The sequence below is a fragment of the uncultured Granulicatella sp. genome (genome assembly GCF_963528195.1).
Taxonomy (GTDB): Bacteria; Bacillota; Bacilli; order Lactobacillales; family Aerococcaceae; genus Granulicatella.
On the sequence record NZ_CAURVN010000001.1, the window covers coordinates 1 to 115,343 of the forward strand.

Below are 115,343 nucleotides of genomic sequence, written 5' to 3' on the forward strand. Positions count from 1 at the left end.
AATCTGGGCTTATAGCCCCGGTTCAAACCACCCGTTAGACGGGTGGTCATGATTTGCTTATTTTTAAAATTTTGAAAAAATCCTAGTAAATTTCATTTTTCCCTTTAAAAAAGGTTTTTTATTTATTTTATAAAAAAATGCAAAAATAGGCGAAATTTTTCAAAATCTTTGAGAATTCTCCCAAAAAAAGGTATAATACATTAGTGTGTGTATACCCAAATTAGAGAAAAGAGGAAAATCATGACAAAGATTGTAACAATTACAGAAGAATTTATTACATTAGGACAATTTTTAAAACATATTGATGTCATTACAACAGGTGGGCAAGCAAAATGGTATTTGCAAGAAACAGTTGTATTTGTCGATGGTGAAATTGAAAATCGTCGTGGTAGAAAACTTTATGATAAAACACGTGTAGAAATTCCTGAAGAAGGCATTTTTGTTGTGAAAAGAGAATCTGAGGAAGTTGTGGATGAGATTAGTTGAATTACAACTGAATCATTTCAGAAATTATGAAGAACTTTTTCTTGAATTTGGGAAAGGAGTTCATATTTTTATTGGTGAAAATGCTCAAGGAAAAACGAATTTAATGGAATCCATCTATACTTTGGCAATGACGAAGAGTCATCGTACCAATCAAGATCGTGAATTGATTATGTGGAATGAAGATACTGCTACCATTAAAGGAAAAGTAGAAAAGAAAATTAGCAATATTCCCTTAGAAATTCGTTTTTCAAATAAAGGAAAAATAGGACGAGTGAATCATTTAGAACAAAAAAAGCTTAGTTCCTATTTAGGACAATTAAATGTCATTTTATTTGCACCTGAAAATTTAGAATTAGTGAAAGGTGCCCCAGCAAATCGCCGAAAATTCATGGATATGGAACTAGGTCAAATGAATCCTATTTATTTACATGAATTAGTAGAATATCAACGCCTTATAAAACAAAGAAATCATTATTTAAAACAATTAGCGATAAAAAAATCATCAGCTGATCTTTATTTAGAAGTTTTAACAGAACAAGTCATTGAAAAGGCAAGTGCAATTTTAAACCATCGTTTAGAATTTATGGAACAATTGGAAGCTTTAGCTAGACCAATTCATGAACAAATTTCATTAGGAAGAGAAGAGTTTTCATTGAAATATCAAACATCCCTTTCGATTGAAAAAGGAATGTCTCAAGATGAAGTAAAAGAATTGTATCAAAAACAATTTGAAGCTGTACAAAAAAGAGAATTAGAACAAGCGAGTACTTTAGTCGGTCCGCATCGAGATGATTTGATTTTTTATTTAAATGATAAACCTGTTCAAAATTTTGGTTCTCAAGGGCAACAACGTTCAACTGTATTAAGTTTAAAATTAGCAGAAATAGAATTAATGAACATCGCTACTGGAGAATATCCAATTTTATTATTAGATGATGTGTTATCTGAATTAGATGATGATCGACAAACACATTTGATTAAAGCAATTGAAAATAAAGTACAAACATTCATAACAACGACTAGTTTAGATGGAATTCGTAAGCAATTTATTAATGAACCAATTGTATATCCGATTCATCAAGGTCAAGTTCAATGAAAAATGGAGTGTGAGAATAGAAAATGACAGAAGAAAATAAAGAAGTTCTTGCTGCACAATATGATGCCAGTCAGATTCAAGTATTAGAAGGATTAGAAGCTGTACGTAAACGTCCAGGGATGTATATTGGTTCTACAAGTAGTGCTGGTTTACACCATTTAGTATGGGAAATTGTTGATAACTCAATCGATGAGGCTTTAGCAGGATTTGCGACTCATATCGAAATTGAGATTACACCTGAAAACCATATCCGTGTTACTGATGATGGACGTGGAATTCCAGTTGATATTCAAGAAAAAACAGGACGTCCTGCCGTAGAAACTGTCTTTACGGTACTACATGCTGGTGGTAAATTCGGCGGCGGAGGTTACAAAGTTTCCGGTGGTCTTCACGGGGTAGGAGCTTCTGTTGTAAATGCACTTTCTACAGAGTTAACTGTCCAAGTTTTTAAAGATGGAAATATTTATGAACAGTCTTATAAACGTGGTGCTGTTTTAGAAGATTTAAAAGTAATTGGAAAAACGGATAAACATGGAACTAGCGTTTATTTTGTTCCAGATCCAGAAATTTTCCAAGAAACAACTGTATATGACTTTGAAAAATTAGCGAATCGTGTTCGAGAATTAGCTTTTTTAAATAAAGGATTAAAACTAACGATTACTGATTTGCGAGTAGAAGAGCCTGTTGTAAAAACATTTTATTATGAAGGCGGAATTAAAAGTTATGTAGAACATTTAAATAAGTCTAAGCAAGTATTATTTGAAGAACCTATTTATGTTGAAGGGGAACAAGATGGTATTCAAGTGGAAGTAGCTATGCAGTATACTTCAGGATACCATACGAATTTATTAAGTTTTACAAATAATATCCATACTTATGAAGGTGGAACACATGAATCTGGAATGAAAACCGCCCTTACTCGTGTTATTAATGATTACGCTCGTCGTCAAAAATTAATGAAAGAGAATGAAGAAAAATTAAGCGGGGAAGATGTACGTGAAGGATTAACGGCAGTTGTATCTATTAAACATCCTGATCCACAATTTGAAGGACAAACAAAAACAAAATTAGGAAATTCTGAAGCAAGAACAATTACAGATCGATTATTTGCGACTCATTTTGATAAATTTTTAATGGAAAATCCACAAGTTGCTCGTAAAATTGTTGAAAAAGGAATTTTAGCTTCTAAAGCACGTTTAGCTGCTAAAAGAGCGCGTGAAGTAACTCGTAAAAAATCTGGTTTAGAAATTTCTAATTTACCAGGGAAATTAGCAGACTGTTCAAGTAATGATCCAAGTGTTTCAGAAATCTTCATTGTCGAAGGAGATTCTGCGGGAGGTTCTGCAAAACAAGGACGTTCTCGTCACTTCCAAGCGATTTTACCAATTCGTGGTAAAATTTTAAACGTTGAAAAAGCAACATTAGATAAAATTTTAGCTAATGATGAAATCCGTTCACTATTTACTGCAATGGGAACTGGATTTGGTGGAGATTTTGATTTATCGAAAGCTCGTTATCATAAATTAGTCATTATGACCGATGCGGATGTCGATGGAGCGCATATTCGAACATTATTAATTACATTATTCTATCGTTATATGCGTCCAGTAGTAGAAGCAGGATATGTTTATATTGCGCAACCACCTCTTTATAAATTAAAACAAGGAAAACAAGAGTTTTATATTCAAAATGATGAGGAATTAGAAGCAAAATTAAAAGAACTTCCTGCTAGTCCAAAACCACAAATTTCTCGATATAAAGGTTTAGGAGAAATGGATGCGGAACAATTATGGGAAACAACAATGAATCCTCAAAATCGTTCGATGTTACAAGTAACGGTTGAAGATGCTGCTGAAGCTGATCAAGTGTTAGATATGTTAATGGGCGATAAAGTAGAACCACGTCGAGAATTTATTGAAGCAAATGCGAAATTTATTGATGTGAATGATTTAGATATTTAATGATTGAAGAAGAGGAGAGACAAAATGTCTGAGGAAAAAGATTTAGAATTTTTCGAAGAAAAATTCGAACCAACGGATTTAGCTAAAACAATGCGTAAATCATTTTTGGAATATTCCATGAGTGTTATTGTATCTCGTGCGCTTCCGGATGTTCGTGATGGGTTAAAACCCGTTCACCGTCGTATTTTATATGGAATGCATGAATTAGGAGTAACGCCAGATAAGCCCCATAAAAAATCTGCTCGTATTGTTGGGGATGTAATGGGTAAATACCATCCACACGGAGACTCTGCTATTTATGATGCAATGGTTCGTATGGCACAAGATTTCTCATATCGTTATCCATTAATTGATGGTCACGGAAACTTTGGTTCTGTCGACGGAGATAGTCCAGCGGCAATGCGTTATACCGAAGCAAGAATGAGTAAAATTGCTTTAGAAATGCTACGAGATATTAATAAAGATACGATTAATTATCGTGATAACTATGATTCAACAGAACGTGAACCAGAAGTTTTACCATCTCGTATTCCAAACCTTTTAGTCAATGGAGCAACAGGGATTGCGGTAGGGATGGCAACGAATATTCCTCCACATCATTTAGGGGAAGTGATTTCTGCATTACATTTGTTGATGAAAAATCCTGATGTCACAACAGCTGAATTGATGGAAGTATTACCAGGACCTGATTTTCCAACAGGTGGAATTGTATTAGGTAAATCTGGAATTCGTCGAGCTTATGAAACAGGTCGTGGATCTATTACGGTTCGTGGACGTGTACAAATCGAAGAATTAAAAAATGGAAAAGAACGTATTATTATTACGGAATTACCATATATGGTCAATAAAGCTCGTTTAGTTGAACGTATTTCGCAATTGCATCATGAAAAGAAAATTGAAGGAATTACGTATTTAAATGATGAATCTGACCGTAAAGGAATGCGTGTTGTTATTGAAGTGAGAAGAGATGTTTCTGCTTCAGTCGTTTTAAATAATTTATATAAATTAACGCCATTACAATCAAACTTTGGATTTAATATGTTAGCAATTGTAGGGCAAGAACCAAAAATTTTAAGCTTAAAAGAAATTTTACGATACTACTTAAATCACCAAGAAGAAGTGATTCGTCGTCGTAGTATTTTTGAAAAGAAAAAAGCAGAAGATCGTGCTCATATTTTAGAAGGATTACAAGTAGCTTTAGATCATATCGATGCCATTGTGGCGATTCTTCGTAGTTCTGCTAGTGGTGATATTGCCAAAGAACGTTTCATGAATGAATATGGATTAAGTGATAAACAAGCTCAAGCTATTTTAGATATGAGAATGGTTCGCTTAACAGGATTAGAACGTGAGAAAATCGATGCAGAATATGCAGATTTACAAGCACTTATCAAAGAATTAAATGAAATCTTAGCAAGCGAAGAAAGACGTTATGAAATTATCGAACAAGAATTATTAGAAATTCAACAAAAATTCGATAATCCTCGTCGTACTGAATTATTAGTAGGAGAAGCTTTAAGTTTAGAAGATGAAGACTTAATCGAACAAGAAGATGTAGTCATTACATTAACGAAAAATGGCTATATTAAACGATTAGCAAATTCTGAATTTAAAACACAACGTCGTGGTGGGCGTGGTGTACAAGGAATGAGCGTCCATGATGATGACTTTGTAGAAAATATGATTTCATGTTCAACTCATGATTCATTATTATTCTTTACGAATACAGGTAAAGTATATCAAGCAAAAGGATATGAAATTCCAGAATACAGTCGTACTGCTAAAGGATTACCAGTTATTAACTTATTGAATATTGACTCAACTGAGAAAATTCAAGCAATTATTAGTGTGCCGGAATCTGATGAAACAGAAAGATTCTTATTCTTTACAACTTTACGTGGAACTGTTAAACGTGTGAAATTATCAGACTTTAAAAATATTCGTACAAATGGATTACGTGCAATTCAATTACGAGAAGATGATCAATTAATTCGTGTAGTAGTAACAAGTGGTCAAGACGGCATCATTCTTGGAACTTACCACGGAAATGCTGTAACATTCCATGAAGAAAAAGTTCGTGCAATGGGTCGTACAGCAGCAGGGGTTCGAGGTGTATCTTTACGTGATGATGACTACGTGATTGGAATGGATATTTTAACACCTGAACGTGAAGTATTAGTCGTTAGTGAAAAAGGATATGGTAAACGTACTGCTGCCAGCGAATATGCCTTAAAAGGTCGTGGCGGTAAAGGAGTTAAAACTCTTCGTATTACTGAGAAAAATGGTCCTCTTGTATGCTTAAGAACCGTAACGGGTGAGGAAGATTTAATGATTATGACGAATAAAGGAGTAATCATTCGATTCCACGCTTCAGATGTTTCTCAAACAGGTCGTGGTGCTCTTGGAGTTCGTATGATGCGTTTAGATCAAGATGCTATTGTAAGTTCATTAGCCATTGTTGATCGTGAAGAGGAAGCAGAAGAAACGGTTACTTCATCTGAAGAAACAGTTGTTTCTGAAAAAGTAACCGAAAACTTACAAAACTTCGCACAAGAATTAGTAGACGAACAAGAATAAAACATTAAAATTAGACTTTTCTAAATTAGCAAAGGTGTTAAACATCTTTTCATGCTATGAAGAAAAGTCTTTTTTCTAATTATGATAAAAATACAAAATATCAAGCAATTCTTTAGAAAAATCAGACTTTAGTCACTAGTAAAGCGCTATTTTTAGGTGTATAATCAGCATAATTACAGGATGGGAGGAAGTTTATCATGATTGAATTTAAACAAGCAACAAAAAAATATGGAGATAAGGTAGCTTTAAACAACTTAAATTTAACAATTGAAAGTGGAGAAATTGTTGGATTAATTGGACATAATGGTGCAGGAAAATCTACGACCATTAAATCATTAGTGAGTATTTTACCACTTACAAGTGGAACGATTGAAGTAGATGGTGTTCCTCTATCACAAGATCCATTAACGATTAAGCGAAAAATTGGATATGTAGCAGATTCTCCAGATTTGTTTTTACGTTTAACGGCTAATGAATTTTGGGAATTAATTGCAGTTTCTTATCAATTAACAATGAACCAAATAGAAGAAAGATTAACGTATTTATTAGAGTTATTTGACTTTACTCCTTATCGTTATGATGTGATTGAATCATTTTCTCATGGGATGAGACAAAAAGTATTCGTCATTGGTGCTTTGTTATCTGATCCAGATATTTGGATTTTAGATGAACCATTAACTGGTTTAGATCCACAAGCTGCTTACGATTTGAAAAAAATGATGCGTGAACATGCTGAAAAAGGAAAAACAGTATTATTTTCTACTCACGTATTAGAAGTAGCAGAACAATTATGTGATCGTATTGCGATTTTGAAAAAAGGCGAATTATTATTTTACGGTACAATAGAAGAGTTAAAAGAACATAATCCTCAAGAGTCTCTTGAAAGTATTTATTTATCTTTAGCCGGACGTAAGGAAGGAGAGACTGTCGATGAATCTGCAAGCTGTTAGAAAATTAGTGAAGTTGAATTTATTATATGCAGTTGCTCCTGCTCAATTAGCTGCTTACCGACAAAAACAAGAAAAAAATCCACTGAAAAAAATCGATATTCCTAAAAAAATCCTTCGTTCTCAGCTTATGATTGGATTAATTTATATCGCTTTTTTTGGGGTGCTTAATTCATTGGTAAACCCTATTGGAAACAATCCTGTCCTATTTGCGAATATGATTAGTATTTTTAGTGCTTTTACATTTTCTCAAAGTTTTATTGCTTTTTATAATGTATTTTACGAAAGTAAAGATTTAACTTCTTATCGACCTTATGCTTTTAGAGAAGTAGAGATTATTCTTGGAAAAGCTATTTCTGTTATGATGGTCGCTTTAATGGGATTAGGGCCTATTATTGCTTATTTTATCGTTTTACCGATTCAATATGGAAAAGATTTTTGGTATACCATTCCTTTAATGATTATCAATTGTTTCATCTTATTAGTCTTTTTAGGAGTATTTATTTTTACACTCGTACATTATTTGACAAGTTTGTCAGTTTTTAAGAAGTATAAAAATATTATTTCGAATATTTTATTAGGGTTTGTTTCTATTTTTTCAGGTTTACTTTATATTTTAATTTCTAATCATAATATGGTTTCAATATTAACGAAACAAGAGAGAGCTTTTATTCCTCCTTTTGAAGCATTTTATGCGATGATTCTTCATCCATTATCGCTTGACGGAATGATTGGCTATATTGGTTGGATTGGAATTACAGTTCTCTTATTAGTGAATATTTACTATAAAGTATTGCCAACCTTTTATGAAAAAGCGATGGAAGTTAGTTCAATTCAACAATATTCTAAAAGGGTTCGTAGCTTTACATTGGATAATTTTTCAAAATTAGTGAGAAAATACCATATCCAATTAATAAAAGAAGGATCCATTATTGTTCAAGGAATCATTGCACCAAGTATTTTACCGTATTTGATGTTATTACCAATGATTTTTGGAATAATGAGAGAAGGAATTCCTGTTAGAGAATTTTTTACCTTCCGATTTTTACTTTCTTATTTATTATTTGCATTACTGTTTGCAGTAACGAATTCAATTGGAAATAGCTTAACAAGTATTGGTTTTTCTTTAGAAAGAGATAATTTTGAATATTTAAAAGTATTACCAATTGATATGAAAAAATATGCTCGTGAAAAATTTAAAGTCTTATTTTTAACGCAATCTTCTGTGCCAATTCTATCATTAAGTATTGTATTATTAGTACTACGCATGCCAGTTTTATTAGTATTAACAATAATATTTACTTGGTTTTCGATTAGTTTTGGCTTATCAGCTTGGGGATTTGAAAGAGACTATCGACTACGTGTTACAAATTGGAGTAATATTGTCGAATTACAAAGTAGAGGAAATAAATTTTTATTAGGATTTTTAATGTTTATTTTATTTATGCTTTTAATTCTTTGTATAGCAGTCTCTTTCCCAATTATTCACTTCCTTCCAGAAACAATTGGATATCTCATAGGCGCTGCAGCTTTTATTATTCTGAATGGGCTAGGGCTATTTTTCGGTGAATTTTATTTAAGAAAATTGAAAAAAGCTTTATAATAATAGAAGAGAGGGGAGTATGTAGAAATGACTGAAAAAGAAGTATTATCTATAAGTACAGATTTCCCTGAAATTTCTAATGAGATGATTAATGAAAATGGTGAAGTAGTTGTAGATGAGTTTTATCAAAATATGATTTATCAAATTGATCCTAATGATAAAGGAGAAAAATATTCTAAAGAAGAATTATTAAAAGAATTAGGGATTGTTTAATTACTTTACTAAAAAAATATTTATATGATTTAAGACCATGGTGATATTGATATATAGGACTCCATAGTGAAAACTATGGAGTTTTTGTAGTTTATATTATAGTTTAAAACTATAATATAAGATAATAATTAGATAATTGACTAGAACAGTTTCTCCTGTTATTCTAAGTTCAGTTAAAGAAACGCACTGTGAAAAGGTGAGTAGAGAAGGAAACTTGTTTAGAGAGTCTCGGTAGGTGAAAAGAGATCAAGATTGAATTTTTGAAGATGGCCTTGGAGTGTTAGATATTGAATGATTAAATATCTACGGGTAGCCCGATATAGCAAGAGTATAAAGATACTCAAAGAGGGAATTATTGCGAAATAATTCTAAACCAAGGTGGTAACGCGAATTTTCGTCCTTGCAGTGAAAACTGTAAGGATTTTTTATTTTAGGAGGAATATATTATGACAAAACAACAAGCACCATTTAGAGTAGACCACGTAGGAAGTTTCTTACGTCCAAAAGAATTAGTAGAAGCAAGAGAAAAATTTGCGAACGGTGAAATTACACGAGAAGAATTAACAGCAGTGGAAGATAAAACGATTCAAGAAATTGTAAAAAAACAAATTGCTGCTGGTTTACAAGGAGTAACAGATGGAGAATTCCGTCGTGCTTACTGGCATTTAGACTTCTTTTGGGGTTTTAACGGAGTAGAACATGTAGTGGGTGAACGTGGCTATTTATTTCATGGAATTGAAACAAAAGCTGATACTGCAGTACTTAAAGCACCGATTAATGGGAAAAATCACCCATTTGTTAAACATTTTGAGTTTTTAAGAGATTTAGTTAAAGAAGAAGATGTGATTGTTAAATTTACTATTCCTTCTCCTTCACAATTTTATTTTGAATTAATTCGTACACCAGAGCATGTTGCTGCTTGGGAAGCTGTTTATTCAACAACAGATGAATTATTCGAGGCTATTATTAAAGCTTATTCTGAAGTGATTCAAGATTTATATGATGCAGGACTTAGAACATTACAATTAGACGACTGTACATGGGGAGCATTAGTAGACGATGGATTTACAAAACGTTTCCGTGAAGAGCGTCCATTAGAAGAAGTAAGAAGAGAGTTTGCTGCTCGTGCGTTACGTTTAAACAATGGTGTTATTGCAAATGCACCTAAAGATTTATTGATTAACACTCACGTTTGTCGTGGTAATTTCCATTCTACTTGGATTTCTCAAGGGGGATACAATAAAGTAGAAGATGAGTTATTAGGTGGAGAAAATGTAAATGCATATTATTTAGAATTTGATACAGACCGTGCAGGGGACTTTAAACCATTAGCAAAAGTTGGAACAGAGAAAAAAGTAGTTCTTGGACTATTAACTTCAAAATTTGCTGATTTAGAAAATAAAGATGAAATTATTGCTCGTATTAAAGAAGCTAGTCAGTATGTACCATTAGAAAATCTATATTTAAGCACACAATGTGGATTTGCTTCAACAGAAGAAGGAAATGTAATTAAAGAAGAAGACCAATGGAAGAAAATTGCATTAATTAGCGAAATTGCACAAGAAGTTTGGGGAAAATAAACCTAGTATTATAAAGCAAATAAAGGGCTATGGGGAGATTCATGTTAATCCATAGCCTTACATTTTTTTAGAAATGAAGTGTCATAATGACAGCATTTCAACAAACACCAGGATCACCTGTGCGTGCAATTGCTTATTTACCAGAAGCTGAATAATAGAAAAGAGGAATAAATATGTCAAATCATGAAAATTGTAATTGTTGTCAAAAAGCGCCTTTCCGTTTAGATCACGTAGGAAGTTTTTTACGTCCAGAGCGTTTAAAAGAAGCTCGTGCAAAATTTAATGCTGGAGAAATTACTGCTGAAGAATTAGAACGTGTAGAAAACGAAGAAATCATTGCCTTAGTTAAAAAAGAGAAAGAACTTGGACTTCAATCTATTACAGATGGAGAATTTCGTCGTGCTTTCTGGCACTTAGACTTTTTAGAAAACTTAGATGGAGTGGAACTAGTAGAAGTAGAACATTTCTCTGTTCAATTTAAAGATAAAGATGTAAAACCAAAAACTTTACGCATTGTTGGCAAAATTGATTTTTCTGAAAACCATCCATTCGTAAAACATTTCAAATTCTTAAAAGAACATGCAGGTGATACACCAGTTAAATTAACAATTCCTTCACCAAGTATGTTACATTTAATTACACAAGTACGTGAGAAAAATTATGTCCCAATTGATCGTTACAAAGATAATGAAGCATTATTTTATGATGATGTTGTGACAGCCTATCGTAAAGCTCTACAATGCTTCTATGACTTAGGATGCCGTAATATTCAATTAGATGATACAAGTTGGGGAGAATTTTGTGCTTTAGATAAGCGTGAAGCCTATGAAGCACGTGGATTTGATTTGGAACAAATTGCTCGTGATTATGTAGACGTTTTAAACCGTGTAATTGAATGGAAAACAGAAGATTTAGTAGTAAACATGCATATTTGCCGTGGAAACTTCCGTTCAACATGGTTCTCTAGTGGTGGTTATGAACCAGTTGCTAAGACTTTATTCGGTCATTGCCGTGTAGATGGATTCTTCTTAGAATATGATAGTGACCGTGCTGGAGACTTTACTCCATTACGCTATATTAAAGACCAAAAAGTGGTACTTGGATTAATTACTTCTAAATCTGGTGACTTAGAAGATAAAGATGAAGTGATTTCTCGTATTAAAGAAGCAAGCCAATATGTTCCTCTTGAACAATTATGTTTAAGTCCTCAATGTGGATTCTCTTCAACAGAAGAAGGAAATATTTTAACGATTGAAGCGCAATGGGATAAATTAAAACTAATTGACGAAATTGTTCGTGAAGTTTGGAAATAAATATTGAACAGTATGTGGATTTTCTGCATACTGTTTTTTATATAAAAATTAATGCAAAATCGTTGTCAGAATGCAAATTCTCTGCTATAATAATGGAACGTGAGTATTAGTATTAATACTCTCCTTGCTTATTCAAAAGAATAAGCCAAAAGACCATAAGGAGGTGACAGTCAATGAGTCAAACATCAAAATACGAGATTTTATACATCATCCGTCCAAACATCGATGAAGCTGCTAAAGCTGAATTGGTTGCAAGATTTGATGCTGTATTAACAGACAATGGCGCTGTTGTTGTTGAATCTAAAGACTGGGCGAAACGTCGTTTTGCATACGAAATTAAAGATTTCCACGAAGGTATCTATCATTTAGTGAATATCACTGCTGAAGATGCAAAAGCAATTGACGAATTCGACCGTTTAGCTAAAATCAGCAATGACATCTTACGTCATATGATTGTTAAAGTAGAAGCATTTGCTTAATATTAAGTAAAACAAATCTTGAAAGGAGCAGATACTATGATCAATAATGTTGTGTTAGTAGGTCGTTTAACTCGACCAGTAGACTTAAAATATACTCCAAATGGAGTAGCAGTTGGAACTTTTTCAATTGCATGTGACCGCCGTTATACAAATCAACAAGGAACTCGAGAAACAGACTTTATTAACTGTAGAGTTTGGAGAAAATCAGCAGAAAATTTAGCGAAGTTTACTCGTAAAGGTTCATTAATTGGAGTTGAAGGTCATATTGAAACTAGAAGTTATGAAAATCAACAAGGACAAAAAGTTTATGTGACTGAAGTTATTGTTGATAACTTTTCATTCTTAGAGTCAAAAAATGTTACTGAACAACGTCCAGGAAATGATGCATATAATGGTTATTCACAACAAAATCAGTATCAATCACAAGGTGGTTTTAACTCACCAAGTGCTCCTACATCATCATTTGGAAATGTTCCAGCAGATCCATTCTTAGCTAATGGTGAAGCAATTAATATTTCTGACGATGATTTACCATTCTAATCAAAAGGAGGATACCGTAATGGCTCAACAACGTAGAGGTGGCGGCGTTCGTCGTCGTAAAAAAGTTTGCTACTTTACTGCAAACCACATTAAATATATCGATTACAAAGATGTAGAATTATTAAAACGCTACATTTCTGAAAAAGGTAAAATTTTACCACGTCGTGTAACAGGTACTTGTGCTAAATATCAACGTCTTTTAACTGTTGCAATCAAACGTGCTCGTATTATGGGATTATTACCATTTACAACTGTAGACTAATAAAAACAAAGGACTGGTTTTCCAGTCCTTTTTTCTATCAAAATGTTTCACGTGAAACATTAGAAGTTCCTCTCTGATGTTGGAGTAAATGTTTCACGTGAAACATTTTGAAAAAGCATGAAGGGTATTCCTTAGCTTTAAAATATGTTAAAATAGTTATAGAAAGATGGTGATAAACATATGTTGAATCATTTTAAAGAATGGTATGAAAAGCTTCCATCTTATCTAAAAATTCCTTCTGTAAAATATTATGGAGGATCCTTTATAATCCTTTTAACTGTTCTTTGTATTATGAGTTTTGTGACTCATATATGGCTAGGATTCATTTTACTACTTTGGTTATGTTTATTTGCCATATTAGTATATTTTTCAGTTCAGCATATTAGTAAACAAATAAATGAATATGCAATTGATTTAGCTTACAAGATTCGCAAAGGTGAGCAAGATGCATATTTAAAAATGCCAATTGGTATGATTTTATATGATATGAATGAAAATATTACATGGATTAATCCTTATCTTCAGAAAAAACTCCAAAGACAGGATGTTATTGGGATTCCACTAAAGGATTTAAATGAACGATTATATTATCAAGTGAAAAGACAAATTCAAAATCAAAAAGAAAATGATATTTTTACTCACGAAGATAAAAAATATCAAGTAATCGTACATCCAGATATTCGAATGATATATTTAACGGATATTACAGAATATGCAAGTATTGAGGAAAAATATCATGAAGAACAAATAGTATTTGGACAAATATTTTTAGATAATTTCTCTGAAGTTTCCCAGTCATTAAATGATAGAAGAAAATCAAATTTAAATAATTTCATAACGAATCAATTGTCTAGTTGGGCAATCCATCATAATATCTTTATGAAAAGAGTGGATGATGATCGTTTTATTGCATTTTTAAATCGTAAATCATTAGAAACTTTGGAAAAAGAAAAGTTTGATATTATGGATAAGATTCGTGAAACTACAGCAAAACAAAACTTTCCATTAACGGTAAGTATGGGGTTCTCCTATTCAGATAAGAAGACTAGTGATGTGAAATATCCAGAAATTGCTTCATATGCTCAAGCAAACTTAGACTTAGCTTTAGGACGTGGTGGAGATCAAGTAGTTGTTCGTTCCCAAAATGAAGATGCACGTTTCTATGGTGGGAAATCTAACCCTATGGAAAAACGTACGAGAGTTAGAGCTAGAATGGTTTCTCAAGCATTAAAAGATTTAATGGAAGAAGCATCTGAAATCATTGTAATGGGACATCAGTTTCCAGATATGGACGCTATTGGAGCATGTTTAGGAATTCGACGTATTGCAAACATGAATCAGAAAAAAGCTTGGATTGTGACAAATAAAAATCAATATTCACATGATATTCATAAACTAATGGATGTTATTCGAGAACAAAAAGCACTACGAGAAGATATTATTACTCCTGAAGAAGCGTTGGAAAAACTAACACCAAGCACATTAGTTATATTAGTAGATGTTAGTCGCCCAGTAATTGCTGCTGCTCCTGAGGTATTAGAGCAAGCAAATAAAATTGTTGTCATTGATCACCATAGAAGGAGCCAAGATTTTCCTAAAAATCCAGTATTAGTTTATATTGAACCATATGCTTCTTCAACTGGTGAATTGATTACAGAATTATTTGAATATCAAAATGATAATGTAGAAAGTATTCAACCAATTGAAGCAACTGCCATGTTAGGTGGAATTATTGTAGATACAAGGAACTTTACTTTAAGAACAGGATCTAGAACCTTTGATGCAGCAAGTTATTTAAAATCAGTTGGGGCCGATACAATATTAATTCAAAGATTATTGAAAGAAAATGTTGAAACTTATTTATTAAGAAGTCATTTATTAAATTCATTAATTTTATTAGAAAATAATATTGGTATTGTACAAGGAGAAGAAGATACTCCTTATCCAACAGTGGTGGCTGCACAAACAGCAGATATGATGCTTTCAATGGAAAATATTGATGCTTCATTTGTTGTTACAAAACGTGAGGATGGACGTATTGGTATTAGTGGTCGAAGTTTAGGAAATAAAAATGTACAACGTGTAATGGAAAAAATGGGTGGTGGTGGACACCTCTCAAATGCAGCTACTCAATTAAGTGATACTACAATTGCAGAGGCTATTATTCAATTAAAAGAAGTGATTTCTGAATTAGGAAATGATATAGATTTATAGGAGGTAAGAAAAATGAAAGTAATTTTTCTACAAGATGTTAAAGGTAAAGGTAAAAAAGGAGACGTTAAAAACGTAGCAGATGGCTATGCACAAAATTTCCTTATTAAAAATGGTTTAGCTAAAGAAGCTACAACTGCGAGCTTATCAACTTTAGCAGGTCAAAAGAAAGCTGAAGAAAAACATAATGCTGAATTATTAGCTAAAGCAAAAGAATTAAAAGAATTCTTAGAAAAAGAAGAAACAGTTGTAACGATTAAAGCAAAAGCTGGTGAAGATGGTCGTTTATTTGGAGCTATTCCAGCAAAACAAATTGCAGAAGAATTCAATAAAACATTTAATGTATCATTAGATCGTCGTAAATTTGAATTAGCTGCACCAATTCGTGCACTAGGATTTGCAAGAGTACCAGTAAAATTACATCATGATGTAGAAGCAACATTAACTGTGAATATTGTTGCTCAATAAATTTTTGAATGACTAAAGGGCTGTGGATAAGTTTTCCACAGCTTTTTATATTGTTTAATTGTTAAAATAATCACAAAGTTTAATAAATAAAAACCACCGATTTTCATCGGTGGAAAAAAGGATTAGAAATATTTATTTTGGGAGGATAAATATTCTTATTTGGGAATGACTAAAGTATAGAGGAAGATTATGAAGAAATTATGAAATAAATTTATAGATTTTATTATGTTTTATAAAAATCATTTATGATAGGCATGTCCCGCTGTAATTCGGAAAGAACGATAAATTTGTTCTACTAAAACTAGTCTCATTAATTGATGAGGAAGAGTAATTCTACCAAACGAAATTTTAGCATTCGCACGTTTTTTAACCGTATCACTTAAACCTAATGAACCACCAATAATGAAAACAATGGAACTTTTTCCATTTATTCCATAATTTTCAATCTTTTCAGCTAATTGTTCTGAACTTATTAAATCCCCTTCAATTGCCATAGCAATAACGGTATCAGAATCCTTTATTTTTGAAAGAATCTTTTCTCCTTCTTTATCTTTGACCTGTTCCATTTCTTTTTCACTTAGATTTTCTGGGGCTTTTTCATCTGGGACTTCAATTAGTTGTAGTTTACAATAACTCCCTAATCGTTTGGCATATTCATCTATTCCTTGTTTCAGATATTTTTCTTTTAATTTCCCAACACTAATAATGGTAATATTCATATAAGTCTCCTTTAAAAAGTTTACGTTAGTATTATACTAAATATTTGGATAAGATTTCATTTATTTTATCGATTTTTTTTTTGAAAAGCATTATAATTTTCAAGAATAGATTTTTATCATTAATGGAGGAATTAAATGATTCGTTTTTTATTTCAACAATCCATTCCTAAAAGAATAGCAGCTAGTTTTGCTATCGTCATTTTAGTGGGTTCTTTATTATTAAACTTACCTATCTCACAATTAGAGACTTCACAGGCAACATATTTTGATCATTTGTTTACGACAGTTTCTATGGTTTGTGTAACTGGATTATTTACTCAACCAGTCGCTGCTACTTATAATACATTTGGGCAAATAATTTGTATGTTCTTAATGCAAATTGGTGGGCTTGGGTTAATGAGTATGATTGCCTTTTTCTTCTTTGATTCAGGAAAGAAACTATCTTTAACAGATCGTTTAGCACTACAAGATAGTTTGAACAGAGATGATACAAAGAATTTTAAAGATTACTTACGTACGATTTTTAAATATAGTTTTATCATTGAAGGAATAGCAGCTATATTATTTATGATACGTTTTATTCCAATGTTAGGGGTTGGAAAAGGGATATTTACTTCCATATTTTTTGCGATTTCTGCTTTTTGTAATGCTGGATTTGATAATTTAGGTGACAATAGTTTAATCAATTATGCAACAGATCCACTTTTAATGTTTGGTATTTCAGCATTAATTATATTAGGTGGTATTGGTTTTGCAGTTTGGTTTGATGTGAAAAATTCTATCTTATTACATCAGTTTTCAAATTCGAAGAAAAAAAGAAAAACATTCTATCAACGATTACAATATCATACAAAAGTGGTATTATTATTAACAGTGATTTTATTAGTGGGTGGAACGTTATTAACCTTAATGACAGAATGGAATAATCCAAATACAATTGGACAATTGCCTATTTTTGAAAAAGTTCTAGTGAGTTTTTTTCAAACTGTAACGATGAGAACAGCAGGATTTGCAAGTATTGATTATACAAAAGCTAATCCCTCTACTTTATTACTTTATTGTATTCAAATGTTTATTGGAGGTTCTCCAGGAGGAACTGCAGGTGGGGTTAAAACAACAACTGTATTAGTCGTTTTATTATTTATTCGCTCAGAAATTTATGAGAAAAAGTCCATTAATTTTAGACATCATACGATTTCTTATGAAATGGCAAGAAAATCATTAATGATTTTTATTATCTTTACAGTATTAATATTAAGTAGTTTATTCTTATTAAGTATTACAGATCCACAAGCTCCTTTATTATATACATTATTTGAAACGATTTCTGCCATTTGTACAGTAGGAGTAACGGCTAATTTAACACCAACTTTATCAATATTTGGGAAAATCATTATTATGATATTAATGTTTATTGGAAGAATTGGACCTTTAACGGTATTATTAAGTTTCTCAAATCGTAAGAAACAAGATTCACTTATAAAATATGCGAAAGCACCATTATTAATTGGATAGAAAGTAGGATTAAGTATGACAAAAACAGTTGGAATTTTAGGTTTAGGAGTATTTGGTACAACGATTGCCAAACAACTAAGTCAATATGACTGTGATATTATAGCAGTTGATAGTCAAGAAGAAAATGTAAATAGATTGGAAGCTTGTGTTACAAAAGGGGTCATTGCGGATATTACTGATATTCATGTGTTAGAAGAAATTGGTATTAGTGATTGTGATGTTGTTGTAATTGCTACAGGAAATAATTTAGAAGCAAGTATTTTAGCAGTGATGCATTGCCATAAATTAGGAGTTCCAAAAATTGTAGCAAAAGCTAAAAGTAAAACTTCAACAGAAATTCTAATGAAAATGGGTGCAACTAAAATTATTAATCCTGAAAAAGAAACAGGAATTCGAGTTGCGAAAAATATCTTACATCATAAATTAGCTGATGTGATTTCATTAGATGAAAATATTTCCTTAGTAGAATTTTATCCACCATTATCATGGGTTGGAAAATCCTTAAAAGATTTACATTTACGTCAACAATATGATTTAAACTTGATTGGATATCGTCAAGAAGAAAATGCACCGTTAAAAACTCAGTTGAGTGCGGATTTTGAAATTCAAGACAATGTTATATTAGTGGCGATTATGGATAGTAAACGATTAGAAAATGCCGATTTTTTGAATGAAGATTAAAAAAAGAAAGCTCTTTTTTAGAGAGCTTTCTTTTTTGTTTGCATTAACGAATAACCATTTCAGTTTCTGCATCGAAGAAGTGTGATTTATTTAAGTCAAATGCTAAATCAACTAATTCTCCTGGGTTGTGGAAGTCACGAGCATCTACTTTAGATACGAATTCAGTGTCATCTACTTTAGTATATAACATAGTTTCAGCACCTAATAATTCTGATACAACAACTTCAGCTTTTACAGAAGATGAAGGGTATGTTTCAAGAACGATTTGTGAACCTTTGATATCTTCTGGACGGATACCGAAGATTAATTCTTTACCATTGTATCCTTTATCTTCTAATAATTTTTGTTTAGCTAATGGTAATTGTAAAGCTAAACCTTTACCGTTTGAAATAACGCCATCTTGTAATGTTACTTTGAAGAAGTTCATTGCTGGTGATCCGATGAATCCAGCTACGAATACATTGTTTGGAGTATTGTAAACTTCTTGAGGAGAACCGATTTGTTGAACGATTCCGTCTTTCATAATAACGATACGGTCAGCCATTGTCATCGCTTCAGTTTGGTCGTGTGTTACATAAATAGTAGTTGTTTCTAAACGACGGTGTAATTTAGCGATTTCTGCACGCATGGCAACACGTAATTTAGCATCTAAGTTTGATAGAGGTTCGTCCATTAAGAATACTTTTGCATCACGAACGATTGCACGACCTAAAGCCACACGTTGACGTTGTCCACCTGATAAAGCTGCAGGTTTACGTTCTAAGTATTGAGCTAATCCTAAGATTTCAGCTGCATTTTTAACACGTTTGTCAATTTCAGCTTTGTCATATTTACGTAATTTTAATCCGAATGCCATGTTATCATAAACACTCATATGTGGATATAATGCATAGTTTTGGAATACCATTGCGATGTCACGATCTTTAGGAGCAACATCGTTCATTACAGTATCCCCAATTTTTAATTCTCCTTCAGAGATATCTTCTAAACCAGCAATCATACGTAAAGTTGTAGATTTACCACATCCAGAAGGTCCTACGAATACGATGAACTCACGATCTTTGATATGTAAGTTAAAGTCTGTTACTGAATAGAAATCAGCATTGTCATATTTTTTGTGAATATGATTTAATTCAATTTGTACCATTTTATAATCCCCTTTTGTTATATTATTGGATGAGTTCATTATACTTGAAAAAGCTTTCAAAACCTACAGTCCCCTTGCCTAAAAATTAACCTTGCTTTTTGTGCAACTTGCTGAGTGACTCTTTATTATTTTTAGGGTATATAAGGTTTTGTAAAATTTGAAGGGTCTTCTAGTGTAATTTTACGCTTTCAATGTTATGATAGAAGAGAATAGAATGATTAGAAAAGGTGATGAAATGGAAAGAAAACGTGGATTCGAAATTATTACAAGTTATCAAGATAAAGGGATTAATATCCCAAAACGTTCTACAAAACATTCAGCAGGATATGATTTTGAAGCAGCAGAAACAATTGTGTTACCAAGTATTTGGAAAATGATTTTTAAATATTGTGCTGTTCAATTAAAACAATGGGTGTACCGTAGTGATAAAGAAGTAGTGGAAGCTGAATTAGAAAAAGAACAAAAAGTATTAAAACCGATTTTAGTCCCTACAGGAATTAAAGCGTATATGCAAGAAGATGAATACTTACAATTAGCAAATCGCTCTAGTAATCCATTAAAACACTTCTTAGTATTACCAAATGGGGTAGGAGTTGTGGATAGTGATTATTATAATAATGAAGGGAATGAAGGTCATATTTATTTCCAATTATTGAATTTCGGATTATTTGATAAGGAAATTCAAAAAGGTGATCGTATTGGCCAAGGGATTTTCCATTCATTTTTGAAAGCAGATGAAGATGATGTAGAAGAAGCGAATGAAAGAACGGGTGGATTTGGTTCATCAGGTGTTCGCTAGAAAGGAGTTTTTATGGCAAAAGCAAGTGTTAGCTATCTGTGTTCAGAATGTGGATATGTTTCTCCTAGATATTTAGGAAAATGTCCGAATTGTGGGCAATGGAGTACGATGGAAGAGTATAAGGAAGTTGCTACGAGTAGTACTAAAAAACTATCATTAGTGAGTCATTCTGAAGAAGAAAATCGTGCAAAACCACTTCGTATTGACCAAGTTGCCTACGAACGTGTGAAACGTGTAGAAACTTCGATGCAAGAATTAGATCGTGTATTAGGTGGTGGAGTAGTTCCTGGTTCGCTTGTATTAATTGGTGGAGATCCTGGAATTGGAAAATCTACTTTATTATTACAAGTATCGAGTCAGTTACAAAAAGCAGGAGGCAGTGTTTTATACGTTTCAGGTGAGGAAAGTGCTGCGCAAGTAAAAATGCGTGCAGAACGTTTAGGGATGCAAGCAGATGGATTTTATATTTATCCAGAAACAGATTTACAAGCTGTGGTGACACAAGTTGAACAACTCAAACCAGACTATGTGATTATCGATTCAATTCAGACAATGGCACATCCACAAGCGACAGGAATTGCAGGAAGTGTTTCTCAAGTAAGAGAATCAACAGCAACATTGATGAGATTAGCGAAGTTAAATCAAATTGCGATTTTTATTGTAGGGCATGTGACAAAAGAAGGCGCGTTGGCAGGTCCTAGAATGTTGGAGCATATGGTGGATACTGTATTATATTTTGAGGGAGAAAAACATCATAGTTTTAGAATTTTACGTTCGGTGAAAAACCGTTTTGGCTCAACGAATGAAATTGGTGTGTTCGAGATGATGCAAGATGGATTAAAAGAAGTAATCAATCCGTCAGAAGTTTTCTTAGAGGAACGATTAAAAGGAGCGACTGGTTCAGCAATTGTTGTGTCGCTCGAAGGGACTCGTCCAATATTAGCAGAAGTGCAATGTTTATTATCTCCAGCAATTTTCGGAAATGCTCGAAGAACAACGAGTGGATTGGATTATAATCGAGTAGCGCTATTAATGGCAGTCTTGGAAAAGAGAGCAGGACTATTGCTACAAAATCAAGATGCTTATTTTAAATCTACGGGTGGTTTGAAATTAAATGAACCAGCAATTGATTTAGCCATTGCCATGAGTATTGTTTCGAGTTATAAAGAACAGGGGACAGCAGTAGACGATTGTTTCGTAGGAGAGATTGGATTAACGGGAGAAATTCGTCGTGTAAATCGTATTAGTGACCGTGTGAAAGAAGCACAAAAATTAGGGTTTAAACGGATTTTTATTCCAAAAAATAATATTGATGGATGGGAATTTCCAAAGGGAATTGAAGTTGTGGGAGTTTCTTCTGTGAAAGAAGCCATTCAAAAAGCATTTTAAGAAATCCATTAGATAAGGAAGGTGAGTAAAATGGATTTATCAGTAAAAGGTCAACTTTTTGCTAAACGAATGATGACCCTTATATTTGTCATTCTAGGAGGTAGTTTAGGAGTGACCTATTTGCCATCGTTTTGGGAATTAATTGGAATTTCCAATGAGTGGCTAAATTCTGCAGTGTGTAGTGCGGTGATTGGAGCAATTATTTTCTTTTTTATTTCATTAGTATTAACCAAACCTATTATGGCAGGATTTAAAAAATTAGAAAAATTAGTGAATCAATTATCTGTTACGTATTTAGTATTCGGATTGTTAGGTACATTACTTGGGTTAGTAGTCGCTTCATTTATTAGTTTACCACTAACGAATTTACAAATTCCGGCTATTACACAAGTAGCACCTGTAGTATTGAGTATCATTTTTGGATATTTAGGATTTTATATTGGAACAAGTCGAAGAGGAGATTTTCATAAATTATTAAGTTTAAAGAAAAAAACAGAAGAACCTCAAGTACTTGAGAGAAAAGTGGATGATGCTTTTCATAAATATAAAATTTTGGACACTAGCGTGATTATCGATGGACGAATTTATGATATTGCACAAACAGGATTTTTAGAAGGAGTATTAGTGATTCCAGTATTTGTACTGAATGAATTGCAATATATTGCGGATAGCTCCGATAGTGTGAAACGAGTTCGTGGACGTAGAGGATTAGATATTCTGAATGCTTTACAAAAAGAATCGAAAGTTCCTGTTGAAACATATGATGGAGACTATGATGATATTACAGAAGTGGATCGTAAGTTAATTCGATTAGCTAAATCGATTGATGGAGTCATTATTACGAATGACTATAATTTGAATAAAGTCAGTGAGTTTCAAAATGTTCCTGTCTTCAATATTAATGCATTAGCAAATGCGATTAAACCTGTTGTGATTCCTGGAGAAATGATGAAAATTCAAGTCATCAAAGCAGGAACTGAAAGGCAACAAGGGGTTGCTTATATGGATGACGGTACAATGATTGTAGTTGAAGATGGTCAGTATTATATGAATCAAGAAATTGACGTCATTGTAACGAGTGCGTTACAAACAGCAGCAGGAAGAATGATTTTTGCAAAACCTGCTCATTCGCAAAAGAAAATGAATCGACCAGAAGACTAAAGTTTAGGAAATACTTTTTCGATTAACGGTGTAGATAGTACTAGAGTATCATTTTGAAAATTTTACTTCCTATTTATATAGAAGAAAAGTGTAAAAGTGAGAAGAAACAAAAATGTTTTTTCTCACTTTTTTGTATCGAAAAAAATGACTAAAGTCATTCTAGTTGGTGACGAAAGTCAGTAGGCGAGTGTAGGAATAATTTGTATAATAAGGATACAGTAAAGCGAAGGGAAGAGAGCGTATGATGACCTATCAAAAAGGAAAAGAAAAAATTGTAATCGTCATATTAGGAATACTCTTAGCTTTTGTCTTTTATAAATTTTTCTTACATTAATAGTAACTTTAAAAAGGAGAACAAATATGGCATACGTTGAAATTCAATCTATTACAAAATCATTCGATGAGAAAAAAGTATTAAATCAAGTATCTTTTGAAATTATGAAAGGAGAATGCTTTGGATTATTAGGTCCTAACGGTGCTGGTAAATCAACACTGATTGATATTATTACAGGATTAAAGAAAACAGATCAAGGAGATGTCTTGATTGATGGGCGTTCGATTAAAGAAGATGCCTTGACGATTCGACAAAAATTAGGAGTTGTTCCACAAGAATTAGCGATTATTGAAGAATTAAATGCAGTCGATAATTTAACGTATTTTGGTGGATTATATGGCTTATATGGTCATACGTTAAAAGAGAGAATTACAGAAATTCTAGCAGTAACTGGGTTAGAAGAAAAGAAAAAAGAAAAGGTAAAAACTTTTTCAGGTGGGATGAAGAGACGATTGAATATTGGGATTGCACTCTTACATCAACCAGAATTTTTAATTTTAGATGAACCAACGGTTGGTGTTGACCCACAATCGAGACAGCATATTTTTGACTTTTTAGAAACTTTAAATCAACAAGGTACAACTATTTTATACACTTCACATTATATGGAAGAAGTGGAAGCATTATGTGACCGTGTGTTTATTATGGATCTTGGAGAAGAAGTAGCATATGGAACAAAAGAATATGTGAAGGAATTAGTAGGATTAACGTATTCTATTGAAGTAGTACTGGATCGTATTCCGCAAGGATTCGAGCAAGTCGTCTTAGAAAGTGAGAATGGTATTCAAGAAGTAACGGTTGAAAATCGTCAAATGAATTTAGTTGTGGATCGTTCGATTTACTCGATGATGAAATTTATTTCTTTAGTCGAAGAAAATCACTTAGTCATTAAAAAAGTTTCAGTCAATGAAACAACATTAGAAGAAGCCTTCTTGAAATTAACAGGGAAAGCATTACGAGATTAAAGGAGAGTAATATGAAATTTTGGTATTTTTTAAAAGCAAATCTTCAGATGATGTTCAAACAGTTTCATATGCTGTTTTTTATGATTGTATTAGCGCCTTTAGTAATAGGACTGTTTATTAATATGTCAGGGAAAAGTGTGGTTGAACGTAAACCGAATAAAGTAGATACTATATTATATGTGGAAAATCAAGATCAAGAAGTGTTAGGAAATATTGTCCAAAAAGCGCTTGAACAATTACATGAACGGGAAATCATCGCCCTTACAACTGATAAAGAAAAGGCAGAATTGATTGCTATTATTCCAACAGATTTTTCCAAAACTGTATCGGAAGGACAGCAAACAAATCCAATTCAAGTACAAAAGAAATCAAAAGTTTCAACGAGTGATCAATTGACGTATGAAGTTATCTTGAAAAATATTACAGGTCAATTATTCGAGCAAGTGGAATTGAAGGAATTGGTGAAGGATAAAAAACAAGTCGATGATGCAACGGCAGCTGTATTGTCTACTCAAATTCTTCAACGAACAAATGAGGTTCTTACTAAAGAACTCTATCAACGAAATGATTATCAAACAAGTCGAATGCTGACAAGTGAGCAATATTTTTCTACTGCGCAATTAACGATGATTTGGTCCATGGTTTTATCCATAGTGGTGGGAAGTGCTGTGAAGCCTGAATTAAGTGGATTAAATAAACGAATGAAATTATTACCACTGAGTGTTCGTCAAAGAGAAACCTATGGATTAATCTCGAATTTTATACAATTTTATATTTTTACCTTATTATATGTAGGAATTTGGAAGGTGATTCATTCATCAACCTTTAATGGCAATCTATTTGGGATTGCAGGAATTTTAGCCATTCAACTATTTGCGATGCTTTCGATAGCAGGATTTGTAAGTATTTTTATTACGGAGAAAACATTAGGATTATTTTCTTCTATTATCTCAATGGGATTTGTTCTTTTTTCAGGAGCTCTTCCACTTGATAAAATGAGTCCAATGTTCCATTGGTTTGGAGATAATCCATTTAGAAGAGTATTGATTGAACCAATCATTCGTATGATGCAACAAGAATCGGTAGGAGATTTTATCATCATCTATGCTGTAATCGTCATTGTGGCAATAATAATTGCTGAATTACAAATTCGTTGTTTACAAAGAAGGGAGGAATACTGATGGATTTATTAAGAGGAATAGGCTTTCATATTAAAAGAATCGTAAAAAGTCCAGCATTAATAGGTCAAATGGTAATTCTTCCAACAATAGTGACACTTTTTATGGTATTCATTCAATTATCGAGTACAAATAAAAACAACACAACGACTTCATCATCAACTCCTTCACTAGCAATTGTGTTAGAAGAAGGAAATGAAGAGTTTCAAAAAGAATTAGAAAGTTTATATTCTGAAAATGTGTTTTATACAGATAAAGAAAAAGCTTTAAACGATTTAGAAAAAGGATATATTCGAAGTGTATATGTAGTTCCTAAAAATTTTGTTCAATCTTTAGGAAATGGACAAAAAAAACAGATGGAAGTGTATAGTCGTCAAAAACAAAAAGAAGTTTTATTAGAACAAGATATGCAAGGAATCTTGCAAAAACAATTAGTTGATACAGCTCTTCAAAAAGAAGGAATCTTAGAAAAGGGAGAATTCTTCAAGCAAAGTGAAAATCAACTCGTTCATTTTGAAGAAGAAAATGCAACAACTGTAAGCTATGTCTTACTGCTAATGTTAGTGCTGTTTTATATTTTGTTTAATGCCGCTTCTATTTCGTTTGACTTAATTACTTTTAAGAAAAATTTTGTATTGAAACGTTCATTATTAGCGCCACGTTCGAATGCGTGGATTACAAAGAGCTTTTTGGGGGCTTATTTTATAGTGATGTTTGTTGCGAATCTATTTATTATTTTCTTTATGGATAGAGTGATGAATGTAGGCATTCCAAATTGGTTTAATGTTTGTTTATTAGTTGCAAGTGGGATTATTTATAGTTTGAGTCTAGGATTATTTTTATTTAGAATTTTTAAAAATCCAATGATGGCACAACAAGTAGGAGTTTTCGGAACCCTTTTACTTGCGGGACTAGGAATGGCACCAAAACTATTTCAGTCTGAGATTATTGATATTGTAGCGCATTTTAGTCCAGTTTATTGGTTTGTTCAAATCCTTGATCGACAAGAATTACTTCCAGGTATTCCAATGGTGTTAGTGATGGCATTAGTATTCTTTACAGCAGGGAATTATCGTTTAGAAACTTATGTTGATTAAGAAGTATTGCATCCATTTTTGAATAATGGTAGGATGAATAGAAAAATTATCAAGCTGAGGAGATTATATGCCAGTAGGAATTATTATCAATTCATTTGCCATTTTATTAGGAGGAATCGTTGGAGGTTTTGCAGGACATAAAATTCCATCAGAAATCAAAATTCAATTAAATTTAATTTTTGGATTGTCTGCTATGATGCTAGGAATTACTTCTATAGGATTAGTAAAAAATATTTCGGCAGTCATTCTATCTATGATTATAGGAACAATTGTAGGAATCTCTTGTAAAGTAGGAGTAAGAATCAATCAATTGGGGCAATTATTGGAACGTCCAGTAGCTAGATTTAGCAGTGGAGGTCATAGTGGATTAAGTCAGGAAGAATTTTTGACGCAATTAGTAACAGTAATCGTATTATTTTGTTTTAGTGGAACAGGGATTTATGGTTCGCTTGATTCTGGAATGACAGGAGATCATAGTATCTTAATTGCGAAGTCTATTTTAGATTTTTTCACAGCTGCTATTTTTGCTTGTAATGTTGGATATGTTGTTTCATTAGTGGCAGTACCACAATTTATAACCTTCTTTTCGTTATATTTATTTGGGACACAAATTTTACCTTTGACAAATCCAGCAATGTTGGCGGATTTTAGAGCTTGTGGTGGCATGATTATGTTAGCAACAGGATTTCGAATCATTAAAGTTAAAATGTTTCCAGTAGCCGATATGATTCCTGCAATGCTCATTGTTATGCCGATAAGTTGGGGATGGATTAATTGGATTCTCCCATTGATTACGGGATAAACTGGGTGTATAATGAAGTTGATAAAAAAATCACAAAGGAGTGGTTAGGATGATTATTACAACAACACCAACAATTGAAGGACATCATATTGTTGAATATAAGGGAATTGCTTTTGGAGAAGTCATTTCAGGGGTAAATGTGTTAAAAGACCTTGGAGCAAGTTTTCGTGATTTCTTCGGTGGTCGTTCTCAAGGGTATGAAGAAGAATTGTTAAAAGCTCGTGAAGATGCTCTTCGTGAATTAGAAAAACGTGCAGCTAATTTGGGAGCGAATGCAGTTGTCGGAGTGAAAATCGATGCTGAGACAGTAGGAACAGGTGGTATGTTAATGGTAATGGCATCTGGTACTGCGGTTGTTATTGACTAAGCTTCTTATTAAAAGTTAGAAATTATTGATAGGGTTGATGGATTTTCCATCAACCTTATTTTGTATACAAAGAAGTTTTATTTCTTATATTAGAGGAGAAGAAGCTAATATTACGATGTTAAAATAAAAAGTTGCCCTAACAATTCAAGAAAAACTGAGTGAGTTAAAAGAAAAAAGAGGGAAGTACACTAAAAAGCGCAAAAAATTTATGATGATATCTCTAAATATTTAAACAAAAAAGAATCATTATACAAAATAAAAAATTTTCTGTTGATCATATGTAATACAACAGTTAACAATTTACATGGGATTTTTAAAAAATCAAGAGTAATAAAAGTATTACAGGAAATTATAAAAGGGAATTTAAAAGGTAAAAAATGCAAGCGGATACAGTAAAATCAAGAGTTTTAGATACAGGATTTTATTCATAACGTAAACAATCCCTTGACAAATAAAATAATTTTATCAAATCTATATAACACAACACTGTATTAATACAGATACTTAAATGTGTTTTATTTTTAAAATCCAATGTATTTTTAAGAATAAAAGCTTAAAGAATAGCTTTTTCAATAGTTTTTCTTTATATTTTTTTAACAAAGTACTTGTAATAAATATCACTTAAATAAAAAAATAGTACAGATTTATATCATTATTCCATTGATTATTCTTGAGAAAAGATGTATAATGACCTTGTTAAAAGAAAAACAAAAATAAAACCCAAAAGAAAAGAGGAAAATAAATGGTTAATAAAGCAGTTGTTGAATCCCAAGAACTTTTTGAAAAAGCTTGGGAAGGCTTCAAAGGTGTAGATTGGAAAGAGAAAGCAAGTGTATCTCGTTTCGTTCAAGCTAACTACACACCTTATGATGGAGATGAAAGCTTCCTTGCTGGGCCAACAGAACGTTCACTACACATTAAAAAAGTAGTAGAAGAAACTAAAGCTCACTATGAAGCAACTCGTTTCCCAATGGACACTCGTCCAACTTCTATTGCTGATATTCCTGCAGGATATATCGACAAAGAAAACGAAGTAATTTACGGTATCCAAAATGATGAATTGTTCAAATTGAACTTCATGCCAAAAGGTGGTATCCGTATGGCGGAAACTACTTTGAAAGAAAATGGATATGAACCAGATCCAGCTGTTCACGAAATCTTTACAAAATATGTAACAACAGTTAACGATGGTATTTTCCGTGCTTATACTTCAAACATCCGTCGTGCTCGTCACGCACACACTGTAACTGGTCTTCCAGATGCATACTCACGCGGACGTATCATCGGTGTTTACGCACGTCTTGCTCTTTACGGTGCAGACTACTTGATGCAAGAAAAAGTAAACGACTGGAATGCAATCGAAGAAATCGATGAAGAAACAATCCGTCTTCGTGAAGAAATCAATCTTCAATACCAAGCATTGCAACAAGTTGTTCGCTTGGGTGACCTTTACGGAGTTGACGTTCGCAAACCAGCGATGAACGTTAAAGAAGCGATCCAATGGGTTAACATCGCCTTTATGTCTGTCTGCCGTGTTATCAACGGTGCTGCTACATCTCTAGGACGTGTGCCAATCGTATTGGACATCTTTGCAGAACGTGACCTTGCTCGTGGTACATTTACTGAATCAGAAATCCAAGAATTCGTTGATGATTTCGTTATGAAACTTCGTACAGTTAAATTTGCTCGTACAAAAGCTTACGACCAATTGTACTCAGGTGACCCAACATTCATCACAACTTCTATGGCTGGTATGGGTAACGACGGTCGTCACCGTGTTACTAAAATGGACTACCGTTTCTTGAACACTCTTGACAACATCGGTAACTCTCCAGAACCAAACTTGACAGTTCTTTGGACTGACAAATTGCCATACAACTTCCGTCGCTACTGTATGCACATGAGCCACAAACACTCTTCTATCCAATACGAAGGTGTAACAACAATGGCTAAAGATGGATATGGTGAAATGAGCTGTATCTCATGCTGTGTATCACCACTTGACCCAGAAAACGAAGAACAACGTCACAACATCCAATACTTTGGAGCTCGTGTAAACGTATTGAAAGCTCTTCTAACTGGTTTAAACGGTGGTTACGACGATGTTCACAAAGACTACAAAGTATTTGACATCGACCCAATCCGTGACGAAGTTCTTGAATTCGAATCAGTTAAAGCTAACTTCGAAAAATCTCTTGACTGGTTAACAGACACTTATGTAGATGCATTAAATATCATCCACTACATGACAGATAAATATAACTATGAAGCTGTTCAAATGGCATTCTTACCAACTAAACAACGTGCAAACATGGGATTCGGTATCTGTGGATTCGCAAATACTGTAGATACATTAGCAGCGATTAAATATGCTACTGTTAAACCAATTCGTGATGAAGATGGATACATCTACGACTACGAAACAATTGGTGAATACCCACGTTGGGGTGAAGATGACCCTCGTTCAAACGAATTAGCAGAATGGTTAATCGAAGCTTATACAACTCGTCTACGTAGCCACAAACTATATAAAGACGCTGAAGCTACAGTTTCATTATTAACAATTACTTCTAACGTTGCTTACTCTAAACAAACTGGTAACTCTCCAGTTCATAAAGGGGTATTCTTAAACGAAGACGGTACTGTAAACTTATCTAAACTTGAATTCTTCTCACCAGGTGCTAACCCATCTAACAAAGCTAAAGGTGGTTGGTTAGATAACTTGAAATCATTATCAAGCTTAGACTTCAGTTATGCAGCTGACGGTATCTCATTAACAACTCAAGTTTCACCTCGTGCTTTAGGTAAAACTCGTGATGAACAAGTAGATAACTTAGTAACAATCTTAGATGGATACTTCGAAAGCGGCGGTCAACACGTTAACTTAAACGTAATGGACTTAAACGACGTTAAAGATAAAATCTTATCTGGTGAAGACGTAATCGTACGTATCTCTGGATACTGTGTAAACACTAAATACTTAACTCCAGAACAAAAAGCTGAGTTAACTCAACGTGTATTCCACGAAATCTTATCTATGGACGATGCTTTAGCATAAAAATAGAACTTACACCACCTAGCCACAGCTAGGTGGTTTTTTGTTATCCTATTGACAAGACTATACGAATTGGTTAGAATACAACAAATAGCAAAAGTAGGTGAATGGAATGAGAGAGTGGTATAGAGAACTACGTGAAGATTATAATGTTAGCCGTTCATACCATGAAGGATTTTGTGAATGGTATATAAAAAGAAAAGCGCCAGATAGTGTTAGACAAATCCTAGCTTATTCCATCTTTTTCTTTGGAGTATATTTATGGACTAACATACAATTAAGTATATTATTAATTGAATTAGGTTCAGTAGGATATATTTTAATTGTATTGTATGAGTGGATACAAAAGCTGAGAATGAAAAAATAGAAAATCAACAAAAAAAGGCTGGAGAATAACTCCAACCTTTTTTTGTATTTATGAATTTATTTTACTTCTACACGATCTAACCATGAAGTAGCTGTTGCATCTAAAACAACATTTAAGTCTTCAATATTTTGACGACCAGTTGATGCTAACCATTCACGACCTTTTTCGTCGCCTTCAGTTGCGTAAACTGCTACTGAATCTTTCCAAGTAGCACGTCCACATAATACTCCATTGAATTTAGAACCTGCTTCTTGAGCAAAGCGTAAAGTTTCTTGGAATAATGATGCAGATACACCCGCACTTAAGAAGATAAATGGTAAGTGTGTGATTTCTGATTGTTCTTTGAAGTATGCTAAAGCTTCTTGACGAGTATAAACTGGTTCAACACCTTCTGCTGTAAAGCCTTCTACGAAGTTCATATTTACAGGAACTTCAACTTTTAATACATCTACTTGATAACGAGGGTCAGAGAATACTTTCATCGCATCATTTACTTTATGAGGTTTTAAGCTTGCGTAGTGAGCAGATTTTACATCTTCATCACTTGCATCATAAGAAACGATTTCTAAGAAGAAAGGAATATCTTCAGCAGTACATTCACTACCAACACGTTCTACCCATGCATGTTTGATATCGTTAATTGCTGGATCTTCATCAATATCATAGTAAAGTAATACTTTTACAGCATCTGCTCCGATTTCTTTAATACGTTTAGCTGACCAAATTGGTAATAAGTCAGGTAAGCGTCCAATTTCAGTAGCATCATATCCTGTTTTTTCATATGAAATTAATAATCCGCAATCTGCATTTCTTTTTTCTGCAGCAGGTAATCCATATTCAGGGTCTAATAAAATTGAGCTAGAATATTTTGTTAATTCTTCAGAAATTAACTCTTTAAAATGGATAATTCCTTCATCACCTGTTTGGTCTGGATTTCCAGCAGCAATCATTTTTTTAAGAGAACCACGTTGGTCGATGGCTAAAGCACCGATAACATGATTTTTGTTTGATAAACGACATAGATGTTCATATTTTCCTTTTGTAACTGTTAGTTTTGACATATTTAACACTCCTAATAATATTATTCTAAGGTTTTCTCACGCCTCATTTTCTCTGTCTAACCTTTTTTATTTTTCAAAGTAAGCTTTACCGTCTAAATAAGTGGCTTGTAATTGTAAGTCATCATCTAGCACGATAAAATCAGCTGCATATCCTGGTTCTAGATGCCCGCAAACATCGTCAATTCCTACAGATTTTGCAGGAACTAGACTTGCCATTAATAAAGCTTCATGAGGAGTTGCAATTCCCCATTTGACAACATTTTGAACTCCTTGGATAAGTTCTAAAATACTACCAGCAAGGCTGCCATTATGTTTCAATCGAGCTGTACCATCTTTAACAATAACGTCAAATTCTCCTAATGTAGATTCACATTCTCCTAATCCACCAGCACGCATACAGTCTGTAATTAAAGCTGTACGATGACGGCCGCAACAATTCATCACAATGTTAGCTGCTACAGGATGAACATGGTGACCATCACAAATTAATTCATCGAATACGTCAAATTCATTTGGAAGAGTGAGTGCTGCACCAACAACACCAGGTTCACGATGATGAAGTCCACGCATACCGTTATAAGTATGAACGAAGATATTTGCTCCAGCTTCTACTGCATTTTTACAGTCTTCATATGTCGCATCTGTATGAGCTAAAGCAACATAGATATCTTCTTTTACGGCATGTTTGATAAAGTCAACGGCTCCATCACGTTCCGGAGCAATCGCAATTTTTTTCACCCAACCATTTGCTTTTTGTTGCCATTCATCCAAAATTTCAGTTTTTGGATCTCCCATGTATTTAGGATTTTGAGCTCCTTTATGAACTTCGCTGAAGAAAGGACCTTCTAAGAAAATCCCTCTAATTTTAGCTCCTGAAATAGACGTTGCATTATCTCCGATAGTTTGGCAAACATCATTTAATAATTCTCTAGACGCTGTTAAAGTAGTTGGTAAGTAGGAAGTAACCCCACAACTAGGCAAACCAGCAGAAATAGTTTTTAAGCCTTCTACATCATTGTCCATTACATCTGCGCCTTTATATCCATGAATATGTGTATCGACAAGTCCTGGAGCAATGCTATAGGCAGAGTAGTCTATAATAGAACCATCAGTTGGTTTTTCTTCTTGAAACTCTCCGAATACTCCAGAGTCTAAAATTGGTAAATATCCAGGGCCTTTCACAACATGTTCAAAATAAAATTGTTTTGCATAAATATACGTAGTCATAATATCCCTCCTTTTAATCTTTTTTACAATATATTTATTCACTTATTGAATCGTTAATGGATGAATCGTTACCCCTTTTACAACACGGTTTACGGTTCCACTTGGAGAAGGTGTATCAGGTTTATTACCTACTTTAACAGAAGATAGTAATCCAATAGTTTGTCCAAAAATAGCATATGGAAGTGCTAAGTAAGCATCTGGAACTGATGAAAATGCTTCTGCAAAATCAAAGCTAGTTCCTTCATATTGACCTTCTACAGATACACCCACTGCACATACTAGAGGTGCAATGCTATCTCCATACATTTCTTCTAAAATATCTAAGTCGTATTGACGTGTATAAGCATCATTTGAAACAAATACAAATGCTAATGAACGAGAGTCAACGAATGATTTAGGACCATGACGGAATCCCATAGATGAATCGTAAATCGTTGCAATTTTACCAGCTGTTAATTCTAAGATTTTTAATTGTACTTCACGAGCTAAACCTGCTAATGGACCAGAACCAAGATAAATGACACGATTATAATCTAAATCCACAAATTGTTGTAATACATGTTCACGTTCTAAAACACTTTCTCCCATTTGACGAATAGCTGTTACAAATGCAGCTTTTTCTTCAATAGAATGTCCTTCATCAAAAATTAATAAAGCTGTTAAAGTCATACAAGTAAAGCTACCAGTCATTGCAAAACCAGCATCATTTGAACGAGCAGGCATCATTAATAATAAATTACGGTCATCACCAGGTACTGCTAGAGCTAATTTTCCTTCAGGAGCACAAGTAATGGTAATTTGATAGAAGTCTTTGACAATTTGTTGTCCTAATTGAACGCTGGCTAAACTTTCTGGAGAATTACCGCTACGTGCAAAAGATACTAAAATTGTAGGAATGTCTGCTTTGAAATAATCTAATGGATTACTCACTAAATTAGTTGTTCCTACTGATTGGAATTCAAAACGATCTTCACGACCATGACGTTTTAAATAAGGTAAAATTGTATCTCCTACATATTGAGATGTACCTGCACCGGTGAAAATGACACGATAACGTTCATGTGGTAATGATCCTAAGAATGACTGAATACGATCTAAGTTTTCTGAGTAATAATCAAATGCTTCCTGCCATAATTCTGGTTGTTGGCGAATTTCACGAGTTGTGATTTCCGCTGTTAGTGCTTCTAGTTGTTCTTTTGAAAATTGAAACATTTTAAAACCTCCCATTTCTGATTTATTTATGTGTATTTCTATGATAACGAACTTTATAAAAGAATTGATCACTTCTAGCGACACTTAATGTAAATTCGATAATATGATTTTCACTGTTGACACTAGTTCTCTTTAAGCGCAAACAAGCAGCATGCATGGGTGTTTCCAAGATTGGAGATTCATCTTTAGTTAGAATACTCGCTGAAAATTCTTCATCTGCATAAATGATTTTTTGTTGAAAATCATTTAAAAAAACTTCATATAAGGAACGATTTTGTAATTGTTCCTGCGTAAGATTAGGAAATAATCTAGCAGGTAAGAATGTTGTTTCTTTCATCATTGGAATACCATCTGCAAATCGAATCCGTTTGAGTCGATAAATATATTCCCCCGTTTCAATGCCTAATTGCTGAGCAATATAACTATCAGCTTTATAGTAATGAAATGCTGTAATGATGGTAGAAGGTGTTCTCCCTAATTCTTTCATTTGTTCTGTAAAACTGTATCCTTCTAGTAAATTTTGACGTTCTTTCCATTGACTAGAAATAAAAGTGCCTTTTCCATGGCGTTTGTAAATATAACCTAATGTTTCTAATTCTTTTAATGCTGTACGGACAGTTGTTCTGCTGACTCCATACTCTTTACAGATTTCTCTTTCCGACAACATTTTCTGGTGAACCTGCCCATGTGTCGTAATGTATTCAATGAGATCAAAGCTAAGTTTGGAATAAAGAGGCACTTGTTCAGTTTCTACCATTTGATTTCCTCCTTTCTAGAATTTGTAACGTCTACTGGTCATTACCAGTTACTCTCATTTTAATTTTAAAAATGTCATAAGTCAAGATTTCTCTCAAAAATAATGGGGGTATGATTTAATAGAAATGAACAATATAAGATAAAGAACGTTTTAATGAAATGGTTTCTAGAAAAAGTAGTTATAGAAAAAAACGATTAGTTGTTCGTATTATTTTGAATATACTAAGGTGTTGAGAAACTTGACGAGCTTCCTAGAAAAAAAGTACAATAAAGGGTACGAAAAGAGAGGGGAATTACTGTGGATAAAGTGTTCAATTATAAAAGTTGTTTCGATATTATCGGTCCTATTATGATTGGACCTTCGAGTTCTCATACTGCTGGTGCCATTTCTATTGGAAGATGTGCAAGACAACTATTTGGAGGAACTCCGACAAGTGTTCAATGTATTTATTATGAATCGTTTGCTCAGACTCATAAAGGGCATGGAACAGACTTTGCGATTATTAGTGGAGTTCTGGGATTTGAAACGGATGATGAGCGTGTGCCACAAGCGGTTGAGATTGCTACTAAAGAAGGTATTTCAATTGAATTTATTGAAAGAGATGAGCCGAGTCCAGTCGCTCATGCGAATACAGCTGATTTAACACTGATGTCTGCGACAAGACGAGTTCGTTTAATTGGTACTTCAATTGGTGGGGGAACTGTAGAAGTGAAATATGTGGAAGTGGATGGATTTATTTCAAACCTTTCGGGACCATTACCAATTATTTTAGAAATTCTTCCAAAAGAGGAACTTTCAACAGTGAGCACTTTATTAGAGGAATATAATGTTCCAATTCGTAAAAGAAAAGAACTAAAGGATGGCTCATCTCGCTTTATTAGTTATGAATTGAGCGGATTATTATCACCAACTCTACAAGAAAAATTACAATCGATTCAACAGGAAAAAACAATCTATGTCTTTACATAAAATTAAGAAAGGAATTTCGTGATGTTTGTTAGCATACAGGAATTAGTCACTTTAGCGTCTAATCAAAATAAATCTATTTCTGAAGTAATGATTGAACAAGAAATGGAAATGACCCAACAAAGTCGAGAATTTATTTGGGCGAAGATGGAAAAAAATCTTCAAACAATGAAGCAAGCAGTAGAAAGAAGTGTACAGGGTCAAGGTGTATTCTCTCCAACAGGATTAACGGGTGGGGATGCTGTAAAAATGAAAAAATATCGCGAAAAAGGAAAAACTTTATCAGGAGATAAAATTTTAGCGGGAGTGCAATATGCACTAGGTACAAATGAAGTGAATGCAGCAATGGGACTTGTGTGTGCAACACCAACTGCAGGAGCCAGTGGCACATTACCCGGAGTTGTATTTTCCATTGCAGATAGTATGAATTTAACTCATGAACAACAAGTAAGATTTTTATTTACAGCATCAGCATTTGGAATGGTAGTGGCAAATAATGCAATGATTTCAGGTGCTATGGGTGGTTGCCAGGCAGAAGTTGGTAGTGCTAGTGCAATGTCTGCAGCTGCGGCAGTTGAAGCTGCTGGAGGAACGCCACAAGAATGTTCTGAAGCTTTTTCCATTGCATTAGGCAATTTGTTAGGATTAGTGTGTGATCCTGTTGCAGGCTTAGTAGAAATTCCATGTGTGAAGAGAAATGCGATTGGAGCAGGAAATGCTCTTATTGCTGCAGATATGGCTTTAGCAGGAATTACGAATGTTATTCCAGCAGATGAAACGATTGAAGCTATGCGCTCAATTGGCAGAAGAATGCCAAGTGAATTAAGAGAAACAGGGCTAGGTGGAACTGCCGGTACTCGAACAGGATTAGCGATTAAAATGAGAATTTTTGGACAAGATGTTTCGTTAGAAAAAGAGGAGGAATAAAGATGGCAAAAGAAGTCGCAACATTTGCAGGAGGATGCTTCTGGTGTATGATTAAACCATTTGATACACAACCTGGAATTGAATCTGTTATTGCAGGTTATACAGGGGGACATAAGGAAAATCCTACTTATAAAGAAGTTTGTTCAGGAACAACAGGACATACGGAAGCTGTGCAAATTACTTTTGATCCAGAAATCTTCTCATATGAACAATTAGTGGAAGTTTATTGGCAACAAACAGACCCAACCGATGCGATGGGACAATTTGTAGATAGAGGCGATTCTTATCGACCAGTGATTTTCTATCACTCTCCAGAACAAAAAGCAATTGCAGAAGCTTCGAAAAAAGCTTTACAAGATAGTGGACGCTTTAAAAAAGATATTGTTACAAAAATTGAACCAGCGAGTACATTTTATCCAGCTGAAGAATATCACCAAGATTTTTATAAGAAAAATCCAGATCATTACTACCGTTACCGTGGTATGTCTGGACGTGATACGTTTATTGAAAAAAGTTGGAAATAGGATTTCAGTTGAAGTTATTTAAAAAATTGAATAATAAGAAATGTGGACAACCCGTTTTACTTTTTACGAAGTAGGCGGGTTGTTTTTTGTGTCAGTGTGGAAATAATCTTTATATATATTGAAAAAAATCGAATTTTATAGGGAAAAATATTATTGACAAGTAGAGTCAAGGGGGTAAAAATAGAAACACTTCCACATTAATATGGAAGTACATTGACTAAAAAATGGTGATTACTTACTTTATACTAATAGTAAGTTAAACGGTACCATTAAAATCAATGAAACCTTGAGTTAGGGGTGAAGGGATGAATAAAAGACAAGTATTATTATTAGAGTACCTAATGAAAAATATAGAGTATTTATCTGCTAATCAATTGGCTGATAGATATAAGGTTTCGACTAAAACCGTTTATCAAGATATTGATATGATTAATGATTTTTTGAAGGACAATTTAATAGAAACAGAAGTAATAAAAACTCCAAGAAAAGGAATTAAATTATTATCAAAATTGGAAAACAAAAAGATTCATACAAAAATAATAAAATTGAATGGAGAAATGAAAGAATCATTTTCTCCTGAATATCGTGAAAAAGAGTTAGTAAGAAAAATATTTGTTACTCATGAAAAAGTAGACCTATATGAATTTTCAGAGGAAATGTTTGTTACGGATTCTACGATTCATAGACTAATTGATAAATTAAATAGTATATTTGTTTCCTTTGATGTGAAGTTAAAAATAAAAAGAGATGAAATAATTCTAAAAGGAAATGAAAGAAATATCCGTAAGGCTCTTGAAATATTTATTATGAAATTTATACCAAATGATAGGGAGCGTCTAAAAAATTTGGAATTATTTTTTTCAAAAGAAGATATAAATAATTGTCAAAAATCTATTGTTAAACTATCGGAAAAGTATCAATTTCAATTTACAGATGAATACTTATATTCATTATTACTAGATTGTTTAATTTTTAAAAAGCGAAATGAGGCTAATGAAAATTTAACTAATAGATTAAGTAATTTAGTTAATGATGTAAACCATTTAGAAGTATATTTCTTTGCTGGGGAATTGCTAGAGACTATTCTAAATTTCCCTCTTGAAAAGATTTCTCCTTATGAAATTGAAGCAATGGCATATAATTTACTAGCTTTTGGTTTCAATATTCAGTCTGTTGATTATATGAAAAGTGTTAACGAACAAGTAAAAGGACTGATACAAAAGGTTTCTAATTTATTAAGTTTAAATCTTACAACAGACGAGCATTTACAGATGATGCTTAGTACTCATATTTCAAAGATGATTATCAGATTACGCAATCAAAATTATATTTCTAACCCTGCATTGGAAGAAATAAAAAAACAATATTCTAGTCTATTTAATGTCATTTGGTTGTCTATAAGAACGTTATCTCAGTATTACGAACTAAGTATACCGAATGAAGAGTTAGCTTTTATTGTTATTCATTTTCAGGTTGCTATTGAAAAAATAATAAAACCATTGAATATTGTCGTGGTTTGCCAAAATGGAATTGCAACTTCTGAATTAATCATGAATAAGTTACGTAGAATTTTTTCTAGTGAGGAAAAACTAACAACTATTAGTTTAAGAGAGCTAGATTTCTATGATTTAAAAAATATTGATTTAGTAATTTCTACTATTGGACTGCCAGAACTAAATATACCTGTTATAGAAGTTAGTCCTATTATTACAAAAGAAGAGTTAAGAATGATTCAACAGTTTTATTCTGAACAAAGTACAGATAATTATAGGATGATGAAAACATCTTTAAATGGAAGAGAATTTAATGTAGCGTCTTTGAATACTTTATTAAAAGAACCAAATTTAATTAAGGTAAATGTAAAAAATAAACAGGAATGTATAGAGAGACTAATACTCGAATGCAATGTTGGAAATCAAACTAAAGAATTTAGAGAATCTATCATTCAAAGAGAGTTGTTAGGAAGTACAAGTGTTTATACAGGGATAGCTTTACCACACTGTGATCCTAAAGTTGTTAAGCAATCTGAACTGATTTTAATGAGTTTAGATAAACCTATTGAATGGGGAAAAAATTTAGTCAGTTTAGTGTTATTAATAGCAATTGCAGAACAGGATATTTCAGTGTTTAAAGATAGTCTAATAGCCTTATATTCTGTAATAGAGAATCAAAACTTGATGTCGGAATTAATGTTGATGTCAGATGGAGAAAAAATTAAAAGTAAAATACTTGAGGAGGTGAGTCAAAATGCTAGATAAAGAAATTTTTGAAATTAATGTTAAAAACATTAGTTCTAAAGAAGAAGCATTGACTTATTTGTCAGATAAACTGATTGAAAAAGGGATTGTAAAAGAATCGTATAAGGAAGCTATTTTAAATAGAGAAAAAGTATTTCCAACAGGACTACAGTTTGAAAAATATGGAATTGCTATTCCACATACAGATGTAGAACATGTTAATAAGGAACAAATAGCAGTAATGACGTTAGAAAATCCAGTTTCATTTTATCAAATGGGGACAAATGATGTGGAAGTTTCTGTAAAGGTAATTTTTATGCTTGCTTTGAAAGAGGCTCATAGTCAATTATCGATTTTACAACAATTAATAGAAATTCTTCAGGATAAAGAAATTATGGAGAGATTAATGAATATGGATGAACATACAACATCCAAAGAAGTAAAAGATTTGTTAGCAGTCAAAAATATAAAATAATAAAGGAATAAGTTTAGTAAAAAAGAAAGGAGGAAAATTTACTAAACAAACAGAATCAGACTGTTTAATCTGAATATTTTAATTATTAGGAGGAAAAGATTATGTTGGCATTATTTCAAAAATTTATCGATTTAGGCGCAATAGTAGTATTACCAATTTTAATATTTATTTTTGGTATGATTTTAGGAACTAAACCTAAAAAAGCATTTGTATCAGGTGTAATTGTTGGGGTTGGTTTTGTTGGATTGAATATGGTAGTTGATTTATTAGGAGGTAGCTTAGGACCTGCAGCTCAAGCAATGGTTGAAAGATTTGGATTACATTTAACAACAATTGACGTTGGTTGGCCTGCAGCAGCAGCAATTTCTTATGGAACATTATTAGGAAGTTTAGCTATTCCAATTGGTATCGGAATTAATGTTTTATTACTATTCTTAGGATTAACAAAAACATTAATGGTAGATATGTGGAATTTCTGGCATGCAGCTTTTGTAGCATCTTTAGTATATGCACTTACTCAAGATTTTACATTAGGATTATATGCAACAATTGTATATTTAGTAATGATTTATTTATTAGCAGATATTATTGCTCCAGCTATTAAAAAATTCTATGGATTCCCTAATATTACATTCCCACATGGAACATCAGCACCTGGATTTTTAGTAGCTATTCCACTAAATTGGGTGTTTGATAGAATTCCTGGATTTAATAAAATTGAAGCAAATCCAGAAAGTATTCAAAAGAAATTTGGTATTTTTGGTGAAAGTACAGTATTAGGTCTTGTAATTGGTATTGTCATGGGATTATTAGCAGGTTATGATCCAAAAGGAGTTTTACAATTAGGTGTTAAGATGTCAGCTGTTATGGTAATTATGCCTCGTATGGTATCACTTTTAATGGAAGGTCTTACTCCAATTTCTGAGGCTGCAAACGAATTTGTTCAAAAACGATTCCCTGGTCGTGAAGTAAATATTGGTATGGACTCTGCTTTATCAGTTGGACATCCAGCAGTATTATCAAGTTCATTAATTTTAGTTCCAATTACAATCTTATTAGCAGTAATTTTACCAGGAAACCAAACATTACCATTTGGTGATTTAGCTACAATTCCATTTGTAGTATGTTTAATGGCAGCTGTATTTAGAGGAAATATTGTTCGTACAGTTGTTGGTGGAACAATTTATATTGCAAGTATTTTCTACATTACTTCATGGGTAGCTCCATTAGTTACAAAAGCAGCACAAGCAGCAAACTTTGATTTAGGTGGAAATACAAGTATTACCGCTTTAGCAGAAGGTGGATTATGGCCAACATGGTTGTTTGTGTTTGCAGGAAAAACTGCACCTTGGGTAATTCTGTCAGTAGTTCTAGTAGCTTCATTAGCAGGATTATATTATGTAAATAAAGTTCGTGCAGAGAAATAGGAGAATAAGATTATGAAAAAATTATTAATTATGTGTGGTTCTGGAATTGCAACATCAACAGTTGTTGCTGGAAAAGTAAAACAATGGTTATCTGATAATAATTATTCAGATAAAGTTCAAGTTTTTCAATCCAAAGTTTCAGAAGAAGTTAATCGTATTGATGAATATGATATTGTAATTTCTACAACAGTTGTACCTGATTCAATTAAAGATAAAGTGATTATGGGATTACCTTTATTGACAGGTATGGGAATTGATGCTTTATGGACTGAATTGAAAGCAGCGTTGGAGGCTTAGTAAATGAAAGCATATATGAGAGATGTATTAGGGAAAGCAAAACAAGGTAATTTTGCAATTCCAGCAACAAACTTTATTGATTGGAATTCTGCCAAAGCGTATGTAGAAATGAGCGAAGAATTGAATCTTCCACTAATTTTAGCTTTTGCACAAGTACATTCTCCTTATTTAAGTTTAGAAGAGGCTGCTAGTATTGGAAAATATTTTCAGGAAAAAGCAAAAACTCCAGTTGTGTTACATCTAGATCATGGACAAGATTTAGTATTTATAAAAAAAGCAATTCAATTAGGATTTAATTCCGTAATGATTGATGCATCTTTAGATTCTTTTGAAGAAAATGTTAGAAAAACAAAAGAGGTTGTTGAAGTTGCCCATGAATTTGGAGTTGATGTTGAAGCAGAAATTGGTTTTGTTGGAGCAAATGGAGATGTATCGAAAGACGAAATAAAGTCTATTTATACAAATGTAGAAGATGCTGAAAAATTTGTTCAAGAAACTAATGTTGATTCTTTAGCAGTTTCAATAGGGACTTCTCATGGCTTGTATAAAGGTATTCCAAAAATTAATTTCCAACGATTATCTGAGTTACACAATATATTAAATATTCCATTAGTTTTACATGGCGGATCAGGTTCAGGAGATGATAATTTGAACCGTTGTGCACGAGAAGGAATTTCAAAAATTAATATTTATAGTGATTTTATGGATGCTGGTGCAAAATCGGTTTCTGAAAAGTCATTTACAAACTATATTGATGTATTAAAAGTTTCAAGAGAAGGTATGAAAGCTACTTTAAAACATTATTATCATGTGTTTGAGACTAGATAGAAGGAGAAAATAAATGGGAACTATTAAAGATAAATTTTTCATTTTTAATCCGAAATCATATTTATTTGGAGATGAATTATTAGAATTAGCCAAAGAAGCTGATCAATTAGCTGAACAGTATCCAGAAATTAGTATTTTTGTAACGTGTCCATATGCAGACATTCCAAAAGTATCCAGTGAAACAAAACATATTATTGTGACAGCTCAACACTTAGATGGGATTGATTGTGGTAGAGGAATGGGAGCAGTTTTGCCAGCTTCGCTTTATAATGCTGGAGCAAGAGCTACTTTTTTAAATCATGCTGAACATCCATTAACAACATCTCAAGTAGTCGCTTCTATCAATCAAGCTGAAAAAATGGAACTTATAACGATTTTGTGTGCAGATTCTATTAAAGAAGCACGAATGTTGGCAATGTTAAATCCAACAATCATGTTATGTGAACCTACAGAGTTGATTGGAACAGGACAAACAAGTGACGATTCATATATTTTAGAAACTAATCATCAAGTGAAATCTGTTAATTCAGATATTTTAATGATGCAAGGTGCTGGAATTATGAATGAGAATGATGTCTATCGTACAATTAAGCTTGGTGCAGATGGTACAGGCTGCACAAGTGGAATTGTTAAAGCAAAAGATCCGAAACTAATGTTAAAATTAATGATTGAAGCTGTTGACAAAGCAATGAATGAGGAGAAAAAATGACTGTATTTCAAAAAGAATTTAAAGTAGATACAAAAGAAGGTCAAGTATCATATATTGATATTACAAATTCTATACATCAAACTATTACTGAAAGTGGTATTCAATCAGGAATATGTACAGTTATCACAGCACATACAACATGTTCTATTTTCTTTGAAGAGGATACACATGATAAAGATGAAAATGGTGTAGATTATTTACAATTAGATTTAAATACTATTTTAGAAAAGATTATTCCACCCCATTTAAGTGCGGATAGTTATCATTATCCTGGTGAAAAACATTATCAAGAAGTTGAATCTTGGCCTAATCCTGAAGAATGGTTACCAAATGGAGATAGAAGTGCATTATGGAATGGAGATGCTCATCTAAAAGCCACAATCTTGGGTTCTAGTGAAACCTTAGCTGTTGTAGATGGTAAATTGGCAATAGGAAAAACAGGTTATGTTTATTTTGCAGACTTTGATAAAACTCGAGAAAGAACAAGAAAGTATCGAGTTGTGATTATTGGAGAATAATTAATAGATATACAACAAACCCCGAGGGATTTCGAAAAATAAAATCCCTCGGGGTTTTTCTATTCAATCTTTTTAAACTCTCTTATGACCCATTCCAGTGAATTTACTAATGACTGTAAAGACTACTGATCCGATAATAGCGGGTACTAACCATTCGAATCCGAATTGGTTTAATGGTAAGGTGTTTGTCCAAGCTGCTAATTCAGAGAGGAAGTTACCACCTTGCATTTGAGAGAATAAATGAATAGCTTGAATTCCTCCAATGAAGAATGCTCCAACAACTGCGCCTGTATAAGTCCAATTATAAACAATATAGCGATCAAAAATCGATAAGAAGATTAATGCGATTACCATTGGATAAATAGCACTTAGGACGGGAACAGCTAATTGTAATAACGCATCCACCCCTAAAAGTGATAGAAGGAATGAAATAACGACTGACACTACAACAATTTTTTTATATTCTAATTTTCCATTTGTTAAGGTTGAAAAATAATGACCACAAGTTGTAATTAATCCAACAGATGTTGTTAAGCAAGCAAATGATACGGCAATCCCCATAGCGACTTTACCAAATGAGCCTAATAATTGTTCAATTAATCCGATTAGTAATGCAGGGCGTTGAATCGTTGAATCGTAAACCGTACTGACAGTTGCTCCTGCATAAGTTAAACTGCTGTATACTAATGCTAGTAAAATAAAAGATACAATTCCAACTCCAAACATCATTTGATGTTGTTCTTTTTTCTCTGTATAACCTCGTCTAGTTAAGTCTGAAATAACAACTCCTGCCATTAAGGCTGCTCCAAGTGCATCCATTGTTTGGTAGCCTTCTTTGAAGCTTTGAGAAAATAATCCTGCAGAAGTTGTTGTTTGGAAGCTTGCATTTGGCTGAACTACAGCAGCAATAAATACAAGTAATAAAATGAATAATAAAATCGGAGTTAAATATTTTCCAATTGCATCAATAACGGTGTGCGAATGAATTGCAATATATAATGTTAATCCGAAAAAGATAAGAGAAGTAATCCATTGTGGAGCACTTGGTACAAATGATTGTACAAAAATTTCATGAGTAGTAGCTCCGGTTCTTGGAACGGCAAATAATGGCCCAATTAAGATAATGGAAATTGCTCCAATAATAATAGAAAAATGTTTACTCACTCTTTTTCCTAAATCTGTTGCTTGTCCTCCTAATAGGGCTGTAACAATAACCCCGAGAATCGGTAATAGTGGATCTGATAATAAAAAGGCAATATTTGCAATTCCCCAGTTATTTCCAGAAATAACACCTAAGTAAGGGGGGAAGATTAAATTTCCAGCGCCAAAGAAGATGGCAAACAATGCAAATCCACAAATAATAATGTCAATAATTTTCTTTCGAGACATAAATTTCCTCCTATATATTCTTAAAAAAAGATTAAAAAATAATTATAAATAGTGTACCATTTCTTTTTGTTGAAAGCTAGACATATTTGATTAAAATTTCACGAGTAGATTTTGTGAGCTTTATTGATTACAATGTTATTAGGGAAATAATTTGTTAGGAGGTTGTCCTTTTGCGTAAAGTATATTTAAACCATGATGGTGGAGTAGATGATTTAGTCTCATTATATTTATTATTAAAAATGGAAGATGTTGAACTAGTTGGTGTAGGTGTTATTGAAGCAGATTGTTATTTAGAACCTGCAGTTGAAGCAAGTAAGAAAATTATTCAAAAATTTGGTTCTACAAAAGATCAAAGAATTCGTGTGGCTTCTTCAAATTCACGTCCAGTTCATCCATTTCCAAAAGAGTGGAGAATGCATGCATTTACAGTAGATGCGTTACCAATTTTAAACGAATATAAACCGATTTTAGTACAAGATTCCCCTTATAAAGCACATGAGGATTTAGTGCATGTTTTAAAGGAATCAACGGATAAAGTGGACTTGTTATTTGTAGGGCCATTAACGGATTTAGCTCGAGCATTAGATTTGGATGCCAGTATTGAAGAAAAAATTGGAAAATTATACTGGATGGGTGGAACATTTTTAGAACAAGGAAATATTGAAGAACCGGAACATGATGGAACAGCTGAATGGAATGTTTATTGGGACCCATTTGCTGCGAAACGTGTTTGGGAATCATCGATTCCTATTGAATTAGTCGCCTTAGAAAGTACTCGTATGGTTCCATTAACGTTAGATGTACGTGATCGTTGGGCGAGAGAACGTAAAGTAGAAGGAATTGATTTCTTAGGACAATGTTATGCCATTGTTCCTCCATTGACGCATTATGTTACGAATTCAACCTATTTCCTATGGGATGTATTAACGACAGCTTCTTTTGGAAAAGAAGATTTAGTGAAACGAGAAGTTGTTCCTTCAGATGTAATTACAAGTGGTGCAAGTTCTGGTAGAACGATTCGCGTAGAAAACGGGCGTCCAGTTGACCTTGTTTATCATGTAGACCGTGATGCATTTTTTGATTATATTACAGGCTTAGCAAGAAAAGATTAAAAAAGTTAGATTGACTACAAAATGGAGAGATTCTTTTTGTAGTTTTTCTTTTTTATTATTGAAATAAACCATGATAATACACGAATGATAGCTATCTATGGTACAATAGCTAAGCAGAATGATTGAAAGTGAGGAAATGAAATGAGTTTTAAGATTGGCAATATTCAAATTGACAATCCAGTAGTCGTTGCACCGATGGCAGGGATTAGTAATTCAGCTTTTCGTGTAACGGTAAAAGAATTTGGAGCAGGCTTAGTTGTTTGCGAAATGATTAGTGATAAAGGGATTCAATTTAGAAATGAAAAAACATTAAGCATGTTGCATATTGAACCAAATGAATATCCATTGAGCGTCCAAATTATGGGCGGAAATAAAGATACATTAGTAGAAGCTGCCAAATATGTAGCTGAAAATACAGAGGCTGCAATTATTGATATTAATATGGGCTGTCCTGTTAATAAGGTGATTAAAGCTGAAGCTGGTGCAAAATGGTTATTAGACCCAAATAAAGTTTATGAAATGGTTGCTGCAGTAGTCGATGCAGTGGATAAACCTGTAACAGTTAAAATGCGTACCGGTTGGGATGATGAACATTTATATGCCGTTGAAAATGCTCTTGCAGCAGAACGAGCAGGTGCAAGTGCTGTTGCGATGCATGGTAGAACTCGTGTACAAATGTATGATGGAAAAGCTAACTGGGAAATTCTTGGTGAAGTGAAGAAAAACTTAACACGTATTCCATTAATTGGAAATGGAGATGTGCGTTCTCCTCAAGATGCTAAGAAAATGATTGAAATAGCGGGTGTTGATGGAGTCATGATTGGTCGAGCTGCTCTAGCGAATCCATGGATGATTAAACAAACCGTTCATTATTTAGAAACGGGAGAATTATTACCGGAAAATACAGTTCCGGAAAAAATTGAAATTGCTAAAACACATTTAGATCGTTTAGCTAACTTAAAAGGTGAGTCAGTAGCGACAAAAGAATTCCGTAAATTAGCTGCTTATTACTTAAAAGGAATTCCTCGTGCAACGAAAACAAAAGTTGCGATTAATGAGTCTACAACAGTATCTCAAGTGAAACAAATTTTAGATCAATTTGTGCAAGAACATTTAGAACGTGTTGAAAGACAATTAGAACGTGGAAAAGAAGTAGAGTAAGACTTTATCGAATTTACTATTACCACAAAAAATAGAGGCTGTTCTGATTAAGAATAGCTTCTTATATTTTTCTAGTATTGGGGATGAGATATTTTGAAGGGAAAAACAAAGACAAGTGCGATTATATTAGCGTTGTTAGCAGCTGCATTTTATGCCATTAATACACCGTTTTCAAAAGTTCTATTGGAAAATGTTCCACCAACTTTTTTAGCAGCTTTTCTGTATCTTGGAGCGGGTGTTGGAGTTGGAATAATGTATTTATTTCACATTGAAAAAGAAGATAAATCAGAGAGACTTACAAAACAGGATTTACCTTATACGGTTGGAATGATTCTATTAGATATAGTTGCACCTATATTTTTAATGATAGGAATAAAAATGGGGACAGCATCTAATGCCTCACTCCTCGGTAATTTTGAAATTGTAGTGACTACATTAATAGCGTTACTTATTTTTAAGGAAAAAGTATCAGGAAAACTGTGGATTGCAATAGGGTTTATTACATTATCAAGTATTGTTTTGTCATTTGAGGGAATCGGTAGTTTTCAGTTTTCTATAGGCTCTCTTTTCGTTATATTAGCAACTTGTTGCTGGGGGCTTGAAAACAACTGTACAAGAAAGATATCAGAGAAAAGTACATATCAGATTGTTTTGTTAAAAGGAATTTTTTCCGGAGGAGGTGCATTTGTTATTGCTGTTTTACTTGGCGAAAAGATTCCAGAAATGAAATATATTGGCATGATTATGTTGCTTGGCTATGTTTCATATGGATTAAGTATTTTTGTTTATATACGAGCACAAAGAATTTTAGGAGCAGCTAAGACGAGTGCCTATTATGCAGTGGCACCTTTTGTAGGATCGTTTTTATCGTTTGTAGTAAATGGAGAAAAACTAGCTGTAGAATATTTTGTGGGACTAGCTTTGATGTTCATTGGAACGGTGTTTGTCGTTTATGATACTATGATAAAAAATCATCTTCATGGGCATATGCATACGATTGTTCATACACATAATGGAGTTACACATACTCATGTGATTATGCATACTCATGAGCATTATCATTTTGGAAATGAAGAGTTCCATCATCATAAACATGAAGATTATATGAATAGTTATGAACATAAATTGGCTCATGAGAATGGAGTATAGAATTCAGTTTATCACGTGAAATAGAAATGCAAGAGGCGATAGAAAGGAAAAATCTATCGTCTTTTTTATATGTAAATTTAAAAATTATTAACACCAATAAAAGAAAAAGAGAAGGAAGTCAGGAGGGCTTAATAAAGAAAAATAAACATAAACATAAACGCTTTATTTATCTGTTAATAATTGGTACAATAGATTAGAAATACAGTGGCAATGGTCACAAAAAAGGAGGAAATACAGTGTCTAACGAAGTAGAAGTACAAGAAACACTGAATGATCAATTACAAGTTCGCCGTGAAAAAATGCATCAATTACGTGAAAAAGGTGTAGAACCTTTTTCTACAGGATTCAAACAAAAACAATCCACTGAAGAAATTCATCAACAATTTGAAGGTGCGACAAAAGAAAGCTTAGCCGAGCAAGAAGAAGTGACTGTTCAAATCGCAGGTCGTATTATGACAAAACGTGGAAAAGGAAAAGCAGGTTTTGCTCATATTCAAGATGGTAAAGGTCAAATTCAAATTTATGTTCGTAAAGATGTTGTTGGAGACGAAGCTTATGAATTATTTGATAAAGCTGACTTAGGAGATATCGTTGGTGTTGTAGGAACAATTATGGTGACAAACACTGGTGAATTATCTGTTAAAGCTACTCAATTTGTTCATTTAACAAAAGCTTTACGTCCATTACCGGATAAATATCATGGATTAACAAATGTAGAACAACAATATCGTCAACGTTACTTAGACTTAATTAGTAACCGTGATAGTATGGATCGTTTCGTAACACGTAGTAAAATTATCCGTGAAATTCGTCATTACTTAGATTCTCGTGATTATTTAGAAGTGGAAACACCAGTATTACACACATTAGCTGGTGGAGCGAATGCTCGTCCATTTATTACTCACCATAATGCTTTAGATATGGAATTATACATGCGTATTGCTCCAGAATTACACTTAAAACGTTTAGTAGTAGGTGGAATGGAACGTGTTTATGAAATCGGTCGTGTATTCCGTAATGAAGGAATCGATACAACTCATAACCCTGAGTTCACATCTATCGAAATCTATACTGCTTATACTGACTATCAAGATGTTATGGACTTAACAGAAGGAATCGTATCAAGCGTTGCCCAAGAAGTATTAGGTAAAACAAAAGTTCCTTATGGAGAATATGAAGTGGAATTAAAAGCTCCTTGGAAGAGAGTTCATATGGTAGATGCCATTAAAGAAGTAACAGGAGTAGACTTCTGGGTAGAAATGACAGATGAAGAAGCTCGTGCAATTGCTAAAGAAAAAGGTGTGAAAGTTGAAGATTCAATGACTTATGGTCATGTAGTGAATGAATTCTTTGAAACATTTGTAGAAGAAACATTAATTCAACCAACATTCATCTATGGACATCCAGTAGCAGTGTCTCCACTTGCTCGTAAAAATGATGAAGATCCACGCTTCACAGATCGTTTCGAATGCTTCATTTGTACAAAAGAATATGCAAATGGATTTACAGAGTTAACAGATCCAATCGATCAACGTGAACGTTTCATGAAACAAGTAGAAGAAAAAGAAACTGGTAACGATGAAGCTCATCCATTAGATGAAGATTTCGTACAAGCATTAGAATATGGATTATCTCCAACTGGTGGGGTAGGTATCGGTATTGACCGTTTAGTTATGTTACTAACAAATAGCCAATCAATCCGTAATGTATTACTATTCCCAACAATGAAACATCAAGATTAATCATTAGAAAAAAACACTTTTTAGAAAATCCAAGACGGAGAAACCGTCTTGGATTTTTTCTATTCTTTGAAAGGTTCTGTCTGTTTCTTTTGTAGATTTTATGGTAAAATGACAGCGTATGTATGGAATGAAAGAAGGTGTCAATGGACAAGTGGATGAACAATTTGAAGGAAGAATTCCACCACAAAATTTAGATGCAGAACAATCTGTTTTAGGAGCAATTTTATTAGATCCAGATTCAATTGTGCCTGTGATGGAATTTTTAGTGCCAGAAGATTTTTATCGAGTAAACCACCAAGTGATTTTTAAAGCGATGGTGGAATTAAATAATGATTCTTCGCCCATTGATATTGTTTCAGTTGCAGAACGTTTAAATCAAAATAAACAATTAGAAAATGCAGGGGGACAATTTTATTTACTAGAATTAGCTGAAAAAGTTCCAACTGCTTCTAATGTAGAATATTATTCTAAAATCGTTAGTGAAAAATCAACTTTACGAAAATTAATTCGAACTTCTACGGATATTGCAACAGATGCATATGGTGAAATAGATGAAGTAGCAGTCGTGTTGGATAGAGCTGAGCGAAGTATTTTAGAAGTTTCTGAAAAGAGAAATCGAGCAGGATTTGTAGATATTACAAAAGTCTTGAATGAAGCGTATTTATCTCTTGAAGAGCGTATGAAAAATACAGGAGAAGTTACAGGAATTCCAACCGGATATATTGATTTAGATCGAATGACTTCAGGACTCCATTCAGATGAATTGATTATTTTAGCAGCACGTCCATCTGTTGGTAAAACAGCGTTTGTATTAAATATTGCGAAAAATGTTGCGACAAAAACAAATGAAACGGTAGCCATTTTCAGTTTAGAAATGAGTGCCGAGTCTCTTGTAAACCGTATGTTATGTTCAGAAGGCAGTATTGATGCAAGTAATATGAGAAATGGTCGTTTAACGGAAGAAGAACTCCGTAGTTATTTTGTAGCATCGGGTACTTTATCGAATGCGCCCATTTATATTGATGATACTCCAGGGATTCGTGTATCAGAAATTCGTGCTAAATGTAGACGATTAAAACAAGAACGCAATAATTTAGGATTAATTGTTATTGATTATTTACAATTAATTGAAGGAAATGGACGAGAAAGTCGTCAACAAGAAGTTTCAGAAATTTCAAGAAATTTAAAGAAACTTGCTAAAGAACTAAGTGTTCCAGTTATTGCTTTATCTCAATTATCACGTGGAGTAGAACAAAGACAAGATAAGCGTCCGGTAATGTCGGATATTCGTGAATCTGGTTCGATTGAACAAGATGCGGATATTGTAGCATTCTTATATCGAGATGATTATTATCGACAAGAACCAGATGAAGATGGAAATGTTCCAAAACAAGAGTCGAATAATATTATTGAAGTCATTATTGAAAAGAACCGTAGCGGTCCACGAGGAACCGTAGAATTAATGTTTATTAAAGAATATAATAAATTTACATCGATAGCGTCGAAGAGCTTAGAAGCTTCAATGCCACCAATGTAAAAAAATAAATTAAAGAGGTGCGGATATGTCGTCAGTAGTAGTAGTAGGTACACAATGGGGAGATGAAGGAAAAGGTAAAATTACTGATTTCCTAAGTGAAAAAGCAGAGTATGTGGCTCGTTATCAAGGGGGCGATAACGCAGGTCATACGATTCAGTTTGGTGGAGAAACGTATAAATTACATTTAATTCCATCAGGAATTTTTTCTCCTGAAAAACTTTGTATTATTGGAAATGGAGTTGTGGTCAATCCAAAATCTTTAGTAACGGAATTAGCCTATTTACATGAACGAAATATTACGACTGATAATTTAAGAATTTCAGATCGTGCGCACGTGATTTTGCCATATCATATTGAATTGGATCGTTTACAAGAAGAAGCTAAAGGGGACAAGAAAATCGGTACAACGATTAAAGGTATTGGACCTGCATATATGGATAAAGCAGCTCGTGTAGGGATTCGTATTGCGGATTTATTAGATCGAGAAGTTTTTGAAGAACGTTTACGTATCAATTTAGAGGATAAAAATCGTCAATTTACTAAATTATATGAAGCAAATCCAATGAATTTCGAAGACATTTTTGAAGAATATTATGAATATGGTCAACAAATTAAACAATATGTTTGCGATACTTCTGTATTATTAAATGATGCTTTAGATAATGGAAAACGAGTATTATTTGAAGGAGCACAAGGTGTGATGTTAGATATTGACCAAGGAACATATCCATTTGTAACTTCTTCTAACCCATTAGCAGGAGGAGTCACAATTGGTAGTGGCGTAGGCCCTTCAAAAGTAACAAAAGTAGTCGGTGTTTGTAAAGCATATACTTCTCGTGTAGGAGATGGCCCATTCCCTACAGAATTATTTGATGAAATTGGAAGTCGTATTCGTGAAGTTGGTCGTGAATATGGAACAACAACAGGACGTCCACGTCGTGTAGGATGGTTTGACAGTGTTGTGATGAGACATTCAAAACGTGTATCAGGGATTACAAATCTATGCTTAAATAGTATCGATGTATTAACTGGATTAGAAACAGTAAAAATTTGTGTTGCTTATCGTAAGTCAAATGGAGAAGAAATTAGTCATTATCCAGCAAGTTTAGTAGAATTAGGACAATGTGAACCAGTTTATGAAGAACTTCCAGGTTGGACGGAAGATATTACGGGATGCCGTAAGTTGGAAGAATTACCAATTGAAGCGCAAAACTATGTGCGTAGAGTTTCAGAATTAGTGGGAGTAAAAATTTCAACATTCTCAGTAGGTCCTGATAGAAACCAAACCAACATTTTAGAAGATGTTTGGGAGAGTAAATAGAATTCCCAAACGCTCAATCGCAAGAGAGGAGCTAGTTATGAAAAAGATTTTAGTAGTAGACGACGAGAAACCAATCTCAGATATTGTCAAATTTAGTTTATCAAAAGAAGGGTTTGAAGTTGTTACCGCCTTTGACGGTGAAGAAGGATTAGCAGTTTTTGCTGCAGAAAATCCTGATTTAGTGATTTTAGATTTAATGTTACCAAAAATTGAAGGATTAGAAGTTTGCCGAGAAATTCGTAAAACAAGTAATGTTCCGATTATTATGGTAACTGCGAAAGATGCAGAAATTGATAAAGTTTTAGGGCTAGAATTGGGAGCAGACGATTATGTGACTAAACCATTCTCAAATCGAGAATTAATTGCTCGAGTAAAAGCAAATTTACGTCGTCAACATGTAGCACCTAGTGAACCGGAAGAAGAAAAAACAGCTAATGAAATTGTATTAGGAAGCTTAATCATTCATGAAGATGCATATGTTGTTTCTAAACGAGGAGAAGAAATCGAATTAACGCATCGAGAATTTGAATTACTTCACTATTTAGCAAAACATATCGGACAAGTCATTACAAGAGAACATTTATTACAAACTGTTTGGGGTTATGATTATTTCGGAGATGTTCGAACAGTAGACGTAACAGTGAGACGTTTACGTGAAAAAATTGAAGATACACCGAGTCATCCTACATGGATTATGACAAGACGTGGAGTAGGCTATTATATTAAAACTCCAGAACAAGAAAAAGAAGCTTAGAATGATGCGCTTTTCTTTACCATGAACTATTCTGGGAAGAAAAGCGCATTTATTATCTACAAAGGAGAAAAACAATGCAAAAAGTGAAACGATTCTTTCGTTCCATTCAATTTAAAATTCCTGTATTATTTATTTTCATGTTGATGATTTCATTGCAACTAATTGTTGCAAACTTCCTTCGTCAATTAGAAACACAGATGATTTCAAATTTCCAGGAACAAATCCAATTACAAGTAGGATTTTTGAAAAATAGTGTCCAACCAATTTTAGAACGAGATGATAAGGATGAAGTTAAAATAACAGAAATTTCTAAAATACTGCAAGATTACCCAACAGGAAGTAGTATTGTAGAAGCTCGTGTGTTAGATACACAAGGATATATTTTAGGAACGACGAATCAATCTCAACAATCCGTTATTGGGACAAGGACAACAGAGGCAGATGCGCAACAAGTGTTATTAACGAATGTAGTGTACACCTACAATTATACAGAGCATGATACAAGATATTGGAAGATTGTTTCCCCTATTTCTTCATCGAGTGGGAATTCAGGAAACCCGTTAGGGATTATTTCTGTGACAACGAATATCGAATCTAGGTATACCCAAGTAAAAGATATTGGAGTCATTTTTGTTAGTTCATCTTTAATTGCTATTGTATTAGTGATTATTATTACTTTCTTAATCTCGCAAGGAATTACAAAACCGATTGCTGAGATGAAAAAGCAAACGGAAAAAATTGCTGAAGGAAATTATACAGGTGAAGTAAAAATTTATAGTGATGATGAATTAGGTCAATTAGGTCAAGCTATTAATGATTTATCTTTTAAAATTAAAGAAGCTCAGGAAAATAGTGAATCAGAACGTCAACGTCTAGATAGTGTCTTACGTCATATGAGTGATGGAGTAATTGCGACAGATAGACGTGGTCGTATTGTCATTATGAATACTGCGGCATTGGATATTTTAAATTTAAAATCTGAAAAAGTGATTGGAATTCCTTTATTATCTATTTTACCTTTAGAAGAAAAAGTAACTTTTAGAGAGTTATTAGAAACCCAACATGAGAGATTAATTCATTTAGAAGAAGATGGAGAAGATTCAATTGTTCAATGTGAATTTTCTGTTATTCAACGTGAATCAGGATTTATTAGTGGATTAGTTTGCGTCTTAACAGATGTTACCGAGCAACAAAAAATTGATAGAGAGCGTAGAAATTTTGTGTCGAATGTATCTCATGAATTACGTACGCCATTAACAAGTATTAAGAGTTATACGGAAGCATTAGTAGATGGAGCTTGGGAAAACAAAGAAATTGCTCCAGGATTTTTAAAAGTGATTGAAACTGAAACGGATCGTATGATGCGAATGATTACGGACTTATTAAACTTATCTCGAATGGATCAAAATCGTTTAGCACTTGAGAAAGAGTTTATTAATATGAATGAATTAGTCGTACATATTGTCAATCGTTTTGAAATGGTTTTACAATCTGAACCATATAGAGATAAAAATTATCGTATTTTAACAGATATTACTCAACGAGATTTATGGGTGGAATTAGACCAAGATAAAATTACTCAAGTATTGGATAATATTATTAATAATGCGATTAAATATTCTCCAGATGGAGGAAGAATTATTGTTCGTTTAATGGAAACTCATACAGATATTATTGTTAGTGTGAGTGATGAAGGATTAGGAATTTCTAGAAAAGATATTCCTCATTTGTTTGATCGTTTCTATCGTGTAGATAAAGCTCGTTCTCGTGCAATGGGTGGTAGTGGACTTGGATTAGCTATTGCTCAGGAAGTTATACAATTACATGGTGGAAAAATCTGGGTAAACAGTATTGAAAATAAAGGGTCTACCTTCTTTGTTTCATTACCTTATATTCCATTTGAAGAGGATGGTGAATGGGAATGAGAATACGGTTAAGATATTTAGTTGTTTTACTAGTGATATTAAGTATATTGAGTTTAGGGTTAACATTTGTAGTTGTTTTTCGACCGGTAGAAATTTTTTCACCGAATGGTTTTACAAGAAATGTAACTTCTACGAATCAAGATGCGAGTACACAAACTAGAGTGACTTATGCTTTAGAAGATGTTTTCCGACCAACTCGTTTTATTATTTCGAATGAAAATAAAGTCAAAATGACAAGTGAAGCATCTATTGTTGAATCTGTGAATAGTTCATTAGTAAGTAAGTTTAAAGATTTATCGAAAAAAGAAGTGCTGAGTCAAGAAGGATATGAACAATTAGTATTAAGAGATTCATTTGCACAGTTATTATTCGATACACCGGTGACTTTTGGAGTAATGTCTCGTTATTTTTCTGATGTATCCGAAGAATTACGACAAGAAACATTTAGTAGGATTATTTACAGATATGATGATGCAAAAAGTGTTTATTTTATAAATGATTATACAAAACAAATGTATCAAGCAAAAATAGATGCAGAGACTCAAACTGAATTAGCAAGATATTATGATGAAGATAAGTTTTATACGGTAGAATCGTATATTTTGAAAAATCGACAAGTTTTTATTGAAGTAAATACAATTGCGATGGAAAAGCAAACTTATTTGATGGAACAAATCCCAATGAGTTTTTATATTACTCAGCTATTTGCAAATCCTTCAGAATTAAGAAATAGAAGTGATGGTCAGTCGATTATTTATAATGATAATTTATCCCAATTAAAAATGGATCGTTCTACAAATGTTATTTCATACTATCAAAATAGAGTAGAGGATGAAGCTTTAACAATGACGGTTCATTTACAACAATCTTTCGCTCAAATGAAGAAATTAGGTGGATGGAAGTTAGGGATGAGTTTTTCTGATTTCGATACTGAACGAAAAATTGTAGAATATATGAGGTATGTAGGTTCATATCCGATTCTTTCGAATGCAAAAGAAGGATTATCTCAGTTTATTATTACAGCAACAGGAATTGAAAAAATGAGAGTATCCTCTTTAATAGCTGAAACTCCAATTCCTTCTAAAAATCAATCGATTTCCTTAATGAGCGGGAAGGAATTAATGGATCAAATATTAGGAAAGGGTATTTCATTAGATTTAATAGAAGATATTCGATTAGGATATGCTTGGCAATTAAGTCGAGAAAGTAATCAAATAGTAGAGTTTGTTCCTAATTGGTATATAAAAGTTGATAAGAAGTGGAAAACTTTAGAAGAAGCTTTTTTACCAGCACTCGAACAAGGAGGAGATAACGATGGATTTTAGACGATCAACTTTAGTGTTAATTATCAGTTTCCTCTTTTTAGATATATTTTTATTAGGAATTTTTTGGCAAATGAAGAATGAAGTAAAAACTCCACTGAATACGAGTATTAATGTAATGGAGCAAATGAGAACAGATGGGATAACCGTAACGGGAGTAAATACAACAGTAGAATCACTTCCCATCATCCAAATTACGCCTACTAGTATAGAATCTCAAGTGAATACACTACCTAGTCAGGTGGCTACGTATGATAAAGGAGTTATTTCTTCTCAATTATTAGCGCCTATTCAATTAACATTAGATGCGAATGCTAATGCCACAATTGAAAATTTTGCAGAATTGACGACTTATGTAGAGAGTGGGTCTATTATTCATGGAAATCAGTATACATGGTTTAATTATAATCCTACTACCCGAAAAGTAATTTATGCGCAACGTGCCAATCAAATTCCAGTAATGGATGGTAGCAGTCAAATTATATTTACTTTAAATGCAAATAATCAGGTTATTAGTTATGAACAGACTTTTGCAGGGAATGCAGAAGTACTGGGTACTAATCGTGCCTTAATTACCTCTCAAAAGGCAATGGAAGTATTGTATTTAGCAGGAAGAATTCCAACTCGTTCAACGGTTTCAGTTGTTCGATTATCCTATTATAAATCTTTATCTTTAAAAGATTTATCGATTTACTCTCCAGCTTGGTATGTAGAATTTAAACAAGCAGATGGACAAACATTGGTTCGACGGGTTGATGCCATTAGAGGAACGGTATTAACGAATGAGGCAACTGAAACGGTAAATACAACAACTCCGTAGTAGAATATGCTCTATAATAGAAAGGAAGAAAACATGAGTGAATCAAGTTTTTTAGTGAGTTTACTAACGAGTGGAAGCTCGGGTAATGCAACGTATATTGAAACGCCACAAAGAAAAATTTTAGTTGATTGTGGGTTAACTGGGAAAGCTATTGCGGCACAAATGGAAAAAATTGGACGATCAGTGGCGGATATTGATACGATTTTAGTCACACATGAACATGTAGATCATATCAAAGGTATCGGAGTATTAGCGAGAAAATTCGGTATGGATATTTATGCAAATGAGAAAACTTGGAAGGCCATGGAAAGTAAAAATATCGGTGTGATTAAGCAAGAACAAAAACATTTATTTGAACCAGGAGTGACAAAGACTTTTGGAGATATTGATGTGATGAGTTTTGCTGTTTCTCATGATGCAGCTTCGCCTCAATTTTATTCATTTCAAAAAGATCAAAAACAATTTGTGATGTTAACCGATACAGGTTATGTTAGTGAGAAATTAAGAAAATTGCTATATAATGCAGATGCTTATTTAATGGAAAGTAATCATGATGTAGATATGCTTCGTATGGGGAATTATGCATGGCATTTAAAGCAGAGAATTCTTAGCGATAAAGGGCATTTATCCAATGAAGATGGCGCATTAGCGATGTGTGAAATGCTAGGAGATAAGACAAAGCGAATTTATTTAGGACATTTAAGTCAAGATAATAATTTGAAAGAATTAGCATATCAAACAGCTGAGTCGATTTTATTACAACATGATTGTGGAATTCATGAAACTTTTGAAGTGTATCATACAGATCCATATGAACCGACTGAATTGTTTAGAGTTTAATAGAATTTTCAAAAAATAATGGGATTTTTAACAACTTTATAACGATTTAATTACATTATCTTCAAACTTTTTTCAAAAAGCTAGATTAGTATAAGAGTATCAAAAGAAAGCAATGAAGGAATTGCTAAAGTGAAAAAGGAGGGGATATTCATGACAAATGAATTCCATGAAGAAGTAGAAAACACACAAGAAAATACCGTATTAAATAAAGAAAATACACAGGAGACTACTCCAAGTGCAGTCAGAAATACAAAGAAGAAAAAAGCGTTTCGTTCAGGTTTTGTTGGAGGAGTCACAGGTGGATTATTAGCCGTTATAATTGGATTTGGTGCGATGAGTGCAACAGGAACTTTAAACCAATTAACTGGAGCAAAATCTACGGCAACAAGTACGACAACTGTAAAAACAAGTCCAACAGCATTATCGAATAAGGATGCTGGAGATGTTTCAGAGGTTGTTGCGAATGTAAAAAATGCAGTTGTATCTGTTATTAATAAGCAAAGTTTAAATCAAAATAATTTATTTGGTAATTATGGACAAAGTCGTCGACAAAATCAAAAAACAGAAGATAGTGATTTAACAACTGCTTCTGAAGGTAGTGGAGTAATCTATAAAGTTGAAAACGGATATGCTTATATCGTAACAAATAATCATGTCATTTCTGGTTCTCAAGAATTAGAAGTATTAATGGCAGACGGTACTCGTGAAAAAGCAGAATTAATTGGTGCAGATAAGTGGACTGACTTAGCTGTATTAAAAATTAAAGCAGATAAAGTAACTACAGTAGCTGAATTTGCAAATTCTGATGAAGTGAAAGCTGGTCAAACAGCCATTGCGATTGGTTCTCCTTTAGGAACTGAGTTCGCTACAAGTGTAACTCAAGGAATTGTATCTGCAAAAGATCGTTCTGTTCCAACGGATGTAGATGGAGATGGTAAACAAGACTGGGTTGTCAATGCTATTCAAACAGATGCAGCCATTAATCCAGGAAATTCAGGTGGTGCATTAGTGAATGCAGCAGGACAAGTCATTGGAATCAATTCAATGAAAATTAGTAAATCTAGTGTAGAAGGAATTGGATTTGCGATTCCAAGTAATGAAGTCGTTTCGATTATTAACCAATTAGAAAAATCTGGTAAAGTGATTCGTCCAGTCTTAGGTATTTCAATGGTAGATTTAACCTCTGTTTCTTCTCAAGGACGTCAGCAATTAGATTTATCAAACGATGTTAAAGAAGGTGTCGTTGTAGCGGATGTTCAAGATAATAGTAGTGCAAGTAAAGGTGGATTAAAACAATATGATGTCATTACAGAAATTGATGGCAAACCAGTTACAGGCGTACAAACATTAAGAAAAGCATTATATAGTAAAACAGTTGGCTCTAGTATAGAAGTCACTTACTATAGAAACGGACAAAAACAAACAACAACGATTCAATTAACAAGTTCAGATAGTCCAAGCTTATAAAAAATAGAATAAGATGATGCTATCCACATAGTTATCCACAGAAATGTTGATAACTATGTGGATATTTATTTTATATTTTTGAAAAATAAAAAAATATTTTTAGAAAAAACATTGATATAATAAGCTTTTTATGAAGATGAGTTATCCACAGAACAATGAACAATTGTGAATAACTCCAGTATAGATTTCGCAAAAAAGCTTTTATATCAACGTTTCTATATGTTTTAAGTCTCTTTGGATAATAGAATAAAATTGTGGATAAAGTAATCGAACAAGATATGACAGAAAAATTACAAAAAAAGGGTATTGACCAATATATAGGGGATAGAGGGGAAATGATAAACAAAATTTAGTAGCGAACATGTGTACATGTGGATAACTCTGTGGATAAGTTGTGAGTTTCTTATAAATTTTGGAAAAAATCTTGAGGAGTTGGGGAAAAGGGAATATACTATTGTTAGTAATGGAGAAGTACCCAAGAGGCTGAAGGGGTCGCACTCGAAATGCGATAGGTCGTGAAAGCGACGCGGGAGTTCAAATCTCCTCTTCTCCTTTTAATTTGTTGTTATCTCAACATTTTCAATGGTTTTGTTCCGTGAACAAAGCCTTATTTTTATAGAGTTTTCAAACTAACATTGGTATAATAAAACTATTATATGTAGAAAATTTGATGAAATAAAAAATACAAGGAGTGAGAATATGCCGAGATTTCTTGTTGGAGCAACTGAAGACACTTGGGATTTTGATGCAGCTTATGAAGCAGCTGAGGATGGAGATATTATTGAATTTACTCCTCATTTGACAATGAATTTTACACAAGAACCTTTTACTGAAATTACAAAAAATATTACAATTGTTGGTCATGTAGAAGGGAATAGGTTTTTAAATACGATTACGGGAAAAATTAAAATTTCTAATAAGGCAAAAGTGATTTTTCAAAACTTGTGGATGTCAATATTAAAAAATACCAATATGGTTCACATTACGGGAGAATCGGAAGTTACTTTTAAAAACTGTGTATTGCAAAGCGACTATCCAGAAAATGATCATTTCTTAGTATTTTCAGAAGAAAAAAGTAAAGTCAATTTTAAGAAGTTTACGACAAAATTACCAGACAAACACGAATTAGGGATGAAATTTATTCATTCAGCCGTTTCTATTCAAAATTCTACGATTCAAAATCGATTATGGATTCGTGAAAATTCTGAATTAGAATTTGTACATTCAAAAATGGAGTGTAGCCGACCTACTTCTTTATGGATTGATGATTCAAAACTATCAATTCTTTCAAGTCAAGTTTCTGGAACGTTTGAGGGTGGAAGTCAAGCTGTTTTAAACGCAAGCAAAAGTGAACTAGTGATTGAAGATAGTCTAATACATGGTGTTGGAAAGGATTATTATACGATTTACTTACAAAAATCTTGTACAGGAGTTTTCAAAAACTTAAATGTAGACTTTATGAAGTTAAAAAATAGCCATATTCGTATGGTGAATGGGGCTATAAATCATAATCTTACGATTGATGGAGACTCCACTTTATATTCACGAGGTAGATTACGATTTTTAAATAAAGAAAGTCAACATATTCCCATTAGTTTAACTACAAATGCTTTATTTGTTGGAGACAGTGTTGAAGTAGAAAAAGAAATCTCTTCCATTATTCGTGTGAAAGAGGGTTCGAGCTTTATTGCCAATGACTTTATTCATTTAAATGGAGATGCTACAAAACTGAATTATGAAACAGATGAAACGAGTCAATGCAGCATTGCTCAGAAACATAAAGTAGCTCCAGAAAGAAGTGAAAAAGGGGAGATTATTCGAACAGCGAATGAACAAAAAGCTCATCATACGAATACTGATTACTATGCTCAACTACAAGGGTTAATTGGTCTTAAAACCGTCAAAGAAAAAGTAGATAAATTAATCCAACAAGCAAGATATAATCAATTACAAATCGAACAAGGATTACCCCCTGAAAAAATGACGATGCACGCAGCTTTCTTAGGAAATCCAGGAACGGGTAAGACAACCGTAGCACGTTTAATGGGACAAATCTTATTCCAATACGGAGCCTTAAAAGGCGAAGAATTTAAATTTGTAGAAGTATCAGCGGCTGATTTATTATCCGGATATGTGAATCAAACTGCAGAACAAACTCGTAAGAAATTAGAAGAAGCTAAAGGCGGCGTGTTATTTATTGATGAAGCGTATGCTTTGAATAAAAAAGGTTCGAATAGCACAGGGGAAGAAGCGATTAATGAACTATTGACGTATATGGAAAATCATCGTGATGATATTATGGTGATTTTTGCAGGATATACAAAAGAAATGGAACAATTTTTTGATGTGAATCCAGGCTTTAACTCTCGTGTACCTCATCAGTTAGTGTTTGAAGATTATTCACCAGATGAAATTGTTCAAATGGGACTTAAAATTTTTGAAGGAAAAGCTCGAAAAGTTGAAGATCCAGAATTTTATGCTCGTAACATTAAAAAAGCGTATAAACGTTCCTTAGATAAGAGTAATGCTCGATGGATTCGTAATCAAAATGAGCAAATTATGCAAGAATTTATTTTCCGTGTGATGTCACAAGATGGCGAAGATATGACTTTAATTAAAAACCAAGATATTGAAAAAGCATTGTCACAAGGAAGTTATGAAGAATCCGAACATAAAGCTGATGCATGGGAGCAATTAAATCAATTAATCGGTTTAGAAAAAGTAAAAGAACAAGTCAGCGCCTTTATTCATCAAGTAGAATTATCGAAGGTGAGACAAGAACAAGGAATTGAAACAAAAAATATTACCTTACATTCGTTATTCTTAGGAAATCCAGGGACGGGTAAAACAACGGTTGCTAGAATTATTGGTGAATTATTGTATCAAAAAGGCATGATTGCAACGAATAAAATGGTTGAAGTTTCTCGTGGGGACTTAATTGGAGGCTATCAAGGGCAAACAGCCATTAAAACAAGAGAACAGTTACAGGCTGCATTAGGTGGTGTACTCTTTATTGATGAAGCCTATTCTTTAAAACATGGGGCTAATGATAATTTTGGTCAAGAGGCTATTGATGAAATTTTGAAATTTATGGAAGATCATCGACATGATATGGTTGTCATTTTTGCAGGATATCATAAAGAAATGAGTACCTTCTTAGAAACAAATTCAGGATTAGCGAGTCGTGTTCCAAATACATTTGATTTTGAAGATTATACATCTGAAGAAATTGCTCAAATTGGATTGTATGAATTAGGTAGTGATTCTTTAACAGTAGATGAAGAAGCGTATCGCCAAGCGGTTGCGACAGCTTATGCTCGCACGAATGACCGTAGTAATGGTCGTTGGATTCGTAACTTCAATGAGAAATTAAGATTACGTCTAGCTACTCGATTTGGTAATAATCCATCAATTGATCCAAATCAAATTATTCAACAAGATTTAGATGATGTGTTGGCGATGTCAAAATAAGAGCAAATAAAAAAAGCTGCGTTAGCAGCTTTTTTGTTTTACATGAAATATCCTAAGTAATAACGAACAAATAATGCAGCAGCTACAGCACCAATAAATGGAGCAGTACCTGGAACTAATAATCCATATTGCCAGTCATTATTTACTTTATTTTTGATTGGTAATACTTGGTAAGCTAAACGAGGACCTAAGTCACGAGCTTGGTTCATCGCGAATCCTGTAGTACCTCCTAGACCCATACCAACAGCCCAAACGATTAAACCAACAACGATTTGGAGTTGATCTTTATTCACTTGTTCAGTAGCTAAGATAGCTGTTAAGAAAATAAATGTTGCAAATGCTTCGACAAAGTAGTTACGAGGTAAGTTACGACAGTTAGGGTTTGTAGAGAAGATGTTACGAATCGCAATTCCATCTACTTGACCTTCAGAAGCTGTAAAGTGGTCTGCATACATGAACCATACGATAACAGCACCAGCAAATGCACCTAAAAATTCAGCAATTGATACGAATAACCATTGTTCAGCAGGTAATAAGCCTAAAACAACTTTTGCTAAAGCCATAGCAGGGTTTAAGCTAACTCCACCAAAGATGAATAATGTAACAGTAATACCGAATGCCCATGTTGTGATAGCAAATAAGTGACCTGTTCCAGCATATTTTGTTTTCTTTAAGACGTCATCACAGTGTACGCCAACCCCAAAGATAATCATAAGGGCAGTTCCCATAAATTCTGATGATAATAAGTGAATAAATTCTTGTGTAAACATATAAACTATAAGACTCCTTTTTATTTTTAATTTTTAAATTATAATAATACTTCTTTTTCTAATAGTTGATAAACTTTTCCAATTGGTAATTGATGCTGTTTGGCTAGTCTGGCACAATCCTCGTACTCGAGAGTTGTTTTAGAGATGTTTTGGTAGGTATTTTGTTTTAGTCGAATCATCCCTAAACTAGTTTCGACTTCTTGGAAAGTTCGTTGCATGACTTTTCTTGAAATTTTTTGATAACGAAAACCAATGGTGCTTGTTTGTTCAAATAGAATGTTAGTAAATTCCTCTAATTGTGTAAGAGAAATTAGAAGAGTTACATGAATTGCGGGGCGATTTTTTTTCGCTAAAACACTGAAATAAGTAACGTCTAGTGCTCCTTTGTCATATAGGAAATCCATTAAATACCCCATTTGTTCAGGTGTTTGATCATCAATTGTAGTGTCGATTTGATAAATATCATCGTCTAATTGATGTACTTCTTTGAACGAGTGAGTTGTTGGCTGACATAGACTTCCACGTAGAGCATTGAATTTACCAGTATCTCTTTTTCCAAATCCATATCCTACAGAAGTAATTTCCAAGCTTTCTGGAATGGTAAAGTCTGGATGAATTGCCTTTAGTAAGGCAATACCTGTTGGTGTAATGAGTTCAGTTTTAATATCAAAATCTTGATGAATTAAGATAGAAGTACCTTTTCTTAATTGCATGACTGCAGGAACAGGCACCGGCATTACGCCATGAGCGACTTTGATAGTACCACTACCTTCGACTAAAGGTGCGCTATATACTTTAGTGATTCCTAAGTTTTCAAATAAAATGAAGAAACTAGCGATATCCACAATTGAATCAATTGCGCCTACTTCGTGGAAATGAATTTCTTCAATTGGAACTTGATGAACGGCAGATTCTGCACGAGCAATATCTTGGAACACTTCAATACTTTTTTCTTTTACAAAGTCAGATACGGTACTATTTTCAAAAATTTTAATAATGTCTTGTAATCCACGAACGTCACCATGATGATGTCCATGTTCATGATGGTGATCGTGTTCATGGTGGTGATCGTGTTCATGATGGTGATCATGTTCATGATGATGATCGTGTTCATGATGGTGATCGTGTTCATGGTGGTGATCGTGTTCATGATGGTGATCGTGTTCATGATGGTGATCGTGTTCATGATGGTGATCGTGTTCGTGATGATGATCGTGATGATGATCGTGTTCATGATGATGCTCATGTTCATGAGTGAAATCTCCATGGACTCCATGGTCTTTTTCTCCATGTTCTAAATGAACATCGAAATCAATTCCATAAATACTACTTTTAGCAATTTTATGAATATGTAGATGATAGCCATCTACAGCTAATTTTTTAAGTTCTTGTTGTAAATAGTCTGAACTAGCTCCTAAATCAATAAGAAGACCGTTCAACATATCTCCACTAATGCCAGATAAAGGTTCTAAATATAAATGTGTCATGATGAAACACCTCGAATCTGATTAATCATACTAGCAGAATAAGCAGCACCAAATCCATTATCAATATTGACAACTGTCACACCAGAAGCACAAGAAGTTAACATACTCATCAGAGTTGTTAGACCTTGTAAGTTACTTCCATATCCTACACTTGTAGGCACTGCAATGACAGGGACATCTACTAATCCTGCGACTACACTCACAAGAGCACCTTCCATTCCAGCAATGACAATAATGACACTAGCACCACGAATATCATCCAAACGATTGAATAGTCGATGGATACCAGCAACTCCAACATCATAAATTCGTTTCACAGGATTTCCAAATGTTTCAGCAGTAATAGCAGCTTCTTCTGCTACAGGCATATCACTTGTTCCTGCCGTTACTACAGCAATGTAATGTTCAGTATGAATTGGAGTGGGATTAACGACAAAAGCTCTAGCAGTTTCGTAATAAAATCCGTGAGGAATTTTTTCTAATAAGTATTGTCCTTTTTCGCTATCGACTCTAGTTGCTAGTACAGGAAGATGTTCTTTTTCTAATGATTCAATAATTTTTTCGATTTGCTCTTTTGTTTTTCCTTCTCCATAAATAATTTCCGGGAATCCATTTCTTTTATTACGAGAAAGATCTAAAGAAGCAAAACCAATATCGTCGATGCCTTCTAATAGAGAGGCAGCTTCCTCTAGTGAAAGCTGACCCTCTTGAAAGCGAATAAGAATATCTTTTTTATTCATAATAATATCCTAGTCTTCAACGATAACAGATAAACCATCACGAATAACGGTAACTTTAGCATCTTGTCCTTCAATTTCAAAGGCACGAGCTAATGCTTCGTCAAATGTTTTCGCAATTTCCATATGCATATCTGTAATTAATGTAGGATCTACTAAATCAGAAACAAAAATGACACGGTGATGTACTAAAATACGTGCTAAAATTTGAGCAGTCCATTGGTCTGGAATTGTTTCTAAACGTGGAGTGTTAATTGCTTTTTCTAAAAAGTCTTTTGGTTCTTTATAATCAGCTAAATTGTGATAGAATCCTGAACCACCATGTCCGTCACGGCATCCTGCAACCATGATAATAACGCCGCCTTCTTTATTAGTAGCTTCAGCAGCAGTCATTCCTTTTACCGCTTGATAAATATTTTGGTCTAGTGGGAATCCACCATTTGTTGAAACAGCGATATCGCAAGGGATTTTTTTAACATGAGCTAATTTACGTACAAATTCACATCCAACATGGTGAGCTTCTTCCATATCACCAGCGAATGAACCGATAATACGTTTTTCTCCATCTAATACTACGTTAACGATAAAAGCTAAGTTTGCAGTACGAGCTGCATAAACCATATCTTCATGGATTAAGTTGTGTTTTAAGTTCCCTGTTCTTGATTTATCAGAGTCGATAAATTCACCAGAGTGGTTTGCCATAATGGTTTTATAAGAAGCTACTCCAGGTAATACAGATTTACGTCCGCCTGAGAATCCCGCAAAGAAATGAGATTCAATGAATCCTTCAGCGATTAATAAGTCTGCTTCTGCAGCAATACGGTTAATAATGCAGTCACCACCTGAAGGTAATTGACCGATTTTTACCATATCGTCATCATTTGTAGAAATATGCATTACGATTTCTTCGTTGTCTACAATTTCTTGACCGTACTTATTAATTAACTCTTCACGAGTTGAAGGACGGTGGAACCCTGTTGCTACTAAAATACGAATACGAGCATCCGGAGCGACACTACGAATACGACGTAAAATAATTGGAGTAATAATATGAGAAGGAACTGGACGAGTGTGGTCTGAACTAATTAAAACAATGTCTTTTTTTCCTTTTGCCAACTCTTCTAATGATTTACTACCAATAGGATTATCCATTGATTTTTCAACAGTTTTTTGTTCAGAAAGAGGATTTGAAAAATTCTCTGCTTCTGATTCTAACAATCCTGCAAAATTTTTATCGGGAATGCTAGCAGTTATTATTTGTTTGTCATAAGGTAATTTAATGTCTACCATTTTTAACATCTCCTTTGTTAATAGCTAACACAATATAGTATATATTTTTTTCTTTTGAATGTGAATACAAATGGTGTTAACATATGTTAACAAAAATATTTTTATCAAGAGGATAATAATGTTTAAGAAATGCAAGTGAGTTTTTTTGAAAAAGGAGTATAAAAATGGAAGAAAATTATCTTGTAAACTTTCTTGAGGCGCATAATGCACCTGTGATTAAAAAGAAAAAGCACATGTATTTAGCGTATCACGGATTAGAGGAATCTTATACATATGTATTAAAAGAAGGGGTTGTTAAAACAAGTATCATCTTAAAAGATGGTCGGGAATTTAATTTAGCGTATATTACCCCTATCGATATTATTTCATTATTAAGAGACGAAGTATCAAATTATACTTCAGCACCCTTTAATGTACGAGTAGAATCAGATGAAGCAAGTTTTTATCGAATTCAGCGTATTAAGTTTTGGGAATATGTTAAAGAAGATCGAAAATTGCAAGACTATATTCGAGAATATTATCGTCAAAAATTATCTGAAAATATTGAATCATTACAATATATGACGATGAATGGAAAAAAAGGTGCGGTATGTGCGTTTATTTTTAAATTAGTAAAGCAGTTTGGGGTACAAACAGAGGATGGAATACTGATTGATTTTGCAGTTACAAACGAAGATATTGCAGGATTTTGTGGTATTTCTACACGGAATAGTGTGAATCGCATTATTCATGATTTAAAAGAGGAAGGCGTTGTAGAAATCAAAAATCAGAAAATTATTGTAAAAGATATTAGTTACTTAGCTGATTTTACTGGAAGAGAAGGCTAATAAGAGCCTGAATGAAGGAGAACCGTTATGGATGAAAAAGAACTAAAACTAAAAGAATTATTAAAGGAAATCGGAAAAATTGTCATTACGTATTCAGGGGGAATTGATAGTAGTTACCTATTAAAAGTAGCACTAGATACCCTTGGAAGTGAGAATGTTTTAGCGGCTGTGGTGAATTCTGAATTGTTCCCAGATTATGAATTTGATATGGCCATTGATTTGGCTAATGAAATGGGAGCTCGTGTGATAGGATTAGAAATGGAAGAATTATCAGATCCACGAATTGCAGCAAATACTCCAAAAATTTGGTATTACAGTAAGAAATTATTGTATCAAACAATTAAACAACATGTAGAACAAGAAGGTTTTACCGTTTTATCAGATGGTACGATTATGGATGATGTGGATGATTTTCGTCCAGGAGTAAAAGCTCGCAATGAAGAAGGCGTTCGCAGTTTATTACAAGAAGCAGGATTATATAAAAATGAAATTCGTCAGTTAGCGAAAAGACTTGGTGTAGAAAATTGGAATAAAGTACCTTCTTGCAGTATGGCATCTCGTTTCCCATATGGTACAAAAATTACAGCTGAAAAGGTTCGTTGGGTTCAAGAAGCAGAAGCGTATTTAATTCAATTAGGATTTGAACAAGTACGTGTACGTGTTCACCAAGATTTAGCAAGAATTGAAGTATCTCAGGATTTAATTCCAACATTACTAGACCATCGTCAAGAAATAGAAAGTACATTACGTTTGATTGGATTTAGCTATGTGGCATTAGACTTAGCAGGATATCAATATGGGCGAATGAATCAAGTATTAACGGATAAAGAAAAAGCAAAAATTGGATAAGAGATAAGGAAGAACTTTGTAAAAGGAGTTCTTCTTTCTTTGCATAGAAAAGAGGAGAGTATGGAAGCTCAAGAAGTATTACAATTTTGGTTTAAGGAATTAGAACCAAAAGACTGGTTTATTAAATCTGACGCATTAGATGAAGAAATCAATCTACGTTTTTCTAAGATTCATCAAGCAGCCATTGCGGGTGAATTAAGTCATTGGAGAAATACGATCCAAGGAAGATTAGCAGAAATTATTGTGTTGGATCAATTTTCTAGAAATTTATATCGTAATGATGCGAGAGCATTTTTATATGATGGCATGGCGCTTGTATTAGCGCAAGAAGCTTTACCTTATTCAGAAGAATTAACGGTCATTGAACGAAGCTTTTTATATATGCCATTTATGCATTCAGAGTCATTAACGATTCACCAAGCAGCGGAAAAATTATTTTTTGAACCTGGAATGGAAAAACGTGCGAAATATGAAAAAATGCATCGAGAAATAATCGAACAGTTTGGACGTTATCCGCATCGTAATGAAATTTTAGGCAGAAAATCCACTGAAAAAGAGTTGGAATTTCTTCGAAATCATTCAGGATTTTAATCAGAGCGATTATGTAAAACGGATTAAAAAAAGTAATAAAACCTTAATATAAATAGAGTTGTTTTTTAAGTGAAAATTCGATACGATGGATAGGCAAAAAGAGAGAATTATGGAGATAAACTTATGAAAAAAATCAAATGGATGAAAGCCGTTATAACAACTTTAATCGCTTGTTGTTTAGCAAGTCCGATGCAAGTAATGGTTCACGCTGAAGAAGCTGAAAAGCCTAAGACTGCAGAAGAAATTGCAGCTTTAGAAGATGTTGCATCTTATATTGCTATCGAACAAACAAGTGGAAAAATTTTGATGGAAAAAAATCAAGATGATGTTCGAGGCATTGCTTCGATGAGTAAAATGGTTAGTCAGTATTTAATATTAGAAGCGATTAAAAATTCAGAAATTACATGGGAAACAAAAATCCCTATTAGCGAACGAGCAAGTAAATTAAGTGCAAATTATTCTTTATCAAATGTGCCATTATGGCCGAATGAGAAATATAGTATTCAAGAGTTATTTGAAGCAAGTTCGATTTATTCTGCAAATGCCGCAACCATTGCGATGGCAGAACATTTAGCTGGAAGTGAAGCGAAATGGGTCGAACGAATGAAAGAGAAGTTGGAATCTTGGGGAATTCATGATGCCTCAATTGTAAATGCCACAGGATTACCGAATAAATATGGAACAACAGAAAAAAATCCAGATTTTGGAGATGATGCAGAAAATAGTATGTCTGCTCGTTCGGTTGCGATTGTAGCAAGAAGATTAGTATTAGATTTTCCAGAAATTTTAAAAATTTCTTCTGTTGCGACAAAGGAGTTTCGACCAGGAACTGCTGGTGTCACTAAGATGGATAATTTTAACTATTTAATTCCAGGATTATTATTTGGTTATGATGGAGTAAATGGCTTAAAAACAGGAACTTCTGAAACAAGTGGAGCCTCAATTACAACAACAGCAACACGTAATAATTTCTCAGTTATTGTTGTTACGATGGGGTCTAAACAACCATTGAATCGTTTTAAAGTAACTACGAAAATGTTAGATGAATTATTTAAGAAATACGAAGGTTTAGTTGTCGGAATTCCAGGTAAATCTGTTCAAAATATTCAACCTTATCCAGTAAATGGTGGGGCTGATGAAAAGATTAGTGTGGATTATGGAGATAATTTTGTAGCAGCTGTTCCAAAAGGAACTGCTATGAGTCAAGTGAAAGTACGTTTTGAACCATTTAAGGAATTATTAGATGAAAATAATGCTTTGCAAGCTCCTATCACTGCAGGAAAAACAATTGGAAATTTATACTTCCAAATGCCAGGAGAAGATTTAGGATATGTAGATGGTCAAACTGAAGGACATGTTCCAGCATTTGCAGGATATGAAATTGATCCATCGAATATTGTGACAGATAGCTATCGACAAGCGAGAGGATTCGTGGAAAAAATTATTCATGGAATCCAAGAGTTTTTTGGAAATATCTTCCAAAAAGTGAAAGGTTTCTTACATGCTCAAGAAGCGTAAATAGTTCAATTTGCTGATTACCTGTTGCACAACTTTAGAGAATATTGTAAAATACAGACATATAAAACTGTATGAATAGTAACTTGAAGTCTTTTGTAGAGAGCTAGCGTTTGGTGAAAGCTAGTAAAGTATGACAAGCGAATCCACATACTATGATGCATGGCGAAAGCATTGATTAAGCCATCCGGAGCAAACCGTTATCGCAAATGAGTGCAATGGAAACATTGAATACGGGTGGTACCGCGAAGATAAAAGTGAAACACACAACTTCGTCCCAGTGACAATTTGTCGGGGATGAGTTGTGTGTATTTTTTTACAATGGTTTAAACAAATTTTCAACAAGCAAAACAAAAGAAAATGGAGGAATCAATATGTTAGATATGAAACGAGTGAGAGATCACTTTGAAGAAGTTGTGGTTGGTTTACAAAACCGCGGAGTAGAACGTCAAGTAGTAGAAGAATTGCGTGATTTAGACGAAAAACGTCGTGAATTAATTTTAAAAACGGAGCAATTAAAACAATATCGTAATACGGTAACGGAAGAAATTTCTCAATTAAAACGTAATAAAGAAGATGCAAGTGCGAAAATCGCAGAAATGAAACAAGTTGGGGAAGATGTAAAAGCAACAGATGCTTTATTAGCAGAAGTAGAAGAAAAATTAGAATACATCGCTTCACGCTTACCAAACATTGCTGCAGCAGATGTTCCTGTAGGCGAAGATGAAAACGAAAACGTAGAAATTCGTCGTGAAGGAACTCCCCGTGTGTTTGATTTTGAACCAAAACCACACTGGGAAGTAGCAGAAGCATTAGATATTTTAGACTTTGAAAGAGGAGCAAAAGTATCAGGAAGCCGTTTCCTATACTATAAAGGTTTAGGAGCTCGTTTAGAACGTGCTATTTATAATTACATGATTGATTTACATGTGGAAAAACATGGCTACACAGAAATGATTACACCATATTTAGTAAACGAACAATCAATGTATGGTACAGGGCAATTCCCTAAATTTAAAGAAGATGTATTCCAAATTAATGATGAACGTAATTTAACATTAATTCCAACAGCAGAAGTTCCATTAACAAACTATTATGCAAATGAAATTTTAGAAGAAGCACAATTACCAATTTATTTCACAGCATTAAGCCCTTCATTCCGTTCAGAAGCAGGTAGTGCCGGCAGAGATACTCGTGGATTAATCCGTCTACACCAATTCAATAAAGTGGAAATGGTGAAATTCGCAACTCCTGAAACATCATTTGATGAATTAGAAAAAATGACAGATAATGCGGAAGATGTATTACGTGGTTTAGGTTTACCATTCCGTACAATTGTATTATGTACAGGAGATATGGGATTCTCAGCTTCTAAAACATATGACGTTGAAGTATGGATTCCAGCACAAGATACTTACCGTGAAATTAGTTCATGCTCAAACTGTGTAGACTTCCAAGCTCGTCGTGCGAAAATTCGTTACCGTCAAGCTGAAACTGGAAAAATTGAATTATTACACACATTAAATGGATCTGGTTTAGCAGTTGGTCGTACAGTAGCAGCTATCTTAGAAAACTACCAAGAAGCAGATGGAAGTGTAACAATTCCTGAAGCATTAGTTCCATATATGGGTGGAGTTACAAAAATTACTAAATAATTTTGAATAAAAGAATGAAGTGACCCCAAAAAGTTAGACTTTTTGGGGTCACTTCGTATGTATGGTGTTTTTTTATTTGGATATTTATCAGAAGAAAAACAAATTTTAGATTTTATGAAAAAAGAAGTTTCTAAAGATGAAAATTGGCGAGTTCAAGAAGTGTTAGCGAAGGCTTTTGATGAATATTGTAGGAAAATAGGCTATGAACAGGCACTACCGGTCATTGATGAATGGTTGGAGGATATTCATCCGAATACAAGAAGAGCTGTGACAGAGGGATTGAGAATCTGGACGAGCAGACCTTATTTTAAAGAACATCCTGAAGAAGCGATTAAGCGAATTGCGGCATTAAAAGAAGATAGTAGTGAATATGTGAGAAAATCAGTTGGAAATGCATTACGGGATATTAGTAAGAAATACCCTGAACTTATTAAGGCAGAATTAGATACTTGGAATATCGAGAAAAAATCTGTGAAGCAAGTATACCAATTAGCAAGTCGATTTATTGAGAAGTGATAAATAAAAAAGGAATGAACGAACCTTATGGCACGTTCATTCCTTTTTCTTATTTTTTCACACTAACATTAATAGCATCTAGCACACGCTCAACAGGTGTGCTTTCTTCGAGTAAGTGTTTTTGTTCTTCTTTCGCGATATCAGGATGGTCAGTAATGATACCTGAAACGGAACTATGAAGATATTTATTAATTTCATCTGGTTCATTAATTGTCCAAACATAAACTTCATGACCTTGTTGCTGAGCAGCAATGGCTGTTAAGTCATGGTAAGAGAAATCTTCCACCACATAAAAGTCTACTGCAGGATTTCCAAATCCACCAAATTGAAGAGGAATGACATATCCGGTATCCATTTCAGGAGCTTTTCGTTCAATTTCTTCAATAACGTCTAAGTTGATAGACATGACTTTGTAAGTTTTTTCAACACCTAATTCTCTCATTTTTGCAATAAAGAGGTCGGTGTAGTCTGCCCCTTCAAAACCATGAGGTTTTAATTCAACGAGTAATTTAACATTGAGTTCCTTTGCTTTTGCAACAAATTCTTCAAAAGAAGGAATGTGACTTTCATAATTATTTTGGTAAATTGGAAGACCAACAATTTCATCATACGTCATATCTTTAACTTTTTTATTGAGACGGGCTAATCGCTTCAAATTATAATCATGCATGACGATAAATTGATTATCTTTTGTGAGTAAAATATCCATTTCCACATAATCGGCGCCTTCTTTTGCAGCAGCTTCTAGAGCTTCAAGAGAATTTTCCACACCATATTCGGTAAATCCTCGATGAGCGACGATAGCAGCTGAGGTAGAGTTTTCCCAATGATATTTTGTAATAGCTTCGCTAGAATAGTAAATCGTTAAACCGATAAAAGCAGCCACTGTAACAAGTGTACTTTTAAAGGGGATTTCAGGAATATGATGTTTGATTGTTACATCTACGGCATCTTGATCATCGGCTAGTTTTACTAAAATAATAATTAGAGAAATTTTCGTATAAATGGTTATAAAGAAAATGACTAGTTTTGATAAGACAAACAGGCTCGTTACGATAAAGACATTATCCATTATAGAAGATAAGTATCCTAAAGTAATCGTGAGAATAAACGTCACTAAAAAACCGATAAGGGATAGGACGACTTCAACTAGTAAAAAGATTCCAATATGTCTCCATAATTTCTTTTTTGTGAGCGCCCAACTCGTTTTTAGATTTTCTAAAAAACAATGGTTCGTCAAAATTTGTAACGGAATGGTATATATAAATCTTAGATGTAAATAAGCCAGTATGCCACATAATAGACCATAAGTAATTGCTCCGGCAGTTGTTTTTTGAATTTCTCCTGTAATAAAAGATGGAATATATAACTGTTCGGTTAAAAATGAGGTCATTCCAAAATTCCCTAATGGTAATAGGGTCAATAAATACAATAAGAAATATATAAATTGTGGGCTGAAAAATTCCCTCACTTCACCAAAAGCATTTCTCAAGCTTGTTCGCCATGAGAAATGTGTATTAGAAATTGTTCCATAAACCATAAAGGTAAGAAGTGAAAATTCAATAAAAACAAATAAAATAACGGCGAATAAATACACAATAAACGCTAAAATAATAATGGGGGAAGAGAAAAATAATTTCATATTGCTAAAATTAAAATTACTTTGTCCTGATAAAATAATAATGCCTTTAAATAAAGTTGATAAAATTCGAAAGCCAACAAATGATACAAAAAATTGTAAGAAGGCGGCATTTCGTACATACGTAATTTTGTTGGAAAATAAATTGTTTAATACAAATCGAACGGTTTTCCAAATTGGTAAAGTTTGATTTTCCATAAAGCCTCCTTATAGAAAGATTGAGAATATTGTAGCACAGATTATAAGAAAATTCTTGTAGAATTTGCAAAAGAAATCTTTAAGAAAGATGCAAGCTTTCTTCATTGTAACAATAGGAAGATTGCCGTATACTTAAAGCGTAATCATGATTTTATAGGAGGGGTTTTATGTTTTTATCAGAGGAATTACTAGCACAAATTCATCAAAGAGCGGCGCAATATGACTTGGAAAATGCGTGGCCGAAGGAAGATTATGAGGCATTAAAAGAAGCAGGGTATTATAAAGCTTTTGTGCCAAAAGAATATGGGGGATATGGCTTATCTCTTCAAGAAATTGCCCAAGAACAAACAAGATTAGCAATGGCAGCTCCTGGAACAGCTCTTGGTATTAATATGCACCAAATTATTGTTGGATTAGCAAAGCATATGGTTCGATTTGGTAATAAGAAGGGTGAACAAATTTTACGAGATGCGGCTGATGGGAAGTTGCTAGCATTTGGTATTTCTGAACCAAGTAATGACCGAGTTTTATTTGGATCAATTTCAAAAGCAGAGCCACAAGAAGATGGCGGCTATCGTTTTTATGGGAAGAAAGTTTTTCTATCGATGGGAAAATATTGCGATAAATTAGTTTCATTTGGTTCAGATACTTCTGGAGAATCTCCATTATCTGTCTTTGCTTATTTAACTCCTGATGCAGAAACATTCGAAGTAAAAGATGATTGGAATACATTAGGAATGAAAGCAACTCAATCAAACACGGTTGAATTAAAAGGTATTTATGCTGCAGAAGAGCAAATTTTAACAAAAGTAGCTCCTGGTCCAAGTTTTGATCCAGTTGTATTTGGTATTTTTGCTTATTTTGAAATTTTATTAGCCGCTACTTATCATGGAATTGGAAAACGTGCGTTAGAAATCGGAATTGAAACGGTGAAAACTCGTCATTCTGTTTCAAATGATGCGCCGTATTCTCAAGATAAAAATATTCGTTGGAGAATTGCCGAAGCAGCTATTATTTTAGATGGCATTCAACCACAAATTAATGAATTAAGTCAAACATTGGAATCAAGCGAAGAATATAGCTTTATTTGGTTACCACGTTTATCTTCTATTAAAAATCGTTCGGTTGAAGTATCGAAAAAAGCAGTGGAAGAAATTGTACGTGCTAGTGGAGGAAGTTCTTATTATAATACGACAGAACTTTCACGCTTGTATCGTGATGTATTAGCTGGTTTATTCCAACCGTCTGATCAAGAATCTCTTCATGATGCATGGGCAAATATTTTATTAGGACCTATTGCGTAGTTAGTTGGTAGAAGCATGAGTTTTGTTTGAATTTCTTCTCTTTCAAGGGTTCACTTAGGATAATCCTAGTATTTTTAAGTGGTTTATAGTATAATCTTTCGTGGCGTTTTGAACGCTCGAGGTTCGAAACCATCCCTCGATTCAAAAAACTAGGAGGAAAAGAAATGAAGCAAAACAATGTAAAAGTGTTGATTATCAATGCGATTGTAGCAGCATTATATGTGGTGATTACAACAGTATTTGCCTTTATGTCCTTTGGAAATATCCAATTCCGTATTTCAGAAATGTTAAATCATTTATTTGTCTTTGATAAAAAGTATGGGTACGGGATTATTGCGGGTGTTATTTTAGCCAATACGATTTTTATGTCTAGCTCTGGTTTAGGAGTGTATGATTTAGTATTTGGTTTAGGACATTCTATTTTATCTTTAGTGATTGGTTCATTCGTGTTCCGATTTGCCAAAGATTTAAAAGGCAAAATGTTATTGTTATCCATCGTATTTAGTGTGATGATTTTCTTAGTAGCTATTGAGTTAAAACTTGTATTAGAATTACCATTTTGGTTAAGCTATTTTGAAACTTTTGTTGGTGAAATTGTCGTCATGTTAGTGGGAATCCCAGTCATGTTAGCAGCCGACAAAGCAATTGATTTTACAAAACAAATGAATGCATAATTTATGTTTTAAAAGGTATATTCGAGAAATCGGGTATGCCTTTTATTGTTAGTGGAAAATGTTGCTAGTTTGTTTATTAAAAAAGGCATTTCGTAACCTCATGACTTGTAAAAAAGCATAAAAGCATCTAAACTATAGTAGACTATGAATCAGAAAAGAGGAATTTCAATGGAATTATTAAGTTTAACAGTAGGACGCCTACAAGAGAACGTGTATTTTTTAATTGATGAAAATAAAGAAACATTAATTTTTGACCCAGGTGCACAAGCAGAGGATATTAAAGAATTAATTGAAGAAGAAGGATTGAAGCCAATTGCGATTGTGTTAACACATGCGCATGGAGACCACATTGGAGCAGTAGACGAATTAAGAAAAGCGTACAACATTCCAATGTATATGAATGAAATTGAAAAAGAATTTTTAACGAATACAGATTTCAATCGTTCATTATATTCAAACGAAAATATTACGGTAGAACCTGCTGACGGATACTATCCAGCAGAATTAGGAAAATGGAAAATTGGAAGTTTTGAACCTGAATTAGCGTTAATTCCGGGACATTCTCCAGGTAGTACAGTGTTTATCTTCAAAGATAATGGATTTGTTATCGGAGGAGATGTTTTATTTAAAGGTAGCGTAGGACGTAGCGACTTCTCATATGGTAGTCATATGACATTAATGGCAGGAATTGAACAATATTTATTACCGTTACCAGGAAATACGGTTGTTTTCCCCGGACATGGAGAACCAACAACATTACAAGATGAAATTGCAAGTAACCCGTTTTTAAATGGAGCAACTAGATAGAACTCAGTAGGAGAATTCAAAATGATTTTTGATACACATACACATTTAAATGTAGAGCAATTCGAAGGAGAAGAAGCAGACGTTATTAAGCGTGCAAAGGAATTAGCCGTTACACGTTTTGCGGTTGTCGGATTTGATACACCAACGATTGAAAAAGCTCTCCAATTAAGTGAAACATTTGAAGAAGTAGTGGCGATTGTAGGATGGCATCCGGTTGAAGCACATGCCTATACACCAGAAATTGAGAAAAAATTAATCACACAATTAACCCATCCAAAAGTAGTGGCAATGGGGGAAATGGGATTAGACTATTACTGGGATGACTCTACACCTGAAGATCAAGAACGAGTATTCCGTCGCCAAATTGCCATTGCTAAAGAAATGAAATTACCGATTGTCATTCATAACCGTGATGCGACAGAAGATTGTTATCGTATTTTAAAAGAAGAAGATATTCGAGATATCGGTGGAATTATGCATAGTTATAATGGCGATGTGGAATATATGAAACGTTTCTTAGATTTAGGAATGCATATTTCTTTTAGTGGAGTAGTGACGTTTAAAAATGCTCCACAAGTTCGTGAGTGTGCGAAAATTGTTCCACTAGATCGTTTTTTAGTTGAAACAGATGCCCCTTATTTGGCCCCTGTTCCGTATCGTGGAAAGAGAAACGAAACAGGATATACTCGCTATGTTGTTGAAACAATTGCTAAGGAAAGAGAAATGGCTTGGGAAGAAATTGCTAAAGCTTCGACAGCAAATGCAATGAAGCTATTTCGATTTGAAGAAAGAGGATTGAAATGAATCCAATTATAGTAGTAGAAGGGCGAGATGACACTCGTCGATTAAAGGAAGTTTTTCCAGAAATTGAAACGATTGAAACGAATGGTTCAGCTATTGATGATGAAACACTCGCATTAATTAAAAAGGCAAGTGAAATGCGAGAAGTCATCGTGTTTACAGATCCAGATTATCCAGGACAAAGAATTCGTTCGATTATTCAAGAAGCGATTCCGACGGTAAGTCATGCTTTTATTGAAAGAGAAGAAGCCGTTCGAAAAACGAATCATAAAAGTCTTGGAGTAGAACATGCTAGCGATGAAAGTATTCAAAAAGCATTGGAGCATGTGTATAAACCAGTAGCAGACCTTCAAGAAGAGATTGCTCAATCGGTGATTTTAGAACTAGGACTGATTGGCTATCCTCACTCGTCTTATTTAAGAAAAGAAGTGTCTAAAGAATTACGAATTGGACATACAAATGGAAAACAATTAACGAAACGATTGAAATTATTTGGCATTTCAGAGCAACAATTACGAAATGCGGTACAAATTGTACAGGAAAGGAGTTAAAAAGATGTTTGAAAAAGATATTGCCACACCGACTCGAACACGTGAAATTATGGAACGCCATGGCATTAAGGTGAAGAAGAGTTTAGGACAAAACTTTTTGATTGAACCGAATATTTTAACAAAAATGTTAGATGTGGCAGATGTTAACAAAGAAACAAATGTCATTGAAATTGGACCAGGTATTGGTGCATTAACGCAACGTTTAGCAAGAGCTGCTAAAAAAGTCTTAGCCTTTGAAATTGATGGGCGTTTAATTCCAGTTTTAGAAGATACTTTATCCGATCATGATAATGTCACTGTGATTCATGAAGATATTTTAAAAGTTGATTTAGAAACAGTGATTCAAGAACACTTCAATGTGGAGGAGAGATTACTAGTCGTTGCAAACTTGCCGTATTATATTACGACACCGATTATTATGAATCTCTTAGAATCTGGTTTACCAATTGATGGATTTGCGATGATGATGCAAAAAGAAGTGGCCGAAAGAATGACGGCTCAACCAAATTCAAAAGCTTATGGCTCATTAACGGTGGCGATTCAATATTGGTGTCATGCCAAAATCGGATTTATTGTTCCTAAAACAGTTTTTAATCCAGCACCAAATGTAGATTCAGCTATTTTAGTATTGGAACGTAGAGAAGAACCTCTAGTAACAGTGAAAGATGAAGTGTTCTTCTTTGATTTAGTAAAAAATAGTTTTGCCCAACGTAGAAAAACATTATGGAATAATTTGGTCAAAGCTTATGTGCCAGGAAAACTAACAAAAGAACAAATTCAAGAAGCATTGGACTCTGTTTCGATTGAACCAAATCGTCGAGCAGAAACACTAACCATTGAAGAATTTGCAGCCTTATCAAATCAATTACAACAATTTGTAGGAGAGTAACAATTGTTCACTTCTTATCAAATGGAACGTGATACATTTGTGTGTAATTGTTTTTGAAAGGATGGAGAAATATGGAACAATGGGTTCAACGAAGTAAAGGAATTTTATTAACCTTTGGATTAGCAGTATTAGCTGTTATTTTAGGGGATATGATGCCGATTATTGGAAGTGCGGTATTTGCGATTATTTTTGGGATGTTAGTGAGTAATTTCTATACATTACCAAGTGATTTTAAACCAGGAATTAATTATTCCGCTAAAAATTTATTACATTATTCGATTATTGCATTAGGGTTTACAATGTCATTTGCTCAAGTGCAACAAACAGGATTAGAGTCTTTACAAGTAACGCTTGTTACGATTTTAGCAGCTTTCTTAACAGCAGCTCTTGTAGGGAAATGGTTAGGCTTATCAGATCATTTACGAACATTAGTAGGATTTGGGACAGCCATTTGTGGAGGTTCTGCAATTGCAGCAGCTTCTCCGATTATTAAAGCAGATGATGAGGAAATTGCCTTGTCGATTTCAACCATTTTCTTATTTAATATTATTGCGGTTTTCTTATTCCCGTTTTTAGGACATGTTTTACAAATGACAGATGCACAATTTGGATTATTTGCAGGGACAGCAATTAATGATACTTCAAGTGTAGTCGCTGCTGGTTATAGTTATAGTAGTGGAGCAGGAGATATTGCTACAATTGTAAAATTAACCCGTGCGTTGATGATTTTACCAGCTTGTTTAGTCTTGTCACTTGTTGAAGCGAGACGTCAAAAGAAATCAGGAGAACCTGTGAATTGGAAAAAGATTTTCCCAATGTTTATTTTATGGTTCTTAATTGCAACGATTGTGACAAGTGTTGGAATTTTCCCTAAAGAATTTATCCCATATGCAAAATTAGCTTCTAAATGGTTAATGGCAATGGCGTTAGCAGGAATTGGTTGCCAAGTATCATTTAAGAGTTTCCGTGAAGCGGGAGCTAAACCGATTGCTACGGGGTTGGCAACTTGGTTTGTAGTAGGAGCGACTAGTTTATTTATTCAATATTTTGTAATGAAGTAATCCCTGAATAAAGGAGAGTTTATGAAGCGCCTATTAAGTTTAGGATTTTGGATAGGTTTGATTTATATTTTGATTTTTTCGAAGGTAAATGCGGTTCAGTCGTTTGTAAATACTTCGATGGTTGGAGTTTATTTGCATGTGGTGATGATTTGCTTGTTGATAATCGGATTTTTCGCCTATCTATTAAGAATCATTCATTTCTTATTTGTGTCGTAGAATAGAAAAACAAAAGATTTGTTTTGAATGGCAACGGATGCCAGCAGCTTCGCAAAAGCGAATCTCATGGCTAAAATTTGAGCCTAGGGTCTCAAATTTTCCGGCAACTAAAACCGCACTGCGGTTTTGGTTGCTTCTGCTATTAAAACAAATCTTTTGTTTTTCTATTTATTTTTGAAAGATGGAAGCTTCGCAAAAGCGAATCTAAGGCTATTAAGAAAAGTTCTTTGTCCCTTGTTTATTTCTTTCTACTTCTATTTGCGAAGGTTGTCCAGTCTATGTGGCGGGCGTTGCACCAGTGAGCGATGGTGTTTGAGAGAATGATGTCTGTTTGGCGTAATGCTTCTGTGTTTGAAACGCCTAATAAGGTGTAAATATTTCTTAATTGATTCTTCCACTCGTTTACTGTTTGAATGGCTGTTGGTAGGGAATCTTGTGGGCGAATTAAGTGTAAAAATTCTCCAGACATTCCTACAGCGCTTGCTCCTAGAGCGAGACATTTTACGATATCTAATGGTGAATGAATGCCTCCGGAAGCAATGAGTTCACAAGATAAATCATATCCCTCTACTAAGGACTGAACTGTTGTTTGTCCCCAGTCTTCTAATTCATCATATAAATGATCTTCTCTTCGAGCGTTTTCAATGGCTGCAAAATTTGTGCCTCCACGTCCACTAATATCAATCGTTTGAACTCCGATATTGATTAGTTCTTGCATGGCTTCTCTACTAAATCCAAATCCGACTTCTTTAACAATAACAGGAACGTCTACATTAGTTACGATTTCCTCAATATTTTTTAACCAATGATGGAAAGAGCGATCGCCTTCTGGCATCACTAATTCTTGTAATGTGTTCACATGGATTTGAATCCCATTTGCTTCAATAAGGTCAATTGCTTTTTTAGCAGATTCAACGGTATAATGCGCTCCTAAATTCGCCAATACAATTCCATTAGGATTCTCTTTTCGAATAATGGTGAAGCTTTCTGCAGTAGAAGGGTCTTTCATGGCAATACTCATCGATCCAGTTGCCATCGCAATTCCTGTTTCATGCGCCAATTGTGCTAGGCGTTGATTAATGAGAGTTGTTCGAGGACTTCCCCCAGTAATTGCATTAATGAAAAATGGAGTTTCTAAAGTGAATCCTGCCATTTTTGTTTGAAGAGAAACTTCATCTACAGCCATTTCAGATAGAGGATGATGGACAAAACGAGTTTGTCGTAATTCTAAATTCGACTGTGATTGATATTGTTGAGTTGCATGGCCCACATGTTCATCTTTTCTTTTCATTTGTTGTGTATAGGCTTGTGTCATGAGAGCTCCTTTCTAATAGCGCTTTTTGAAGGGGCTATTTCTAAGTTTAGTGGAAGAATACCAGCTTTTTCCCATTGGATTGTAATGGTTTCTTCTTGTTGAGGCTTTGTAATAAAGCAAATCCCACAATCGCCTCCGCCAGCTCCAGAAGTTTTGGCACTTGCATTTTCTTGAAGCGCAATTTGGCAAAGTTTTGTTAAGGATGGAGTTTCGAGTACAATATTCATCTCTTTAGCAAAGTCTAATAAGAGAGCTCGATTATCCGTAATTCCTTGTAGAAATGCTTCTGTATCTTCTTCTGTTAAAGCAGTCGTTATTTGGTTTAAAATCGCTGTGTTTTGTTTTAAAAATTGTTGGTAATACGCATTCTTTTCTGCTTGCGTTCTTGTATGAGTGACAGATGATACGAACGAAGAAGTATCGGCTTTTTCCTTTGTCCATCCAACAAGAATTTTTAGCGCTGTTGGTAAAGATAATGGTTGAATAACTAAGCCGATCCATTCTTTGTTGACAACTTCTGAAATGGAACGCTGTTTTAATTGTTCTTGAATCCATGTTGCATCGATTCGTTGGTATAAAATGATACCTCCAAAGGCACTAGAAGCAATATCTCCTAAGGAACCATTACTACCAAGTAGAGTATTGGTAATGGCTGCTAATTTGTAAACGAGTAGAGGTTCAACAGGAATATGATGCCATTGTAAAATAGCGTCAATGGTTGCAACAACGATAGCTCCACTAGAGCCAAGACCGAATTTGATATTTGAGTGAATATCGTCTAATTGGCTTGTCACTTTCAAATGATAGAGCTCTTCATTCCAATAGTTTCGTTGTTTCGCGTAAGTTTCGGCAACTTCAATTGCAGTAGTTATTAATGTAAATGGCTGATTTTCTTCGATTATTTGTAAAAGTCCTTGTTCTCTTTTCCAATGAAGCGTCAAATCCAGTTGTTGAGTGGAATAAATTGTTCCAACTTCTTCAAGGGAAGGAGTTAAGTCAACAGTTAAGTATCGATTGACCGCTGCAATGAGTGCCGGTTGTCCTGGAGTAACGACTGCATATTCACCAGCGATAAATAATTTTCCAGGAGCTGTAGCTTGTATATTCATAGTTAAATTCCTTTTTGATTGAAATATTGAATGCTTTCTTGCCATTCTTCTTCTGTTAAAGTTCTCATTGCTTCTCCTGGAAGAGAGGAAATAAGTTTTTCAGAAGCAAAATATTGTTTGAAATGGTCACGGACTTTGTCTAAATCACTTGCTTTACAAAGCACTTTTACATTCGGACCAGCATCCATTGTGTAATAAGCAGGAATTCCTAATACTTCACGTAAGTAAACGACTTGTTGCTGAGCAATCAGACTATCTGGTTCAAAATAACAAAACGGAGGTTGACTTGCAAGCATTGTCGCATGCATTTTCATTCCATTAAATTCGGCAATTTCTCCCATTCGAGTAAAGTTTTTCTCTTGTATAGCTGTTTTAATCTCTTCTAAATCAGTTTTTGCACTTTCTACCCATGCAGGATAGAAAGGAGAAGTGGCAACTGTTTGTTCCATTCCAATACGGCTGGAGATTTTTTTAGCAGCTCCATTAACAACGACGATGAGCATTCCAATATCCCAAGAAGCATCGTCAATAGGAATCGCCATACTATCTTTTGAATTCGTTCCTTGATTCCATTCAACGAAGCCACCAAATAAACTTCTCGTAGAACTTCCACTTCCACGACGAGCATATGTGGATAATTCACTTCTTGATAAATCCCATCCCATTGCTTGATGCATCGCTCCTGCTAAAGCTGCAAAAGCTGAAGCAGAACTTGCTAAACCAGCTGCAGTAGGAACAAAGTTATAACTCTCAATACGTGCAAATCGTGTTTCCTTTGTAGGAATACGGAATAAATCTAAAAATTTTGAAATTTTTTGTGTTTCAGCTTCTTGTTGCAAAACATTATTTAAATAAAATTCATCTTTTTCTAAAGTTTCATCTAAAGTAATTTTTGTATCAGTATAAAAAGCCTCTAATGTGAGGGATAAGCTACTATTCATTGGAAGAAATAATGCTTTATCTTTTTTCCCCCAATATTTAATAAGTGCAATATTTGTATGCGCACGTGCAATTCCTGTTGTTTTCATATAAGCTCCTTTTTATTCATTGGAAAATGAATGTGTCCATGTTTGTACAGCTCCTGCTTCTTGTAAAGCTTCAGCAATTTTTTCAGCTTCTTCAAGATTTGCTGCAAGAGCAATCATACAGCCACCTAGTCCGCCACCTGTCATTTTGGCACCAATCGCTCCATTTTCAAGAGCCGTTTGAACAAGATGGTCTAACGTTTTATTTGATACTTCTAATTGTTGAAGAAGTGCATGGTTTTGAGTCAGAAGACTTCCTAATGTATGAATATCTCCTTTTGCTAGACAAGTTTTAGCAGTGTGTACTAGTTCTCCAATTTCTTCAATGATTTTTTGAGTAGAAATGGGTTCTTTTTGTAACTTTTCTTGTACAGCTTGAACGGCTTTTAGTGTTTGCCCTGTAATGCCTGTATCTGCCACAATTAAAGTTCCTTTTAGTTGAATAGAAAGAGGTTGTAAATCTTCTCCTTTTATAAAAAATACAGCTTCTTTTCCACTAGTCGTTGCTGTATCAATACCGCTTGGATTTCCATGAGCGATTTTTTCAGAAGCTTGTACAATTTCGAATAATAATGGTTCGCTTAAAGGAATATTGTAATAATCAAACAATCCTCTCACTACCGCTACTGAAACAGCTGCGCTTGATCCCATACCACGTTCTGCAGGAATCGAAGAAGTAATCGTAATCTCAATAGAAGGTGCTTGTACGAAGGATGCCTCGCCTTTTTCTACTTTTCCATTATTCCAATACGAACGAGTAGTGGGCGTAATTCCTAATTCAGGACGAAGTTGTTCAATTTGATTCAATGCTTCATGGATCGTAAATTTTAAACTTTTCAATACTTCCGGCATTTCATAAGCTAATCCACTATAAAAGTCGCAATGAATACTTAGTGGATGGGAGCTTGGTTGAATATCTGCTTGAACCGACACACCGGAAAAAGGAATGGCAATCGCAGGTTGATGATGGACGACTGCATGTTCCCCCATTAAAATGACTTTTCCAGTAGACTGTCCCATACCGGAAGCTGTTGTATATTCCATGATAAAACTCCTTCATAATTTCTCTTATTTATCATACTAAAAACCACTAAAGGTGTAAACGAACAAGCGAGGATTTAAAGGAAATTTAAAGACCCAATTGTTAGTCATCCTAAAAAAACTATGGTAAAATACGCAAGAAAAGCAATTCAATAAAAGGAGAGAATCGTTGTGACAGACACATCGACGTATTATCATATTAGCCGAGATGAATGGAAACAATATCAAAACGCTCATCACTTGGCATTAACATTACACGAATTAGAACATTTAACATCATTGAATGATAGAATTTCATTAATTGACGTACAAGAAGTATATGCACCCTTATTAGATTACTTTGATATCTATTATCAAAAACATGGGCAAATTCATGAACAAGAACAATATTTCTTAAAACAACCGAAGAAGAAAGTTCCATTTATTATTGGAGTTTCAGGAAGTGTGGCAGTTGGGAAAAGTACAACGGCTCGTTTAATGCAAACAATGCTCCAACAAAAATATCCAGAATTAACAATTGAGTTGATGACAACAGATGGATTTTTATGGCCAACAAAGGATTTGGTGGAAAAAGGGATTTTACACCGAAAAGGATTCCCAGAAAGTTATGATATGGAATCATTAGTGAATTTCTTACTGGATATTAAAACCGGAGAAGAAGCTGTTGAAGCACCTGTTTATTCTCATGAAATTTACGATATTATTCCAAATGAAAAACAAGTCATTTATCCACCTGATATTTTAATTGTGGAAGGAATTAATGTATTACAATTACCACCAAATCGAGAAATTTACGTCAGTGATTTCTTTGACTGGTCGATTTATGTAGATGCGGAAGAAAATCTGATTGAAAAATGGTACTTAGAACGTTTTGAATTATTAATGGAACGAGCAAAAACTCAACCTGATAATTTTTATTACCAATTTGCGATTGGAGACCGAGAAGAAGCGATTGCTATGGCAAAAGATGTATGGAAAAAAACGAATTTGAAAAATCTAAAGGAATACATCTTACCAACAAAAGGACGTGCAGACTTTATTTTGCATAAAACATACGGACATCATATTGACTATGTTCAAGTGAAGAAATACTAAAAAATGGAAAAAGAACTCGCAGGATAGACGTTTTTGCGAGTTCTTTTTTGGAATAGAAGGATAATACATGAAAAATGAGAAAATTTAATAAAAATCCGAACGAATTTTATAAATATTTAAGGTAATTTTCGTGATTTTCTGCTACAATATAGACAATAAGACTAAGGAGGCTTTTTATGTCAACAAGAACCACTTCGTTAGAAAAAATTATTGTATTAGATTTTGGAAGTCAGTATAACCAACTGATTACACGCCGTATTCGTGAGTTTGGAGTATTCAGTGAGTTACTTCATAATGATATTACAGCGGAAGAAATCAAAAAGCATGGAAATGTAAAAGGGATTATTTTCTCTGGTGGACCTCATAGTGTTTACGAATCGGGTGCTTTTACAGTAGATCCTGAAATTTTTGAATTAGGAATTCCAGTATTAGGAATCTGTTATGGAATGCAGTTGACAACTCATTTATTTGGAGGAACTGTTGAATCTTCACCGACAAGAGAATATGGTCCTGCGAAAGTAGAAGTATTTAATACAGATTCAGGAATTTTCCAAGGATTATCTACTTCAGAAGAAGTCTTAATGAGCCATGGTGACAGAATTACAGCTATCCCTGAAGGTTTCACTGTAACAGCTTCGAATGACCACACACCATTTGCAGCATTTGAAAACCCAGAACGAAATATTTATGGAGTACAATTCCATCCAGAAGTACGTCACAGTATTCATGGAAATGATATGTTGAAAAACTTCGTGTTCAATATTTGTGGCGCAACAGGTGATTGGACGATGGCAAACTTCATCGAGATGGAAATTGAAAAAATCCGCGAAAAAGTTGGCAATAAAAAAGTATTATTAGGTTTATCAGGCGGAGTTGACTCAAGCGTTGTAGGTGTCCTATTACAAAAAGCGATCGGCGACCAATTAACATGTATTTTTGTAGACCACGGTTTACTTAGAAAAGATGAAGGCGACCAAGTAATGGAAAGCCTCTCTGGAAAATTTGGATTAAATATTATCCGAGTGAATGCTCAAGAACGTTTCTTATCCAAACTAAAAGGCGTTAGTGATCCAGAACAAAAACGTAAAATTATTGGAAATGAATTTGTTTATGTATTCGATGATGAAGCCGCAAAATTAACAGATGTGGATTTCTTAGCACAAGGAACTTTATATACAGATATTATCGAATCCGGAACAAAAACAGCTCAAACCATTAAGTCTCACCACAATGTAGGAGGACTACCAGAGGATATGCAATTTGAATTAATTGAACCTCTAAATACATTATTCAAAGACGAAGTTCGTGCCTTAGGAACAGCATTAGGTATGCCAGATTCAATCGTATGGCGCCAACCATTCCCAGGCCCAGGACTAGGTATTCGAGTACTAGGAGAAGTAACCGAAGAAAAACTAGAGATTGTACGAGAAAGTGATGCCATCTTAAGAGAAGAAATTGCTAAAAACGGACTTGAAAGAGACGTATGGCAATACTTCACAGTCTTACCAGGAATCCGCAGTGTCGGAGTAATGGGAGATGGAAGAACCTATGATTACACAATCGGCATTCGTGCAGTAACAAGTATCGATGGTATGACAAGTGACTTCGCTAGAATCCCATGGGAAGTCTTACAAACGATCAGTGCAAGAATTGTGAATGAAGTAGGGCATGTGAACCGAGTGGTGTATGACATTACAAGTAAACCACCTGCTACGATTGAGTGGGAGTAGGGGATAATACTTCTATATAACTATGGAGAAATAAAGTATGATTAGAAAAATAAAAATAGAAGATGCAGAAGCCGTACAAAGACTATGTAATATTTCTTTAGGGTATTCAGTATCTATCGAGACAGTCATGAAACAAATACAAAAACTATCTAAGGATGTAAATCATCATTATATTTATGTATATGAAGAGTTACAGACCGTAGTGGATTTTGTTCATGCTGAAGTTTATGAAAGTTTTTATTCCTATGCTGGGCTAAATATTTTGGGATTAGCTGTTTTACCAGAGTTCCAAGGCAAAGGATTTGGCAAAGAATTGATGCATTATTTAGAAGTAAATGCTAAAAATGATTCTATTGCGTTCATTAGACTAAATTCAGCAGATTATCGTGTAGAAGCACATAATTTTTATGAAAATATTGGATATGTCTGCGATAAACTCAAAAGAGGTTTATTAAGAGGTTGGGTAATTTGTAAGAATTGTTTGTTCTATAAATCCTGATGGTGAATCTAATTTCTCCCCTTCAGGATTTTTTGTATGTTTCATTCGTAAAACTTGAACACTTAATTCAGAAGTGCTATACATTCGCTATTGCTGAGGAAAAAGTAAACTCTTGGATACAAAATAAAAAATTTCAAAATTCTCCTTTTGTAAAATGATAATGAAAATGTTATCATGTATAAAATAACTTCATAAACTTGTAATTAAGAGGTGAATATATGAAAGCTAGTTATAATGGGTTGTGGAAAATTTTAATAGATAAAGGTATGAACAAGAAAGATTTGGCGAATGCTTGCGAATTATCTCCGGCAACTATATCTAAAATGGGTAGAGGAGAGTTTGTCAGCATGGAAGTTTTGCATCGTATTGGAACGAAGCTAGATGTTGATTTTGGTGATATGATTTCGATTATAAAGAATGAATAAGGTGGAGTTGATGGGTAACAGATTGTTATTGGTTTAGAGATAAGGTGGTGGTACTTATGACAGAAGATAAAAATCTTGTCATTATTGATAATAAAGAAATACAAAATCTGATTTATACATTTAGAGGTAAGCAGGTAATGATAGATAGCGACCTCGCGGAACTATATAAAGTTACTACCGGTAATTTAAATAAAGCGATGAAAAGGAATTTATCAAGATTTCCGGAACATTTTTGTTTTCAATTAACTGAATCTGAATACGAAAACTTGAGATTCCAAAATGGAACCTCAAGTTCCAATAATAATTATGGTGGCAGAAGATATATGCCATATGTATTTACAGAACAAGGTATCGCCATGCTTTCTGCTGTGCTTAAAAGTGATGTGGCAGTGGAAGTCAGTATTAAAATCATGAATAGTTTTGTGGAGATGAGAAATTTTTTGCTTTCTAACAGAGAGATGTTCGCTCGTCTTGACAGAGTGGAGTTAAAACAATTGGAAACAGATAAGAAGCTGGAAGAAGTATTTAATTATATTACGACTAATACTGAGGTTAAGCAAAATATATTTTTCGATGGGCAAATATATGATGCATTTAGCTTTATTGTGGGACTTGTTAAAAAGGCTAAGAAAGAAATCGTCTTGATTGATAATTATGTAGATGTCAACACCTTAAATATTCTTTGCAAGAAGAATAAGAGTGTGGATGTTGTAATTATAACAGCAGGAAAAGGAAATTTATCAACAAAAGATATAACGAAATTTAATGCTCAATATCCAAAACTATCGATTAAAACTACAACAGATTTTCACGATAGATTTTTAATCATAGATAAAACAGAAGTTTATCATATTGGAGCTTCTATAAAGGATGCTGGTAAAAAGAGTTTTGGAATTACGAAGATAGAAGATAAGGACTTAGTTAAGAGTCTTGTAAATAAAGTGAGGTAGAGTATGGCGAATTTATCTAAAATCAAGCGAGAAAAAATGCTTGAATATCTTGAAAAATTGAAAGTACAAAATAATGATGATGAAAACATTCGTGCAATAACAGAGATTGAAATGATGAGTTGTATCTCAATAATATGGAGTATGTGGATGATATGAATGATGATAGATGGGTGTTGCTTGAGGAAGTGTTTTAGTATGGAAGGTGGTGAAATTTGATTTGAATACAACAATTGATAGACAACAACTATTAGCTAAGCTATCTCAGGCTTTAAATGGTGGTGAATTGTCAGCATTTGTAGGAGCAGGTATATCCAAAGGAGCTGGATATTTTGACTGGAAAGAGCTTTTAAAGGAAGAAGCAAAAGATATCAAATTAGATATTGATAAAGAAAGAGACTTGACTGAAGTTGCTCAGTATATATGTAATGTAAAAAACAGAGGAACCATTGATAATTTGATAAACGAGGCTTTTCCTTCAAATCTCAGACCAAACGGTAATCATGATCTTTTGGCGAAGCTTCCAATCGATACATTTTGGACAACAAATTATGATAAGCTTATTGAAAAAGCATTAGATTTGAACGGGAAAACAGTAGCAGTTAAATCAGAAGATCAGCATTTACAGCTATCTAGAAAAAATCATGATGTGGTAATTTATAAAATGCATGGAGATATTGAACATCCGGACAGAGCAGTAATTACTAGGGATGATTATGAGCAGTATGGATTTAAGGATAGAGTGTTATTTAGAGATGTTCTTGAAGGACATTTACTAACTAAAACTTTTCTGTTCATCGGGTTTAGCTTTACAGATCCGAATTTTTTAGCTTTATTAAGTAAAATGAGGATTCTTTTAGATGGGAGGAATAGACATCATTATTGTATACTCAAAGAGATTAGTAAGGAAGACTACCTGGAAGAGTCTGAATATGTATATGAAAGAGCACGACAAGAATTAGTCATTGAAGATTTAAAACGTTATGGAATTTTTGTTCATTTAATAGAATCTTATTCGGAGATTACAGATATATTGGATACTTTATATAAAATATATAGAAGAAAAACCATTTTTATATCTGGAAGTGCTGCGGAGTATTCACCACTTCCCAAAGAAATAGCGATAGATTTTATTCAGGAACTTTCTTATCAATTGGTATGTAATGGATACACAATTATAAATGGATATGGGAAAGGTATTGGTACGCATATTATTAATGGAGTTACACGTTACTGCTACACAAATAGAAAGGTTAAATTGGAAAACTGCTTATCACTAATACCATTTCCTTTGAATGCGGGGAAAGATCAAAATTTGAAGGATGTATGGACACAATATCGTACGGAAATGATTGAAAAATGTGGTGTTGCAATATTTATTTTTGGAAATAAATTAATTGATGAAAAAATAGTAGAAGCTAATGGTATGGGAGAAGAGTTTAATATTGCAAAGAACAATGAACTTGTGTTGTTGCCAATAGGATTTACAGGAAGCATGGCTTCAAAATTAGCAAAAGAAATAGATTGTAGTAAGATAAATGAGAATTTTATAGATGTGAGCAAATCAGTAGAACAAATAATAAAAGTTATTAACGAGATAAGTGGGAAGGAATAATAAAATGGCAAGAAATGTTTTTATTTCATTTAGATTTAGTGATGGAGCCGATTATAAAGAAGAGTTGAGTAATTGTTTTGATAAAAACAAAGATATAATTAATTATTCAGAAGATGAAGATCGATCAAATATGTATGAAGAGACAATTAAAAATTATCTATATAAAAAACTAAAAGAAACCAGTGTTACAATCATTATCTTAACACCAGAAGCTGTAAACTATAAAAAAGATGTTTGGGGGAAATATGATGATTGGTTGTATGATGAACTAAGATACTCTCTAGAAGATAGGGAAGATAACAGAACGAATGCAGTTGTTGCTGTTTATACTAAAGATGCAGCTGAGCATTTATACACGGAAACGACACATAAATGCCCAGTGTGCAATAAGGATTCTAAAGTAAAAAGTATGAAAGAATTTGATAATCTAGTAAGAAAGAATATGATGAATATAAAAACCTCTAAAAAGAAAAATCAGTGCGGTGGCATATACGACTCTCTGGAAGATTCATATTGCTCTTTAATAGAGTTTGATGAATTTAAAAATAATATTGATACATATATTGATAATGCAATTGATAAACGTAATCGTAAAGAAGATTTTGATATTGTAAAGAGAATGTAGAAGTTATTGTAACCAGAATGTGGAATGGCAAATAAATATAAAAACGAGATTAAGTTAAACGAATTTTTGTAGCATATAATAAACGAAAAGCCAATATTTAGAATGGTTTGCATATAGGCTAATAAAAAAGATTGTATTTATATTAAGGAGAAAAAATGGCGACTATTAATGATTTTAAATTAGTAAATTTATATTCGACTGAACTATTGAAAAGAATTTATAGTATTAGTCAATTAAACAAATTGAGTGAATCTAATCAAAAAAGATTTGGCTTTTATTATCTGATTCTTCAATTAACCACAGGAAATACAGCTACCGATGAATTGGAAAGAATGATAATTGATACAGATTATTGTAAAAGCATTCTTGGAGTGGATAATAATGATTTTGGAATTGATGCAGTATATATTGATGAAGATGATAAGCGTATTGTTTTATACAACTTTAAATTTAGAGAGAGTTTTAGCTCAAAAAAAGGCGGAAAACAAGGTCCGGTCCTTGATTCAACAAAATTTTTAAGTATGTCTTTAAATGGTAGCTTTAAAGATGTAGATGATAGCTCTTCAATTTCTAAAGAAAAAATGGAAGCTATTTATGAAAAAATCATTTCAGATGAAATATGGAACATTGAATTGATAGTTGTATCTAATGAAAATCAAAGTGTAGATATCAATCAACCAGAAATAAATTCTTTGAAAAGGGATTATGATGTTGATATAAGACCTATAGTTCTTGATGACATAATAGGTTTTTTGCACAATAGAAATAATGAGTTTTCAGCAAAATTTATTGTTGATAAGGAATCATTTTTAGTTTATGAAGAAGACTCCTTATCATCAGCTAAATCTTATCTAGTCAAAATAAGTGTAGCTGACTTAATTAGAATGACATGTTCAGATAAAGAACAAAGAGATAATTATAATTATGATACTCTAGAAATGATAAAAGATCTTAAGCTTGAAATAGGGATACTCTATGAAAACGTAAGAGGTTATTTAAGTAACTCTAAATATAACAAGAACATAATAAAAACATTAAGTGAATGCCCAAATAAATTCTTTGTTTATAATAATGGCATAACTATAACGGCAAAGAATGTAAAGGCAGAGCCTAAAAATGCAAATAAGAAATATTTATTTACATTAGATAACATGCAAATTGTTAACGGTGGTCAAACATTAAGAAGTATTTATAAGTTTAAAGAAAAAGAATTTGATGAAGAAAAATTAGAAAATTCTTCAGTATTAGTCAGAATTTTTAAGACGGAAGACAATGATGAATTAATTAACGAAATAGCGGAATATACGAATAGTCAAAATTCAATTTCTGATGCCGATCTGAAATCTATAAATAAGATACAAATCAAGATAGAAAAGTTTTTATTTACACAAGGAATAGATTACATACGCAAATCGGGAGACATAGGAATTAATAATAAGCTTAAATCTCAAATAGGCAAGGAAACATTAGCCCAAATCTTATACTCATATAAAGGATATCCTGATCGAGCTACTAATCAGAAGAAGAAACTTTTTGGTATTTATTACGATGAAATTTTTGGTGAAGATGTTATAGAGTTTGATAAGCTATTAGAGCTGATAAAACTATATGATAAAATAGAAACAAAATACAAAGAGTTATATGGGGCGAATGAAGTATATACACAGAAAGTTTTGTATATTATATATCTTCAAAGCATAAGAGATGATATTGAAACTAATATACATCTATTGGAAAGAACATTGGACACATATAGAAAAGATGACGATATATCTAAAGCGAGAAAATTAATACAAAAAGGATTTAAAGAATTTTTAGATACATCATTAAAAACTGGAACTGGGACTGGAACGGGTAAAAAAATCTAAAAACAAGCTTAAATCAAACAAATTTCCCAGCACTCGATAAACGAAAAGCCTCTATTTTGAATAGTTTTGGACGTAGTTAACAACAGAAAAAGAAGAGTGGGAGTAGGATGGGGAAATACTAATATATGTTTGAGGAAAACTATTGAGGAAGACAATATGATTAGAAAAATAAAAATAGAAGATTCTGAGGCAATACAAAGAATATGTGAAGTTTCTTTAGGGTATTCAGTATCTATTGAGACAGTTATGAGACAAATTCAAAAACTATCAGAGAATGTAAATCATCATTATATTTATGTATATGAAGACGAAGAGTTACAGAACGTAGTTGGTTTTGTTCATGCTGAAGTTTATGAAAGTCTTTATTCTTACGCTGGGTTGAACATTTTGGGATTAGCTGTTTTACCAGAGTTTCAAGGTAAAGGAATTGGTAAAGAATTGATGCATCATTTAGAACTAAATGCTAAAAATAATTCTATTGAGTTCATTAGACTAAATTCAGCAGATTATCGTGTAGAAGCACATAAATTTTATGAAATTATTGGATATATCTGCGATAAAACACAGAAGAGGTTTATTAAGAGCTTGTAATAATTTACTGAATAATTTTTTTATCATAGTTAAACAGAACGGAAGAAAATAATTATCAAAAACTCCTGCTGAAAATTTAGTCAGTAGGAGTTTTCAATCTTCACTCTCTCAACCACTTCACAAATCCTATCAAAGCAATAATCTCTAATAATGAGATTCCCTTTGGCGGTTTTCAAAGGTGGAAGGGAGTGATTCTTTCTAATAACTCTATCACAAGCAGCAATTGCTTGATCTTTTAACGTCAATAGTTCGTCTTTACTAAATGCTCCTGACACTTCTGCCAACCAAAAGTATAATTCGCCACATTTGACAGAATAAGGAAATGGTTTGTGAGGATCTGATTGGGCGCAATAACATTTAATTAAATGCCACCACTGAGTAGGTTTTGCTTCAAGATAATTTACTTCAATACTATGCTCTTTTGCATAAGCAATATATCCCTCACGTTCTTGTTGATAGCCTAACTTGATTAAAGATTCTGTTATCGGACATGGAGTATCCTTTTTATCATAGTAAAAATTTTGTACTTGTTGATTGTTCATGATGTTTCTCCCTTAAAACTTTTATTGACTAATTATCCAATACTCACATTACGTTCATAGCTAATATTGTGTTCCTTACAAAACGCTTCGAATTTTCTAGAGTCAAAATGCTGCCCAAATTCATTTTTCAATAGTTTTTTAGTGTCTCGATTCAATGGAATATTAAGATGATGCAAGAGATTAGTGAAATTTTCCGCATCTAATAAGTAAGTGACTTCATAATCGTCCCCATCAAAAATATCGACATCATAATCTTCATATCCAATGATTGCTGAACCATCTGGATTAAGCGTGAATAAAAATGCGCTGTCTGTCATAAAAGAAATCCCTCCTGATAAGTTAATTATATCAATACTAAAAGACACTTACCAATCAATTTTCTACGTTAAAAAAGGAATAAACCAGACTTTTCCAAATAGTGGGATACGAGACCCAAAAGGGTGCTGCTATCGTCCCTTGCCACAATTCGAAAGAAAAGTCTGCTTTATTACGAAGTTTAAGGATGCCTATTTCTGATTTAATTAACCTATGCTATAATCAAGCAAAAAGTATTGGAATAAATTAGGAGACAGAATGTTGAAATTATTAAAAATTGATCGATTACTATTGGAAACGACAAAACTTCCCATGGTAAAAATTGACAGAGAATTATTTTTAAGAAAAGAATTAAGAGATCGATATCGTCCAGAAGTGATTGAATTGGCGATTCAATATAATCCGGCATATGCAGGAATTTCAGTAGAAGATATTAATCAAATTGCAAAAAGTTGTATTAAAGGAGAGGCTACTCAAGTAAGTACGATTTCTGCAGCAGCAGGACTTCCAGGAGGTTTTGCGATTCTTGGCTCACTTCCAGCAGATTTAGCGCAATATTTTGCCCATATTTTACGAGTGTTGCAAAAGTTAATTTATTTATATGGTTGGAGTGAACTGAATTTTGATACCAAAGAAATGAATGACGAAACGAAAAATTTACTTATTTTATTCATCGGAATCATGTTTGGTGTTAATAGTGCAGTAAATACGGTTCATGCTTTATCCGCGCAAATTGCGAAACAAGTTGCAAAAAAATTACCTCAACATACATTTACAAAAGGATTCGTTTATCCAATCGTTAAAAAAATTGCATCCATTCTTGGAGTTCAAATGTCTAAAAAAATGTTTGCCAATGGTGTGTCCAAAGTTGTTCCACTTGTTGGCGCAGTAACTTCTGGTGCATTGACGTATATTACTTTTAATGCCATGGCAGAAAAATTAAGAAAACACTTAGCAAAAGATGATTTAGCAAATGTTGAAATTTATAAAGAAAAATCAGACCCTTTAGTAATCGATGCTGAATTTATAGAAGAATAATTGAAAATTTTATCCCTCTATCGAATGGTGGAGGGATTTTTTATTGTGCAAACGCCAATTTTCCATTCTAAAGTGCAGTTTATAATTCTTGCAATGGTAGCGTTTAAATGATATGATGGAATACCTGTTGTTAATGGGATTAGAACGTTTTTTTAGTTTGAAAATTTTCAAGAAAATAGTTCATATAAAATACTATCTAACACCCTAGCAAAGGTCTTTAAAAATTGTATCATTCCACTAAAGAAATTTGTAGCCAAACAGTCAAATAAAAGTGGTTATGAACGTTTTCAAAATTCAAAATGATAACTGTTCTTTCGGAATAAATCCTAAAATATTTAGAAAATAGTATGGAATAATGATTAATTTTTCAAATTTTCTTGACAAGAAAAAAAAGATATGTTAAATACTTGACGGTTATTTTTTGAAGGATTTTTGAAACGCCATTTTTCAAATTTTCTTTGGAAGAGAAAACTAGAAGGGAAGAATTATAAATGACACAATTTGATACACCAGAATACTTAGCAAAAGTGGATGCGTGGTGGCGCGCAGCTAACTATATTTCAGTAGCACAAATGTACTTGAAAGATAATCCACTATTACGTCGTCCTGTACAAAAAGAAGACGTTAAATTACATCCAATCGGACACTGGGGAACAATCGCAGGACAAAACTTTATTTACGCACACTTAAACCGTGCGATTAACAAATATGACTTAGATATGTTCTACATTGAAGGTCCTGGACATGGTGGACAAGTAATGGTATCTAACTCTTACTTAGACGGTTCTTATACTGAATTATATCCAAATATTACGCAAGATGAAGCTGGCTTCAAACAATTGTGTAAAATTTTCTCATTCCCAGGAGGAATTGCATCACATGCTGCTCCTGAAACTCCTGGTTCTATTCACGAAGGTGGAGAATTAGGTTACTCATTATCTCACGCAACAGGTGCTATCTTAGATAACCCTAACGTAATTGCTGCTGCAGTTATCGGAGATGGAGAAGCAGAAACAGGCCCATTAGCAGCTGGTTGGTTCTCAAACACATTCATCAACCCTGTAAATGATGGTGCTGTACTTCCAATTCTTTACTTAAACGGTGGTAAAATCCACAACCCAACAATTTTAGCTCGTCGTACTGATGAAGAATTAACTCAATTCTTTAACGGTTTAGGATGGGATCCAATTTTCGTTGAAGGAACTGATCCTAAAAAAGTTCACCCATTAATGGCTGAAAAATTAGACGAAGCAATTGAAAAAATTCAAGCAATCCAAAAAGAAGCTCGTGCTAAAAAAGCTGAAGAAGCAACAATGCCTCATTGGCCAGTATTAGTAGTACGTACACCAAAAGGATGGACTGGTCCAAAAGAATGGAACAGCGAACCAATCGAAGGTGGATTCCGTGCTCACCAAGTTCCAATTCCAGTATCAGGTGAATCAATGGAACATATCGATGCATTATTAGACTGGTTGAAATCATACCGTCCAGAAGAATTATTCGATGAAAACGGAAAATTAGTAGAAGAAATTGCTGCTATTTCACCAAAAGGTGACCGTCGTATGAGCATGAACCCAATCACTAATGCAGGGGTTGTAAAACCAATGGAAATTACTGATTGGACGAAACATGCAGTTGATACTGCAACTCCAGGTGCTATCCAAAAACAAGATATGATTGAATTTGGTAAATTTGCAGCTGACTTAGTAAAAGCTAACCCTGAAAACTTCCGTATTTTCGGACCAGATGAAACTAAATCTAACCGTCTAAACGAAGTGTTCAAAGCAACGAACCGTCAATGGGTTGGTCGTCGTGATGAAAGTTATGATGAATGGATTTCACCAGTTGGTCGTGTTATCGATTCACAATTATCAGAACACCAAGCAGAAGGATTCTTAGAAGGATATGTATTAACAGGTCGTCACGGATTCTTCGCTTCATACGAATCATTCTTACGTGTAGTAGACTCAATGATTACTCAACACTTCAAATGGTTACGTAAATCTAAAACTCATGCTCCATGGCGTAAAAACTATCCATCATTAAACTTGATTGCAACATCAACAGTGTTCCAACAAGACCACAATGGATATACTCACCAAGATCCAGGTTTATTAACTCACTTAGCTGAGAAAAAACCAGAATTCGTACGTGAATATTTACCAGCAGATACAAACAGCTTGATGGCAGTTATGGCTGAAGCTTTAAGTTCAGAAGATAAAATTAACTTAATCGTTTCATCTAAACACCCACGTCCTCAATTCTACTCAGTAGAAGAAGCTAAAGAATTAGTAAGCGAAGGATACAAAGTAATTAACTGGGCTTCAACTGTTAAAGATGGCGAAGAGCCAGATGTAGTGATTGCTGCTGCAGGTACTGAACCAAACTTAGAAGCATTAGCAGGTATTTCAATCTTGCATAAACAATTCCCAGAATTGAAAATCCGCTTCATCAACGTTGTAGATATCTTAAAATTACGTTCTCCAAAAGTTGACCCTCGTGGTTTATCTGATGAAGAATTCGATAAATTATTTACAGCTGACAAACCAGTAGTATTCTGCTTCCACGGATATGAAGGTATGATTCGTGATTTATTCTTCGATCGTAACAACCATAATGTTCATATCCACGGTTACCGTGAGAACGGAGATATTACAACTCCATTCGATATGCGTGTTCTTTCTGAAATGGACCGCTTCCACGTTGCAAAAGATGCTGCAGTTGCTGTATATGGTGACAAAGCTAGCGAATTTGCTGCGAAAATGGATGAAACAGTGGAATTCCACCACAGTTATATCCGTGAACACGGTGAAGATATTCCAGAAGTAGTAAGCTGGAAATGGGAAAACGTTAATAAATAATAACGATTTTGATTAAATAGGGCAGTCGTCTGACGATAGATTTCTATCTGAGGGCGAGCCCTATTTTTGTATAAAGATGAAATGAACTTAGAAACATAACGATTCGCTATTTTAAAATGGAAAATATACTTCTTTATTATATGTCCATCGGATATAGACAAATAAAAGCTGAGTTTGCTATAATATTCACACAAGTAAAGGGGAGTGAAAATGATGAGTAAAATGAAGTTTTTATTAGGTGCGATGGCGTTATCAACTTTTGTAGCAACAAACAATGTTCAAGCTGCTGAAAATGAAGGGATAATTCCAAAATGTGTAGTTCAAGAGAAAGCTCTTGTTAAAGGGGATGCACAAGTACCTGTATCGAAGTGTGGACAACCATTTAGATATAGTACGCCTGAATGGAAAGTTGAAAAAGACGGCAGCAAAGTATTGTATCGTGATGGAAAACGTGCGTTAAAATGGCAAGCAGTCGATAATACTTGGGTATTTATTGGGGATGACTTCAAACCATTAAAAGGTTGGCAAGTATTACCAGTTGTTCAACAAGGTTTGATTAATGTTGTTGAAGGTGATGATATTCATACATCTGTACCAGATTTAGGATATTTCTATTTTAATGAACAAGGATATTTACAAGAAAAATGGGTATTTGATGATGGTAAATGGATGTATATTCCTGAGAGAGGGAAATATGCTGTAGATTGGTTACAAATTAAAGATAAGTGGTATTATTTTAATCAATCTGGAAAAATGCAAACAGGTTGGAAAATGCTGAATGGAGTTTGGTATTACTTAAATGAATCTGGTGCAATGGAAACTGGCTGGGTTCAAGTAGATGGAAAATGGTATTACTTCAACACTTCAGGTAGCATGCAAACAGGTTGGGTGCAATGGAATGATGCTTGGTATTATTTTGCACCATCAGGCGAAATGAAGACAGGCTGGGTTGAGTCATCTGGTAAATGGTATTTCTTAAAAGACAGTGGTCAAATGGCTATTTCTGAAAAAACATCAGATGGCTATCAAGTAGATGCAACTGGAGCTTGGATTCGCTAGGAAAAGCAGTTGACAGTTTCAAAGATTGTCAGTATACTGATAACAATTAAATCGAGAGCAATGATCAAGCGCAGTAGAGACTAGCATCGGAGCAAAAAGAGAATTGTCGGTAGGTGCAAGACAATCCAACCTAGAATCGAAGTACACTTGAGAGCAAACTGTGGCAAACAGCGTCTATCCGCGATAAGGATTTGAGAGGTAGTTTTTTAACTACAAGATGGGTGGTAACACGGCAAAGTCGTCCCTAATAGCTTTTGGGCTATTAGGGACTTTTTTATTTGCTAGAAAACTGTGTAAGAAAATTGCAAAAATATAAGGAGGATTTGTATGAATATTATTGATGATTTAATGTGGCGTGGTGCCATTAATCAAATGACAGACGAAGAAGGTTTGCGTCAATTAACGCAAGAAAAAGCAGTCTCACTATACTGTGGTGTGGACCCAACAGGAGATAGTATGCATATTGGACATTTAATTCCATTTATGATTTTACATCGTTTCCAATTAGCAGGGCACCGTCCAGTCATTGTTATTGGAGGAGCAACAGGTTCCATTGGAGATCCAAGTGGTCGTACAAGTGAACGTGTTTTACAAACAAAAGAACAAGTACAACATAATGTAGAAAAATTAACTGCACAAATGAAACGTTTATTCTTAACAAGTCAAGAAGACCAAGAAGCAGTTCGTTTAGTGAATAACTATGATTGGACAAAAGATTTATCATTATTAGACTTCTTACGTGACTATGGGAAACATTTTAACTTAAATACAATGTTAGCAAAAGATGTTGTCGCAAGTCGTTTAGAAGTAGGGATTTCATTTACAGAGTTTTCTTACCAAATTTTACAATCAATCGATTTCTTACAATTATTCCGTAAAGAAGATGTTCAAGTACAAATTGGTGGAGCTGACCAATGGGGAAATATTACAGCCGGTTTAGAATTAATTCGTAAAGTGGAAGGAGCAGAAGCTCGTGCTTATGGATTAACAATTCCATTGATGCTGAAATCTGACGGAACTAAATTCGGGAAATCAGCTGGTGGTGCAGTATGGTTAGATCCAGAAAAAACGACTCCATACGAATTCTACCAATTCTGGTTAAATCAAGATGACCGTGATGTGATTAAATATATTAAATACTTTACATTCTTAGAAAAAGAAGAAATTGAAGCATTAGAAGTTTCTGTACAAGAAGAACCACATAAACGTCAAGCACAAAAACGCTTAGCAGAAGAAGTAACACGTTTTGTACACGGTGAAGCAGCATTACAAGATGCGTTGAAAATTACAAATGCTTTATTCACGGGAGATGTTCAACAATTAAATGCAGATGAAATTGAACAAGGGTTCAAAAATATGCCAACATTTGAAAGTGAAAAAGTAGAACAAAACTTAGCAACTTGGTTAGTAGATTTAGGAATTGAACCAAGCCGTCGTCAATCTCGTGAGGATATTCAAAATGGTGCAATTTCAATTAATGGAGAAAAAATTACAGATTTAGAACATGTTTGGACTCCAGAACAATCCTTTGAAGGACGTTTTGTACTAGTTCGTCGTGGAAAGAAAAAATATTTCTTAGTAAAATTAAAATAATGATGTAGAAAAGGTTAGAGAAATCTAGCCTTTTTCTTATGAAATTGTCATGAAAAATATGACAAATTAAGAGTTTAAAAAAGCGATTATATCAGCTATAAAACGAAATGTTACAGTTTTGTTACAATGAAGATACAATTCTGCGAAATTTAACATAAGACTTTAGTCGTATGGTATGATGGTACCAGTCAGGATTATAAGCACTTTCATATGGTGCCATGTAGATAAATCGAAAACCGTTTGGAGGGAATCATTTGAATAAGAGGTTATTAACTTTCGTAGTAACAGGAACAGCGTTAGCACTAGGTACATTAGCACCTTCAGTAAACGCTCAAGATATTGATTCGCAAATTAACTCAGCAAATTCTCAAATTCAAAATTTAAACAATCAAAAACAAGCAGTAGCAAGTCAAGTTGACCAATTATCTCAAGATTTAACAAATGTACAATCAAGAATTAATTCAGTTCAAGCAGAACAAGAAACTGCTAAAGCAAACTTAGAAGTACTTAAAGCAGAAATTTCAAAACTTGAAACATTAATTGCAGAACGTAATGAACGATTAAAAGATCAAGCTCGTGCAGTTCAAGTAAATGGTGCGCGTTCATATGTTGACTTCTTACTAAATGCAGATTCTATTACAGATGTAGTAAATCGTATTGGAGTAATTGTTGACTTAGTAGGTGCAAATCGTCAATTAATGCAAGAACAAGCTCGTGATAAAGAGCAAGTTCAAACAAAAGAACAAGCTCAAAAAGATAACTTAGCAAAACAAGAAGCAAATGAAGCACAATTACAAAACTTACAATCTGAGTTAAGTGCAACATTTACAAAACATAAAGCAACTTTAGCAAACCTTTCAAATGAAGAACTAGAAGCAATTGCAGCACGTGATGGCTTAGTTCAAGAAAAAGAAAGATTAGCAGCTGAAAAAGCTCGTGCAGATGCTGAAAAAGCAGCAGCACAAAAAGCAGCAGAAGAAGCTAAAGAAGCAATGTTGAAAGCAACAGAAGAAGCAGTTGCAAAAGCAGCAGCGACTCCTGCGGCAGCTACAGCATCAACTCCAGCTACAATTGCAGCGAAGAGTGAATCAGCATCAACTCCAGCTAAAGCAGCAAATATCGTGGTAGGTGGCTCATTTGCAGCTCCAAACCCATCATTTGTAGCAGCTTTAAATGGTGGATACTTCGGACAATGTACTTACTATATGTATAACCGTTTCGCTCAATTAGGAGCACCAATTAGAACTACAGCATTAGGAAACGCAGCTGAATGGCCAGCAAACGCTGCAGCAGCAGGTTACGGAGTTTCTTCAACTCCTCGTGCAGGTACAGCAATTGTATTCCAACGTGGTGTAGGTGGAGCAGACCCTGTATATGGTCACGTTGGATTTGTTGAACGTGTAAATGCAGATGGATCATTATTCATCTCAGAAATGAACGTACAAGGTGTAAACGTTATTTCAACTCGTACAATTCCATCAAGCGTTGCAGCTCAAGCAACATATATCAACTTCGGATTATAATATGAATGAAAGGATGGATTCGGTTAAGGAATTCATCCTTTTTGTTTTATGGTGGAGTATTTGCGTGCTTTTGAAGTCTTTGTTAGAGAGGGTTAAATAGAGAGGAATTGTGAAAAATCGTAAAAGATTTTTTATAAAAAATGTTGATTTTTTTATAAAAAAAAGTTAAGATAAGTTCATCGCTTTATTTAGTAAGTATTTGCTAAATAATCGACTCTCTAGACTAACGTTAACTTTCGCCGTGATTGACACCGAAGGCTAGCGTTTTTTTTTATCGTTTTTTTGCTAGAAATGAGTTACAATAAGAAAAGCAATCAATGAAAGTGAAAGGAAGTGAATCGATGGATACAGCTCTTTTAAAAGAAAAAATTCAAAAGAAAAGTAAGGAACTTGGTATCGATAAAATCGGATTTGCTTCTGCAGCACCATTTGATCATTTAGCCCAAGGAATGCAAGAATCTAAAGAGTTAGGACATACAACAGGATTTGAACATCCGATTTTAGAAGAGAGAATTTACCCAGAGAAGATTTTTGATTCTCCTAAGACGATTATTTCAATTGCCCTTGCATATCCTACTTTACCAAGTCAGAAACCTGAACGTGTAAAAGGGGAGCGACGTGGAGCTTTTGCGAGAGCTTCGTGGGGAGAAGATTACCATTTTATTTTATCTAGAAGAATGGAAGCTTTAATTGAATATATTAAAAGTGAAGTGAATCAAGAAGATGTTGCGTTTAAACCAATGGTGGATACAGGAGAACTAATCGATGTTCGTGTTGCTGAACGTGCGGGGATAGGTTTTGTAGGAAAAAATGGTTTATTAGTGACAAAGGAATTTGGTTCCTATGTTTATTTGGGCGAATTAATTACGAATATTGAATTTCCAGTCGATGCACCCGTTGATTATGGCTGTGGAGATTGTACTCGTTGTGTCGATTTTTGCCCGACCAATGCCTTATTAGGAAATGGTAAAATGAATGCTCAACGTTGTTTATCGTATCAAACACAAACGAAAGGCTTTATGCCGAAGGAATATCGTAAAAAAATGGGGCATGTTATTTATGGTTGCGATATTTGCCAACAAGTTTGTCCGTATAATAAAGGAAAAGATTTTCATTTACATCCTGAAATGGAACCGTCTGTGGAAGAAACACATCCATTGTTAAAACCATTAGTGACGATTTCGAATAAGGAGTTCAAAGAACGGTTTGGAAAGATGGCTGGTTCATGGCGTGGGAAGAAGCCGCTACAGAGAAATGCCATTATTGCGCTAGCGAATTACCGTGATAAAACAGCTGTTCCTCTATTATTGAAAGTAATGAAGGAAGATATGCGACCTGTTATCAAAGGAACGGCGGCTTGGGCTGTGAGTGAGATTATTTCAGAATCGAGTGAAGAACTGATTCATTATTTTACAGAAATGTTAGAAAAAGCTCAAAAAATTGAAGCAACAACGAAAGAAGAGGCAGACTTAGTTGTTGAATTAGAAGAAGCGATTCAAACATTGCACGAAAAATTACCAAAAAATCCTGAGGAGGGATCTTATGACGATTAATCATATTGTATTATTTGAACCACAAATTCCAGCGAATACGGGAAATATTGCGCGTACTTGTGCTGCAACGAATTCACCACTACATTTAGTGGGGCAATTAGGATTTTCAACAGATGATAAGCATTTAAAACGTGCAGGTCTAGATTATTGGAATGATGTGGATATTACGTATCATGATTCGCTAGAAGCATTTATGGAGTATTTAGGCAATCGTCCTATTTATTTAATTACAAAATTTGCTAATCATACTTATGATGAAGTCGATTTGGCAAAGGATGAAGAGCAATTTTTCATTTTTGGGAAAGAAACAACAGGATTACCAGAAGAATTTATGCGTGAACATGAAGAAAGTTGTTTAAGATTACCGATGAATGATACTCATGTTCGTTCCTTAAACTTATCGAATACAGCAGCAATTGTTGTTTATGAAGCGTTAAGACAGCAGCAGTTTAAAGGCTTAGAATTAGTTCATACTTATGAACATGATAAATTGAAATAAGGAGACAGGCAGATGAAGAACATTCCTTTGTATTTATGGAATACGATTATTTATGCATTATGTACTCTTTCGTTTGCATTACTAGCAGTGATAGATAATAAATGGTATGCATTAGTCGCTGCTTTATTTGGAATTTCTAGTGCTTTTAATGCGTATCGATATGTTAAAAATCAACAGAAAAAAGAAGATGAATGAGAGAGATTTTAGGATGAAGAATTTAACATATGCAATTATAACGGGAGTTATTGCAGTTTTACTGATTGTTTTAACAATTCTATATAGGAAGTTGCTTGTTGTTTTAGGGATTGTTTTTCTAGGACGTAGTGTAGACTATGCTTATAAATATTATCAGTATCGAAAAACCAATAATGGATTAACTAGTAGTGATTAAGCGGTGGTGGATAATAAATGGTATGCATTAGTTGCTGCTTTGTTTGGAATTTCTAGTGCTTTTAATGCGTATCGATATGTTAAAGATAAACAGAAAAAAGAAGAGAAGTAATGGAGGTGTGAGGATGAAAGATTTAGTTTATGCATTAATCATGTTTATAATAGCATGTGCCTTTGTTATATTAACGGTTGTACATAATAAATTATTTGCTATTTTAGTTATTTTCTATTTATATCGTACTGGCGTTTATGCTTATAGATATTATCAATATCGTAAATATAGCAAGCGTTTATAAGACAGCAATTATTTTTAAAGAGATAGACGGGACAATCGTTTGTCTCTTTTTTTGTTGCTTGACAGTATGAGGGAATTGTATCAGAATAAAGTCATTAACGATTGTGAAGGAGGCTACCAATGATGGAAAAAGATTGGTGGAAAGGCAAAGTAGCTTATCAAATTTATCCAAAAAGTTTTAATGATAGTAATGGAGATGGAATTGGAGATTTAAAAGGAATTACCGAAAAGCTCGATTACTTACAAAGTTTGGAAATTGATATTTTATGGTTGTCTCCTGTATATAAGAGTCCGTTTGTTGACCAAGGATATGATATTGCAGATTATTATGCAATTGATCCACAGTTTGGAACAATGGAAGATATGGAAGAACTAATTGCTGAAGCAAAGAAACGTGGCATTTCAATTATAATGGATTTAGTAGTCAACCACTGTTCTGATCAACATGAATGGTTTCAAAAAGCATTAGCAGATCCAGATGGCCCTTATGCAGACTATTTCTACTTTATTGAAAGTGAAAAAGAACCAAATAACTGGGAAACTTATTTTGGAGGTAGTGTGTGGGATAAAGTTCCTGGAACAAATAAATATTATTTACACTCATTCCATAAAGGGCAACCCGATTTAAATTGGCAAAATCCTGTCGTACGTGAAGAAATTTATACAATGATTAATTGGTGGTTAGAAAAAGGAATCGGAGGATTCCGTATTGATGCCATTATTAATATTAAAAAGGATTTAGAATGGCGTTCATTACCATCTGAACAAGAAAATGGACTTGTTCCTGTTCGTTATTCATTAGCGAATGCGCAACCAATTGAACCGTTTTTACAAGAAATGAAGGAAAAAACATTTGCGCGCTATAATGCTTTTACAGTAGGAGAAGTATTTAATGAAACGGATGAAGAATTACATTTCTTTATTGGTGAAGAGGGAGTATTCTCGTCTATTTTTGATTTCAAACAAACGATTTTAGGACAAAAAGGAAATGGCTGGTATAGCCATGATTTACCTACTGCAGAAGAATTAAAAGATAGTATTTTCAAAGCGCATCGTCGTGCGGATTCCATTGGTGTATTATCAACGATTATTGAAAACCATGATGAGCCACGTGGAGTTTCTCATTATATTCCTGAAGGCGAAGTGACAGAAATTAGTAAAAAAGCTCTTGCTACAGTGCAAATGCTTCGTAAAGGAATTCCATTTATTTATCAAGGACAAGAGATTGGGATGGAAAATCAAATTTTCGAGTCGATTGATGAATTTGATGATATTAATACATTAAATGAATATCATGTTGCTAAAGAGGCGGGGCTAACGGATGAAGAAGCGTTGAAGGCTATTTCAAAATATAGTCGTGATAATGCTCGTACGCCAATGCAATGGAATGGTGAAGAGAAGTTAGGATTTACAACTGGAGAAGCTTGGCTTGTTTCAAAACAGCCGCAAAGAGAGATTAATGTAGAGGAACAGGAAGAGAATCCACAATCTATCTTGAACTATTATAGAGCGCTAACTGCTTTGTATCGTGATGAAGTTTATGGATCAACCATTCGTGAAGGGGAATTTGTTCCTGTTTTAGAAGAAGTGAAAAACATGATTGCTTATGAGCGACGTGGGGAAAAACGTGTGCTTGTATTAGTCAATTATCAAGCAGAACCTCAAACAGTAACTTTGCCAACGCCTGTAAGAAAAGTATTGTTAGCCAATATTCCAGCACAAATGAATGGCCAAGGAGATCAACTCTCTCTTGCTGGCTATCAAGCGCTTGTCTGTGAATTAGAAGATTAAATAGAGTGAAGAAAACGTTCTTTTTGAAAGGACGTTTTTTTATTGTAAATAATTTATTCTTAAGAATGATTAAATAAGAAATATTCCTATATGAAAACGGAAACAACCGGTGTATAATGAGCGTAATAAAAAAATAAAGAAACTTATTGACAAAAAAGATTGCTAGGTATATAGTTAGCTAAAAGAGTAACTAACCTATTCTTTTTTAAAAAAGTTTTGAGGAGGAATGTATCATGGATACACAAAAAGTTGAACAATATGCAGGAGTTGTAAGAAAAGTTTCTAAGGGGTTAAAAATTTGGAATATTATTGGAATTGTTGGAAATGTTTTGGGTCTTTTAGGAATGGCAATATTATTAATACCACAAGTTCAAGAACAATTAGCAACCGTAAAAAATCCATATCTCACAAAAGAAAACATTGGATTTGGAATAGCAGTTCTTGTAGTATTTTTATTAATATGTATTTTTTCAACAATTTTATACCATAAAATTGGAGAAAGTGCTAAAGCTCAAGTATTACCTGATAAAAATTTATTACATTATGCGATTGGGGTTTTTGCGTTTTCAATTGTGATGCAAGTTGTGAATCAATTGATGAGTGGATTAGGATTTGATATTACTGCATATATTTTCCCTGCGATTGTTGCTGGATTACTAGCATGGGTATATGTGACTTATCAAAAATGGGAGCAAGAAGTAGCGAAACAATAAAAATAATCGCCAGGAGGAATGAAACATGGATACACAAAAAGTTGAAAAATATGCAGGTGTAGTTAGTAAAATTGCTACCGGCTTAAAAGTTTGGAATATTATTGGGATTTTTGCGAACCTCTTTGTATTAATTGGAGTAGCGTCTACTTTTGTTCCAAGTGTGCAAGAAGAACTAGCAAAACAGGGTGTAGAACATAATTTTGAAACAGCGGGAGTTGGAGTAGCAGTTTTCTTATTATTTTTCCTACTATGTATTTTTGCAACAATTTTATATCACAAAATTGGAAAGAGCGCTAAAGCTCAAGTATTACCAGATAAGAATTTATTCTTTTATGTAATCGGAATTCATGTCTTTTCAATTTTAATGCAAATTGCTAATGATATTTTCAATCATCAAAAATTCAGTGTAGCTACTTATGTTATCCCAGCGATTATTGCCGGATTACTAGCCTGGTTTTATGTAACATACCAAAAATGGGAACAAGAAGTAGCGAAATATTAAGGAGAGTTATGAATGAGTAAAACGTTAAAATGGAGCATGATTAGCGTAATGGCATTAGGAGCTGTTATCGTAATCGTATTAGGATTTTTAAAATTACGCTCTCCTGAAAAGAAAGAAGAACACCATTATACAATTATGGAGTTAACAGAACAGGAGCCTTTAGTATTAGATGGAAATATTGAAACGGCTAAAGAGCAAAGCTATCATGTCGACCCTCAAAAAGGGCAAGTCACTCAAGTAAAAGTAACAGATGGTCAAGAAGTAGAAGCAGGCGATGTGTTATTTGAATATGATAATGAAACAATTAGTGACGAAGTTGCCGATTTAAATCGTCAAGTAAGTCGTCTAGTAGCTGAACGTGATCATTTATATCAAGAATTAGAAACACAAAAGAATCGTAAATCTCAAGCAAAACAAGAGTTAGAAAAAGAAGTCCCTGCTCAAAACCAACAAGGTGCTACGAATCAAACAGCTCATGTAGGAGCTATGGATACAACTGCCTTTGACCAAGCAATTGAGGGAACTCAAAAAGCAATTCGTGATATGAATAATAATATTGAAGATGTAAACACAAAAATCGAACGTCTTTCTAAAAAAACAAGTTCAAGTGTAACAGCAGATATTGCAGGAACCATTAGCATTAATCCAGAAGGAAAAACAAATGTACAATTAGCCTTTATTAAAATTACAAGTAAAGATAGCGAAGCGAAAACAACTGTTTCTGAATATGATTATGAATCAGTTGAAAAGGGAGCTTCTGTAACAATCTATGTGAAAGCTCAAGATAGAGAGATTAAAGGAACGATTTCATTTGTTTCTACTGATCCGTCAGGAAGTGGTGCTAATCCAGTACCATCTTTGCCAACTTCTCCAAGTGCAGCTTCTAGTGGTGGAGGTCATAGTGTGGCTCGTTATGATGTAATTGTAAAACCAGAAATTTCTCTTCCAAATGGATTTACTGTTCAAGTGAAAATCCCTCAAAAAGGATTAGTATTAACAGAACAAGCGATTCAAAAAGATGGAGAACAAGAATATGTTTATTTATATGATAATGGGGTAGCTAAACGCAAAAATATTAAACGTGTGAAAAAAGGATTCCAATGGATTGTTCAAGAAGGATTAAGTATTGGAGATAAAGTGATTGCAAATCCAGATTCAGACATTACAGATGGAGCAGCGGTGTCTTCTACACAATTGGAAGAGTCGGTGAAGTCCCATGATTAAACTAGAACATGTTCATAAATATTATAAAGTTGGAGATGAGCAGTTACATGTATTAAATGATGTGACTGTCCGTATTACTCAAGGAGAATTTGTTGGAATAATGGGACCTTCTGGTTCTGGGAAATCTACCCTCATTAATATATTAGGATTCCTAGATTCTAAATATGAAGGAAAATATTCTTTTAATGATGAGTCTGTTTCCAATTTGAGTGATAATCAAATTTCCAAAGTACGTAATTCTACCGTTGGATTTGTTTTTCAAGATTTTAACTTAATTGAACAAGCAACAGTCGAAGAAAATGTTCGTCTACCTTTATTATATCGTGGATTAACGCCTCGACAAACTCATTCAAAAGTAAAACAAGCGCTTGAAAAAGTAGGTCTAGGAGATAAGTTAGAAAAATATCCTCGCCATCTTTCAGGTGGTCAAAAACAAAGAGTGGCAATTGCTCGGGCATTAGTGAATAGTCCAAAATTCATTATTGCTGATGAACCAACAGGAGCATTAGATAGTAAAACTTCTGCCAGTATTATGGATATTTTATATCGTTTAAATCGTGAAGATGGTGTAACGATTGTAATGGTGACGCATGATCCCACTTTGACGAAGTATTGTTCTCGTGTTATCCATGTAATTGATGGTGTGATTCATGAACAAAAGGAGGGGATTCCATATGAAATTTAGTGTATTATTAGGATCCGCTCTGCATTCTTTAAAAGGAAATGCTCGTCGTACAATTTTAACGATGTTAGGAATTATTATCGGAATTGCAGCTGTTATTACGATTATGAGTCTTGGGAAAGGATTCCAAAAAATGGCTGTTTCAGGATTAGCTGGAGAAGATAATGGGAAAGTAACTGTACAATTTTTCTATCAACCTGATAATCCACAATCTGTTCGAAAAGTAGAAAAAGCTTTTTCAAAACAAGACCGTATTGGTGTAGAAAGTATTGAAGGAGTTTCGGGAACAGAAATTCCTGAAACAAAGGAACAAAATTATATTTTCGGTGTTTCGATTCCAACAAAGAAATCAACAGAACATGTTGTACTTGGATTAGAAAAATCTGCAACAAAAGAGTCTTTGACGGTTGGAGAAAATATTTCCCAAGTAGATATTGATGCGAATAAAAAAGTAGCAATTATCGATGAAGAGTTAGCAAAATTGTTATTTTCTAGTCCGAAACAAGCACTAGGACATGGTGTAACGATTGATGGAGAAGTGTATTATATTAAAGGTGTGAAGCCAACTAGTAAAGTTGATGCGCTGCAAGCCATTTTTACTGGTGCAGATCCTTATAAAGCAGTACATATTCCTTCTACAACTCATCAACATTATCATAAAAAAGAAGAAAATGTGAATGGACTAAAAGTATTTATTAAACCAGGCTATGTAGCTAAAGATGTAGCTAAAAAGGTAGAAACTCATTTGAATGAAGTGGGTTCAAAACATACTTCTGGAAAATATACTTTTATCGATGTAGCGGCTCAAATGGATATTATTGGGAAAGTGTTAGATGGCTTAACTTATTTTGTTTCAGCAGTAGCCGGAATTTCTTTATTTATCGCAGGTGTTGGGGTAATGAATATGATGTATATTTCAGTATCTGAACGAACAAAAGAAATTGGGATTCGTCGTGCAATGGGAGCTACTAAAGGTTCGATTCAATTACAATTTTTATTAGAAGGAATTATGATTACTTCTATTGGAGGAATTATCGGATATGTAACCGGAGTATTACTAGCAATGCTGATTTCGAATTTTCTACCATTTAAAATTTATACCGACTGGACAGCAGTAGCTTTAACAGTTGGAGTATCTGTCTTTATTGGAATTGTATTTAGCGTATTTCCTGCTAAATCTGCTGCAAATAAAGATGTCATTGAAATATTACGTTAAAAGGTTGGAGAAACTCCAGCCTTTTTTCTTTGAAATGATTGAAAGTAGAAAGAGAAACTTGTACTATAGATATGGCAATAAAACGAAGAAAGAGGTGAGCGCATGAAGATTTCAGAAGGGAATTTTATATTTGAATTAAAATTTTTAGATATCCATCCTCAAACTCACAATATTCAAACAGATATTTTTTTACAAATTTCTCATCAAGAACAAGCTTATCAAGAAATAATCGACTTATTAACTGTAGCACAATTGGAAGAATGTCTGGAGGCGATGAAGAACTTATTGGAAAAAGGAGAAGAGTATTCTTCAGAATTTGAACAATCTAGATTAGCTGTGTTATTAGAAAAATTAGAAGATGAGTATGTTATGACATGGGTCATTGCTCCAGAAAATATTTTAACAACGGCTTCTCAAGTTATTGGAATTGACTTGGCTCAATTGGATGAAGAAGAAGTCTTTCTTTATCAAGAAGAAGAGGAGAAGGCACAAACAAAAACGGTTGAAGTGGAATTGAGTTTATCTGCTGAAGAAATGCGACAAATCTATGAACAATTACAAGAAGATTTGAAACGAGTAAAAGAATTTATGTTATAATAAGGATAGTTGAATCATATTGGAGGGTATGCGTGTGAACATGAAAGAGATGGTCGGCAAACAGGCCGCAACTTATATTGAATCAGGTATGACAGTAGGTCTAGGGACAGGTTCTACAGCTTATTATTTTGTAGAAGAAATTGGCAGACGTGTAAAAGAAGAAGGTTTAGACATTATTGGTGTAACAACTTCAAAACGTAC

The 115,343-nt window shown here is 33.7% G+C and carries 107 protein-coding genes, 1 tRNA gene, 1 pseudogene, 1 riboswitch and 3 other annotated features (1 of these 113 running past the window's edge); of the genes and pseudogenes, 91 read left to right on the forward strand and 18 right to left on the reverse strand.

All coding sequences use genetic code 11. From position 1 onward, the window contains the following. Window positions 1–240: 240 nt before the first annotated feature. From yaaA to rplI, 14 genes are all read left to right on the forward strand, one after another. Window positions 241–486 (forward strand): S4 domain-containing protein YaaA, encoded by a 246-nt coding sequence (yaaA, locus tag RWR88_RS00005; RefSeq protein WP_314077739.1) that lies wholly within the window; start codon window positions 241–243, stop codon window positions 484–486. Beyond that, the gene (gene recF / locus RWR88_RS00010; protein ID WP_314449889.1) at window positions 473–1,582 is read left to right on the forward strand and encodes a DNA replication/repair protein RecF; all 1,110 of its coding nucleotides are present in this window, start codon (window positions 473–475) and stop codon (window positions 1,580–1,582) included. Before yaaA ends, recF begins: the two co-directional genes overlap by 14 nt. A 23-nt stretch (window positions 1,583–1,605) precedes the next feature. Then, window positions 1,606–3,543, forward strand: coding sequence for a DNA topoisomerase (ATP-hydrolyzing) subunit B (gene gyrB / locus RWR88_RS00015; RefSeq protein WP_314349222.1), 1,938 nt, complete (start codon window positions 1,606–1,608; stop codon window positions 3,541–3,543). Between the two features lie 24 nt (window positions 3,544–3,567). Beyond that, entirely contained in the window at window positions 3,568–6,120 is a 2,553-nt protein-coding gene (gene gyrA / locus RWR88_RS00020) for a DNA gyrase subunit A (protein ID WP_314449891.1), read from the forward strand. A gap of 197 nt (window positions 6,121–6,317) precedes the next feature. Beyond that, entirely contained in the window at window positions 6,318–7,070 is a 753-nt protein-coding gene (locus tag RWR88_RS00025; protein WP_314112700.1) for an ABC transporter ATP-binding protein, read from the forward strand. Then, the gene (locus RWR88_RS00030) at window positions 7,051–8,670 is read left to right on the forward strand and encodes a hypothetical protein (protein ID WP_314449893.1); all 1,620 of its coding nucleotides are present in this window, start codon (window positions 7,051–7,053) and stop codon (window positions 8,668–8,670) included. Before RWR88_RS00025 ends, RWR88_RS00030 begins: the two co-directional genes overlap by 20 nt. Window positions 8,671–8,697: 27 nt before the next feature. Further along, the gene (locus RWR88_RS00035) at window positions 8,698–8,883 is read left to right on the forward strand and encodes a hypothetical protein (protein ID WP_314449895.1); all 186 of its coding nucleotides are present in this window, start codon (window positions 8,698–8,700) and stop codon (window positions 8,881–8,883) included. Window positions 8,884–9,062: 179 nt separating this feature from the next. After that, window positions 9,063–9,288: a binding site (T-box leader), on the forward strand. Between the two features lie 41 nt (window positions 9,289–9,329). Beyond that, complete coding sequence (locus RWR88_RS00040) at window positions 9,330–10,463, forward strand: 5-methyltetrahydropteroyltriglutamate--homocysteine S-methyltransferase (RefSeq protein ID WP_314449897.1); 1,134 nt, start codon at window positions 9,330–9,332, stop codon at window positions 10,461–10,463. A 173-nt stretch (window positions 10,464–10,636) separates the two neighbouring features. Further along, window positions 10,637–11,776, forward strand: a complete 1,140-nt coding sequence (locus RWR88_RS00045; protein WP_314449899.1) for a 5-methyltetrahydropteroyltriglutamate--homocysteine S-methyltransferase — start codon at window positions 10,637–10,639, stop codon at window positions 11,774–11,776. Between the two features lie 173 nt (window positions 11,777–11,949). Then, window positions 11,950–12,255 carry a 30S ribosomal protein S6 gene (gene rpsF / locus RWR88_RS00050; RefSeq protein ID WP_314112710.1) on the forward strand — a complete coding sequence of 102 codons (306 nt, stop codon included), beginning with the start codon at window positions 11,950–11,952 and terminating at the stop codon, window positions 12,253–12,255. Window positions 12,256–12,291: 36 nt separating this feature from the next. Then, window positions 12,292–12,795 carry a single-stranded DNA-binding protein gene (gene ssb, locus RWR88_RS00055; RefSeq protein ID WP_314449900.1) on the forward strand — a complete coding sequence of 168 codons (504 nt, stop codon included), beginning with the start codon at window positions 12,292–12,294 and terminating at the stop codon, window positions 12,793–12,795. Between the two features lie 19 nt (window positions 12,796–12,814). Next, window positions 12,815–13,057: a 30S ribosomal protein S18 gene (rpsR, locus tag RWR88_RS00060; RefSeq protein ID WP_314349230.1), complete on the forward strand. Its 243-nt coding sequence runs from the start codon at window positions 12,815–12,817 to the stop codon at window positions 13,055–13,057. Between the two features lie 180 nt (window positions 13,058–13,237). Beyond that, window positions 13,238–15,271, forward strand: coding sequence for a DHH family phosphoesterase (locus tag RWR88_RS00065; RefSeq protein ID WP_314449904.1), 2,034 nt, complete (start codon window positions 13,238–13,240; stop codon window positions 15,269–15,271). Window positions 15,272–15,283: 12 nt separating this feature from the next. Next, on the forward strand, window positions 15,284–15,736 hold the full coding sequence (gene rplI, locus RWR88_RS00070) for a 50S ribosomal protein L9 (protein WP_006703121.1): 453 nt from the start codon (window positions 15,284–15,286) through the stop codon (window positions 15,734–15,736). A gap of 239 nt (window positions 15,737–15,975) precedes the next feature. Here rplI and rlmH read toward each other — a convergent pair whose 3' ends face one another. Beyond that, the gene (gene rlmH / locus RWR88_RS00075; RefSeq protein WP_314349232.1) at window positions 15,976–16,455 is read right to left on the reverse strand and encodes a 23S rRNA (pseudouridine(1915)-N(3))-methyltransferase RlmH; all 480 of its coding nucleotides are present in this window, start codon (window positions 16,453–16,455) and stop codon (window positions 15,976–15,978) included. A 135-nt stretch (window positions 16,456–16,590) separates the two neighbouring features. Here rlmH and RWR88_RS00080 point away from each other — a divergent pair, with 135 nt between their 5' ends. Then, window positions 16,591–17,970, forward strand: coding sequence for a potassium transporter TrkG (locus tag RWR88_RS00080; protein ID WP_314449907.1), 1,380 nt, complete (start codon window positions 16,591–16,593; stop codon window positions 17,968–17,970). A 15-nt stretch (window positions 17,971–17,985) separates the two neighbouring features. After that, window positions 17,986–18,651, forward strand: coding sequence for a TrkA family potassium uptake protein (locus RWR88_RS00085; RefSeq protein ID WP_314449909.1), 666 nt, complete (start codon window positions 17,986–17,988; stop codon window positions 18,649–18,651). 43 nt (window positions 18,652–18,694) lie between these two features. Here RWR88_RS00085 and RWR88_RS00090 read toward each other — a convergent pair whose 3' ends face one another. Then, complete coding sequence (locus tag RWR88_RS00090; RefSeq protein ID WP_314349235.1) at window positions 18,695–19,798, reverse strand: sn-glycerol-3-phosphate ABC transporter ATP-binding protein UgpC; 1,104 nt, start codon at window positions 19,796–19,798, stop codon at window positions 18,695–18,697. Window positions 19,799–20,033: 235 nt separating this feature from the next. On the opposite strand from RWR88_RS00090, the gene RWR88_RS00095 reads away from it, so the two are divergent. The 10 genes from RWR88_RS00095 (at window position 20,034) to RWR88_RS00140 (ending at window position 31,312) form a co-directional block, all read left to right on the forward strand. Continuing rightward, window positions 20,034–20,597, forward strand: a complete 564-nt coding sequence (locus tag RWR88_RS00095) for a dUTP diphosphatase (protein WP_314349245.1) — start codon at window positions 20,034–20,036, stop codon at window positions 20,595–20,597. Between the two features lie 12 nt (window positions 20,598–20,609). After that, window positions 20,610–21,986, forward strand: a complete 1,377-nt coding sequence (gene radA, locus RWR88_RS00100) for a DNA repair protein RadA (protein ID WP_314449910.1) — start codon at window positions 20,610–20,612, stop codon at window positions 21,984–21,986. A 30-nt stretch (window positions 21,987–22,016) separates the two neighbouring features. Further along, window positions 22,017–23,147: a PIN/TRAM domain-containing protein gene (locus RWR88_RS00105; protein ID WP_314449911.1), complete on the forward strand. Its 1,131-nt coding sequence runs from the start codon at window positions 22,017–22,019 to the stop codon at window positions 23,145–23,147. A gap of 360 nt (window positions 23,148–23,507) precedes the next feature. After that, complete coding sequence (locus RWR88_RS00110) at window positions 23,508–24,446, forward strand: ABC transporter ATP-binding protein (RefSeq protein WP_314449912.1); 939 nt, start codon at window positions 23,508–23,510, stop codon at window positions 24,444–24,446. A gap of 11 nt (window positions 24,447–24,457) precedes the next feature. After that, a complete protein-coding gene (locus RWR88_RS00115) occupies window positions 24,458–25,627 on the forward strand; it encodes an ABC transporter permease (RefSeq protein ID WP_314449914.1) in 1,170 nt (389 codons plus the stop codon). Next, window positions 25,627–26,721, forward strand: coding sequence for an ABC transporter permease (locus RWR88_RS00120; RefSeq protein WP_314449916.1), 1,095 nt, complete (start codon window positions 25,627–25,629; stop codon window positions 26,719–26,721). The genes RWR88_RS00115 and RWR88_RS00120 overlap by 1 nt, the downstream gene beginning before the upstream one ends. 67 nt (window positions 26,722–26,788) lie before the next feature. After that, window positions 26,789–27,523 (forward strand): DUF554 domain-containing protein, encoded by a 735-nt coding sequence (locus tag RWR88_RS00125; protein ID WP_314449918.1) that lies wholly within the window; start codon window positions 26,789–26,791, stop codon window positions 27,521–27,523. Between the two features lie 49 nt (window positions 27,524–27,572). Then, the gene (locus RWR88_RS00130) at window positions 27,573–27,890 is read left to right on the forward strand and encodes a heavy metal-binding domain-containing protein (RefSeq protein WP_314349243.1); all 318 of its coding nucleotides are present in this window, start codon (window positions 27,573–27,575) and stop codon (window positions 27,888–27,890) included. A gap of 742 nt (window positions 27,891–28,632) precedes the next feature. Further along, window positions 28,633–30,948: a formate C-acetyltransferase gene (gene pflB, locus RWR88_RS00135; protein ID WP_314449919.1), complete on the forward strand. Its 2,316-nt coding sequence runs from the start codon at window positions 28,633–28,635 to the stop codon at window positions 30,946–30,948. A 109-nt stretch (window positions 30,949–31,057) separates the two neighbouring features. Next, window positions 31,058–31,312 (forward strand): hypothetical protein, encoded by a 255-nt coding sequence (locus RWR88_RS00140; RefSeq protein ID WP_314449920.1) that lies wholly within the window; start codon window positions 31,058–31,060, stop codon window positions 31,310–31,312. A gap of 56 nt (window positions 31,313–31,368) precedes the next feature. On the opposite strand, the gene lacD is transcribed toward RWR88_RS00140, so the two are convergent. From lacD to RWR88_RS00160, 4 genes are all read right to left on the reverse strand, one after another. Continuing rightward, the gene (lacD, locus tag RWR88_RS00145) at window positions 31,369–32,373 is read right to left on the reverse strand and encodes a tagatose-bisphosphate aldolase (RefSeq protein WP_314449922.1); all 1,005 of its coding nucleotides are present in this window, start codon (window positions 32,371–32,373) and stop codon (window positions 31,369–31,371) included. A 66-nt stretch (window positions 32,374–32,439) separates the two neighbouring features. Further along, window positions 32,440–33,600 (reverse strand): N-acetylglucosamine-6-phosphate deacetylase, encoded by a 1,161-nt coding sequence (gene nagA / locus RWR88_RS00150; protein WP_314449924.1) that lies wholly within the window; start codon window positions 33,598–33,600, stop codon window positions 32,440–32,442. Window positions 33,601–33,642: 42 nt separating this feature from the next. Then, window positions 33,643–34,812 (reverse strand): SIS domain-containing protein, encoded by a 1,170-nt coding sequence (locus RWR88_RS00155; RefSeq protein WP_314449925.1) that lies wholly within the window; start codon window positions 34,810–34,812, stop codon window positions 33,643–33,645. Window positions 34,813–34,834: 22 nt separating this feature from the next. Next, window positions 34,835–35,569: a GntR family transcriptional regulator gene (locus RWR88_RS00160; RefSeq protein WP_314449926.1), complete on the reverse strand. Its 735-nt coding sequence runs from the start codon at window positions 35,567–35,569 to the stop codon at window positions 34,835–34,837. A gap of 297 nt (window positions 35,570–35,866) precedes the next feature. Here RWR88_RS00160 and sdaAB point away from each other — a divergent pair, with 297 nt between their 5' ends. The 10 genes from sdaAB to RWR88_RS00210 all read left to right on the forward strand — a co-directional run bounded on the left by sdaAB (window position 35,867) and on the right by RWR88_RS00210 (window position 44,477). Next, window positions 35,867–36,538 carry an L-serine ammonia-lyase, iron-sulfur-dependent subunit beta gene (gene sdaAB / locus RWR88_RS00165; RefSeq protein ID WP_314449927.1) on the forward strand — a complete coding sequence of 224 codons (672 nt, stop codon included), beginning with the start codon at window positions 35,867–35,869 and terminating at the stop codon, window positions 36,536–36,538. Window positions 36,539–36,559: 21 nt separating this feature from the next. Further along, window positions 36,560–37,462: an L-serine ammonia-lyase, iron-sulfur-dependent, subunit alpha gene (gene sdaAA, locus RWR88_RS00170; protein ID WP_314449928.1), complete on the forward strand. Its 903-nt coding sequence runs from the start codon at window positions 36,560–36,562 to the stop codon at window positions 37,460–37,462. A gap of 2 nt (window positions 37,463–37,464) precedes the next feature. Further along, window positions 37,465–37,986 (forward strand): peptide-methionine (S)-S-oxide reductase MsrA, encoded by a 522-nt coding sequence (gene msrA / locus RWR88_RS00175; RefSeq protein WP_314449929.1) that lies wholly within the window; start codon window positions 37,465–37,467, stop codon window positions 37,984–37,986. 305 nt (window positions 37,987–38,291) lie between these two features. After that, window positions 38,292–40,244 (forward strand): PRD domain-containing protein, encoded by a 1,953-nt coding sequence (locus tag RWR88_RS00180; RefSeq protein ID WP_314449931.1) that lies wholly within the window; start codon window positions 38,292–38,294, stop codon window positions 40,242–40,244. Continuing rightward, a complete protein-coding gene (locus RWR88_RS00185) occupies window positions 40,234–40,698 on the forward strand; it encodes a PTS sugar transporter subunit IIA (protein WP_314449933.1) in 465 nt (154 codons plus the stop codon). The genes RWR88_RS00180 and RWR88_RS00185 overlap by 11 nt, the downstream gene beginning before the upstream one ends. Before the next feature lie 101 nt (window positions 40,699–40,799). Beyond that, window positions 40,800–42,125, forward strand: a complete 1,326-nt coding sequence (locus RWR88_RS00190; protein ID WP_006703145.1) for a PTS galactitol transporter subunit IIC — start codon at window positions 40,800–40,802, stop codon at window positions 42,123–42,125. A 12-nt stretch (window positions 42,126–42,137) separates the two neighbouring features. Next, complete coding sequence (locus RWR88_RS00195) at window positions 42,138–42,422, forward strand: PTS sugar transporter subunit IIB (protein ID WP_314449935.1); 285 nt, start codon at window positions 42,138–42,140, stop codon at window positions 42,420–42,422. Between the two features lie 3 nt (window positions 42,423–42,425). Next, window positions 42,426–43,250, forward strand: coding sequence for a class II fructose-bisphosphate aldolase (locus RWR88_RS00200; RefSeq protein WP_314449936.1), 825 nt, complete (start codon window positions 42,426–42,428; stop codon window positions 43,248–43,250). A 13-nt stretch (window positions 43,251–43,263) separates the two neighbouring features. Further along, window positions 43,264–43,959: a triose-phosphate isomerase gene (locus RWR88_RS00205; protein WP_314449938.1), complete on the forward strand. Its 696-nt coding sequence runs from the start codon at window positions 43,264–43,266 to the stop codon at window positions 43,957–43,959. Beyond that, window positions 43,956–44,477 (forward strand): YjbQ family protein, encoded by a 522-nt coding sequence (locus RWR88_RS00210; RefSeq protein ID WP_314257106.1) that lies wholly within the window; start codon window positions 43,956–43,958, stop codon window positions 44,475–44,477. The genes RWR88_RS00205 and RWR88_RS00210 overlap by 4 nt, the downstream gene beginning before the upstream one ends. Window positions 44,478–44,549: 72 nt before the next feature. Here the strand turns inward: RWR88_RS00210 and brnQ are convergent, their stop codons facing one another. Beyond that, complete coding sequence (gene brnQ / locus RWR88_RS00215) at window positions 44,550–45,866, reverse strand: branched-chain amino acid transport system II carrier protein (RefSeq protein WP_314449940.1); 1,317 nt, start codon at window positions 45,864–45,866, stop codon at window positions 44,550–44,552. Window positions 45,867–46,036: 170 nt separating this feature from the next. On the opposite strand from brnQ, the gene RWR88_RS00220 reads away from it, so the two are divergent. From RWR88_RS00220 to RWR88_RS00285, 14 genes are all read left to right on the forward strand, one after another. After that, on the forward strand, window positions 46,037–46,978 hold the full coding sequence (locus RWR88_RS00220) for a nucleoside hydrolase (RefSeq protein ID WP_314449943.1): 942 nt from the start codon (window positions 46,037–46,039) through the stop codon (window positions 46,976–46,978). A 141-nt stretch (window positions 46,979–47,119) separates the two neighbouring features. Beyond that, entirely contained in the window at window positions 47,120–48,139 is a 1,020-nt protein-coding gene (dusB, locus tag RWR88_RS00225) for a tRNA dihydrouridine synthase DusB (RefSeq protein ID WP_006703153.1), read from the forward strand. A gap of 90 nt (window positions 48,140–48,229) precedes the next feature. Then, on the forward strand, window positions 48,230–49,288 hold the full coding sequence (locus tag RWR88_RS00230; RefSeq protein ID WP_314450100.1) for a DMT family transporter: 1,059 nt from the start codon (window positions 48,230–48,232) through the stop codon (window positions 49,286–49,288). Between the two features lie 236 nt (window positions 49,289–49,524). Next, complete coding sequence (gene lysS / locus RWR88_RS00235; RefSeq protein ID WP_314449945.1) at window positions 49,525–51,030, forward strand: lysine--tRNA ligase; 1,506 nt, start codon at window positions 49,525–49,527, stop codon at window positions 51,028–51,030. A 151-nt stretch (window positions 51,031–51,181) separates the two neighbouring features. Continuing rightward, window positions 51,182–52,567 carry a replicative DNA helicase gene (gene dnaB, locus RWR88_RS00240; RefSeq protein ID WP_314450102.1) on the forward strand — a complete coding sequence of 462 codons (1,386 nt, stop codon included), beginning with the start codon at window positions 51,182–51,184 and terminating at the stop codon, window positions 52,565–52,567. A gap of 25 nt (window positions 52,568–52,592) precedes the next feature. Continuing rightward, complete coding sequence (locus tag RWR88_RS00245; protein ID WP_314449947.1) at window positions 52,593–53,888, forward strand: adenylosuccinate synthase; 1,296 nt, start codon at window positions 52,593–52,595, stop codon at window positions 53,886–53,888. 37 nt (window positions 53,889–53,925) lie between these two features. Further along, entirely contained in the window at window positions 53,926–54,642 is a 717-nt protein-coding gene (gene yycF / locus RWR88_RS00250) for a response regulator YycF (RefSeq protein ID WP_314349196.1), read from the forward strand. 74 nt (window positions 54,643–54,716) lie between these two features. Continuing rightward, window positions 54,717–56,567, forward strand: coding sequence for a cell wall metabolism sensor histidine kinase WalK (walK, locus tag RWR88_RS00255; RefSeq protein ID WP_314349195.1), 1,851 nt, complete (start codon window positions 54,717–54,719; stop codon window positions 56,565–56,567). Further along, complete coding sequence (locus RWR88_RS00260) at window positions 56,558–57,892, forward strand: two-component system activity regulator YycH (protein WP_314449949.1); 1,335 nt, start codon at window positions 56,558–56,560, stop codon at window positions 57,890–57,892. Before walK ends, RWR88_RS00260 begins: the two co-directional genes overlap by 10 nt. Beyond that, a complete protein-coding gene (locus RWR88_RS00265) occupies window positions 57,882–58,709 on the forward strand; it encodes a two-component system regulatory protein YycI (RefSeq protein WP_314449951.1) in 828 nt (275 codons plus the stop codon). The genes RWR88_RS00260 and RWR88_RS00265 overlap by 11 nt, the downstream gene beginning before the upstream one ends. Window positions 58,710–58,742: 33 nt before the next feature. Further along, window positions 58,743–59,549: an MBL fold metallo-hydrolase gene (locus tag RWR88_RS00270; RefSeq protein WP_314449953.1), complete on the forward strand. Its 807-nt coding sequence runs from the start codon at window positions 58,743–58,745 to the stop codon at window positions 59,547–59,549. Between the two features lie 150 nt (window positions 59,550–59,699). Then, window positions 59,700–61,016: a trypsin-like peptidase domain-containing protein gene (locus RWR88_RS00275; RefSeq protein ID WP_314449955.1), complete on the forward strand. Its 1,317-nt coding sequence runs from the start codon at window positions 59,700–59,702 to the stop codon at window positions 61,014–61,016. Between the two features lie 465 nt (window positions 61,017–61,481). Next, window positions 61,482–61,569, forward strand: a tRNA-Ser gene (locus RWR88_RS00280). Window positions 61,570–61,715: 146 nt separating this feature from the next. Continuing rightward, window positions 61,716–64,487: an AAA family ATPase gene (locus RWR88_RS00285; RefSeq protein WP_314449958.1), complete on the forward strand. Its 2,772-nt coding sequence runs from the start codon at window positions 61,716–61,718 to the stop codon at window positions 64,485–64,487. A 38-nt stretch (window positions 64,488–64,525) separates the two neighbouring features. Here RWR88_RS00285 and larD read toward each other — a convergent pair whose 3' ends face one another. Genes larD through larA form a run of 4 tightly spaced genes read right to left on the reverse strand, consistent with a single transcriptional unit; the run spans window position 64,526 to window position 68,771 of the window. Further along, complete coding sequence (gene larD / locus RWR88_RS00290) at window positions 64,526–65,257, reverse strand: D/L-lactic acid transporter LarD (RefSeq protein WP_314349189.1); 732 nt, start codon at window positions 65,255–65,257, stop codon at window positions 64,526–64,528. 38 nt (window positions 65,258–65,295) lie between these two features. After that, window positions 65,296–66,744 carry a nickel pincer cofactor biosynthesis protein LarC gene (larC, locus tag RWR88_RS00295; protein WP_314449960.1) on the reverse strand — a complete coding sequence of 483 codons (1,449 nt, stop codon included), beginning with the start codon at window positions 66,742–66,744 and terminating at the stop codon, window positions 65,296–65,298. Then, complete coding sequence (gene larB / locus RWR88_RS00300) at window positions 66,741–67,484, reverse strand: nickel pincer cofactor biosynthesis protein LarB (protein WP_314449962.1); 744 nt, start codon at window positions 67,482–67,484, stop codon at window positions 66,741–66,743. The genes larC and larB overlap by 4 nt, the downstream gene beginning before the upstream one ends. Window positions 67,485–67,493: 9 nt before the next feature. Then, on the reverse strand, window positions 67,494–68,771 hold the full coding sequence (gene larA, locus RWR88_RS00305) for a nickel-dependent lactate racemase (protein WP_314449964.1): 1,278 nt from the start codon (window positions 68,769–68,771) through the stop codon (window positions 67,494–67,496). A gap of 164 nt (window positions 68,772–68,935) precedes the next feature. Between larA and RWR88_RS00310 the strand changes: the two genes are divergently transcribed. From RWR88_RS00310 to RWR88_RS00335, 6 genes and pseudogenes are all read left to right on the forward strand, one after another. Beyond that, the gene (locus RWR88_RS00310) at window positions 68,936–69,598 is read left to right on the forward strand and encodes a Crp/Fnr family transcriptional regulator (RefSeq protein WP_314449965.1); all 663 of its coding nucleotides are present in this window, start codon (window positions 68,936–68,938) and stop codon (window positions 69,596–69,598) included. A gap of 27 nt (window positions 69,599–69,625) precedes the next feature. After that, window positions 69,626–70,447: an ATP-dependent sacrificial sulfur transferase LarE gene (larE, locus tag RWR88_RS00315; protein ID WP_314449967.1), complete on the forward strand. Its 822-nt coding sequence runs from the start codon at window positions 69,626–69,628 to the stop codon at window positions 70,445–70,447. A 60-nt stretch (window positions 70,448–70,507) separates the two neighbouring features. Continuing rightward, a complete protein-coding gene (locus tag RWR88_RS00320) occupies window positions 70,508–71,038 on the forward strand; it encodes a DUF924 family protein (RefSeq protein WP_314449968.1) in 531 nt (176 codons plus the stop codon). A gap of 123 nt (window positions 71,039–71,161) precedes the next feature. After that, window positions 71,162–72,556 (forward strand): D-alanyl-D-alanine carboxypeptidase family protein, encoded by a 1,395-nt coding sequence (locus RWR88_RS00325; RefSeq protein ID WP_314449969.1) that lies wholly within the window; start codon window positions 71,162–71,164, stop codon window positions 72,554–72,556. Window positions 72,557–72,617: 61 nt separating this feature from the next. Further along, window positions 72,618–72,836: a binding site (T-box leader), on the forward strand. Between the two features lie 91 nt (window positions 72,837–72,927). Next, on the forward strand, window positions 72,928–74,208 hold the full coding sequence (serS, locus tag RWR88_RS00330) for a serine--tRNA ligase (RefSeq protein WP_314076734.1): 1,281 nt from the start codon (window positions 72,928–72,930) through the stop codon (window positions 74,206–74,208). 54 nt (window positions 74,209–74,262) lie between these two features. Then, window positions 74,263–74,724 (forward strand): annotated as a pseudogene (locus tag RWR88_RS00335) (DNA alkylation repair protein); the annotation flags it as partial. A 49-nt stretch (window positions 74,725–74,773) separates the two neighbouring features. On the opposite strand, the gene RWR88_RS00340 reads toward RWR88_RS00335, so the two are convergent. Beyond that, the gene (locus RWR88_RS00340; protein ID WP_314449970.1) at window positions 74,774–76,561 is read right to left on the reverse strand and encodes a glycerophosphodiester phosphodiesterase; all 1,788 of its coding nucleotides are present in this window, start codon (window positions 76,559–76,561) and stop codon (window positions 74,774–74,776) included. 167 nt (window positions 76,562–76,728) lie between these two features. Between RWR88_RS00340 and RWR88_RS00345 the strand changes: the two genes are divergently transcribed. From RWR88_RS00345 to RWR88_RS00375, 7 genes are all read left to right on the forward strand, one after another. Further along, the gene (locus RWR88_RS00345; protein WP_314449971.1) at window positions 76,729–77,865 is read left to right on the forward strand and encodes an acyl-CoA dehydrogenase family protein; all 1,137 of its coding nucleotides are present in this window, start codon (window positions 76,729–76,731) and stop codon (window positions 77,863–77,865) included. A gap of 112 nt (window positions 77,866–77,977) precedes the next feature. Next, window positions 77,978–78,024, forward strand: a riboswitch (PreQ1 riboswitch). 5 nt (window positions 78,025–78,029) lie between these two features. Then, complete coding sequence (locus tag RWR88_RS00350; RefSeq protein WP_314348566.1) at window positions 78,030–78,539, forward strand: QueT transporter family protein; 510 nt, start codon at window positions 78,030–78,032, stop codon at window positions 78,537–78,539. Between the two features lie 168 nt (window positions 78,540–78,707). Next, entirely contained in the window at window positions 78,708–79,346 is a 639-nt protein-coding gene (locus tag RWR88_RS00355; RefSeq protein ID WP_314256687.1) for an MBL fold metallo-hydrolase, read from the forward strand. A gap of 21 nt (window positions 79,347–79,367) precedes the next feature. Continuing rightward, entirely contained in the window at window positions 79,368–80,150 is a 783-nt protein-coding gene (locus tag RWR88_RS00360; RefSeq protein WP_314449972.1) for a TatD family hydrolase, read from the forward strand. Next, complete coding sequence (gene rnmV, locus RWR88_RS00365) at window positions 80,147–80,698, forward strand: ribonuclease M5 (RefSeq protein ID WP_314449973.1); 552 nt, start codon at window positions 80,147–80,149, stop codon at window positions 80,696–80,698. The genes RWR88_RS00360 and rnmV overlap by 4 nt, the downstream gene beginning before the upstream one ends. A gap of 4 nt (window positions 80,699–80,702) precedes the next feature. Further along, the gene (gene rsmA, locus RWR88_RS00370) at window positions 80,703–81,587 is read left to right on the forward strand and encodes a 16S rRNA (adenine(1518)-N(6)/adenine(1519)-N(6))-dimethyltransferase RsmA (protein ID WP_314449975.1); all 885 of its coding nucleotides are present in this window, start codon (window positions 80,703–80,705) and stop codon (window positions 81,585–81,587) included. Window positions 81,588–81,658: 71 nt separating this feature from the next. Next, complete coding sequence (locus tag RWR88_RS00375; protein ID WP_314449976.1) at window positions 81,659–82,648, forward strand: YeiH family protein; 990 nt, start codon at window positions 81,659–81,661, stop codon at window positions 82,646–82,648. Between the two features lie 454 nt (window positions 82,649–83,102). Here the strand turns inward: RWR88_RS00375 and fni are convergent, their stop codons facing one another. Genes fni through mvk form a run of 4 tightly spaced genes read right to left on the reverse strand, consistent with a single transcriptional unit; the run spans window position 83,103 to window position 87,357 of the window. Beyond that, window positions 83,103–84,179 (reverse strand): type 2 isopentenyl-diphosphate Delta-isomerase, encoded by a 1,077-nt coding sequence (gene fni, locus RWR88_RS00380; RefSeq protein WP_314449977.1) that lies wholly within the window; start codon window positions 84,177–84,179, stop codon window positions 83,103–83,105. Next, window positions 84,176–85,288: a phosphomevalonate kinase gene (locus RWR88_RS00385; protein ID WP_314449978.1), complete on the reverse strand. Its 1,113-nt coding sequence runs from the start codon at window positions 85,286–85,288 to the stop codon at window positions 84,176–84,178. The genes fni and RWR88_RS00385 overlap by 4 nt, the downstream gene beginning before the upstream one ends. Before the next feature lie 2 nt (window positions 85,289–85,290). Further along, window positions 85,291–86,316 (reverse strand): diphosphomevalonate decarboxylase, encoded by a 1,026-nt coding sequence (mvaD, locus tag RWR88_RS00390; RefSeq protein ID WP_314449980.1) that lies wholly within the window; start codon window positions 86,314–86,316, stop codon window positions 85,291–85,293. Window positions 86,317–86,328: 12 nt separating this feature from the next. Beyond that, complete coding sequence (gene mvk / locus RWR88_RS00395; RefSeq protein WP_314449982.1) at window positions 86,329–87,357, reverse strand: mevalonate kinase; 1,029 nt, start codon at window positions 87,355–87,357, stop codon at window positions 86,329–86,331. Window positions 87,358–87,525: 168 nt separating this feature from the next. Here mvk and coaA point away from each other — a divergent pair, with 168 nt between their 5' ends. The 10 genes from coaA (at window position 87,526) to RWR88_RS00445 (ending at window position 96,749) form a co-directional block, all read left to right on the forward strand. Next, window positions 87,526–88,449 carry a type I pantothenate kinase gene (gene coaA / locus RWR88_RS00400; protein WP_314348556.1) on the forward strand — a complete coding sequence of 308 codons (924 nt, stop codon included), beginning with the start codon at window positions 87,526–87,528 and terminating at the stop codon, window positions 88,447–88,449. 176 nt (window positions 88,450–88,625) lie between these two features. After that, entirely contained in the window at window positions 88,626–90,179 is a 1,554-nt protein-coding gene (guaA, locus tag RWR88_RS00405) for a glutamine-hydrolyzing GMP synthase (RefSeq protein ID WP_314111314.1), read from the forward strand. Window positions 90,180–90,216: 37 nt separating this feature from the next. Continuing rightward, the gene (locus RWR88_RS00410) at window positions 90,217–90,678 is read left to right on the forward strand and encodes a GNAT family N-acetyltransferase (protein WP_314449984.1); all 462 of its coding nucleotides are present in this window, start codon (window positions 90,217–90,219) and stop codon (window positions 90,676–90,678) included. A 218-nt stretch (window positions 90,679–90,896) separates the two neighbouring features. Next, window positions 90,897–91,103 (forward strand): helix-turn-helix transcriptional regulator, encoded by a 207-nt coding sequence (locus RWR88_RS00415; RefSeq protein ID WP_314449985.1) that lies wholly within the window; start codon window positions 90,897–90,899, stop codon window positions 91,101–91,103. A gap of 56 nt (window positions 91,104–91,159) precedes the next feature. Next, window positions 91,160–92,053, forward strand: a complete 894-nt coding sequence (locus tag RWR88_RS00420) for an ORF6N domain-containing protein (protein WP_314449986.1) — start codon at window positions 91,160–91,162, stop codon at window positions 92,051–92,053. Window positions 92,054–92,056: 3 nt separating this feature from the next. Further along, the gene (locus RWR88_RS00425) at window positions 92,057–92,209 is read left to right on the forward strand and encodes a hypothetical protein (protein WP_314449987.1); all 153 of its coding nucleotides are present in this window, start codon (window positions 92,057–92,059) and stop codon (window positions 92,207–92,209) included. A 61-nt stretch (window positions 92,210–92,270) separates the two neighbouring features. Further along, a complete protein-coding gene (locus tag RWR88_RS00430; protein WP_314449989.1) occupies window positions 92,271–93,665 on the forward strand; it encodes an SIR2 family protein in 1,395 nt (464 codons plus the stop codon). A gap of 4 nt (window positions 93,666–93,669) precedes the next feature. Further along, a complete protein-coding gene (locus tag RWR88_RS00435) occupies window positions 93,670–94,290 on the forward strand; it encodes a TIR domain-containing protein (RefSeq protein ID WP_314449990.1) in 621 nt (206 codons plus the stop codon). Between the two features lie 155 nt (window positions 94,291–94,445). Then, on the forward strand, window positions 94,446–96,158 hold the full coding sequence (locus tag RWR88_RS00440) for an AIPR family protein (RefSeq protein ID WP_314449992.1): 1,713 nt from the start codon (window positions 94,446–94,448) through the stop codon (window positions 96,156–96,158). Between the two features lie 156 nt (window positions 96,159–96,314). Beyond that, window positions 96,315–96,749 (forward strand): GNAT family N-acetyltransferase, encoded by a 435-nt coding sequence (locus RWR88_RS00445; RefSeq protein ID WP_314449994.1) that lies wholly within the window; start codon window positions 96,315–96,317, stop codon window positions 96,747–96,749. Window positions 96,750–96,829: 80 nt separating this feature from the next. On the opposite strand, the gene RWR88_RS00450 is transcribed toward RWR88_RS00445, so the two are convergent. Further along, complete coding sequence (locus RWR88_RS00450) at window positions 96,830–97,291, reverse strand: hypothetical protein (protein WP_314449996.1); 462 nt, start codon at window positions 97,289–97,291, stop codon at window positions 96,830–96,832. Between the two features lie 32 nt (window positions 97,292–97,323). After that, window positions 97,324–97,608, reverse strand: coding sequence for a hypothetical protein (locus RWR88_RS00455; protein ID WP_314449997.1), 285 nt, complete (start codon window positions 97,606–97,608; stop codon window positions 97,324–97,326). A gap of 256 nt (window positions 97,609–97,864) precedes the next feature. On the opposite strand from RWR88_RS00455, the gene RWR88_RS00460 reads away from it, so the two are divergent. The 18 genes from RWR88_RS00460 to rpiA form a co-directional block, all read left to right on the forward strand. Further along, window positions 97,865–98,644, forward strand: coding sequence for a hypothetical protein (locus RWR88_RS00460; protein WP_314348549.1), 780 nt, complete (start codon window positions 97,865–97,867; stop codon window positions 98,642–98,644). A 491-nt stretch (window positions 98,645–99,135) separates the two neighbouring features. After that, entirely contained in the window at window positions 99,136–101,505 is a 2,370-nt protein-coding gene (locus RWR88_RS00465; RefSeq protein WP_314449999.1) for a phosphoketolase family protein, read from the forward strand. 210 nt (window positions 101,506–101,715) lie between these two features. After that, window positions 101,716–102,564 carry a hypothetical protein gene (locus RWR88_RS00470; protein ID WP_314450001.1) on the forward strand — a complete coding sequence of 283 codons (849 nt, stop codon included), beginning with the start codon at window positions 101,716–101,718 and terminating at the stop codon, window positions 102,562–102,564. 51 nt (window positions 102,565–102,615) lie between these two features. Then, window positions 102,616–102,813, forward strand: a binding site (T-box leader). Window positions 102,814–102,891: 78 nt separating this feature from the next. After that, window positions 102,892–104,157 carry a tyrosine--tRNA ligase gene (tyrS, locus tag RWR88_RS00475; RefSeq protein ID WP_314450006.1) on the forward strand — a complete coding sequence of 422 codons (1,266 nt, stop codon included), beginning with the start codon at window positions 102,892–102,894 and terminating at the stop codon, window positions 104,155–104,157. A 254-nt stretch (window positions 104,158–104,411) separates the two neighbouring features. Then, entirely contained in the window at window positions 104,412–105,680 is a 1,269-nt protein-coding gene (locus RWR88_RS00480) for a CHAP domain-containing protein (protein ID WP_314450008.1), read from the forward strand. A gap of 317 nt (window positions 105,681–105,997) precedes the next feature. Continuing rightward, entirely contained in the window at window positions 105,998–107,233 is a 1,236-nt protein-coding gene (gene queG, locus RWR88_RS00485; protein ID WP_314450009.1) for a tRNA epoxyqueuosine(34) reductase QueG, read from the forward strand. After that, a complete protein-coding gene (gene trmL / locus RWR88_RS00490; protein ID WP_006703219.1) occupies window positions 107,223–107,732 on the forward strand; it encodes a tRNA (uridine(34)/cytosine(34)/5-carboxymethylaminomethyluridine(34)-2'-O)-methyltransferase TrmL in 510 nt (169 codons plus the stop codon). Before queG ends, trmL begins: the two co-directional genes overlap by 11 nt. Before the next feature lie 12 nt (window positions 107,733–107,744). Then, window positions 107,745–107,927, forward strand: coding sequence for a hypothetical protein (locus tag RWR88_RS00495; RefSeq protein ID WP_314450010.1), 183 nt, complete (start codon window positions 107,745–107,747; stop codon window positions 107,925–107,927). Window positions 107,928–107,940: 13 nt separating this feature from the next. Further along, complete coding sequence (locus tag RWR88_RS00500) at window positions 107,941–108,123, forward strand: hypothetical protein (protein WP_314450012.1); 183 nt, start codon at window positions 107,941–107,943, stop codon at window positions 108,121–108,123. Between the two features lie 124 nt (window positions 108,124–108,247). Continuing rightward, window positions 108,248–108,418, forward strand: a complete 171-nt coding sequence (locus RWR88_RS00505; protein ID WP_006703221.1) for a hypothetical protein — start codon at window positions 108,248–108,250, stop codon at window positions 108,416–108,418. A gap of 119 nt (window positions 108,419–108,537) precedes the next feature. Continuing rightward, window positions 108,538–110,208: an alpha-glucosidase gene (locus tag RWR88_RS00510; RefSeq protein WP_314450014.1), complete on the forward strand. Its 1,671-nt coding sequence runs from the start codon at window positions 108,538–108,540 to the stop codon at window positions 110,206–110,208. A 233-nt stretch (window positions 110,209–110,441) separates the two neighbouring features. Then, a complete protein-coding gene (locus tag RWR88_RS00515; protein WP_314450016.1) occupies window positions 110,442–110,921 on the forward strand; it encodes a hypothetical protein in 480 nt (159 codons plus the stop codon). Window positions 110,922–110,946: 25 nt separating this feature from the next. Further along, window positions 110,947–111,423 carry a hypothetical protein gene (locus tag RWR88_RS00520; protein ID WP_314450018.1) on the forward strand — a complete coding sequence of 159 codons (477 nt, stop codon included), beginning with the start codon at window positions 110,947–110,949 and terminating at the stop codon, window positions 111,421–111,423. A gap of 12 nt (window positions 111,424–111,435) precedes the next feature. Beyond that, complete coding sequence (locus tag RWR88_RS00525; RefSeq protein ID WP_314450019.1) at window positions 111,436–112,647, forward strand: biotin/lipoyl-binding protein; 1,212 nt, start codon at window positions 111,436–111,438, stop codon at window positions 112,645–112,647. Further along, window positions 112,640–113,332, forward strand: a complete 693-nt coding sequence (locus tag RWR88_RS00530; RefSeq protein ID WP_314450021.1) for an ABC transporter ATP-binding protein — start codon at window positions 112,640–112,642, stop codon at window positions 113,330–113,332. The genes RWR88_RS00525 and RWR88_RS00530 overlap by 8 nt, the downstream gene beginning before the upstream one ends. After that, window positions 113,322–114,545, forward strand: a complete 1,224-nt coding sequence (locus tag RWR88_RS00535) for an ABC transporter permease (RefSeq protein ID WP_314450022.1) — start codon at window positions 113,322–113,324, stop codon at window positions 114,543–114,545. Before RWR88_RS00530 ends, RWR88_RS00535 begins: the two co-directional genes overlap by 11 nt. Window positions 114,546–114,647: 102 nt before the next feature. After that, the gene (locus tag RWR88_RS00540; RefSeq protein WP_314450023.1) at window positions 114,648–115,142 is read left to right on the forward strand and encodes a hypothetical protein; all 495 of its coding nucleotides are present in this window, start codon (window positions 114,648–114,650) and stop codon (window positions 115,140–115,142) included. Window positions 115,143–115,170: 28 nt separating this feature from the next. Continuing rightward, on the forward strand, window positions 115,171–115,343 hold the 5' end (the start) of the coding sequence (gene rpiA / locus RWR88_RS00545; RefSeq protein WP_314450024.1) for a ribose-5-phosphate isomerase RpiA. It continues 508 nt past the right edge of the window; the window shows 173 of its 681 coding nt (coding positions 1–173); its start codon is at window positions 115,171–115,173; the stop codon falls past the right edge of the window.

Bases quoted from the DNA above. Each gene is read 5' to 3' on its own strand.
- walK (WP_314349195.1), top strand. From the start codon at position 54,717: ATGCAAAAAGTGAAACGATTCTTTCGTTCCATTCAATTTAAAATTCCT.
- rpsF (WP_314112710.1), top strand. From the start codon at position 11,950: ATGAGTCAAACATCAAAATACGAGATTTTATACATCATCCGTCCAAAC.
- RWR88_RS00325 (WP_314449969.1), top strand. From the start codon at position 71,162: ATGAAAAAAATCAAATGGATGAAAGCCGTTATAACAACTTTAATCGCT.
- RWR88_RS00105 (WP_314449911.1), top strand. From the start codon at position 22,017: ATGGATTTATCAGTAAAAGGTCAACTTTTTGCTAAACGAATGATGACC.
- RWR88_RS00440 (WP_314449992.1), top strand. From the start codon at position 94,446: ATGGCGACTATTAATGATTTTAAATTAGTAAATTTATATTCGACTGAA.
- RWR88_RS00090 (WP_314349235.1), bottom strand. From the start codon at position 19,798: ATGGTACAAATTGAATTAAATCATATTCACAAAAAATATGACAATGCT.
- RWR88_RS00445 (WP_314449994.1), top strand. From the start codon at position 96,315: ATGATTAGAAAAATAAAAATAGAAGATTCTGAGGCAATACAAAGAATA.
- RWR88_RS00285 (WP_314449958.1), top strand. From the start codon at position 61,716: ATGCCGAGATTTCTTGTTGGAGCAACTGAAGACACTTGGGATTTTGAT.
- RWR88_RS00025 (WP_314112700.1), top strand. From the start codon at position 6,318: ATGATTGAATTTAAACAAGCAACAAAAAAATATGGAGATAAGGTAGCT.
- rplI (WP_006703121.1), top strand. From the start codon at position 15,284: ATGAAAGTAATTTTTCTACAAGATGTTAAAGGTAAAGGTAAAAAAGGA.
- RWR88_RS00420 (WP_314449986.1), top strand. From the start codon at position 91,160: ATGACAGAAGATAAAAATCTTGTCATTATTGATAATAAAGAAATACAA.
- rpsR (WP_314349230.1), top strand. From the start codon at position 12,815: ATGGCTCAACAACGTAGAGGTGGCGGCGTTCGTCGTCGTAAAAAAGTT.
- RWR88_RS00510 (WP_314450014.1), top strand. From the start codon at position 108,538: ATGATGGAAAAAGATTGGTGGAAAGGCAAAGTAGCTTATCAAATTTAT.
- RWR88_RS00360 (WP_314449972.1), top strand. From the start codon at position 79,368: ATGATTTTTGATACACATACACATTTAAATGTAGAGCAATTCGAAGGA.
- RWR88_RS00210 (WP_314257106.1), top strand. From the start codon at position 43,956: ATGACTGTATTTCAAAAAGAATTTAAAGTAGATACAAAAGAAGGTCAA.
- RWR88_RS00080 (WP_314449907.1), top strand. From the start codon at position 16,591: ATGATTCGTTTTTTATTTCAACAATCCATTCCTAAAAGAATAGCAGCT.
- RWR88_RS00125 (WP_314449918.1), top strand. From the start codon at position 26,789: ATGCCAGTAGGAATTATTATCAATTCATTTGCCATTTTATTAGGAGGA.
- trmL (WP_006703219.1), top strand. From the start codon at position 107,223: ATGACGATTAATCATATTGTATTATTTGAACCACAAATTCCAGCGAAT.
- RWR88_RS00270 (WP_314449953.1), top strand. From the start codon at position 58,743: ATGAGTGAATCAAGTTTTTTAGTGAGTTTACTAACGAGTGGAAGCTCG.
- RWR88_RS00030 (WP_314449893.1), top strand. From the start codon at position 7,051: ATGAATCTGCAAGCTGTTAGAAAATTAGTGAAGTTGAATTTATTATAT.
- RWR88_RS00130 (WP_314349243.1), top strand. From the start codon at position 27,573: ATGATTATTACAACAACACCAACAATTGAAGGACATCATATTGTTGAA.
- RWR88_RS00495 (WP_314450010.1), top strand. From the start codon at position 107,745: ATGAAGAACATTCCTTTGTATTTATGGAATACGATTATTTATGCATTA.
- RWR88_RS00345 (WP_314449971.1), top strand. From the start codon at position 76,729: ATGTTTTTATCAGAGGAATTACTAGCACAAATTCATCAAAGAGCGGCG.
- RWR88_RS00265 (WP_314449951.1), top strand. From the start codon at position 57,882: ATGGATTTTAGACGATCAACTTTAGTGTTAATTATCAGTTTCCTCTTT.
- RWR88_RS00410 (WP_314449984.1), top strand. From the start codon at position 90,217: ATGATTAGAAAAATAAAAATAGAAGATGCAGAAGCCGTACAAAGACTA.
- RWR88_RS00515 (WP_314450016.1), top strand. From the start codon at position 110,442: ATGGATACACAAAAAGTTGAACAATATGCAGGAGTTGTAAGAAAAGTT.
- RWR88_RS00460 (WP_314348549.1), top strand. From the start codon at position 97,865: ATGTTGAAATTATTAAAAATTGATCGATTACTATTGGAAACGACAAAA.
- RWR88_RS00205 (WP_314449938.1), top strand. From the start codon at position 43,264: ATGGGAACTATTAAAGATAAATTTTTCATTTTTAATCCGAAATCATAT.
- RWR88_RS00525 (WP_314450019.1), top strand. From the start codon at position 111,436: ATGAGTAAAACGTTAAAATGGAGCATGATTAGCGTAATGGCATTAGGA.
- sdaAA (WP_314449928.1), top strand. From the start codon at position 36,560: ATGTTTGTTAGCATACAGGAATTAGTCACTTTAGCGTCTAATCAAAAT.
- RWR88_RS00190 (WP_006703145.1), top strand. From the start codon at position 40,800: ATGTTGGCATTATTTCAAAAATTTATCGATTTAGGCGCAATAGTAGTA.
- recF (WP_314449889.1), top strand. From the start codon at position 473: ATGAGATTAGTTGAATTACAACTGAATCATTTCAGAAATTATGAAGAA.
- RWR88_RS00045 (WP_314449899.1), top strand. From the start codon at position 10,637: ATGTCAAATCATGAAAATTGTAATTGTTGTCAAAAAGCGCCTTTCCGT.
- RWR88_RS00470 (WP_314450001.1), top strand. From the start codon at position 101,716: ATGATGAGTAAAATGAAGTTTTTATTAGGTGCGATGGCGTTATCAACT.
- dusB (WP_006703153.1), top strand. From the start codon at position 47,120: ATGAGTTTTAAGATTGGCAATATTCAAATTGACAATCCAGTAGTCGTT.
- RWR88_RS00065 (WP_314449904.1), top strand. From the start codon at position 13,238: ATGTTGAATCATTTTAAAGAATGGTATGAAAAGCTTCCATCTTATCTA.
- RWR88_RS00180 (WP_314449931.1), top strand. From the start codon at position 38,292: ATGAATAAAAGACAAGTATTATTATTAGAGTACCTAATGAAAAATATA.
- RWR88_RS00040 (WP_314449897.1), top strand. From the start codon at position 9,330: ATGACAAAACAACAAGCACCATTTAGAGTAGACCACGTAGGAAGTTTC.
- gyrA (WP_314449891.1), top strand. From the start codon at position 3,568: ATGTCTGAGGAAAAAGATTTAGAATTTTTCGAAGAAAAATTCGAACCA.
- RWR88_RS00355 (WP_314256687.1), top strand. From the start codon at position 78,708: ATGGAATTATTAAGTTTAACAGTAGGACGCCTACAAGAGAACGTGTAT.
- larD (WP_314349189.1), bottom strand. From the start codon at position 65,257: ATGTTTACACAAGAATTTATTCACTTATTATCATCAGAATTTATGGGA.
- RWR88_RS00200 (WP_314449936.1), top strand. From the start codon at position 42,426: ATGAAAGCATATATGAGAGATGTATTAGGGAAAGCAAAACAAGGTAAT.
- larA (WP_314449964.1), bottom strand. From the start codon at position 68,771: ATGGTAGACATTAAATTACCTTATGACAAACAAATAATAACTGCTAGC.
- yaaA (WP_314077739.1), top strand. From the start codon at position 241: ATGACAAAGATTGTAACAATTACAGAAGAATTTATTACATTAGGACAA.
- RWR88_RS00245 (WP_314449947.1), top strand. From the start codon at position 52,593: ATGTCGTCAGTAGTAGTAGTAGGTACACAATGGGGAGATGAAGGAAAA.
- RWR88_RS00425 (WP_314449987.1), top strand. From the start codon at position 92,057: ATGGCGAATTTATCTAAAATCAAGCGAGAAAAAATGCTTGAATATCTT.
- yycF (WP_314349196.1), top strand. From the start codon at position 53,926: ATGAAAAAGATTTTAGTAGTAGACGACGAGAAACCAATCTCAGATATT.
- serS (WP_314076734.1), top strand. From the start codon at position 72,928: ATGTTAGATATGAAACGAGTGAGAGATCACTTTGAAGAAGTTGTGGTT.
- msrA (WP_314449929.1), top strand. From the start codon at position 37,465: ATGGCAAAAGAAGTCGCAACATTTGCAGGAGGATGCTTCTGGTGTATG.
- RWR88_RS00540 (WP_314450023.1), top strand. From the start codon at position 114,648: ATGAAGATTTCAGAAGGGAATTTTATATTTGAATTAAAATTTTTAGAT.
- RWR88_RS00140 (WP_314449920.1), top strand. From the start codon at position 31,058: ATGAGAGAGTGGTATAGAGAACTACGTGAAGATTATAATGTTAGCCGT.
- RWR88_RS00375 (WP_314449976.1), top strand. From the start codon at position 81,659: ATGGAACAATGGGTTCAACGAAGTAAAGGAATTTTATTAACCTTTGGA.
- RWR88_RS00535 (WP_314450022.1), top strand. From the start codon at position 113,322: ATGAAATTTAGTGTATTATTAGGATCCGCTCTGCATTCTTTAAAAGGA.
- RWR88_RS00310 (WP_314449965.1), top strand. From the start codon at position 68,936: ATGGAAGAAAATTATCTTGTAAACTTTCTTGAGGCGCATAATGCACCT.
- tyrS (WP_314450006.1), top strand. From the start codon at position 102,892: ATGAATATTATTGATGATTTAATGTGGCGTGGTGCCATTAATCAAATG.
- RWR88_RS00110 (WP_314449912.1), top strand. From the start codon at position 23,508: ATGGCATACGTTGAAATTCAATCTATTACAAAATCATTCGATGAGAAA.
- RWR88_RS00095 (WP_314349245.1), top strand. From the start codon at position 20,034: ATGGAAAGAAAACGTGGATTCGAAATTATTACAAGTTATCAAGATAAA.
- RWR88_RS00450 (WP_314449996.1), bottom strand. From the start codon at position 97,291: ATGAACAATCAACAAGTACAAAATTTTTACTATGATAAAAAGGATACT.
- RWR88_RS00185 (WP_314449933.1), top strand. From the start codon at position 40,234: ATGCTAGATAAAGAAATTTTTGAAATTAATGTTAAAAACATTAGTTCT.
- RWR88_RS00465 (WP_314449999.1), top strand. From the start codon at position 99,136: ATGACACAATTTGATACACCAGAATACTTAGCAAAAGTGGATGCGTGG.
- mvk (WP_314449982.1), bottom strand. From the start codon at position 87,357: ATGGAATATACAACAGCTTCCGGTATGGGACAGTCTACTGGAAAAGTC.
- mvaD (WP_314449980.1), bottom strand. From the start codon at position 86,316: ATGAAAACAACAGGAATTGCACGTGCGCATACAAATATTGCACTTATT.
- RWR88_RS00505 (WP_006703221.1), top strand. From the start codon at position 108,248: ATGAAAGATTTAGTTTATGCATTAATCATGTTTATAATAGCATGTGCC.
- pflB (WP_314449919.1), top strand. From the start codon at position 28,633: ATGGTTAATAAAGCAGTTGTTGAATCCCAAGAACTTTTTGAAAAAGCT.
- rlmH (WP_314349232.1), bottom strand. From the start codon at position 16,455: ATGAATATTACCATTATTAGTGTTGGGAAATTAAAAGAAAAATATCTG.
- RWR88_RS00195 (WP_314449935.1), top strand. From the start codon at position 42,138: ATGAAAAAATTATTAATTATGTGTGGTTCTGGAATTGCAACATCAACA.
- RWR88_RS00455 (WP_314449997.1), bottom strand. From the start codon at position 97,608: ATGACAGACAGCGCATTTTTATTCACGCTTAATCCAGATGGTTCAGCA.
- RWR88_RS00350 (WP_314348566.1), top strand. From the start codon at position 78,030: ATGAAGCAAAACAATGTAAAAGTGTTGATTATCAATGCGATTGTAGCA.
- gyrB (WP_314349222.1), top strand. From the start codon at position 1,606: ATGACAGAAGAAAATAAAGAAGTTCTTGCTGCACAATATGATGCCAGT.
- RWR88_RS00435 (WP_314449990.1), top strand. From the start codon at position 93,670: ATGGCAAGAAATGTTTTTATTTCATTTAGATTTAGTGATGGAGCCGAT.
- fni (WP_314449977.1), bottom strand. From the start codon at position 84,179: ATGACACAAGCCTATACACAACAAATGAAAAGAAAAGATGAACATGTG.
- RWR88_RS00085 (WP_314449909.1), top strand. From the start codon at position 17,986: ATGACAAAAACAGTTGGAATTTTAGGTTTAGGAGTATTTGGTACAACG.
- larC (WP_314449960.1), bottom strand. From the start codon at position 66,744: ATGACACATTTATATTTAGAACCTTTATCTGGCATTAGTGGAGATATG.
- rsmA (WP_314449975.1), top strand. From the start codon at position 80,703: ATGTTTGAAAAAGATATTGCCACACCGACTCGAACACGTGAAATTATG.
- RWR88_RS00035 (WP_314449895.1), top strand. From the start codon at position 8,698: ATGACTGAAAAAGAAGTATTATCTATAAGTACAGATTTCCCTGAAATT.
- RWR88_RS00340 (WP_314449970.1), bottom strand. From the start codon at position 76,561: ATGGAAAATCAAACTTTACCAATTTGGAAAACCGTTCGATTTGTATTA.
- RWR88_RS00115 (WP_314449914.1), top strand. From the start codon at position 24,458: ATGAAATTTTGGTATTTTTTAAAAGCAAATCTTCAGATGATGTTCAAA.
- RWR88_RS00275 (WP_314449955.1), top strand. From the start codon at position 59,700: ATGACAAATGAATTCCATGAAGAAGTAGAAAACACACAAGAAAATACC.
- radA (WP_314449910.1), top strand. From the start codon at position 20,610: ATGGCAAAAGCAAGTGTTAGCTATCTGTGTTCAGAATGTGGATATGTT.
- RWR88_RS00500 (WP_314450012.1), top strand. From the start codon at position 107,941: ATGAAGAATTTAACATATGCAATTATAACGGGAGTTATTGCAGTTTTA.
- guaA (WP_314111314.1), top strand. From the start codon at position 88,626: ATGTCAACAAGAACCACTTCGTTAGAAAAAATTATTGTATTAGATTTT.
- nagA (WP_314449924.1), bottom strand. From the start codon at position 33,600: ATGACTACGTATATTTATGCAAAACAATTTTATTTTGAACATGTTGTG.
- RWR88_RS00530 (WP_314450021.1), top strand. From the start codon at position 112,640: ATGATTAAACTAGAACATGTTCATAAATATTATAAAGTTGGAGATGAG.
- brnQ (WP_314449940.1), bottom strand. From the start codon at position 45,866: ATGTCTCGAAAGAAAATTATTGACATTATTATTTGTGGATTTGCATTG.
- queG (WP_314450009.1), top strand. From the start codon at position 105,998: ATGAAAGTGAAAGGAAGTGAATCGATGGATACAGCTCTTTTAAAAGAA.
- RWR88_RS00320 (WP_314449968.1), top strand. From the start codon at position 70,508: ATGGAAGCTCAAGAAGTATTACAATTTTGGTTTAAGGAATTAGAACCA.
- RWR88_RS00385 (WP_314449978.1), bottom strand. From the start codon at position 85,288: ATGAATATACAAGCTACAGCTCCTGGAAAATTATTTATCGCTGGTGAA.
- RWR88_RS00120 (WP_314449916.1), top strand. From the start codon at position 25,627: ATGGATTTATTAAGAGGAATAGGCTTTCATATTAAAAGAATCGTAAAA.
- RWR88_RS00155 (WP_314449925.1), bottom strand. From the start codon at position 34,812: ATGTTTCAATTTTCAAAAGAACAACTAGAAGCACTAACAGCGGAAATC.
- RWR88_RS00520 (WP_314450018.1), top strand. From the start codon at position 110,947: ATGGATACACAAAAAGTTGAAAAATATGCAGGTGTAGTTAGTAAAATT.
- RWR88_RS00160 (WP_314449926.1), bottom strand. From the start codon at position 35,569: ATGGTAGAAACTGAACAAGTGCCTCTTTATTCCAAACTTAGCTTTGAT.
- larB (WP_314449962.1), bottom strand. From the start codon at position 67,484: ATGAATAAAAAAGATATTCTTATTCGCTTTCAAGAGGGTCAGCTTTCA.
- rnmV (WP_314449973.1), top strand. From the start codon at position 80,147: ATGAATCCAATTATAGTAGTAGAAGGGCGAGATGACACTCGTCGATTA.
- RWR88_RS00415 (WP_314449985.1), top strand. From the start codon at position 90,897: ATGAAAGCTAGTTATAATGGGTTGTGGAAAATTTTAATAGATAAAGGT.
- larE (WP_314449967.1), top strand. From the start codon at position 69,626: ATGGATGAAAAAGAACTAAAACTAAAAGAATTATTAAAGGAAATCGGA.
- ssb (WP_314449900.1), top strand. From the start codon at position 12,292: ATGATCAATAATGTTGTGTTAGTAGGTCGTTTAACTCGACCAGTAGAC.
- lacD (WP_314449922.1), bottom strand. From the start codon at position 32,373: ATGTCAAAACTAACAGTTACAAAAGGAAAATATGAACATCTATGTCGT.
- RWR88_RS00260 (WP_314449949.1), top strand. From the start codon at position 56,558: ATGGGAATGAGAATACGGTTAAGATATTTAGTTGTTTTACTAGTGATA.